We start from the raw sequence: 112,661 nt of genomic DNA on the forward strand, positions 1-112,661 counted from the left end.
GAAGCGACCGTGCCTTCGATCAGTTTGAGCAAGGCCTGCTGCACGCCTTCACCGGAAACATCCCGGGTGATCGACGGGTTGTCGGACTTGCGCGAAATCTTGTCGATTTCGTCGATGTAGACAATACCCATCTGGGCTTTCTCTACGTCGTAATCGCACTTCTGCAGCAGCTTCTGAATGATGTTCTCGACGTCTTCACCCACATAACCCGCCTCGGTGAGGGTGGTTGCGTCAGCGATGGTGAACGGAACGTTCAGCAAGCGGGCCAGGGTTTCGGCCAGCAGGGTTTTACCGGAGCCTGTCGGGCCGATCAGCAGGATGTTGCTCTTGCCGAGTTCGACGTCGTCAGCCTTTTTGTCACGCTGGTTCAGACGCTTGTAGTGGTTGTACACCGCTACTGCCAGAACCTTCTTGGCACGCTCCTGACCAATGACATATTGATCAAGGATGCCGCTGATTTCTTTAGGCGAAGGCAATTTATGCGCGCTGCTTTCGGCCTGTGCTTCCTGCACCTCCTCGCGGATGATGTCATTGCACAGGTCGACGCACTCGTCGCAGATAAAGACCGAGGGGCCGGCAATCAATTTGCGTACTTCATGCTGGCTTTTGCCACAGAAGGAGCAATAGAGCAGCTTGCCGTTGTCCTCGCCGTTGCGGGTGTCAGTCATTCGTTCGATCCAAATCCGATAGGCTTGCAACACAAGATGAAGGCTATTGCGGGCTTTTTCAAGCCCGCCGCTGATCAGACGCGCCGACCAAGCCTATTTTGAGCTGCTTATTTTTAAGCTGGGCGCTGGTTGATGACTTCGTCGATCAGACCGTATTCCTTCGCAGCTTCTGCACTCATGAAGTTGTCGCGGTTGGTGTCGCGATCGATTTCTTCAAGCGTACGGCCGCTGTGCTTGGCCATCAGCGTGTTCAGACGTTCGCGGATGAAGAGGATCTCCTTGGCATGGATTTCGATGTCCGATGCCTGGCCCTGGAAACCGCCCAGTGGCTGGTGAATCATCACGCGCGAGTTCGGCAGGCAGAAACGCTTGCCAGGGGCACCGGCCGTCAGCAGGAACGCGCCCATGCTGCACGCCTGACCGATACAGGTCGTCGATACGTTTGGCTTGATGAACTGCATGGTGTCATAGATCGACATGCCCGCCGTTACCGAACCGCCCGGGGAGTTGATATAAAGATGGATGTCCTTGTCCGGGTTTTCCGCTTCAAGGAACAGCAATTGCGCGCAAATCAGGTTGGCCATGTAGTCCTCTACCGGACCCACCAGAAAGATCACTCGTTCCTTGAGAAGACGCGAGTAGATGTCATAGGCGCGCTCGCCACGAGCAGATTGCTCGACAACCATCGGGACCAGGCCGCCGGCGGCCTGGATATCAGAGTTCTGCTGAATATAGGAATTACGGAACATGCTCTGCAGTCACTCCCAAATAGTCATGTCTTGAATACGCATAAGCCAGCTCGAAGGCTGGCTTATGGTGTGTGCTTCTAACGCAAAAACAATCAGTCGGCTTTTGGAGCTTCTACCGGCTTGACCGCTTCTTCGTAAGAGACCGATTTGTCGGTCACGCTAGCTTTCTGCAGAACAGTATCCACAACTTGTTCTTCCAGCACAACCGAACGAACTTCGTTCAGTTGCTGCTCGTTCTTGTAGTACCAGGACACCACCTGCTCAGGCTCTTGGTAAGCCGAAGCCATTTCCTGAATCATTTCGCGAACGCGGGCTTCGTCTGGCTTCAGGTCGAACTGCTTGACCACTTCAGCCACGATCAGACCCAGAACAACGCGGCGCTTGGCTTGTTCTTCGAACAGCTCGGCCGGCAGTTGGTCTGGCTTGATGTTGCCACCGAACTGCTGAACAGCCTGCACGCGCAGACGGTCAACTTCGTTGGACAGCAGAGCCTTAGGCACTTCGATCGGGTTGGTGGCCAGCAGACCGTCCATGACCTGATTCTTGACCTTGGATTTGATCGCCTGACGCAGTTCACGCTCCATGTTCTTGCGAACTTCGGTGCGGAAACCGTCGATGCCGCTTTCCTTGATGCCGAATTGAGCGAAGAACTCTTCGTTCAGCTCAGGCAGCTTTGGCTCGGAAACGGTGTTTACAGTCACGGTGAACTCGGCGGTTTTGCCAGCCAGGTCCAGGTTCTGATAGTCCTCTGGGAAGGTCAGGTTCAGAACGCGCTCTTCGCCGGCTTTAGCGCCGACCAGGCCTTCTTCGAAGCCAGGGATCATGCGGCCGGAACCCAGGACCAGCTGAGTACCCTTGGCGGAACCGCCAGCGAATACTTCGCCGTCAACCTTGCCAACGAAATCGATGTTCAGTTGGTCTTCGTTCTGGGCAGCGCGATCGGCCACCTCGAAACGGGTGTTCTGCTTGCGCAGGATGTCCAGCATCTTGTCCAGATCGGCGTCAGCCACGTCAGCGCTCAGACGCTCGACGGTGATGCCTTCGAAACCAGCAACGGTGAACTCAGGGAACACTTCGAATACGGCTACGTATTCCAGATCCTTGCCAGCTTCGAGCGACTTGGGCTCGATCGATGGCGAACCGGCCGGGTTCAGCTTCTGCTCAACCACAGCTTCGTAGAAGGAGGACTGGATCACGTCGCCGATCGCTTCCTGGCGCGCATCAGCACCGAAACGGCGCTTGATTTCACTCATTGGCACTTTGCCAACACGGAAGCCAGCAATCTTGGCCTTTTTGGCAGTCTGCTGCAGACGCTTGTTGACCTGAGTCTCGATGCGCTCAGCCGGCACGGTGATGCTCATGCGGCGCTCAAGAGCAGTAGTATTTTCAACAGAAACTTGCATGGATATTCCTCGTTGCACAGACATTAGCCGGCCGTTTCCGACCCAAGAATCAAGGGCAAGCATTCTAGTAGGTCAAACTCAAGAAGTCACCCTACTGAAAACGGGTAAAAAAACAGCAGGCCATTTGAAGGCGGGGACAAACGGTTGCGCCTCGCCCTGTTAGCAAATACAGCCAATTCAAGCCAGGGCTCTGCGCCAACCTCTTCTATATATAGAGGCGATTGAATCATCTCCCTGACAGCCGACCTCGCAAGCAAGGCCGACGGACAGCGCAGCATCATCGAGCAACATTAATACGACGAAGCACACCACCCTGCGACCCAAAACCTGCAATCGCCGAAATCCGAAACCGTAAAACAAAAAAGGCGCCAGACTGTTAAATCTGGCGCCTTTCGAAATATGGGGTGGACGATGGGGATCGAACCCACGACAACGGGAGTCACAATCCCGTGCTCTACCAACTGAGCTACGCCCACCATATCGCGCTACTTGTGCCAATGCTGCCTAATGGCGCACCCGGCAGGACTCGAACCTGCGACCATCCGCTTAGAAGGCGGATGCTCTATCCAGCTGAGCTACGGGCGCCTTGTTAGCTGTACCCTTGGAGGACTACAAACTAAGTGCTTTCCAGCCGTTAGAAACCGTAATTTCGTTCGACCTTCTTAACCAGTGCTAGGCTGTGCCCGACAAGTGCGACGAATAGTATAGAGCGACCCGAAGGTCGTCAAATCCTTTTTAAAAAAAATTCATTTAATTAAAGGGCTTAGGGGAATTTGCTGACCAAGCGCCTTTGCCCTCACCGTTTGACATGCGAGAATGCGTTCTCTTTTTTTCCCCTCTCGATGGTTAATCACGCGCAATGACTGCACAACTAATCGACGGCAAATCGATCGCCGCCAGCCTGCGCCAGCAGATCGCCCAACGGGTTGCCGAACGTCGCCAGCAAGGTCTGCGCACGCCAGGCCTCGCGGTGATCCTGGTCGGCAGCGATCCTGCCTCTCAGGTTTATGTCTCGCACAAGCGTAAAGACTGTGAAGAGGTCGGCTTCCTCTCTCAAGCGTACGACCTGCCTTCCGAAACCACTCAAGAAGCACTGACCGATCTGATCGATCGACTGAACGACGACCCGGCAATCGACGGCGTTCTGCTTCAACTTCCTCTGCCAGAGCATCTGGACGCCTCCAAACTGCTGGAGCGCATCCGCCCGGACAAGGACGTCGATGGTTTCCATCCTTATAACGTCGGCCGCCTGGCCCAGCGCATTCCGCTGCTGCGCCCATGCACGCCGAAGGGCATCATGACCCTGCTGGAAAGCACTGGTGCCGACCTGTACGGAATGGACGCAGTCGTTGTCGGCGCTTCCAACATCGTCGGTCGCCCGATGGCAATGGAACTGCTGCTGGCCGGCTGCACCGTAACCGTCACCCACCGCTTCACCAAGGATCTGGCCGGCCACGTCGGGCGCGCCGACCTGGTGGTTGTAGCCGCCGGCAAGCCGGGCCTGGTCAAGGGCGAGTGGATCAAGGAAGGCGCGATCGTGATCGACGTCGGCATCAACCGTCAGGAAGACGGCAAACTGGTCGGCGACGTGGTCTACGAGACCGCCCTGCCCCGCGCCGGCTGGATCACTCCGGTACCCGGCGGCGTCGGCCCGATGACCCGCGCATGCCTGCTGGAAAACACTCTCTACGCGGCAGAAACACTGCACGCCTAAGTCGCGTTTTTTCGCACACCTGAAACCCCGCCCCGTGCGGGGTTTTTCATGCCCTCGAAAAACCTTTACCGTTCGCCGGAAACCCCTATTTCTACAGGGCTTTTCACGACTTTTTCATGCCCTCCAAACAACCATCGACAGTTCTTCAGCCATACTCCTAAAATGCGTCGTTTTTACGACACAGGCCGTTACAAAACACGGCATTTCCAACCTTCATGAGTTCGCCCGCGTGAATATTCGTCTGTCCATCCTGAGCCTGGTTTTTGCATTTTCAGGCACGCTCCTCACGCCAACGGTCAACGCCGCCGAAACTACCGCTGCCCCTCGAGACGCTTCGCAATTGAAGATTGCCTCCGGCAGCGCCCTGCTGATGGATCTGCAGACCAACAAAGTCATTTATTCCAGCAATCCGGACGTGGTGGTGCCCATCGCTTCCGTGAGCAAGTTGATGACTGGTTTGGTAGTGGTCGAAGCTCACCAGAACATGGACGAATGGATTGACGTCGACATCAGCCACACACCGGAAATGAAGGGGGTGTTTTCCCGCGTCAAGCTGCGCAGCGAACTGCCCCGCCGAGAGATGCTGCTGATTGCCCTGATGTCCTCGGAAAACCGCGCCGCCGCCAGCCTGGCTCACCACTATCCGGGCGGTTACGCTGCATTCATCGCAGCGATGAACGCCAAAGCCAAGGCACTGGGCATGACCAGCACGCACTTTGTGGAGCCCACAGGCCTTTCGGAGCGCAACGTTTCCACCGCCCGCGACCTGAGCAAGTTGCTGGTGGCTGCGCACAAACAGCCGCTGCTCATCGAGCTGACCACCACCAAGGAAAAGACCGTCTCGTTCCGTAAACCCAATTACACCCTGGGTTTCCGTAACACCGACCACCTGGTCAACAAGGCCGACTGGGATATCCGCATCACCAAGACCGGTTTCACCAACCCCGCCGGTCACTGCCTGGTGCTGGTGACTCGCATGGCCAACCGTCCCGTCGCCCTGGTGATTCTCGACGCGTTCGGCAAGTACACCCACTTTGCCGACGCCAGCCGTATCCGCAGCTGGGTGGAAACCGGCAAGAGCGCCAACGTCCCGGCCGTGGCCCAGCAATACAAGGCCGACAAAAACCTCAAGAGTCGCCAGAGCGGCGTGATCGAAGCGTCCAAGTAAATCGCCCGCCCATGAAAAAGCCCCGAATCGTCGGGGCTTTTTCGTTTCAGCACTCAGTCGTTGGGCAAGGGCATCTTGTCGTCATCGGGAATGCCGTCGCCGGCACTCGAGTCACGCGAATGCTCTGGCGTGACCACCGCCGGGCGCGCCAGAGGATCTCGCAGAGGGCTTTCCGGATCCAGCACCGGATCGACCTCCGGCTCAGGGGTGGTGGGCACACTGTCAGGCTTATGGTCGTCGAAACTCGAATCGGTACTCATACGCACCTCGCTTCAAGGCTTGAGATCAGCCAAGGGATCGTAAGGCTTGGCCGGACGCTTGGGATCATCGTCCGACTGCACATCCTTAGGCGCCTTCGCCGGGCCGATGGGATCGACCTGCGGATCGTCCAGATCAGGCGAGTCCGGATCAAAGCCCAGGTCGTCGCCGCTGCCATGCTCGGAAGAATGCGGCCCACTGGGTGAAGTTGGAATTGCCATGTTCGCCTCCTGATACTGGCCCGAAAAATACGGGACGCTACAGTTCAGAAGCGCATCCTTCGCCAGGGTGCCCGACAGGCGACGAACGGAACCTCAATGCGCCGCCAGCGCCTTCCTCGCTTGCGCCGCTTCCCGCTCCTGCCCGGCCTGGGCCAGTGCATCGGCGGCCTTGAGCCAGCGCTGTTGATCGACCGCCGCCGGAATCTGCGTCGGTTTCTGGATCAATACCGCCCACCCGCCGGACTTTTCGAGGGCCGACTCGAACGCGCTGAAGCTCATCAATTCACGGCGATTCATCCCGGCGCGAAGCAACACTTTCTGCTTCAGACGATCGTAGCCGGAGAGGATCGCGTAGCGCGGCTCTGCCCAAAACGCCGAACCCTCGCTGAAACGCACCATCACCGGATACCCGGCCGCCACCTGGGTCAGCAGCGCCGGCAGATTGCTGTCCAGCGGATACACGACCATGCCGTATTCACGGGCAAGGTTCTGCAGGTTCTGTTGCAACTTGTCCTCGGCGCCCGGCAAGTGCAGCGGTTTTTCCAACAGACCCGGTGTGATCACAATGCCCTGCTGCGACAGCAGGCTGGCCAACACTTGCGGCCCGCTTTGATTGGCCTCACCGCGATAGAAGGTGCCACTGAGCTCGACCCGCTCCGGCAGGCGCTTGACCTCGGGTGCCACACTGCCCGCACACCCCACCAATGCTGTCACGCAACCGGCTGCCAGCAGCGCCGCGCGAATCCGGGAAAATAGCTGAACCATCGTCACTCTCTTGATCAGTTACCGGTCATCGTGTTCCGGCTTGGTCGAGAATCATAGGGCGGCGCCACGCTGCGGTATAGCCCGAAGCGGCAGATGCACCGGTTGCATAGAGCGAACTGATTGGTCACCACCGACCTTCGGTCAATAGCTTGAAACACACCAGCGACTAGACTGTCATTCAGACAAGAGCCAAAGAGCGTTAGCCCGGCGCAGGGCAAAGAGGAGGCACAGATGAGCCTGACCATGACCATCGTAATGCTGATTGCCGGCTGGCTGGCTGTTGCCGCCGCCATGCTGTGGGGCGTACTGCGGATTTCCCGTCGCCATCACCACCCGGTGCAACCTGCACCGACCAGAAAGATCGAGAAACACGACGCCCGTCACGCCACCGCGCACTGACTTTCGGTAACCGCTTCAAACAAAAAAGGCCGCCTGGACTCTCGCGAGTTCAGGCGGCCTTTGGTTTTCCAGCGTTTACGCTTCAGCAGTCAATTTCTTCTGCCTGGCACGGCGCGACATCATGTTCAGCACTTCAATCGCAGCCGAGAACGCCATGGCGGCATACACATAACCTTTCGGTACGTGAGCGCCGAAGCCTTCGGCGATCAGCGTCATGCCGATCATGATCAGGAAGCCCAGAGCCAGCATCACCACCGTCGGGTTGTCGTTGATGAACTTGGCCAGCGGATCAGCTGCAAACAGCATCACCAGCACCGAAACCACCACCGCGATCACCATGATCGGCAAGTGCTCGGTCATGCCGACCGCCGTAATGATGCTGTCGATCGAGAACACCATGTCCAGCATCAGGATCTGCCCGATGGCGGCGGCAAAACCCAGGGTTACCGTCGAGGTCGCAGACTTCGGATCTTCCGGCGCCGGGTCCATGCTGTGATGGATCTCGGTCGTCGCTTTCCACACCAGGAACAGGCCACCGGCGATCAGGATCATGTCCTTCCAGGAGAACGCCTGGCCGAGGATCTCGATGACCGGCGCAGTCAACTGAACGATGAACGCAATGGTGCTCAACAGGGCCAGACGCATGATCAGCGCCATGCCGATCCCCAGACGACGGGCCTTCTGCCGGTACTGCTCGGGCAGCTTGTTGGTCAGGATCGAGATAAAGATCAGGTTATCGATGCCGAGCACGATTTCCATCACCACCAGTGTGGCCAAGGCAATCCAGGCGGTCGGGCTGGAAGCGAGTTCTAACAGGTATTCCATGGGTCAGTCCTGACTCTGTGTAAGACGGTTTAGATTTCCTGGGAGGACGATTCGGATTGTTCTTCGTCGTCTTTCGGTTCTTTCTTGCTGATCAAATTGCCGGTGGCATCGCTGAGCGCCTGCTCGGCGGCTTTGTGCGTGTCGTCGATGGCTTGCTTGGCCGCCTCAGCTGCCTGCCCCATCAGTTGCTGGGCGCTCTTTTCGGCCTGGTCGCAACCGGCCAGTACCAGTAAAGACGCGATCAATAACGCCGTACGCTTTAATTTCATGATGCTTCCCTCGATAGAACAGACAGCGCCGTACAGACCGGCCGTCGATGGCTGGGCATTCTAGGGAGACAAACACTTCAGGAAAATTCGTATTTTTAGCGGCTATACTTCGATTTATACGAACTGTATTTGGCAGACGGAACCCCATGCTCAACTACCGACAACTGCATTACTTCTGGGTGGTGGCCAAGACCGGCAGCATCGTGCGCGCGTGCGAGCAGTTGAACCTGACACCACAAACCATCAGTGGGCAGATTTCCCTGTTCGAACAGACCTACGGCATTGAATTGTTCCAACGGGTGGGCCGGCAACTGGAACTGACCGAGGCCGGACGTCAGGCCCTGCCCTACGCCGAACAGATGTTCCAGCTCGGCGGCGAACTGGAGCTGATGCTCCGCGCCCAACCCAACGAACAGCAGATCCTGTTCCGGGTCGGCGTAGCGGACGTGGTCCCCAAATCCATTGTCTATCGCCTGATCGCGCCGACCATGGAATTGAGCGAGCCACTGCGCATCACCTGCCGCGAAGACAAACTCGAACGCTTGCTGGCGGACCTGGCGATCCAGCGCCTTGACCTGGTGATCTCCGACAGCCCCATGCCCTCGCACCTGGACATCAAGGGCTACAGCCAGAAACTCGGGGAATGCGGGATCAGTTTTTTTGCCACCGCCGAGCTGGCCGCGCAATACGGTCAGGATTTCCCGCGCAGTCTGCACGGTGCGCCGCTGTTGATCCCCGGCGCGGAAACCGTGGTGCGCAGCCGTTTGCAGCGCTGGTTCGCCGAGCAGCAGATTCAGCCGAGGATTGTCGGGGAGTTCGATGACAGCGCCCTGATGCAGGCGTTCGGCCAGTCCGGCAGCGGGATTTTCATCGGCCCGAGCGTGATTGCCGATGAGGTGAAGCGCCAGTACGGCGTCGAGTTGATCGGCCAGACCGATGCGGTGAGCGAGTCGTTCTACGCGATCTCGGTGGAGCGCAAGGTCAAGCACCCCGGCATCAAAGCGATTACCGAAGGTGCCCGACGCGAGCTGTTTACAACGTTTTAAGCCGGCGCGCAGACGTCCCGCGGCTTGAGCACCATCAGCACCATGGCGAGGAAAATCGACAGCAGAATGAACCCGGCGGCGGCAAAGCCCACAAAGCCCAGACCGGCGCTGTCGATCACTCGACCACCAATGATCGCGCCCAGGCCGATCCCGAGGTTGGCCCCGGCAATGTTCAGCGACGCGGCGAAGGCCGGCGCCTCGGGTGCGGCTTTCATCAAGCGCACATGGCTGACCAGAAACAGCGCCGCTTGCGTCACGCCCCAGATGCCCATCGCCGCCGCCAGACCCAGCGACGAATTGATGTTCGGCACCAGCGCCACCATCCCGGGAATCATGAACGCACAGAACATCACCGACGCCATCAGCGGGTGGCGATCCACCGCGCGACCGCCCAGCGAGTTGCCGATCAGACCGACCGCGCCAAAGCCCATCAGGCACCAGCCGACCACGGTGCCATTGAAGCCGGCCAGACGTTCGAGGATATCCGCCAGATAGGTGTAGGCGGTAAACATGCCACTGAACACCAGGATCGACAGCAGCACATGACCCAGCATCAGCGGGCTGCGCAGGATCTTGAACTGCGAAGCGAAACTGACCTGATGCTGGTGCAGGCTGGTTTTCGGCAGATAGACAAACAGCAGCAGCGCCTTGGCAAATGCGATCACCGCCAGAATGGCGAATGCACTGCGCCAGCCGAACGCATCGGAAATCAATGTGCCGACCGGGATGCCGAACACCGTGGCGCAGACAATGCCGAAGCCGATCTTGGCGATCGCACGACCGGCGAAGTCCGGGCCGACGATATCCACCGCCGTTTCACTGGCCAGCGCCCAGAACACCGGCAGCCCCAGCGCCGGGATCAATCGGGCAATGGCCATCACCCAGATATTCGGCGCCAGGGCCGCCACAGTATTGGCCAGGCCGAACATGATCAGAATAGTGATGAACAGTTTGCGGCGTTCGAAGCGGGCGAAATACGCGGTCAGGAATGGGCCGAACATGGCCACGGTGAAAGCGAACAGAGTCACCAGCAGCCCGGCTTGCGGGATGGTGACCGCCAGGTCGCGGGCAATGGCCGGCAACAGGCCGACAATGACGAACTCCGTGGTCAGCACCGTAAACCCGGCAGCGGACAACAGAAGGATGGGCAACAGCATGAGGAACTCCAGCAAAACGACGACACCAGCGTTGACCCGAGGGCCCGCTGGCAGAACTTGAAAATAAGGATGCGCAATCTTAACAGAGTGTTTCCCGAGTGACTTGCACAAACCTGTCTAAGTTGTAGATGGATCCGGTGGCAGATCGTCACAGGCCTGAAGGAATTGGACGACCCTGTGATAAAGTCCGCGCCCTGCAAAACGTACACCCTGTTCAGCCACTCGTTTACCGGAGTGGCTGGCGCGAAAGACCTTTCGGTTCGTGTCTGTGGCCTGCCCCGATCAATCGCCCGGATCACGCAACCTTGCACCCTATAAAAACAGAGATGCCGTTCATGACCGCTTCATCCACTTCTCTTTTGCAACGTCTTAAAAGTCTCAGCCTGGTCACGCAGATCCTGATCGGCCTGATTGCCGGCATCGCCCTCGCGCTGCTCGCGCCGGAAGCGGCCAAAGGCACGGCTTTCATCGGCAAGCTGTTCGTCTCGGCACTGAAAGCCGTGGCACCGATCCTGGTATTCGTGCTGGTCATGGCCTCCATCGCCAACCACAAACACGGCCAGGAAACCCACATCCGGCCGATTCTGTTCCTGTATCTGCTGGGCACCTTCGCCGCTGCCGTGGTCGCGGTGATTGCCAGCATGATGTTCCCGTCGCATCTGGTGTTGTCCACCGATAACGTTGCGGTGAGCGCGCCGGGCGGCATCAGTGAAGTGCTGCAAAGCCTGTTGCTGAGCGTGGTCGACAACCCGGTAAGGGCGCTGATGAACGCCAACTTCATCGGCATTCTGGCCTGGGCCATCGGCATGGGCGTGGCGATCCGGCACGCCGGCGACACCACCCGCGAAGTGCTGGGCGATCTGTCCAACGGCGTGACGGTAATTGTTCGGGTGGTGATCCGTTTTGCCCCGCTGGGCATTTTCGGTCTGGTGGCCTCGACCCTGGCCACCTCCGGGTTTGGCGCACTGATCGGTTATGCGCACCTGCTGGCGGTGTTGCTGGGCTGCATGCTGTTCGTGGCGCTGGTGATGAACCCGCTGATCGTGTTCTGGAAGCTGCGCCGCAACCCGTACCCACTGACGCTCCAGTGCCTGCGTGAAAGCGGCATCACTGCGTTTTTCACCCGCAGCTCGGCGGCGAACATTCCGGTCAACCTGGAACTGAGCAAGCGCCTGGGCCTGCATGAAGACACCTATTCGGTGTCGATCCCGCTCGGCGCCACCATCAACATGGCCGGCGCGGCGATCACCATCACCGTGCTGTCCCTCGCTGCCGTGCACACACTGGGGATTGTCGTGGACATCCCGACCGCCATTCTGCTCAGCGTTGTCGCCGCGACCTGCGCCTGCGGTGCGTCGGGTGTGGCCGGTGGTTCGCTGCTGCTGATCCCGCTGGCGTGCAGCCTGTTCGGCATCCCGAGCGAAATTGCCATGCAGGTGGTGGCGGTCGGTTTCATCATCGGAGTGTTGCAGGATTCGGCCGAGACGGCGCTTAACTCCTCCACCGACGTGCTGTTCACCGCCGCCGCGTGCCTGGGCGAGGAACAGAAAACCCAGCGTCCGGCTTAAAAAACCAGCGCAACAAAAAGCCCGCCAAGGCGCAAACCTTGGCGGGCTTTTTCATTGCAGAGCGGTTTAGAACGCGCCCATGTAATCGCGCTTGCCCACTTCCACACCGTTGTGACGCAGCAGTGCATAGGTGGTGGTGACGTGGAAGAAGAACTGCGGCAGGCCGTAGCTCAGCAGGTAAGCCTGGCCACTGAAGCGCTTCTCTTTCGGGGTGCCCGGACGGGTCACGATCTCGATGCCTTCCTTGCCATTGATTTGCTCGGGCTTGATCTCGCCGATGAAGGCCAGAACCTTGGCGATCAGCGCCTGCAGCTCGGCGAAGGTGGTTTCGGTGTCGTCATATTTCGGGATTTCGATTTCGGCCAGGCGCGACGACACGCCTTTGGCGAAGTCCACGGCGATCTGCACCTGACGCACCAGCGGGAACATGTCCGGGTACAGACGCGCTTGCAGGAAGGCGTTCGGGTCGATGTTTTTCTCGGTGGCGTGGGCTTCAGCCTTTTTCAGCACATCGCTCACAGCGTTGAGCATTTGTTGGAAAACCGGGACGGATGCGGCGTACAGGGAAAGGGTCATGGCAGTCTCACGTGGTGGCTGGGTGAATCGTGGGGGCGATTATAGCCATGCTCGCAGGCGCCGCGGCTTGTCTTTTATCCAGCAAGGATTAGGCTAGGCGCCTTCGACTGCAGAGGGAACGCGCGATGACCACAGAATTTGAAACCCGCTCCGATGAACCACGGCTCAACGCCACGGAAATCCGCATTCTGGGCTCGTTGATCGAGAAACAGGCCACCAGCCCGGAAACCTATCCGTTGACCCTCAACGCGCTGGTGCTGGCCTGCAACCAGAAAACCAGCCGGGAACCGGTGATGAACCTGACCCCGGGCCAGGTCGGCCAGAGCCTGCGCGCCCTCGAGAGCCGGGGCTTCGCCAGACTGGTGATGGGCAGTCGCGCCGACCGCTGGGAGCACAAGGTCGACAAGGCCCTGGAGCTGGTGCCGGCGCAATTGATCCTGACCGGGTTGATGTTCCTGCGCGGCCCGCAGACCGTCAACGAACTGCTGACCCGCAGCGGTCGCATGCATGAGTTTGAAGACGCCGAACAGGTGGTGCATCAGCTCGAACGCCTGATTGCCCGGGAGCTGGCGGTGTTGATTCCGCGTCAGGCCGGCCAGCGCGAAGATCGCTACACCCACGCACTGGGCGATCCGGCGGACATCGAGGCGATTATCGCGGCGCGGCAGAACCCGAGTGAGCGCGGGGCGGCCAGCGGCGTGTCAGTGGAACGTATCGAAGAGCTGGAAGCGCGGATTGCAGCGCTGGAAGAGCGTCTGGCCCGCCTCGAAGAGTAATTGCACCGGGGCGGCGTTATTCGCCGTCCCAGTAATCCACCCCGTCCGCCTGTCGCGCCACCGCCACGAATCCTGAGGCGTTGCCCGCGGCATCGATGTTGAAGTTGTCCATCACCACGTATTTGTTCGAATCCGGGTACTCGCAGATTTCCGGTTGCTGCTGGGTGCTGACCGCCAGATAGCGCAGCTCCGCCGCACTGGTGTTGATGATCTGGTGCGCGGTTTCCGGGCCGCCCGGCGGACAGGCAATCACATCACCGGCGCGGATCGGAAAACGTTCGGCGCCCAGGCGTACTTCCCCTTCCCCAGCCACCACGTAGAACATTTCCTCATTGACCCGATGACTGTGAAACGGGCTGCCACGCATGCCCGGCGGCAGCGCATACAGTCGATACCCCAGCTTCTGCGCGCCCAGTTGCTGCCCGACCCGGGCCAGGCGCTGCTGATAACGCCCGGCAGTTTCTCCCTCGGGAGACAGGGCTTCGGGGAGCGGTTCGAGTTCGACATCATTCAGGTTGAGAATCGGCGGATGCATGCAAACCTCGGCTTTGTGATGGGCAAGTCTGTGCTTGCTGACCCGGCCAGTATAGGCAACGGCAAATCCGGGCGGACTTGCCGTCGTTCAGGTGCCATCAACTGCGCGCGAACGCCACCGCTGCCTCGAACTGCTCGACCGTCGGCCGCACGCCGGTGTACAGCACGAATTGCTCCAGCGCCTGGATCGCGATCACTTCCAGCCCGGTGATCACTTTTTTGCCCTCGGCACGGCCGCGCACGATCAGCGGCGTTTCCGAGGGGATCGCCACCACATCAAACACCGTGTCGGCAGACTTGATCACATCCACTTCAAACGCCAACTGCCCCGCCTCCGGGCCACCGTCCATGCCGACCGGCGTCACGTTGACCAGCATCTGCGGGCGCTCGTCGCCCAGCTCCGCCTGCCAGCGATAGCCCAGTGAATCCGCCAGCGCACGGCCGGCGCGCTCGTTGCGGGCGACGATCAAACCGTTTTTGTAACCGCCATCGCGCAAGGCACTGGCCACGGCTTTTGCCATACCGCCACTGCCACGCAGGGCGAAGGTCGTGTCCTGCGGCACCGCGTGGGTCTGCAGTAACTGGGCAATTGCGATGTAATCGGTGTTGTAGGCCTTGAGATGACCGTTGGTGTTGACGATGGTGTTGATCGACTGGATCGCCGCCGCCGAGGCATCCAGTTCATCGACCAGTGCGATACAGGCTTCCTTGAACGGCATCGACACCCCGCAACCGCGAATCCCCAGCGCGCGGATGCCGCCGACCGCACCAGGCAGGTCCTGGCTGCTGAACGCCTTGTAGTAGAAATTCAGCCCCAGCTGTTCATACAAATGGTTATGAAAACGCAGACCGAAATTCCCGGGACGCCCAGACAGGGACATGCACAATTGGGTGTCTTTGTTGGGGTTCATCTGCATGGGAGGCTCCTTCGAATGCACTATCGGATGGACGGGATTAGCCAGGCCATCGGGTTCTGAACGATCATAAGGCGGTCTGTTCCGGGCATCAGAGTCGATGCCGCAAGCTCGGTAAACAAACCGGTACAGACCTTACACAAAATTTACCTGGCGGCCGTGCTGTTTTTCAAAATGTTGCTGTCTTAGCAGTATCCCCGTGCCATCCCGTGCCTGTTGCAGGCCCGGACGCCGGGTCGAAGAACCGAGGAATTATCATGATTCGTAAACTCCCCATCGTGGCCTTGTTGATTGGTGCATTCGCGATCACAGGTCAGGCAGAAGCCCACGGCGGTGGCTGGCAGGGTCCGGCGGTATTTGGCGCGATCGTCGGCTCGGCCATCATCGGCTCGGCACTCATCAATCAGGATCGGCCGGTGTACGTCCAGCAGCCTGTTTACGTTCAACCGGCACCGGTCTACGTGCAGCAACCGCCGCCACCGGTCTACTACCAGCCGGCCCCGGTTTATGTGCAGCAACCGGTTTACGTCCGGCCGGCCCCGGTGTACTACGGCCCGCCCCGTGGTTATTACGGTCGGCCGCACTACTACGGTGGCCCGCGCTGGTAAGCGGTACACAAAGCCCCGCCTGATAGCGCGGGGCTTTTTATTGCTTTCAAGAAAGCCAACCGTCCGTCGGCCAAGGTCTGAAAAAATCTCGCCAAGGTCGCTGTGGGGACAGTTTGAACCGCTAAAGTCGGCATGATGGACTCGGCCGTTGGGGGCCAGACACAAACGGTCATCTATTTGTCATGACGGAACCGCACTCTGAATCCGTCCGCATACAACAGGTTGATAACAACAAGGACGACTTGAATGCCTACACAGAATCCGCACCGCATCGTCGGTTTATGCACCTCGAGCAAGGTCTATAACGCCCTGACCGAACTCAAGCACCTGGAGGGCCACCGCACGGCGAAGTTTCTCTCGCTGCTGGCAGAAAACCTGGTGCGCAAGGGTTTTCTCAACGAAAACGAGGTCGTGCACATGCTCGATCAAGTGGTCGATTGATCCAGCCCTCAGCGGCATCAATGACCACTATCGAAAGCGTTGATTGTCCCTGAAACAGCCAATTCCCTAAGGTACCTCCATCGTTTGATGGAGGTACTTCTCATGGCTCAGGTTCAAATCATGTCCGTTATCGGCAGCGCCGTTCCCGCATCGCTCAGAGAGCTGGGACTGCTCGCCTGCTGGTATCTGGTGCGCGACGGCGAGCCGGTCAGCGGCCCGCTGACATCCTTGCCGGCGGCTCAGGCGCTGTCGCAACAGCTGATCAACGGCCCGTTCAAGGCTTAAGGCAGCTGCACTTTCGGTTTGCTTTCGATGAGCAGCGCCCAACTCGACATGAACAGGGCCGCGATCAGCGGCCCGATCACAAAGCCGTTGAGGCCGAACACCGCCAGCCCACCCAGGGTCGAGATCAGGATCATGTAATCCGGCATCCGGGTGTCCTTGCCCACCAGGATCGGGCGCAGCAGGTTATCCACCAGACCGATCACGAACACCCCGAACAACCCCAGCACCACGCCCTGCCAGATCATCCCGCTGAGCAGAAAGTAAATGGCGACAGGTACCCAGACAATCCCCGCGCCCACCGCCGGCAGCAACGACAGAAACGCCATCAGTACCGCCCAAAGCAACGCGCTGGGAATGTCGAGGAACCAGAAAATCGCTCCGCCCAGCGCACCCTGCGTAATCGCCACCAACAGATTGCCCTTCACCGTGGCGCGCACCACGCGATTGAATTTCAACTGCAAGCGACGCTTGTGATGCTCTTCCAGCGGTATCGCAATGCGCACCTTGCGCACCAGCTCGGCGCCGTCGCGCAGGAAGAAAAACAGCAAGTACAGCATGATGAAAAAACTCACCACGAATTCGAACGTGCCCTGGCCGAAACTGAATGCCTGGCTCGCCAACACCTGACTGCCCTGCATGGCGGCCTTGACGATCTTCTCGCGCAAGGCATTGAGCTCGCCCATGCCGAAGCGGTCGAGCAGGTGCTGAAAGTAAGGCGGCAGACTGTGCTTGAACTGCGCCAGATAAGCGCCGATATCGAGCTTGCCGCTTTCGATATTGTCGTAGAGCGTCGCCCCTTCCTGCACCAGCAGCACACTGAGAACGATCACCGGCAAGATCGCGATCACCAGGCAGATGCTCAACGTACACAGTGATGTGAGGTTGCGTTGCCAGCCGAATTTCAGTTGCAACTGGCGCTGCATCGGTGCGAACAGGATGCCAAGGATTACCGCCCAGAACACCGCACCATAGAACGGCAGCAGGATCCAGATGAAGGCGACCGTCACCAGAAACAGCAGCACGGTGAGGGATTTGAATTGCAGACTCTTTTGGTTCATGTCCGGTCCAGGTCAGTCAGGCGCCAGCCGCGCCCATCCCGTTTAGTCAGCCAGCGTCAGCGCGAGTGCCCTGTTTCTTCATGGAGCATAGATCCAGATCAATAAACCCTCGGCGCAACTGCTCTACCCTGCCGCGCTTTTGCGACCGACGCCGCCATGACGACCTCCTTCACCCCCGAACTGCTCGCCCCCGCCGGCACCCTGAAAAACATGCGATACGCCTTCGCCTACGGGGCCGATGCGGTGTATGCCGGCCAGCCACGCTACAGCCTGCGGGTGCGCAACAACGAGTTCGATCATGCCAACCTGGCGCTCGGCATTCGTGAAGCCCAGGCCCAGGGCAAGCGCTTCTACGTGGTGGTCAACATCGCGCCGCACAACGCCAAGCTGAAGACCTTCCTCAAGGATCTGGCGCCAGTGATCGAAATGGCACCGGACGCGCTGATCATGTCCGACCCTGGCCTGATCATGCTGGTGCGCCGGCACTTCCCGCAGATGCCGATCCACCTCTCGGTGCAGGCCAACACGGTGAACTGGGCGAGCGTCGAATTCTGGCAACAACTGGGCTTGAGCCGGATCATCCTGTCCCGTGAATTGTCGCTGGAAGAAATCGGCGAAATCCGCGAGCAAGTGCCCGGCATGGAGCTGGAAGTGTTCGTCCACGGCGCACTGTGCATGGCCTACTCCGGCCGCTGCCTGCTCTCGGGTTACATGAACAAACGCGACGCCAATCAGGGCACCTGCACCAACGCCTGCCGCTGGAAATATTCGGCGCAGGAGGCCACCGAAAATCAGCTCGGCGAAATCGTGCAGACCTTCGAACCGCAACCGACCCTCGGCCTCGGCGCCCCCACCGATCAGGTGTTCCTGTTGCAAGAAGCCAATCGCCCCGGCGAACTGATGCCGGCCTTCGAAGACGAGCACGGCACCTACATCATGAACGCCAAGGACCTGCGCGCAGTGCAGCACGTCGAGCGCCTGACCCGCATGGGCGTGCACTCACTGAAGATCGAAGGTCGGACCAAATCGCACTTCTATTGCGCGCGCACCACTCAGGTCTATCGCCGGGCCATCGACGATGCGGTGGCCGGTCGCGAATTCGACCGCAGCCTGATGACCGATCTGGAATCCCTCGCCCAGCGCGGCTACACCGAAGGCTTCCTGCGCCGGCACGTGCATGACGAATACCAGAACTATCAGAACGGCAGCTCGGTGTCGGAACGTCAGCAGTTCGTGGGTGAACTGACCGGTGAGCGCCGGGATCGGCTGGCTGAGGTCAAGGTGAAGAACCGCTTTGCCGTGGGCGATCATCTGGAACTGATGACGCCCAAGGGCAACTTCCATTTTGATCTGCATGAACTGCAGAACCTTAAAGGCGAAGCCATCGACGTGGCGCCCGGGGATGGGCACACGGTTTATCTGCCGATTCCGGATGCGGTGGATTTGCGGTTCGGCTTGTTGATGCGCGACGTGAGCGAGGATTGAGCCCCCCCGTATTTCTGCCGGATTATCCCTGAGCCGAAAACCGGTCACGACTGTTGCTCAGGTGCAGCCACATCGCCGCACGCGCCGCTTCCGAATCCTGGCGTTTGATCGCGTTGAAAATCGCCTCATGTTCCAGATTCGCCAATTGCCCGAGCTTGCTCAAATCCACGGCCCCGCGCTCGGCTGCGTTGACCCGGGTGCGCGGGATCATCGCACTGCCCAGGTGTTGCATGATCTCGGTGAAGCAGACATTGCCGGTGGCCTCGGCAATCAGGAGATGGAAGCGCCGGTCGGCGTCGACGCAACTGTCGTTGTTGGCCAGTAGACGCTGATAGTCGTCCAGTGCCTGACGCATCTGCACCAGTTGCTGTTCGCTGCGGCGCTGCGCGGCCAGTGCCGCGGCTTGCGTCTCCAGGCCCATGCGCAATTCGAGAATGCTGCGCACCCCCAGCGCGGTGTCGACATTCAGTCGCAAGCCCTGCTCCGGTGCGCGTTCGATCACGAAGGTGCCGATGCCGTGCCGCGTCTCCACCAGCCCCGACGCCTGCAACTTGGAAATCGCCTCGCGTACCACGGTGCGACTGACGCCGTGTTCCTGAACGATCGAGTTTTCCGACGGCAGCTTGTCACCGGGCAGCATCTGACCAAGCAGGATGCTCTGGGTCAGTTTTTCCACCAGGTCATGGGCCAGGTTGTGCGCGCGTTTACGGGCGGGAGCGTCGAGGTCTTCTTGCATGGTCGATTCCGGTGATCGGGGGTGAATCGATCGTAGCACTGGCGGCGATGACTTGTATGAGTTCCTATGAATTCAAGGGCTCAACTTGTATGACAACACTCGATTTTAGCGAGAAAACCTCTCACCGCGCCGAGCAATTGACCCGCGACCCCTGGCATAGAATGCTCTGCCATATCTGAAGCAACCCTTACTAAAGCCAACAAAAACGGCACCTAAAATCTGAAAAAGCATAAAAACCGCTCCCCGTAGAAAAATTTGATTGAGCACTCCCACTTGTAGGACAAAAAAATCTAGTTGTATGATGTCTATCAACAACGCAACACCCATCACACCCCGCATAAAAATAACGAGTGGGAGAAAAACCAAGTGAAATCATCCATTGCCGGGATGAACGAGGGCGCCGACTCCGTGCTGTCCTCTGCCATTGCCAAAGTCAAACGCCACGTCCTGCCGCTGTTCGTCATCATGTTCATCGTCAATTACATTGACCGGGTGAACATCGGCTTCGTCCGCACCCACATGGAACACGACCTCGGCATCGGTGCCGCGGCCTACGGTTTTGGTGCCGGGCTGTTCTTCATCGGTTACGCGCTGTTCGAAGTCCCCTCCAACATGCTGTTGCAAAAGGTCGGCGCGCGAATCTGGCTGACCCGCATCATGCTCACCTGGGGCCTGGTGGCCGCCGGCATGGCGTTCATCCAGAACGAAACCCACTTCTACATCCTGCGTTTTCTGCTCGGCGTGGCCGAGGCCGGATTCTTTCCCGGGGTGATCTACTACTTCACCCGCTGGTTGCCGGGGGCCGAGCGCGGCAAGGCGATTGCGATCTTCCTCAGCGGCTCGGCCGTGGCCTCGTTGATTTCCGGCCCGTTGTCCGGCCTGTTGCTGCAGATCGAAGGCCTGGGCCTGCACGGCTGGCAGTGGATGTACTACATTGAAGGCATGTTCTCGGTTTGCCTGTGCGTATTCGTCTGGTTCTGGCTCGACGCCAAACCCCACGACGCCAAGTGGCTGACCCGCGCCGAGCAGGACGCACTGGTCAAGGCCATCGACGATGAACAGAAGGCCCGCGAAGCGGCGACCCCGATCCGGCCGTCGCTGGGCACACTGCTCAAGGATCGTCAGATCATCCTGTTCTGCCTGATTTACTTCTTCATTCAATTGACCATCTACGCCGCAACGTTCTGGCTGCCGAGCATCATCAAGAAGATGGGCGAGATGAGCGACTTCCAGGTCGGCCTGTTCAATTCGATTCCGTGGTTGCTGTCGATCATCGGCATGTATGCGTTCGCCTCGTTCTCGGCGAAGTGGAAACACCAGCAGGCTTGGGTGGCTACCGCATTGCTGATCGCCGCTGCGGGGATGTTTATGTCCACCACCGGCGGGCCGATTTTTGCCTTCGTCGCGATCTGCTTTGCCGCACTGGGTTTCAAATCCGCCTCGTCGCTGTTCTGGCCGATCCCGCAGGCCTATCTCGACGCACGGATCGCCGCTGCCGTGATCGCGCTGATCAACTCGGTGGGCAACCTCGGCGGCTTCGTCGCCCCCACCACCTTCGGCCTGCTGGAGCAACACACCGGTTCGATCCAGGGCGGCCTCTATGGCCTGGCCGCGACCTCGATCATCGCCGCGATCATCGTGTTCGCCGCCCGCATGACACCCAAATCCGCCCCTGACGTCGCCGTGGCCGATGCCGCGCCGAAACACGCTTGAAAGGACAACCATAAATGACCGCACACGACATCGCCAAAGCCCCGATCATCACCGAAATGCAAGTCATCCCGGTGGCCGGCCACGACGGCATGCTGCTCAACCTGAGCGGGGCCCACGGGCCGTTTTTCACCCGCAACATCGTCATTCTCAAGGACAACGCCGGCCATACCGGTGTCGGTGAAGTACCCGGTGGCGAACGCATCCGCCAGACCCTCGAAGACGCTCGCAGCCTGGTGGTCGGCAGTCCGATCGGCACCTACCAGAAGATCCTCAATCAGGTTCGCCAGACCTTCGCCGACCGCGATGCCGGCGGCCGTGGCCTGCAGACCTTCGACCTGCGCATCACCATTCACGCGGTCACCGGGCTGGAAGCCGCCCTGCTCGACCTGCTCGGCCAGCACCTCGACGTGCCGGTGGCGGCATTGCTCGGCGAAGGCCAGCAGCGCGACGAAGTGAAGATGCTCGGTTACCTGTTCTACGTGGGTGATCGCCGGGAGACCGACCTCGCCTACCGCAGCGAACCGGAGGCCGACAACGACTGGTTCCGCGTGCGTCACGAAAAGGCCATGACCGCCGAGGCCGTGGTGCGTCTGGCCGAAGCCGCCCATGCGCGCTATGGCTTCAAGGACTTCAAGCTCAAGGGCGGCGTACTCAGCGGCGATGCCGAAATCGAAGCGGTGACCGCACTGGCCGAACGCTTCCCCGACGCCCGCATCACGCTTGATCCGAACGGCGCATGGTCATTGAAAGAAGCAATCCGTCTGTGCCGCGACCAGCACCATGTGCTGGCCTACGCCGAGGACCCGTGCGGTGCGGAAAACGGCTATTCGGGCCGTGAAGTGATGGCTGAGTTCCGCCGTGCCACCGGCCTGAAAACCGCCACCAACATGATTGCCACCGATTGGCGTGAGATGGGCCATGCGATCCAGTTGCAGTCGGTGGACATTCCGCTGGCCGACCCGCATTTCTGGACCATGCAGGGTTCGGTGCGCGTAGCGCAGATGTGCCACGAATGGGGTCTGACCTGGGGCTCGCACTCCAACAACCACTTCGACATTTCCCTGGCGATGTTCACCCACGTCGCCGCCGCCGCGCCGGGCGACATCACCGCCATCGACACCCACTGGATCTGGCAGGACGGCCAGCGCCTGACCAGGGCGCCGCTGCAAATCGTCGACGGCTGCGTGCAGGTGCCGAAGAAACCGGGGCTGGGCGTGGAACTGGACATGGATCAGGTGGCCAAGGCCCACGAACTCTACAAAGGCATGGGACTCGGTGCGCGGGATGACAGCGTGGCGATGCAGTTTCTGATTCCGGGATGGACGTTCGATAACAAGAAGCCGTGCCTGGTGCGCTAAGCCTGCGCAGCCTCCAGCAACCAATGCTTGAATGCAGTCATCGCCGACGTCTCGGGCCGTGACTGCAAGCGCGTCAGCCAATAGCTGCCGGTGGTGATTTCGATGGCAAAGGGTTGACGAATCAGGTCCGCCGCCAGTTGCCTGGCAAACATCAACGGCGGCGCCAGTGCCACACCGCCGCCCTGCAACGCCGCTTCCATCATCGCCAGCGACGAGTCGAACACGATGCTCTGGGGCGGCGCGGCATGAGTCGCCAGACCGGCCGCATGAAACCACTCCGGCCACTCATCGGTGCGATAGGAACGCAGCAAACGCTGCTGCAGAAGATCTCCGGGCGTGTGCAGTTGCCGGGCGATTTCCGGCACGCAGAGCACCGATAGCGGCGCCTCCAGCAAACGGGTCGCTTCAATGCCGTGCCACGCCCCGGCGCCAAACCGGATCGCGTAATCCAGCCCTTCGGCAGCGACGTCCACCCGATTGTTGTTGGTCGACAGCCGCAAATCTATGAGCGGATGTTTCGCCTGAAAGTCCGCCAGCCTCGGCAACAACCAGCCCACGGCGAAGGTGCCCACCGCGCCGACCGTGAGCATTTCCCGATACTGCCCGCCCGCCAGACGCTCGAGCATCTGCGCGATATGATCGAACGACGTGGTCAGCACCGGCAGGAGGGTTTCGCCCTCGCCGGTCAGCATCAGCCCACGGGGCAAGCGCTTGAACAGAATCACACCGAGTTGCGCCTCCAGGCTTTTGACCTGATGGCTGACGGCCGCCTGGGTCACGCACAACTCCACGGCCGCACGGGTGAAGCTCAGGTGGCGCGCAGAAGCTTCAAAGGCGCGCAATGCATTCAAAGGCAATTGAGGTCGAATCATGCCATGTCCCAAAATTTTCTAATGGCTCGTCCGAGTTTTCATCGTTTGTCGAAAGCCTACGGAGTGCCTAGATTTGGCGGCGCCGATCAGCCAGCCCGACGGAAAACGCTCGCAGTGTAGCGGGATATCACCATCAACACTCATGGAGAGTGGTTCAAGCATGCCTTCGATCAACCTGAACAAACTCAAGTCCTACAGCGCTTTCGGACTTTTCTTCAGCGCCGCCACCTGCCTCGCTGCCCCGCCAACCGGCGATCAGTTGCAGGCCCTGGTCAAGTCCACCGTGACCCCGGTCATGCAGCAACAGGACATCGCGGGCCTGGCCGTGGCCGTGACCGTCGATGGCAAGGCACATTACTTTAACTACGGTGTCGCTGACAAAAGCACCGGCCAAACGGTGGATGAGAACACCTTGTTCGAGGTCGGCTCGGTGAGTAAAACCTTCACCGCCACCCTCGCCGCCTACGCCCAGGCCAGCGGCAAACTGGAATTCTCCGACAAGGCCAGTCAGCACTGGCCCGAACTGAAAGGCAGCGCTTTCGACCACATCAGCCTGCTGCAACTGGGCACCTACAGCGCGGGCGGCCTGCCGCTGCAATTCCCGGATGCCGCAGATTCTGCCGACAAAATGCTCGGCTATTACCAACAGTGGAAACCGACCTTTGCGGCCGGCAGCCAGCGCCTGTACTCCAACCCGAGCATCGGCTTGTTCGGTTATCTGGCAGCAAAAAGCCTCGGCCAGCCGTTCAATCAGGTCATGACTGAAACCCTGCTGCCGAAACTCGGACTCAAGCACACCTTCCTGTCAGTGCCGGCGTCTGAACAAAAGCTCTACGCCCAAGGCTATGACAAGAACAACAAACCGGTTCGAGTCAGCCCCGGCGCGCTGGATTCCGAAGCCTACGGCGTGAAGACCAGCGCCGCCGACCTGCTGCAATACGTCCAGGCCAACCTCGACAGCGCGAAACTCGAAACACCGCTGCAAAAAGCCATCGCCCTCACCCACACCGGTTACTACACCGTCGGCGACATGACCCAGGGCCTTGGCTGGGAACGCTACACCTACCCGATCAGCCTCGATCGCCTGCTGGACGGCAACTCGACGCCAATGGCCATGGAACCGCACAAGGTCAAATGGCTGAATCCGCCACAACCTGAACCGGCGAACGTGCTGTTGAACAAGACCGGCTCCACCGCTGGCTACGGCGCCTACGTCGCGTTCGTGCCATCGAAGAAAGTCGGGATCGTGATTCTGGCGAACCGCAATTATCCGAATGGAGAGCGGGTGAAAATCGCGCACAAGATTCTGGATGAATTGACCCGGTAACCACGCCATAAAAAAACGGGCGACCTGAGAAGGTCGCCCGTTTTTTTCTTTTCTGATCAGCCCTGAATCAAAACATCAATCATCCGGCATTTCCGGCGGCTTGGCCGGTTTGGTCGGCTTAGTCCCTTTCGCACCCTTGGCCGGCGCAGGTTCTGCAGCGGCCGGGGCAGTAACGACGGTGGAGGTGGCTTCTTTCTCGGCGGCAGGCATTGCATCGATGGTGTCGAAGATCTTCTTCAAGTCGACCGTCGCCGCTTCATCCCCCGAAGCCGTCAGTTTGGTCTCTCCATCCTTGCCCACCAGAAAGACCTTCGGATACGCCCCGGCGCCCAGCTTCAGCGAGCGCAGCAGCGCCATGGTTTGCTGCTGCTCGAGGCTTTTGCCATCGACCTGACCGCTCATGCTGAGGATGGTGTAGACCTTGATCTTGCGGTCGGCGATGCCTTGCTTGTTGGCCGGGTCGTCCAGCGCTTTTTTCAGGCTGACCCAATAAGAATCGACCGTACTGGAAGCGATCACGATCAATGGGCGGTTAATGCCCTTGTCGACGTCCAGAGGGGAATCGCCGTCGGCGGCGAACAGGGGGCCGGCGATCGCCAGCAAGAGTGTCAGGGTCAGTGACCTGATGAGCATGCGCATCTCCTTTTGATATCCACGCTCTAATGATTGCGCATCGCGGCGATTGTTCCGGAGGCTGCCCGGCAAAAGTGTTTCGCCTTGCCCAAAGCTTAGGTCAGCACCGGTTTTGCGCAACCGGCTGGGCGCGATCGTGTCGCGCATTTGATGACCTTTCATGACCGCATCAGCCTGACGCTTGAGCCTTCGGGCTCATGGATGCTCGCCGATCAGAACGCCAGCTTGTAACCGATCAACACCAGCATCGTTGCCAGGCACGGGCGCAGCAGTTCATCGGAGACGCGGCCGGTCAGGTGGCTGCCGAGCCAGATGCCGGGTAGCGAGCCGACCAGCAGAAAGCCCAGCACGCCCCAGTCCATGTTGCCCATGCTCGCGTGGCCGAGGCCGGCGACCAGGGTCAGCGGTACGGCGTGGGCGATTTCGGTGCCGACCAGACGACGGGTCGGCAGCAGTGGATAGAGGATGAACAACGCGACGGTGCCGAGGGCGCCGGCGCCGATGGACGTCAGGGCGACCATGGTGCCGAGGACCAGACCGGTGATCACGGTCATGACATTCAGGCGCATACCGCTGGGGTTGTAGTTGCCACCGGCGCGTTTGTGGGCGAACTCCAGCAGGCGTTTCTTGAACAGAATCGCCAGTGCCGTGGCGAACAGCACGAAGCCCAGCGCTTGCTTGATGATTGCGTTCATCGCGTCCGGCGCGGTGTGCAGGGTGCTGAGGAACCACAAGGTCATCGCCACCGCCGGGACACTGCCCAGGGTCAACCAGCCGGTGATGGCCCAGTCGATGTTCTTGTTTTTCCTGTGCACCAGCACGCCGCTGGATTTGGTGATGGCCGCGTACAGCAGATCCGTGCCCACTGCCGTGGCCGGATTGATGCCGAACCACAGCAGGATCGGTGTCATCAGCGAACCGCCGCCGACACCGGTCATGCCGACGATGAACCCCACCACCAACCCGGCAATCACCAGGCCGAAATTTGCCAATTCCATGAAGACATCCAGAAGACGACAGGAAGAATCTGGCCCGCAGCATAGCGATTTTTCTTATAACCACCTATATCGATCCGATCTATCGTTATGCCATTTCACTGCACCGGCAAAAAATTCAAGAACAGCAGGCTCTGCGCGTAATTCAGCCCGATGCGCCGGTAGCGCTCATCGAGCATCTGGGTCAGCAGATCCAGGCGCGCCACGACTTTGCCGAACTCCGTGGCGAAGCTCAGGTTGCTGCCCTCTTCGGAAATCTCGTTGGAAAACAGCAGCGGCTGGCCTTCCTTGTTCTGCCGCTGGGCGAGGATCCACGTGGCTTTCTCGATGTTGCGCGCAGCGTTGTTGACGAAGGTCGGGTTGATCGCATCGGTCATGTAGAACTCGGTGCGGTTGCCGTGGGCGGTGACCAGCATGCTGCCGATCGCGTAGATGAACGCACCAACCCGGTCACCGAGAAATTCAGGGCTCATGGCATAGCTCAGCGCTGCCAGATCCTTTTTGCCGCCGAGGGTCGGCAAAGGTTGCTGCTGCTCGATGGCCAGCCGCACCTGTTTGACCGCCGTGCGAATGTCGAGAAAGCCGGATTTGCGCAACTCGTCCGGGTTGCGCAGGTACAACTTGCCCATCAAGCGATAGAGGCTGTCGAGGTTGTCGCGCATCGCCAGCGTGGCCATACGGTCGACGCTGGTCTGGAGAAACTCCTGAGGCCTGCCCTCGCGCATCTGGGTGATGAAGTTGTTGCCCTCCTGATGGCTGCAACCGCCGAGCAACAGCGTCGACAGACAGGCCAGCAGCAGGCACGGGCGGTGAATGTATGCAGCGATGGGGTGCAAAACTCTCGGCATGAATGCTTTGACGGACACGTTCCTGTGCAGCGGAAGTCACCGCACCCTGACCATGGATAGAGCCGGGGATTTCGAAAAAGTGCAGTGCCGGCGTGGATTCCCGACCTTCGGCGCTGTTGGCTCATTCGATTTAGTCCGACTTTATTTTTGCATTAATCGCTACTTCCGCTATAAATTCCCATTCATCCACTAATTAGCATGACTATTTAACGATTTTCAAAACAACAACAAAAAGGAAGGTCAACCCATGCTTCAATCCCGACACTCACTCTGCGGCCTCGGACTGTCCCTGATGATCGCCACCCTCTCCGCCCAGGCCGCCGGCCTGTCCAGCGAACACAAAGCCTTCGGCAAAACCAATGACGGCACGCCCGTCGAGCAATACATCCTGCGCAACAGCCACGGCATGCAGGCCACGGTCATCACCTATGGCGCGACCTTGCAGGCGCTGCAAGTGCCGGACAAACACGGCCAGCTCGACGACATCGTCCTCGGCTTCGACGATGTGCAGGGCTACCAGAAAGGCACCGCGTACTTCGGCGCAACCATCGGTCGCTTCGGCAATCGCCTGGCCGATGGCGCCTTCGAACTCGACGGCAAACGCTATCAAGTGCCGCAGAACGACAAGACCAACGCCCTGCACGGCGGAACGCAGGGCTTCGACAAAAAGGTCTGGAAAGCGAAGGAAACCAAGGACAAGGATTCGGTCGGCGTGACCCTGACCTATCTGTCGGCAGATGGCGAAATGGGTTTCCCCGGCAATCTCACCACCGAAGTGACCTACCGCCTCACCGACAGCAACGAGCTGCGCATCGACTACAAGGCCAGCACCGACAAACCCACTGTGCTCAACCTGACCAACCACAGCTACTTCAACCTCGCCGGCGCCGGCAATGGCGACATCCTCAAGCAAGTCGCCACCCTGCACGCCAGCCATTACACCCCGGTCACCGCCAAGCTGATCCCGACCGGCGAACTGGCCCCTGTGGCCGGCACACCGATGGACTTCACCAAACCCACCGCCATCGGCCAGCACATCAAGGCCGATCACCCGCAATTGAAATTCGCCGAACCGAAACACGGTGGCTTCGATTTCAACTGGGCGCTGGACACCCAGGGTGACGTCAGCAAACTCGCCGCCGAAGTCAGCGACCCGCAATCCGGTCGCCACTTGCAGCTGTTCACCAACGAACCGGGCGTGCAGTTCTACACCAGCAACTTCCTCGACGGCACGGTCAAGGGCAAGGGTGGCAAGGTCTATCCGCACTGGGGCGCGTTCACCCTGGAGACCCAGCACTACCCGGATTCGCCGAACCAGCCCAACTTCCCGAGCACCCGGCTGGATCCGGGCCAGACCTACACCCAGAGCGTGGTGTTGAAGTTCTCCGCCAAGTAGCTGCCCTCACCCTCCTTTCTGGAAGCGGACGGAACCCGTGGGCTATCCTGCTGCCCACTTAAAGGTATCGACCGTTTCAGAAAGGAGGTTTGCATGCGTACCCTCGAACTGGCTGGCGTGCAGGTGCCGGTGATTGGCCAGGGCACCTGGCGCATGGGCGAAGACCGTTCGGCGCACAAGCGTGAAGTCGCGGCCCTGCGCAGCGGCATCGAATTGGGCATGACCCTGATTGACACCGCGGAAATGTACGGTGAAGGCGGTGCCGAAACCGTGGTCGGCGAAGCCATTGCCGGTCTGCGCGATCAAGTGTTCCTGGTGAGCAAGGTCTACCCGCACAACGCCAGTCGCAAAGGCATTCCCCAGGCTTGCGAGCGCAGCCTGCGCCGGCTCGATACGGACTACATCGATCTCTATCTGCTGCATTGGCGCGGCCAGTATCCGCTGGAAGAAACCGTCGAGGCCTTCGAGCGCCTGCGCGAGGACGGCAAGATCGGCCGCTGGGGCGTGTCAAACTTTGATGTCGACGATCTCGAAGAACTGCCGGCCCCGGCCTGCGCGACCAATCAGGTGCTGTACAACCTGGAAGAACGCGGCATCGAATTCGATCTTTTGCCGTGGTGCCAGCAACAGCGCATGCCGCTGATGGCGTACTGCCCGATCGGCCAGGGCGGCGCGATGCTGGCCGAGCCGGTGTTGAAACAGATTGCCGCTCGTCACGACGTGACCCCGGCACAGGTTTCGCTGGCGTGGATTCTGCGTCAGGATGGGCTGATTGCGATTCCCAAGGCCGTGCGTCCGGAACATGTGCAGCTCAATGCACAAGCGGCGCAGCTGCAACTCGAGGCCGGGGATCTGGCGGCGCTGGACCAGGTGTTTCACGCGCCACAACGCAAGCAGCGGCTGGCCATGGTCTGAGCCACCGCCGACTGACAGGGGGCTTCGCCATGAGAAGCACTGATCAGGACGATCCATTCAACCTGCAACGCTTCGTGCTTGCCCAGGACCCGGTGTTTGATCGGGTCCAGCACGAACTCGGCGAAGGCCGCAAGCGCAGCCACTGGATGTGGTTCGTGTTCCCGCAGTTCGCCGGGCTCGGCGGCAGCGAGATGTCGCGGCGGTTCGCGATCAATTCGGCACCGGAAACCCGCGCCTACCTCGACCACCCGCTGCTCGGCGCCCGCCTGCGGACCTGCACACAACTGGTGCTGAATGTGCGGCAGCGTTCGATTGCCGAGATTTTCGGCCATCCGGACGACCTGAAATTTCACTCGTCGATGACCCTGTTCGCCCAGTTCGCTGACGACGACAGCCTCTGGCATCAAGCGCTGGAGCGTTACTTTCACGGCATTCAGGACGAATGGACCCTGCAGCTGCTGGACTCAAAACAGGCCCAGTTGCCCCCCGATCAGGGTTGAAAAATCGTCGTCGACAAACGGCAGGATCGCATCCGCCACCGGTTGCAGCTGGCGGGTGATGTAGTGGTCGTAGTCGATGGCCGCGCGGCGCACTTCCAGTGGCTCGGGCCCGGCCAGGGTAATGACGTAGCTGATCCAGCCGCCGTTCTGGTATTGCCGCGGGCGACCGTGCTGCGCGTTGTAATCGTCCGCCAGCCGTGCGGCGCGCACGTGGGGCGGCACGTTGCGTTCGTAATCGTCGAGGGTGCGGCGCAGACGCTTGCGGTAGACCAGTCGCTCGTCGAACTCGCCGGCCAGGGTCTTGCGCACGTACTCGCGCACGTAATCCTGATACGGCTTGCGCTGAAAGATCCGCTCGTACAGTTCCTGCTGGAATTGCCGGGCCAGCAGCGACCAGTCGGTGCGCACGGTTTCCAGGCCTTTGTAGACCATTTCTTCGCTGCCGTCGGCGCGGCTCACCAGACCGGCGTAGCGCTTTTTGCTGCCCTCTTCGGCGCCACGGATGGTCGGCATCAGGAAGCGTTTGTAGTGGGTTTCGAACTGCAGTTCGAGGGCGCTTTCCAGCCCGTACTGGTCACGCACATGCTCGCGCCACCAATCGTTGACGTGCTGCACCAGCGCTCGGCCGATGGTCGCCGCTTCTTCCTGACCGTGGGGGCGACGCAGCCAGACGAAGGTCGAATCGGTATCGCCATAGATCACCGCGTGACCCTGAGCCTCGATCAACTGCCGGGTGCGCAACATGATTTCGTGGCCGCGCAGGGTGATCGATGACGCCAGCCGCGTATCGAAAAACCGGCAACCGCTTGAACCGAGCACGCCGTAGAAGGCGTTCATGATGATCTTCAGTGCTTGGGACAACGGCGCGTTGTGTTCGCGCTTGGCGGTCTCGCGCCCCTCGGCGACCCGGGCGACGATGGACGGCAGGCAATGCCGGGTGCGGGAGAAACGAGCGCCGCGAAAGCCCGGCACCGAGTCGCTGTCATCCGGATGCTGCAAGCCTTCGATCAACCCCACCGGGTCAATCAGAAAGGTACGAATGATCGACGGGTAAAGGCTCTTGTAGTCGAGCACCAGCACCGATTCGTAGAGCCCCGGTTGCGAGTCCATGACAAACCCGCCGGGGCTGGCCTGCGGAGGACGGGTGCCAAGGTTCGGCGCCACAAAGCCCTGGCGGTGCATCAACGGCATGTACAAATGGGTGAACGCCGCCACCGAGCCGCCGCTGCGATCCGCCGGCAGGCCGGTGACGCTGGCGCGCTCGAGCAAGAATTTCAGCAACTCGGTCCTGGCGAAGATCCGTGTGACCAGCTCGCAGTCCTTGAGGTTGTACTTGGCCAGCGCCGGTTTGTCCTCGGCGAACATGCGGTTGATCTCGTCCATGCGCTGGTACGGGTTGTCGATCGATTTGCCTTCGCCGAGCAGGGTCTGGGCGACGTTTTCCAGACTGAACGACGGGAAGCTCCAGGTCGCCGAACGCAGGGATTCGATGCCGTCGATGATCAGCCTTCCTGCCGCTGCCGCGAAGTAGTGATTGCGGCTGCCGTGTTCGCGCCACTGCATTTGCTCGCCGCCGCGCCCGAGCTTGAGCGGCACGCCGAGGCGCCGGGCGTGTTCGTGAAGGATGCGCAAATCGAACTGCACAAGGTTCCAGCCGATGATCGCGTCGGGGTCGTGTTGGGCGAACCAGTCGTTGAGCTTCTTCAGGATCAGGGTGCGCGACTCGCAGTACTCGAGGTCGAAATCGACAATGCTGGCATCGCCATTCGGTGCGCCGAGCATGTACACCTGGCGTTCGCCGCAACCTTCCAGCGCGATGGAATACAACTCGCCCTGCTCAGTGGTTTCGATGTCCAGCGAGACCAGCCGCAGTTGCGGACGATAGTCGGGCGCCGGCTTGAGGTGGGCGTCGAGCAGCACGCCATCGGCAGCGTGCGTGCCGCTGAACCAGACGGGCGCGGTGATGAACCGCTCCATCAGGTAACGCTCGGGCGGTCGCACATCGGCTTCGAAGACGTCGACACTGTGACGGTTGAGCGCGGTTTCCAGACGCATCAACTGACCATGCTGCTGGCAATACAGCCCGAGCACCGGGCGATGCTCGAAATCCAGCAAGGCCAGGGGGCGCAGTTCGACGTTCTTTTCGTCCGCCAGCACCCGCTCGGCCTGCTCGCGCTGCGCCGCCGGGATGAACGCCACCGACGGCTGATGCGGCAATCGCACACGGCGCGGCCCGGCGTCGGTCGCCAGCCAGAACTCGACTTCGGTGCCGGCCGGGGTGTCGCGCCAATGCCGGGTCAGGACGAAGCCCTGCTGTAAATCCACCACTGCAACCTCGGGAATTGATTCAGACGGGCATTCTACGCGGCATTGCCGCAACCGGTGACACCGGCCACGCCATGAAAAATCCGGTCAAATGACGTTTTTTGCGTGTTATCTGCCGTTTTGCGGCCTTGCCCTGCGCGCCTGCGTCTACGATGCTTGGAGAACAACGACAACACCTGAGTAACCGCCATGAAAACCGTCGCCCAACTGCTCAAGCTCAAAGATCCAAAAAATCAGGAAGTGCACCAGATCAAGCCCGATCACATGGTGCTCGAAGCGCTGATGAAAATGGCCGAAAAAAACGTCGGCGCCTTGCTCGTGGTGGAAGACGACAACGTGGTGGGCATCATCAGCGAGCGCGATTACGCGCGCAAACTGGTGCTGCACGGGCGCTCATCGGTGGGTACGCCGGTGCGCGACATCATGGTGGCGAACGTGATCACGGTGGACACTCACCAGACCGTCGACACTTGCCTTGGCATCATGTCCGACAAACGCCTGCGTCACTTGCCGGTGGTGGAGAACGGCAAGCTGATCGGCCTGCTGTCGATCGGCGACCTGGTCAAGGAAGCGATTGCCGAACAGGCCGAGCTGATCAAACAGCTGGAGCAGTACATCCGCGGGGAATGATGCCCCACCCTGATCGTTGATCGTTCCCACGCTCTGCGTGGGAACGATCAGACGAGCAGCCATTCAGCCGAAGTCTCAGGCAGGCCAATGCCGCGCAAAGACCGGCGCCAGCACCGGGTGTCGGTCGATGCGCTGCAGCCATGCATGGAAACCGGGTCGGGCCTGGCGCAGGTGTTCGCGGGCACCGGCCCAGCGCGTGACCACCGCTGCCAGCACATCCAGCGCCCCCGGTGTTTCATCGTCCAGGTACAGCTCGGCCGAGAACTGGTCGGCAAACACCTCCCAGCTCCAGTGCAGGCGTTCCCGTGCACCCGCCATCAGATTCTGTCGCGAAGCCTCGTCCGGCATCACCAGCCAGCGTTCCGGGTAATCAATGATCCCGATGGCCGCATAACAATTGCTGACGATGTACACCAGGCCCCGAATCGCCTGATCGCGGTCAGCGCCGTTGGCCGGCAGCAGGCCGGATTGCGCAAAGGTTTGTCCCAGATGAATCAGAATCGCCGCACTTTCGGTGATGACACTGCCGTCCGGCAGTTGCAGGGTCGGGATCTGTTTGAGCGGATTGAGCCGCGCCAGCTCCTGCGCCGCTTCCGCACTGGCCTCGATATCGATGAAGCGGTAAGCCACCTGGCACAGCTCGAGCGCCGCCTCGATGGCGGCCGCCCCTGAATTGCGGTGTCCGTAGAGCTGATACATATCCCCTCCTCCACTGCGAAAGGCATCCCGCCTGGCCCTATTTATAGCTGTTGTATCGAATTTGGCACGGATTGCGCATTCATCGGCAGCTTGCGAATCCCTGATCTCGCAAAACAGCGCTGGCGGTGCCCATCCCGCACCAAGAGCAATCAGCGAACGCTATCCGCGTTCTTGTAAGGTGCGATACCGAACCAAAAGTTCGCGTATCCGAGCTGGCAACAAGGAGTTCACCGCGTGAATCTTCATCGGCTGCGCCACACTCTTCTCTCTGTGTCCCTGTACCTGCGCCCTGTTCGTCCTGCGAACAGTCCGTGCATTCCTTTTATTACCTGAACGCCTGCACTATTTATTTTTTAAATAGCACGCAAGCAGTCATTGCGTGCGCGCTGCATTAATGAATGCAACAACACATTGTTCGACAATAACTTTCAGACAGCACACCGATACAACTTTCGCTGTACGACGTTAATGCCCGAAGCGCACCAAAACTGCACTTGAAGTCAATAAACCGATCCAGCGCAATGACCGACTTTATTTAGACAAGAACAAGGAACATCGCCTGTGGCCCGCTAAAACACTGACTCGCACCAAATCAGTCCGCCACGCACCATCACGCGTCCTGGCCGACACGAGAACAGCCGCTCTATCTCGCTGAACAGCGCGATACCGCGCGAAGCCTGTCTCGCCCTGAAAAAAGCCCTGTAAACAGGGCCGTCGGGCGGTTATGCGCCCATGAAAACCGGCGTGCCTGATGAAACTTATATAAATGCGACATACGTATCATCCGTGAAATAACCAATACACATTTGGTCACTCTTTGGCACAGCGGTTGCTATTGCATCCACCATGAGGGCACGAATGATGTTCGCCACTCAATTGCACACTCACTAATAAAAGAACAGCCACGGACCGGATCAATGAACCATCGAAGTCGGCATTACTGAAGCAACACGCTGCACAAGCCCTGTTCAATAGATAGTTCAACTATCGGCTTCTGCACACCCGTATGAAAGTTGCGACCACTCACTCGAACAACGCTGTGTTGTTCGAACGGCACTTTATTGCCCTTCATCCACCCGAGGGAGCTTTAATGAACGATGCGGTAAAGCACAGAACGCCGCCGGGGCCAGTACCGAACGCAGCGCTTGCGTCGGTGGCGGGTCGGCCCGTCTATCAGGCTAACACGTCTCAGCCCGGCGGCCTGAACAAGCAGCAGATGCTGTTGCTGGTGGCGGTGTCGGCGCTGATACACGGCGGCGCCTGGTGGTTTTTCCAGCAGGCCAGGGCCGAGCCGCTGCCCACGCCGCCGGAAATTCCGGAAATGACCGTCGAGCTCACCAGCCCGACACCTCCGGCGCCGCCAACACCGGAGCCGCCGCCCCCACCGCCGCCCCCTCCCGAACCGGAACAACCGGTGGAAGACGAGGACGCGGTCAAGCCACCGCCCAAACCGGTGGAAAAACCCAAGCCGATCGAAAAACCGAAACCGGTCGAGAAACCCAAACCGGTGAAAAAGGTCGAGCCGCCGAAAGCGCCGCCCGCCCCTGTGCCACCGGCTGCACCTGCTGCCCCGGCCACCCCGAGCGCGCCACCGGCACCTGCTGCGGCACCGGGCCCGGTGAAAGAGTCGGCGGCGATTTCCGGCCTCGCCAGCCTGGGCAACCCGCCACCGGAATACCCGTCGCTGGCCCTGCGGCGTAACTGGGAAGGCAGCGTGGTGCTGCGGATTCAGGTGCTGGCCAACGGTCGCGCCGGTTCGGTGACGGTGACCAAGTCCAGCGGCAAGCCGCAACTGGATGACGCGGCGGTCGCAGCGGTGAAGGCCTGGAAGTTCATTCCGGCCAAACGCGGCGACACACCGATCGACGGCTTCGCCACCCAGACCATCGATTTCAAATTGCCGCAATGACGGCACGACAACCGAACTCACAACCGATTAACGCAAGCGAGGTGTAGCCATGAACGATTCTCTGTCTTCGATGATTGTCCCCGGCGTGCTCTGGGGGCTGGTGCTGTTTTCCGTGGTCAGCTGGGCGATCCTGCTGGTCAAGTCGGCGCAATACCTGCGCCAGAAAACCCAGAACAAGCAGTTCAGCAAAGCCTTCTGGGGCGCGCCGGACCTGCTCACCGCCGCCGAACACGCCAGCCAGTATCCGGGCTCGCTGGCGCGGATCGCCAGCAGCGGTTTCGAAGCGTTGCTGGTGGAAGAAACCCCTCGCACCACCCAGCAACTGGCGCACACCATCAACCGTTCCGACCGACTGGAACGCAACCTGCGCCAGCAGATCCAGAAGGAACGCCGCTCGCTGGAAAACGGCCAGGCGATCCTCGCCAGTATCGGCAGCACCGCGCCGTTCATTGGCCTGTTCGGCACCGTGTGGGGAATCATGGAGGCGCTGCAAAGCATCGGTGCCAGCGGTTCGGCCAGCCTGGAAACCGTGGCCGGGCCCATCGGCCACGCGCTGATCGCGACCGGCGTGGGGATTGCCGTCGCGGTGCCGGCGGTGCTGATTTACAACTTCTTCCTGCGCCGCCTGAAGCTGGCCTCGGCGGACATGGATGACTTCGCCCACGACTTCGACGCACTCGCCTCGCGCAGCGCGTTTTCCATCAGCCGCCAGGCCATCGCCAAGTCCACGGCCGCCGTGCGGGAGGCCAGCTGATGTCCTTTTCCACTCAAGACAGCGATGAAGTGCTCAGCGAAATGAACGTCACGCCGCTGGTGGACGTGATGCTCGTGCTGCTGGTGGTGTTCATCGTCACCGCGCCACTGATGACCAACGCGATCAAGGTCAACCTGCCGAAAACCGATGCCGTCGCCCCCGCCGAAAAGAAAGATCCGGTGGTGGTCAGCGTCGATCAGGACGGCAAGTTTTTCCTGGCCAAGACCGAGCTGGCGCCGGAATCACTGGAGGCCAGCCTCAAGGAGGTCAAGGCCAGGGACGCCGACGTCCGCGTGCAGCTGCAGGCCGACTCCGCCGTGAATTACGGCCAGGTGGCCAAAGCCATGGCGTCCATCGAGCGCTCGGGCATCACCAAGATATCGGTGATGACCACCCGCTGACGGCGGTGCCGGGCGCGCTGTGAGGGACGCGCCCGGCACCGTTCGTTGAATCCCGTCGCAATCGGCCGACCGAAAAAACGCAGCGCGTCTTCGGAGGGGATCGGCTTGCTTGAAGAAAGTGGTTTTCGCGGCGCGGCACCACCGTGCTCCGTGCAAAGAGGGCTCACAAGGCCATTTCGATAAACGTCTAACAAAGTCGGAAACAACCATGCTGATGAACACTCCACGCTTCACGCTCAAACCCTTGGTGGCGACGATTTCCCGCCACCGTTTCGTTCCGTTGTACCTGGTGGCCATGGGGATGGGCACCGGGGTTCAGGCCGCCGAGGACGACAACAGCGTCCCGGCCGCTGCAGCGGTGGTCGCGCCAACCACGCAACTGCAACGGGTCGAAGTGACCGGCTCGGCGATCCGTCGGGTCGACGCGGAAACCGCGGTGCCGATCACCGTGCTCAAGGCCGATGAACTGCGCAAACAGGGCGTGACCACCACCGCCGAACTGGTGCAGCGCATCACCGGCAGCCAGTCGATCAACAACAGCGCAGGCTCGGTCGGCGCGGCCACCGGCGGCGCCTCCTTCGCCGACATGCGCGGCATCGGCGCGAACAAGACGCTGGTGCTGCTCAACGGTCGCCGGCTGGCCAACAACGCCCTGTCGGGTACCAACTCGGCCGGCGGCGCGGCGGATCTGAACATGATCCCGTTTGCCGCGATCGAGCGCGTGGAAGTGCTGCGCGACGGCGCCTCGGCCCTGTACGGCACCGACGCCATCGGCGGTGTGATCAACTTCATCACCAAAAAATCCATGACCGACGGCCAGCTCACCCTCGGCGGCGAAACCCCGACCCACAGCGGCGGCGGTGCGACCAAGGACATGAGCGCCAGCTGGGGCTACGGCGATCTGGAGCAGGACCGCTTCAACGTGCTCGGCGTGTTCAACTACAACAAGCAGCAGAACCTCGACGCCAACGACCGCTCCTTTGCCCGCGACTACGTGCCCGGCCGGGGCCTGGACCAGACCTCCGGCACCGCGTTCCCCGGCAACTACAGCCAGAACGGCAACGCCACCAACCCGCTGGCCAACAGCAATTGCAACGGCCTCAACCTGGTGGCCCGCGACGGCCTCTGCCGCTTCAGTACCCGGGAATTCATCGACCTGGTGCCGCAGACCGAGAAGACTTCGTTCTTCGGCAAGACCACCGGCAAACTGGCCGACGACCACAACGTCAATCTCGAATACTTCTGGTCGCGCAACAACAACGCCACCGCCGTCGGCCCGGCGCCATTGACCGGCCTGAGCCTGGACTCGTCCTCGCCCTACTACCCCGGCAACGGCATCACCCCGGCGCCCACCGATTTCGCCCTCGACCCGACGCAACCGGTGGACGTGAACTGGCGCGAGACCGCCGCCGGCCCGCGTGAATCGAAAGACCAGAACACCAGCCAGCGCTTTCTGCTGAGCTTCGACGGTCTGGTCGGTGGCTGGGACTACAACGTCGGCGCCTCGTACAACCAGAACAAGATCGTCTCCAGCGTCACCAGCGGCTACGTCAGCGATCAGGCGATGATCGACGGCCTGGCCAGCGGCCTGCTCAACCCGTTCGGCCCACAGACCAGCGCCGGTCAGCAGTACATCGATCAGGCCATGTACCACGGCGCCTATTCCACGGCGGTCGGTCGGGTCGCCGGTTTCGACGGGCGAATCAGCCGCGAAATCGGTGACTGGTTCGGTGCCGGCCCGTCGGGCCTGGCCCTGGGCGGCGAGTACCGCAAAGAGAAATTCCACCAGGACTTCGAAGCCTTTGCCGGCGACATCCAGAGCCTGGGGATCGACCCGGCCGGCAGCGTCGAGGGCGATCGCAGCGTGAAAGCCGCCTATGCGGAAATCAACGTGCCGGTGCTCGACAGCCTGGAATTGTCCGCCGCCGTGCGTCACGACAAATACAGCGACTTCGGCAGCACCACCAACCCGAAATACTCGTTCCGCTATCAGCCGCTCAAGGAGCTGGTGGTCCGCGGCGCCTACAGCGAAGGCTTCCGCGCGCCGTCGTTGTATGAGTTGTATTCGCCGCGCAGCATCACCTACACCCAGGGCTACTACAACGACCCGGTGCTGTGTACCGGCGGCGTGGTGCAACCGGGCGGCAACGGCGGGCGCGATTGCGGTCAGCAGTTCCTCAACCAGATCGGCGGCAACGAAGACCTGGCCCCGGAGAAAGCGCGCAACGTGACGCTGGGCTTTGTCTATCAGCCGGTCAGCAACCTGTCCGTGGGCCTGGATTTCTGGTGGATTCACATCTCCAACCAGATCCAGCCGTTTCCGGAATCCACCGTGTTCGATCAGGCCGGCAGCTACCCCGACCGTTTCGTGCGCAACGCCGACGGCACGCTCAACTACATCGTCACCGGCAACGCCAACCTGGGCATCGTCGAAACCAACGGCGTCGATGTGTCGCTGGACTATCGCTTTCCGAATACGCCGTACGGTCAGTTCGGTCTGGGCCTGCAAGGCACCTATGTCGACGAGTACGACTTCCAGAGCACCATCAAGGGCCCGTTCACCGACAAGGTCGGTGACTTCAAGGGTGACGGGGTGATTGCCCGCTGGAAACACAACCTGACCGGTTCCTGGACCTTCGGTGCCGCCCGCGCGGCGCTGACCAACCGCTTCACCACCGGCTATAACGACTACGACCGCGAGACCAACGCGCGGGTCGCGTCGTATTCGGTGTGGGACCTGTCGGCCGGGTACACCTTCGACAAGGTGCTGGACGTGGATGCCGGGGTGAAGAACCTGTTCGACCGCGATCCGCCGTTCTCCAACCAGGCCTACAACTTCCAGAGCGGTTATGACCCGCGCTACACCGACCCGCTGGGCCGCACGCTGTTTGCGCGCATGACGTACCACTTCTGAGTCCGGGTCGGGGCCGCGCAAGACTCCGGCCGGCCCCTTCCCCTTGCGAATTCGCATCCCGCAGCGGCCTGCCGCCGCTCCGGGCTTTTCCGGCTCAGAGGAACGACTTCATGACATTCATGCGCAACATGGCCGGCCTGCTGCTCGGCGGTGCGCTGCTGTGCAACGCGGCATCGGCGCTGGCCGGCGGCAGCTACGCGATGACGGTGTACGGCGAGGCACCGAAATACCCCGCCGGTTTCCGGCACTTCGACTTCGTCAATCCCGACGCACCGAAGGGCGGCTCGCTCAGCCGCGCTTCGATGGAGATCGGGCAGTACAACTACATCACCCCGTATGCCGATCAGGGCATTTCCGTGGTGCAGGTCAACGACTGGGTGTATTCGCCGCTGGCGTTCCGCTCGCTGGACGAGCCCTACACCGTCTACGGTCTGGTGGCGCAATCCATGGAGCGCGATCCCGGCGGCCTGTGGGTGCGTTTCAACCTGAACCCCGAGGCGCGTTTCGCCGACGGCACACCGATCACCGCCGAAGACGTGCGCTACACCTTCGAGCTGTTGATGACCAAGGGCAGCCTGAGTTATCGCCAGCAATACGCCGACGTGCAGGACGTGCTGATCGAAGGCCCGCGGCAGATTCGCTTCACCTTCAAGAACAACCTCAACCGCACCCTGGCGCTGGATCTGGCGTCGCTGCGACCGGTGCCCGAGCACTGGTGGAAAACCCGCGACTTCGCCAACGGCGGCGGTTTCGAACCCCCGTTGGGCAGCGGCCCGTACCGGGTGAGCAAGGTCGATGCGGGACGCAGCATCAGTTTTCAGAGAGATCCGCACTGGTGGGGCAAAGACCTGCCGGTCAGTCGCGGGATGTACAACTTCGACAGCCTGACCGTGAATTTCTACGGCGACACCGACGTCGCCCGGCAACTGCTGCAGGCCGGCGCGTTCGACTACAACCGCGAGTTTTCCTCGTCCGGCTACGTGGTCGGCTACGACAGCCCGGCCCTGCGCGACGGCCGTCTGCAACAAGCGATTCTCGCCCCGGACAAACCGACCAGCGCTCAGGGTTTTGTGTTCAATCTGCAGAACCCGCTGTTCAAGGACCGCCGCGTGCGCCAGGCGCTGAGCCTGCTGTGGGATTTCGAGTGGACCAACAAACAGATGATGCGCGGCTTCTACGTGCGCCAGAACAGCTACTGGCCGAAAAGTGAAATGGCCGCCACTGCCCTGCCCGACGCCGCGGAGCGGGCAATCCTTGAACCGCTGCGCGGACAGATCCCGGACGAGGTCTTCACCCAGGTTTATCAGGCACCGAAAACCGATGGCAGCGGCTACATCCGCGACAAACAGCTGCAGGCCCTGAAACTGCTGGCCGAGGCCGGATGGACGCCGAAGCACAACCGCTTGGTAAACGCTGCCGGCGAGCCGCTCGAATTCACCTTCCTCGACGGCCAGGGCGGCTTCGACCGCATGCTGCTGCCGTACAAGCGCACCCTGGCGCAGATCGGCATCACCCTGAATCTGCGGCGCATCGATTCGGCGCAGTACATCAACCGGCTCAACGCCCGGGACTACGACATGATCGTCACCAGTTTCCCCCGCAGCGGCGATCCGATCGTCTCGCCGGGCCGCGAGTTGTACAGCCTGTATGCCTCGCAAAGCGCGACCCAGGTCGGCAGTTCCAACTCGATGGTGCTGGCCGATCCTGCGGTGGACCGGCTGATCGACGGCCTGGTCCAGGCCAATACCCGCGACGCCATGGTGCGTTACGCCCGCGCCCTCGACCGGGTGCTGCAATGGGGTGACTACATGATTCCCAACTACTACTCCAAAGGCACGCCGACGGTGTTTCAGAACCGCTTCGGCAGGCCGGCGGTGCAGCCGATCTACAGCGAAGGCCTCGACACCTGGTGGGAGGTCTCGGCCAAGCCGCTGACCAACCAGCAGATGAGCGCCCTGCGCCAGCTCGCGGGGGGCCAGTGACATGTGGCGTTATCTGAGTCGACGGCTGTTGCTGATCATCCCGACACTGCTGTGCATTCTGGTGGTCAACTTCGTCATCGTGCAGGCCGCGCCCGGCGGCCCGGTGGAACAGGCCATCGCCCGCCTGCAAGGCTTCGGCGGGCACAGCATGGGCGGCGCCAGCGAGGTGACCGCCATCGGCGGTGCCGGGCGCAGCAGCCGTGGCCTGGACCCGGCGCTGATCGAAGAGATCAAGCACCACTACGGCTTCGACAAACCGATGCACGAACGCCTGTGGCTGATGCTCAAGAACTACGCGCAACTGGACCTGGGCAGCAGCTTCTTTCGCGGTGCAAAAGTCACTGACCTGATCGTGCAGAAACTGCCGGTGTCGCTGTCCCTCGGCCTGTGGGCGACCTTGATCACCTACCTGATTTCGATCCCGCTGGGCATTCGCAAGGCAATCAAAAACGGCAGCGCGTTCGATGTCTGGAGCAGCACGGCGATCATCGTCGGTTACGCGATGCCGGCCTTTCTGTTCGCGATCCTGTTGATCGTGGTGTTCGCCGGGGGCAGCTACGTCAACTGGTTTCCGGTGCAGGGTCTGATCTCGGACAATTTCGACAGCCTGAGCCTGTGGGGCAAGGTCGGCGACTACCTCTGGCACCTGGTGTTGCCGGTGACGGCGCTGGTGATCGGCGGTTTTGCGACGCTGACGATCCTGACCAAGAACAGCTTCCTCAACGAGATCAGCCGCCAGTACGTGATCACCGCGCGCGCCAAGGGGTTGACCGAAAGGCGCGTGCTTTACGGCCATGTGTTTCGCAACGCGATGCTGTTGGTGGTAGCCGGTGTGCCGTCGGCCTTGATCGAGGTGTTTTTCGCCGGCTCCCTGCTGATCGAAACCCTCTTCAACCTCGACGGCCTCGGGCGCATGAGCTACGAAGCGGCGGTGTCACGGGACTACCCGGTGGTGTTCGGCACGCTGTTTCTGTTCACCCTGTTCGGCCTGTTGATCAAGCTGATCGGCGACCTCTGCTACACCCTGCTCGACCCGCGCATCGACTTCTCGGCGAGGACTGCCTGATGTTCACACTCTCCCCTCTGGGCCGGCGGCGCATCGCGCAATTCAAGGCCAACCGTCGCGGGCGCTGGTCGCTGTGGCTGTTCATCGGGCTATGCCTGATCTGCCTCGGCGGCGAACTGATCGCCAACGACAAGCCGCTGGTGATCCGCTACCACAACGCCTTCTACTTCCCGATCCTCAGCGATTATCTGGAAACCGATTTCGGCGGCGAGCTGCCGTTCCAGCCGGATTACGCCAGCAATTACGTGCACAAACTGATCGAGGATCAGGGCGGCTGGATGCTGTTCCCGCCGATCCCGTTCAGCTACGACACGGTCAATTACGACCTCACGGAACCGGCACCGAGCCCGCCGTCCTCGCGCAACTGGCTGGGCACCGACGATCAGGCCCGGGATGTGTTGGCGCGGGTGATTTTCGGCACGCGGATTTCGATCCTGTTCGCGCTGATCCTCACCGCCGTCAGTGCGCTGGTCGGCATCGTCGCCGGAGCGTTGCAGGGTTATTACGGCGGCTGGGTCGACTTGCTCGGGCAGCGGGTGCTGGAAATCTGGTCGGGATTGCCGGTGCTGTACCTGCTGATCATTTTGTCGGGGTTCGTCTCGCCGAGTTTCTGGTGGCTGCTGGGGATCATGGCGCTGTTTTCCTGGCTGGCACTGGTGGACGTGGTGCGCGCCGAGTTCCTGCGCGGGCGCAGCCTGGAGTACGTCAAAGCCGCGCGGGCCCTGGGCCTGACGGACAGCGAGCTGATGCGCCGGCACATTCTGCCCAACGCGATGACCTCCACCCTCACCTACCTGCCGTTCATTCTGACCGGCGCCATTGCCACCCTCACCGCGCTGGATTTTCTCGGCTTCGGCATGCCGGCCGGCACCGCATCCTTGGGTGAACTGATCGGCCAGGCCAAGCGCAATCTGCAAGCGCCGTGGCTGGGGCTGACGGCGTTTTTTGCCCTGGCGCTGATTCTGTCCCTGCTGGTGTTTATCGGCGAAGCCTGCCGTGACGCGTTCGACCCGCGATCCTGATCCCCGGAGCTGAAATGAGCGATAACCTGATTGAAATCCGCGACCTGCGCGTCGCCTTCGCCGGGCACGAAGTGGTGCACGGCGTGAACCTCGACATCCGCCGCGGCGAGTGCCTGGCACTGGTCGGCGAATCCGGCTCGGGCAAGTCGGTGACAGCCCATTCGATTCTGCGTTTGCTGCCAGGCAAGACCGTCAGCAGCAGCGGCAGCATCCGCTATAACGGCGTGGATCTGTTGCACGCCAGCGAACAGCAACTGCGCGGCTTGCGCGGCAACCGCATCGCGATGATTTTCCAGGAGCCGATGACCTCGCTGAACCCGTTGCACACGGTGGAAAAGCAGATCAGCGAAGTGCTGGAGATCCACAAGGGACTCAAGGGCCGCGCCGCGCGCCAGCGCACGCTGGAGCTGCTGGAACTGGTCGGCATTCGCCAGCCGTTGCAGCGTTTGAAGGCCTATCCGCACCAGCTCTCCGGCGGTCAGCGGCAACGGGTGATGATCGCCATGGCGCTGGCCAACGAACCGCAATTGCTGATCGCCGATGAACCGACCACGGCGCTGGATGTGACCGTGCAGCAGAAGATTCTCGAGCTGCTGATCGAGTTGCAGCAACGCCTCGGCATGTCGCTGCTGCTGATCAGTCATGACCTCAATCTGGTGCGGCGCATCGCCCAACGGGTGTGCGTGATGCGCCACGGGGAAATCGTCGAACAGGCCGATTGCGCAACGCTGTTCCGCGCACCGCAGCATCCTTACAGCCGCTTGCTGATCGAGGCCGAACCGTCGGGTGCGCCGGTGCCGAGTCGCTACGATCACAACCTGCTGGAGGTGGACGATCTGAAAGTCTGGTTCCCGCTGCCCAAGGCGTTGTTCAGCCGCACCCAGCAATACATCAAGGCCGTGGACGGCGTGAGTTTCCGTCTGCAACGGGGCAAGACCCTGGGGATTGTCGGCGAGTCCGGCTCGGGCAAATCGACGCTGGGCCAGGCGATTCTGCGACTGGTGGAATCGGAGGGCGATATCCGCTTCGGCAAAAAGCATTTGAGCCTGCTCAACCAGCGCTTGATGCGCCCGTTGCGCCGGCAGATTCAGGTGGTGTTCCAGGACCCGTTCGGCAGCCTCAGCCCACGGATGTCGGTGCAACAGATCATCGCCGAAGGCCTGCTGACCCACGGCATCGGCACGGCCGAGGAACGAGAGGCGGCGGTGATCCGCGTGCTGGAGGAAGTCGGCCTCGACCCGCAGAGCCGCCATCGCTATCCCCACGAATTTTCCGGCGGCCAGCGCCAGCGCATTTCCATCGCCCGCGCATTGGTGCTGGAACCGGCGCTGATTCTGCTGGACGAACCGACCTCGGCGCTGGATCGCACGGTGCAGAAACAGGTGGTGGAATTGTTGCGGCAGCTGCAGATTCGCCATGGCTTGACGTACCTGTTCATCAGTCATGACCTGGCGGTGGTGCATGCGCTGGCGCACGACATGATGGTGATCAAGGACGGCAAAGTGGTGGAACAGGGAGCATCGCGGGACATTTTTGCGGCGCCGCAGCATGCCTATACCCAGGAACTCCTGAAAGCCTCCGGCCTGGCAATGGCAAAAACCGGGCGCGAGCGGGTTACAGCAATCTGACCTTCAGTGTTTTCAGATTTATTGTCCGGCCACTGCATCCAAACGCCTCCGTCGCGGGTAGTCCCTGTAACAGCCCACTTTCGGCTGTCAGCGGTTTACCCTTTTTCGGAGAAACACTGATGAACATCACCCAACTGATTGGCCTCACCGGTTTGCTCGCGGTTGCTTCGACGAGCTTTGCCCAAAGCAGTTATCCCGACGCGATCAAGGTGCCGGACGGCCACAGGATCGCGATGGAAACCACCGGGGTCGGCGAGATCACCTACGAATGCCGGGACAAGGCCAATGCCGCCGGGCAGACCGAGTGGACGTTCGTCGGCCCGAAAGCGGTGCTCAACGATCGCAGCGGCAAGCAGGTCGGCACCTACTTCGGCCCACCCGCCACCTGGCAGGCGCAGGACGGTTCGAAAGTCACCGGCACGCAATTGGCCGTTGCGCCATCGAGCCCGGGCAACCTGCCCTATCAACTGGTCAAGGCCAACCCCGCCGAGGGCAAAGGCGCCATGAGCGGCGTGAGTTACATCCAGCGCGTCGCGCTCAAGGGCGGCGTGGCGCCGGGCAGCGAATGTACGGCGGCAAACAAGGGTAAACAGGCCGTGGTGAAGTACCAGGCCGACTACATTTTCTGGGCAGCGAACTGAGCCTGACTGGACGTTTGGCCGATGCTTGCTAGATTGCAGGACATGCCATTACCCGAAACCGCGTTTGATTACGAAACCCGCCTCGCCGCCTGTGCCCGCGGCGAGCGCGGGGCCCTGCGCGAATTGTATGTGCAGGAAAGCCCGCGGCTGCTGGGTGTGGCCCGGCGTCTGGTGCGTGACACGGCGCTGGCCGAAGACATCGTGCACGACGCATTCATCAAGATCTGGGCCGGCGCGGCGGGTTTCAATCCGGCGCGCGGTTCAGCCCGGGGCTGGATGTTCAGCGTGACCCGTCATCTGGCGCTGAACGCGTTGCGCGATCATGGCCGGGAAGTGCCGTTGCTCGAAGACGAGGCACTTCAGGTCGATGACGCATTCGACGCACAGGCCCATTCGGCGCGCATCCACCGCTGCCTGCATCAACTGGAACCGCAACGCCGCCGCTGCATCCTTCACGCCTACGTCGACGGTTACAGCCACGCGCAGATCGCCCAACGCCTCGACACGCCGCTGGGCACCGTCAAAGCCTGGATCAAACGCAGCCTCAATGCGTTGCGGGAGTGCATGGGATGACCACCGAATCGGCGCAGGAACGCGATGAACTGGCCAGCGAATACGTGCTCGGCACCCTCTCGGCCGAAGAACGTGCCGAAGTGCAGCGACGCTTGCCCAACGATCCCGAGCTGCAAGCGGCCGTGGATGCCTGGGAGCGGCGTCTGCTGGAACTGACCGACCTCGCCCCGGCGCATCAGCCCTCGTCGCAGCTGTGGCAACGGATCGAACGCAGTGTCACGCAGCTCACCCATAAGAGGACGCCAGAGATTTCATGGTGGAACCGCCTGTCACTGTGGCGCGGTTTGAGCGCCGCCGGGCTGGCCGCGACCTTGTTGCTGGGCTCGATCCTGTTGACCCAGACCACACCGAAACCGAGCTATCTGGTGGTGCTGGTCGCCCCGCAGGACAAGGCCCCGGGCTGGGTGATCCAGGCCAGCAGTCCACGGGAGATTCAGTTGATTCCGCTGGGCGTGGTCGAGGTGCCGGCCGACAAGGCGCTGGAGTTCTGGACCAAGGCCGATGGCTGGCAGGGGCCGGTGTCGCTGGGGCTGGTCAAACCGGGACAGGCGCTGTCGATCCCGCTGGACAAGCTGCCGCCGCTGCAACCGAACCAGTTGTTCGAGCTGACGCTGGAAGGCGCCAACGGCTCGCCGATCGGCAAACCCACCGGGCCGATCCAGGCGATTGGCCGCGCCGTGAAGGTGCTGTGACAAACCATCATCGGCGTCGATGTTCACCATCACGTCAATGAAGTTCTCTTAAAAAATCCCGGGCGTAAGATCGGCTCCATACCAAACAAACAACACCCCCGGAGCAAAAATCATGAAACGCCAAGTCATCCTCAGCATTGCCCTTTCGGTTCTGGCCTTCAACGCATTTGCCGCCAAACCCGCCCACACCCTGATCGCCGAAGGTGGCTCGGATCGTCTGATCGAACGTCGCGTCGCCGAAGGTGGCTCGGATCGTCTGATCGAACGTCGCGTCGCTGAAGGTGGTTCGGATCGTCTGATCGAACGTCGCGTCGCCGAAGGTGGCTCGGATCGTCTGATCGAACGTCGCGTTGCCGAAGGTGGCTCGGATCGTCTGATCGAACGTCGCGTCGCTGAAGGTGGTTCGGATCGCCTGATCGAACGTCGCGTTGCCGAAGGTGGTTCGGATCGTCTGATCGAACGTCGCGTTGCCGAAGGTGGCTCGGATCGTCTGATCGAACGTCGCGTTGCCTGAATGAATGGCTTGACCGCAACAACCCAGAAAAAACCCGGCTCCCGTCAGCCGGGTTTTTTTATACCTTTTTGATCGTCCTCAGCCCTTGGCCATGCAGCGCCGATAACGCTCGTCGACCCGTTTGGCAAACCATGCCGTGGTCAATTTGCGGGTGATCTTCGGGCTCTGCAGCACGATCCCAGGCAACACCGCACGGGGCAGTGACTTGCCTTCGGCGCGCTCCGCCAGTTCGAAGACCCGTTGATACAGTTTGGTTTCCTCGAAGGCCAGGCTATCGCCCTTTTCCAGTTGATCGCGGATCACCGGATTGCGCATGCCCAGCGATTTGCCGAGGGTGCGCACCGCCAGTTCAGTACTGCCGGGCATGATCGCGCCAGGGCGGATCAGGTCGCCATCCAGCGCCAGTGGAATCCCCGACGCCCGGCTGACCGCATTCTGAAACGCCGCGTTGCGACTGGCATACCACCCGGCGTTGAAGTCGGCGAAGCGGTACAACGGTTCGCGATAACTCACCGGATAACCCAGCAAATGGGCAATGCCGAAGTCCATGCCGCCCCGACGGCTGAACACCTCGCGGCGAATCGTGCCGTCCACCGGGTACGGATAGTTCTTGGCGTGCTGCTCGGCGAATTCGATGCTGACCTGCATCGGCCCGCCGGTGTGCACCGGGTTGAAACCGCTGAACAGCGTACGGCCCATCGGCACCGAGCCGATGAAGTCATCGAAAATCGCGCTCAATTCCTTTTCGCTGCGGGCGGCGCCCAGGCGTTCGCTGTAGGTCTTGCCGTTCGGCGAACGCACCTGCAACGCGCCGCTGACCAACAGGCTCGGGATATGCACCTTGGCGGCGCGCCGGTCGATCTCGTTGCGGGCGATCTTGCCCAGGCCGGGCACCGGCGGATCGACCTGAAAGGTGGATTCCTGCTCGGTGACGGCCAGCACTGAACACAGATTCTGCGTGGTCGGGCTGATGCCCTGGGCGGCGAACGCGGCGTAGATGTCAGTGGCCCAGCCCGGGCGGTCGACGGTTTTTGCCGGCAGCAGGCGCACGATCTGCGCCTTGACCTCGGCGGGCGGGCGCGGCGCCGGTTCTTCGCTGCGTTGACCGGCGCAACCGGCCAGTACCAGCAGTGCGGCGAGGCTGACGAGTAATCGAGGGGTGTGCATAACGCTTCATCCAGTCCGTTGAGCCGGGTTAACCCTACGCGCAATCGCAGGGTGCAGGATAGGACTGCGGGCCGGCGACGCTGTTCCATCGGCCCGTCTGGCAGGCCGACTGGCCGCCCTCGCCGTCTGATCCATACTTGCTGCTGCACACTCAGTGGCACGTCTCAGATCAGGACACGCGAGGAGGACAGACCATGAACCGCAGTGATGTTCTGATCATCGGCGCCGGCCCCACCGGACTGGTGCTGGCCCTGTGGCTGAGCAAACTGGGCGTGCGCGTGCGCATCATCGACAAGGCCAGCGCCCCCGGCACCACGTCGCGGGCACTGGCAGTGCAGGCGCGCACCCTTGAGTTGTACCGGCAACTGGACCTGGCCGACGCCGTGGTACGCAACGGTCACCGGGTAGCCGCGGCGAATTTCTGGGTCAAGGGCAAACCCGTGGCGCAACTGCCGCTGAACCGGATCGGCGAAGGCCTGACGCCCTATGCCTTTCTGGAAATATACCCGCAGGACGAACACGAGCGACTGTTGATCGACCGTCTCGAAGATTACGACGTGACCGTCGAGCGCAACACCACGCTGGAGAGTTTCACGGAAAACGGCGATGGCCTCACCGCCCATTTGCGCCTGCCGGATGGCGAGCAGGAAATCTGTCAGGCCTGCTATCTGGCCGGATGCGACGGCGCCCGTTCAATCGTGCGCAAAACCCTCGACACCGGTTTTCCCGGCGGCACTTATCAGCAGATTTTCTATGTCGCCGATGTGCGGGCCAGTGGTCCGGCACTCAACGGCGAGTTGCATCTGGATCTGGATGAAGCGGACTTTCTCGCCGTGTTCCCTCTGGCCGGTGAAGGCCGCGCGCGGCTGATCGGCACCGTGCGTGACGAGCGTGCAGACCGCGCCGAGATCCTGGAGTTTTCCGATGTCAGCAGCCGCGCCATCGAGCATTTGAACGTGCACATCGAGGACGTCAACTGGTTCTCCACCTACCGCGTGCATCACCGGGTGGCGGATCACTTTCGCCAGGGCCGGGCGTTTCTGCTCGGCGATGCGGCGCACGTGCACAGCCCGGCCGGTGGCCAGGGCATGAACACCGGCATCGGCGATGCGATCAACCTGGCGTGGAAGCTCGCGGCAGTGCTCGGCGGCGCTGCCACACCCGGGCTGCTCGACAGCTACGAAACCGAACGCATCGCCTTCGCTCGCCGACTGGTGTCGACCACCGACAAGGTCTTCAGCTTCGTCACCGCCGAAGGCCGCATGGCCGACCTGTTGCGCACACGGCTGGCACCGTTCCTGATCCCGAAAATGGCCTCATTCGAGACCAGCCGCGAATTCCTCTTTCGCACGGTGTCGCAAATCACCGTCAACTATCGGGGCATGACGTTGAGCGAAGGGGTGGCCGGGCACGTGCACGGCGGCGACCGCCTGCCGTGGGCACATGATGGCGAGGGAGACAATTACGAGCCGTTGCGCCATCCGTGCTGGCAGGTGCATGTGTACGGCGACACCAGCGACGAGATGATTGCCTGGTGCACTGAACATCACTTGCCGCTGCACGTGTTCGACTGGCGCCCGGCGTTTGAAACGGCGGGCCTGGGGCGCAACGGCTTTTACCTGTTGCGCCCCGATACCTATGTGGCGATTGCCGACAACAGCGCGGATCCGAAGGTGATCGAACGGTACTTCCGTGATCACGGGATCCGGCCGTTTTTCAATGGCCCCTGAAAGGTCAGATCCCGGCCAGGGCCAGGTCCATCGCAAAGTAGGTGAAGATCAGATCCGCACCCGCGCGCTTGATCGCGCCGAGGCTTTCGCGCACCACGCGATCTTCGTCGATGGCCCCGGCCTGGGCGCCGAACTTGATCATCGCGTACTCGCCGCTGACCTGATACGCCGCCAGCGGCAGGTTCGAGGCTTCGCGGATATCGCGGATGATGTCCAGGTACGCGCCGGCCGGTTTGACCATCAGCGCGTCGGCGCCTTCCTGCTCGTCGAGCAATGATTCGCGCAGGGCTTCGCGGCGGTTCATCGGGTTCATCTGATAGCTTTTGCGATCGCCCTTCAGCGCGCTGCCGCCAGCCTCGCGGAACGGGCCGTAGAGTGCCGAGGCGAATTTGGTCGAGTAGGCCATGATCGGAATCTGCGTGAAGCCGGCATCGTCCAGGGCGCGACGAATCGCCCGCACCTGGCCGTCCATCGCCGCCGACGGCGCGATCACGTCGGCACCGGCACGCGCTGCCGCCACCGCTTGTTTGCCGAGGTTGATCAGGGTCTGGTCGTTGTCGACTTCATGGTTGTGCATCACGCCGCAATGGCCGTGGTCGGTGTACTCGCAGAAGCAGGTGTCGGACATCACGATCATCTCCGGCACGGCGTCCTTGGCGATCCGCGACATGCGCGACACCAGCCCGTTTTCGCGCCAGGTATCGCTGCCGCTGGCGTCCAGATGATGGGACACGCCGAAAGTCATCACCGACTTGATCCCGGCCCGGGCGTAGCGCTCGATTTCGCCGGCCAGTTTGCGCTCGGGAATACGCATCACGCCGGGCATGCTCTTGATCGGCACGAAGTCATCGATCTCTTCTTCGACGAAGATCGGCAGCACCAGATCGTTGAGGGAAAACTCGGTTTCCTGGAACAGGCTGCGCAGGCTCGCATTGCGGCGCAGACGGCGTGGACGTGCTTCGGGGAACTGACTGGACATGGGGCCTTTCCTGAAAACAGCGGATGAGACGAAAGTCGTAGGGGGCGAAGCTTATGCCTTGCGGGGATCGGGGTACAAACCTGGATCAATCAACAGTGCATTACCGGGCGCGCAATAATCTGCGCACCCGGCAGCCACAGGATCAGGAGGGAATGGTCAGCCCGCGCACAACCGCCGGGCGCGCCAGGAAGCGCTCCAGCACCCGGGTGACGTTCGGGAAGTTGTCGATGCCAACCAGATCGCCCGCCTCGTAGAAGCCGATCAGGTTGCGCACCCACGGGAACGTGGCGATGTCGGCGATGGTGTAGCGCTCGCCCATGATCCAGTCGCGCCCTTGCAGACGGGTGTTCAGGACGCTGAGCAGGCGGCGGCTTTCTTCGACGTAGCGGTCACGGGGACGCTTGTCTTCGTAGTCCTTGCCGGCGAATTTGTTGAAGAAACCGAGCTGGCCGAACATCGGGCCGATGCCGCCCATCTGGAACATCAGCCACTGGATGGTTTCATAGCGCAGCGCGCCTTCCTGGGCCAGCAACTGGCCGCTTTTGTCGGCGAGGTAGATCAGGATCGCGCCAGACTCGAACAACGGCAGCGGTTTGTCCTCGGGGCCGTGGGGGTCGAGGATCGCCGGGATCTTGTTGTTCGGGTTCAGCGCCAGGAATTCCGGGGACATCTGGTCATTAGTATCGAAGCCCACGCGGTGCGGCTCGTAAGGCAGGCCGATCTCTTCAAGCATGATCGAGACCTTGACGCCGTTGGGGGTCGGCAGGGAATAGAGCTGAATCCAGTCAGGGTACTGCGCCGGCCATTTCCGGGTGATCGGGAACGCGGACAGATCAGTCATGTGTAGCATCCAGTCACAAATTTAAAGGCCTGAGCATAATCCACGAACAGCGCTCTGGCTCGGGTTCTTTACACCCTCGCCCGTCGGCTTACTTAAATCCGCAACATCCTGTGGTTAACCTTCCCTCCAACCGCACAGCCTCAACGGTAAAGTGCGGCGCACTCAAGCGGATCGAACCAAACGGGCCTCAGGGGGCTCCAAGCAAGCCAGTGATGACAGGGAAAACAGCCGGCGCGCATGCACCGGTGCAAAGGTTTGTCAGCCTTAACCGAACAGACTGAAGACGCCTTATCCCATGACGAACTTGATGAAAGTCGCCAGACGCTTCAAACATCGCGCGTACGTGGCCCTGCCCACCCTGCTGGCGGTCAGTGCGCTGTTCCTGTCGCTGGAATCCAGCGAAAGCCGTGCGCAACCGGTGGACGGCACCCAGACCCTGGTGTTCCTGCGCCACGCAGAGAAACCGGCCGGCGGTCTCGGCCAGCTCAACTGCCAGGGCCTGAACCGGGCCATCGACCTGTCGACCCTGCTGCCGGAAAAATTCGGCAAGGCCGACTACGTGTTCGCCGCCAACCCGACGCGCAATGTCGAGGAAGGCGAACTGGACAACTCCTACAGCTACATCCGCCCTCTCATGACCATCAGCCCCGCCGCCATCAAGCTCGGCCTGCCGGTGAACATCGAATTTTCGGCCAACGACACCAGCGACCTGGCCCGGGAACTGACCGACGACAAGTACCACAACTCGACCATCTACACCGCCTGGTCCCACGGCTACCTGCCGGAGCTGATCAACAAGGTGGCGGGCAAGGCGGTCGGCGGGAAGCAGAAGATCACCGAGGACTGGGAATCCAGCGATTACGACTCGCTGTATGTGCTGACCCTGACCTGGCACAACGGCAAGGCCAGCCTGCAGAGCCACAGCTACAAACAGGGGCTGGATAACGGCCAGGAAAGCTGTCCGACCTGAGTGTGTCCGGGGCCCCTTCGGGCCCCGTCAGGCCTGAGGTTTGATTCGCTCACGCAAATACTCGACAACGGCCTGCCGCGCCCCCGCAAACTCGATCCGCCCGCCCTTCTTTTCGCGTTGGAACACATACATCGGGTCGTAATACTCGCGCAGCAAGCCCTCGATCCACGCGCGGTGCAAATCCACCGCCCCACTGCGGCCCTGCTCTGCCAGCGCCTCTTCCATCAACATCCGCAGCCGCCGATGGCGCTCGCCGCCCAGGCGTTTGTGCACATTGTCGAGGCTATCCAGCAACCGCTCGCAAAACCGCGAAAAACCTTCATCCCCATGCACAGCCTGAAACTCGGCAGACAAATCCACCACGTAATCGCGCAGGATCCGCTCGACGCGCTGCTCGAAAGGATCTTCCAGCCAGACCATCGGGTACTGCTGCATGCCCTGATACAACGGCAAGGGCAGCGCGCAGCTGCCCACCACCCGGCTTTCGTCCTCCAGCACAAACTGTTCGATGCCGGCGGCGCGTTTTTTCAGAAAGTCGATGGCCAGCCGGTTCTCGAAATCGATGTTCGACGGCTGACCGGTGGCGCGCTTGCCGAAACTCGAGCCTCGGTGATTGGCATGGCCTTCCAGATCCACGCTGTTGCGCAGTTGCGCCAGCACTTCGGTCTTGCCAGTGCCGGTCATACCGCCCAGCAGCACGAAATCACAGTCGGCCAAGGCTGATTCGAGGGTGTCGATCAGATAGCCACGCAGCGCCTTGTAGCCTCCGCCGATCCGTGGATAGTCGATACCGGCCTCCGACTTGAGCCACTGCTGCACGATCTGCGAACGCAGGCCGCCACGAAAGCAATACAGATAACCCTCGGGATGCGTCCGGGCAAACTCTGCCCAGGCCTGAATACGCTCGGCCTTCACCGCGCCGGACACCAATTGATGGCCCAGCTCGATGGCGGCCTGCTGCCCGTGATGCTTGTAGCAAGTGCCGACTCGCTGGCGCTCGATGTCGTTCATCAGCGGTAGATTGACCGCCTCGGGAAACGCCCCCTTGTGAAACTCGACCGGCGCACGGGCGTCCATCAGCGGCCGGTCGTTGAGGAAGATGTCGCGGTAGCCAGTGAAGTCGATGGACATCAATTCACCTCGACCGCGTGGCTCTGTCGCCCGATCAATTCACCGATCGGCTCAAGCACCAGGCCGAGTTCGGCAGCGACGGCGAGAAACTCGGCATTGCCCTCGGGGGTCACGGCCACCAGCAACCCGCCGCTGGTCTGCGGGTCGCACAGCACGCGCTTGTGCAATTCCTGGACCCGCCCGACGCGGCTCGAATAACTGTCGAAATTGCGCAGGGTGCCGCCGGGCACGCAGCCCTGTTCGAGGTAGTACTCGATGCTCGAAAGCCGCGGCACCCGGTCATAAAAAACCCGCGCCGTCAGGTGACTGCCGTCGGCCATTTCCACCAGATGCCCGAGCAGCCCGAACCCGGTAACGTCGGTCATGGCGGTGACCCCGGCCAGTTTGCCGAACCGACTGCCGGGCTTGTTCAGCGTACACATCCAGTCCCGGGCCACGCCGATGTCGTCGGGGCGCAGCTTGCCCTTTTTTTCCGCCGTGGTGAGTATGCCGATGCCCAGCGGTTTGGTCAGGTACAGCAGGCAACCGGCGGTAGCGGTGTCGTTGCGCTTCATGAAGCGCTTTTCCACCAGTCCGGTGACGGCCAGACCGAAAATCGGCTCCGGCGCATCGATCGAATGCCCGCCGGCCAACGGAATTCCCGCTTCATCGCACACTGCACGCCCGCCACGAATCACCTCCCGCGCCACTTCCGGCGCCAGCACGTTGACCGGCCAGCCGAGGATCGCAATCGCCATCAACGGATCGCCGCCCATGGCGTAGATGTCGCTGATGGCATTGGTGGCGGCGATCCGGCCGAAGTCGAACGGGTCGTCGACGATCGGCATGAAGAAATCCGTGGTCGAGACCACCCCGCGCTCGGCATCGATTGCATACACCGCCGCATCATCGCGCGACGCGTTGCCGACCCACAGTTTCGGATCAAGATTCTGCGCCCCGCTGCCGGCCAGAATCACCTCCAGCACCTTGGGCGAAATCTTGCAGCCACAGCCGGCGCCGTGGCTGTATTGGGTCAGACGGATGGGCTCGGTCATGGGGCAGTCTCCGGGAGGCAGTGGGAGGGATTTTAGCAGAGGGGTCGGCGGGCAAAAAAACCGCCCTTGCGGGCGGCTGAAGTGCTTCGCTCCTGAATCAGAATCCGAGGTTGAAGCTGATGGTCATCGAAACAGCGGCAGGCTCGGCACACCGGTACAGGTGACCGTCGAACCGGCCGTTCTGAGCGAGGGCTTGAGGACGATTTAAGGCGCTTTTGAGGGGAGTTGATCAAGTCGCCAGGTAAACCCGTGAATCAATCGATTTTTCAGTGGTTTGGAAAACTGGTACGGCTTGTGCAAACGTTTGCGAGTCGCTAATGACCGCGTTTTCGTTACAAAACCGTACTGGCCCCATCCTCTCGGGCCTCGATTCGCAAAAAGGACTTTGAATGCACGTTTCTTCCTGCCACCGCCGTCGCGGTGTGCGTACCTTTACTGTTTCCCTGCTACTGGCCGGCGTTACCGGAGTTCTCAGTCACAACGCGCTGGCGCAACCTGCCCTGCCGGATGAATCCGCCCAGGGTGAAGCCCTCAGTGCCGAAGCCAGCCCGCCGAAAAAAGGCGCGTACCTGTCGGACTGGTATAACCAGGACCTGACCCTGATCGGCAGCAAAGACATCAGCTTCGGCCCGCAACCGGCCGACGACATCTACCTGGAATACGAGTATTTCGGACGCAAAGGCCCGTTCGAGCTGTATGGCTACATCGACATCCCGAAGATCTTCAACATCGGCAACAGCCACGATAAAGGCGTGTGGGATCACGGCTCGCCGGTGTTCATGGAGCACGAACCGCGCATCTCCATCGATTACCTGGCCGGGCGCAGCCTGGCCATCGGGCCGTTCAAGGAATGGTACGTGGCGTTCGACTGGATCTACGACCACGGCAGCCGCAAAGAGAACCGCGCCAACACGCTGTACAGCGGTTTCGGCACCGACATCGACACCCATTCGCGGGTCAATCTGTCGGCCAACCTGTACGGGCGCTACCAGTGGGAAAACTACGGCGCCAGCAACGAATACTCGTGGGACGGCTACCGCGCGCAGCTCAAGTACATCGTGCCGATCGATAAATTCAGCAACGGTGCCTCGCTGACCTATATAGGCTTTACCAATTTCGATTTCGGCTCGGACCTGCACAAGGACAATCCGGCGCGCACCGCCAATGCCACGGTCGCAACCAACGTCTTGCTGTACTCGTTCACCCATCTGCGCTTCACCCTGGTCGGGCGTTATTTCCACAACGGCGGCAATTGGGACGACGGCAGCGAGCTGAACTTCGGCGACGGCAACTTCCGTGCACGTTCCAATGGCTGGGGGTATTACGCGGGGATCGGGTATCAGTTCTGATCCCGCGCCTTTCAAGTCTGAACGTACTGGCGAGACTGCTCGCGTTGACGCCTACAGAACAACACAGCGCATCAGGCCTACAAACCCGCCGCCCCGTTTGATCGGGACGGCGGGTTTTGTCGTTTCGGGAACCCGCCAACGCGCTTGTTGAAGTGTGTTTAAGGTTATGTCCGCAAAGCCACGCCACCTTGCGCCATTGCCTACGCATCCGCCAGAATCCGCCGGCTTGTGCGCCTTGGGGGCGGGTTCTATTGTTTGGCGGTCGCTGAAAAGCAGCGATCGGGTTTAGCAGCCCGGATCTACTCTAGACGCACAATGCCGTTCGTTCGTGATCAGGCTCACGCCTGTCCGTTCACGTTATGGCGGCTTTGCGTGGGGCACTTCGGTGCGCCGGGTTCTAGAGTCCTGGTCTGCTAACCCGCGTACGGCCGCCACCTCTTTCGTTTAGCAGCGAAGCGTGGCGCCTCCACTACTCTAGAGGCTTTATCCATGATCAAACCCACGCCAAACCCTCCGGAAGTCGATTCGACTTCCCCCTACGAAACCCTCGATTCCAAAAAATTCCACGAAGCCGCCGAGCGCGCGCTCGACCATTACCTCAATCCGCTGCTCCCCCGAAAACCGCTGCTCAAACCCGACACCCGCTACCTCATCGCCCCCGGTATCGACAGTGAAGAACTGCTGGCCGACGCCTGCGAAACCCTGACTTCGGCCAAGACCATGGCCAATGACTTCGCCGGGCTGGTGGATGGCTCGCAACGGCATGTGTTGTTGGGGATTGCACAGCTGATCATGCTGGGGGTGCTGGCGGTGAGTCGGGTGCTGGATAATCTGGAGTTGAAGGCTGAGGCGTCCGCTGCAGCCTGATCGACTGCTCGTTCCCACGCTCTGCGTGGGAACGATCTAATGCATCGCTCCAAACAATGTGCGTCAGACCATCCAGCACATCGGTTAAATGACACACCGATATCGCGAACAGGCCCGCTCCAACAGTTTTTGGTGTCGCTCAGGGAATCAGGATGACCTTGTCACCGCTGCCCTCATTCACATCGGCATACCGTGCCAGACCTTCCGCCAGCGACGCTTCGACCAGCCCTTGCGGCAGTGGCAGCAGGTCTTCGTCGAAGAACCGGCCGAACTGTTCCAGCATCGCCGCGCAGGCTTCAACGCCATACAGCAGCGAGTTGATGCCGACCACCGACCCGCCCTTGCGATACAGCGCCAGCGCCGGCAGTTGCACATGCCCGTCCACCGGCGCGGCGATGATCGCGATCCGGCCGAAGGTCGCCAATGCCGCCACCGAGGCCGGCAGCCAGAACCCGGTGGTGTCGAAAATCACATCGGCGCCGCCGCGATACACCGCATTGACCTGCGCGCCCAGATCCTCGGGCTTGTCCAGCTGAATCGTCTGATAACCCTGCGCCTGCAAATCCTTGACCTGCTCCGGCCGCCGCGCCGCCGCCAGCAACTGCGCGCCGCGCACCTTGGCCAGCGCCAGCGCCGCCGTCGCCACCGCTCCGCCGCCGATCACCAGCAAACGGGTTTCAGCGCTGACCAGACTGCGCTCCAGCGCATCCCACGCCGTGGTGTAAGGCACGCCAAGACTGGCGGCCTGGGTGAAACTCAAATGCGAAGGCTTGTGCGCCACGCCATTGGCCGGCAGTTTGACGAACTGCGCATGGGAGCCATCGGCGAAGAAGCCCAGCTCACGCCCGGTGCCCCAGACCTCCTGGCCGATCAACGCCTGCGGCCCTTCGACCACCACACCGGCAAAGTCTCGACCGGGAATGCGCGGCAGCGTGGTGTACGGGAAACGCCCGAGCACGTTCTTCACGTCGCTGGGGTTGAGGCCAGCGGCCTTGATCTGCACCAGCACCTCGTCTGCGCCCGGCACCGGTGTTGGCACCTCGACGAAGCGCAGGGACGACAGGTCGCCGGTTTTATCGAATTGCAGTGCTTTCATGGAAATCTCCACCGAAGGAAAAAGACAGACTTCAGGACAGCCAGCCACTGACCAGTTGCCGGCCCATCGGCCACAACTGCTCGCCCGCCAGCATGCCGAGCAGGCCCACCAGCGCGATGGTCGGCGGCGCCGGCGAACGGACATCCAGCGCGCCATACAGCAGGCCGACACCCAGACCGACGCCCAGTGAAATCAGGTAATGCATGGGATCACTCCGCCACATAAAGGGAATGGGCAAAGTCTAGGGAAAGGCTGAGGCCGGCATCGGCCAAGGACTTCTGAATTTCGGCCAAATCAGCCGGCAAGCGGCCCGGCAACGAACTGCGAAGGCGCGACACCCAGCTCACGGCGAAACATGTCGCTGAAACTGCTCGGCGAATAACCCAGCTCACGGGCAATCGCGCTGACCGGCACGCCTTGAATCAATTCCGCCACCGCCGTCGCCAATTGCACCTGACGCCGCCACTCGGCGAAGCCCATGCCCAGCCCTTCCTTGAACAGACGTGCGAGCGTACGCACGCTGGCTCCGGCGTTTTCGGCGTGTTGCTCGAAAGGAATGTCCAGCGACGGCGCCGCCATGACGGCCTGGCACAGACTCATCAGCCGCCGGTCGGCGTCGTCCGGCAACGGGATCTTCAACTGTGAACGCCTTGCGCGTTTCAGCTCCAGCAGCGCCAGCCCGACCAGCGCCTCGTAATACCCGGCATCGCCGCTGTCGCCCTGCGCCACCAGCCCGACAATCAACTCACGCAGCAGCCCGCCGACCTCGATCACCTGCACCGTCTCATCCAGCGTCGCCGCCAGCGCCGGGCGCAGGTAGATATTGCGCATCTGCAAATCCGACACCACCCGAATTCCGTGCGGCACGCCCGGCGGCAACCACACCGCCCGCTGCGGCGGCACCACCAGCGCCTCGTGCGGCGTCTCGACCCACATCACCCCGCTCATTGCATACAGCAACTGCCCCCAGACATGCTCATGGGGCTCGATGAACAACCCGCGCGGATACGTACGCGCCAACGGTTGCACCGGCACATCGGTATCACTCAGATCAGGGGGCGCAGCGAGGGCCATGGCGAACATTCATCGGGGTTGGCGGAAGCGCCATGGTAACCAGTCCGACCGAGACCTCGCCATTGATAGATACCGTCGGACAATCCGAGTGAATTTTCCCGGTGCCCAGCGATCCTTCTATTACCACAGGGAGGAAGATGGGCTTTATGAACAACGCAAAACTGTACGTCATCGATTACACCCTACACGGCGCGCCAAAGTCGTTCATTATCCGCTCGGACAAAATGGACAACACCGAGGCGTGGCACTGGGCAAGCTGCGACGCTGGGGTCGGCCGCATCCCGCGTTTCGGCCGGGAGAAAGTGCAGAAGACCAGCAAGCCGATGGCGGAAAAATTCGGCGTGGAAAACGTCACCTGGCGACCGGCAAGCTAAGCTTGCGCGCAGGCGGAGACTCTATCGGGGGAACACACATGACAACCATCAACAGCCCGGCACACCTGGACTACGGCCTGGACACCCTCTTCGGCCGCATCACCAAAAGCGTCGACTGCCCGGTTGGCCTGGAACCCGTCGAAAACGACCCCTACTGCTTCGCCCTGCGCGTCCCGGCCCCCTTGCCGGAAGACCTTGAAAAGGCCAAGACCATCGTCGTCAACGTCGAAGGTCGCCGCCTGCAAGGCAACGTCCGCCACACCGAACGCCTGGACGACGACAGCCTGAAACTGGAAGTGGAGCCTGACTAGGCTCCACTTTTTTTGTCGGTATCAGTCAGGAATGAGCGCACTTACAGCTCTTCGTCGAACACTCTTTACCGCCCTCATGATGATGCGCACAGGCCTCGCAACAGAAATGTTTGCCGTGCCGCACGATGGGGTGCTCACCGAGTTTGCAGTTGCACTTGGGACAGTCACAGGTTTTATCAGGCATGGAACAGACTCCTTGGCCAATGGTGATCGGGAACAAGATAGATACTCTACAAACTCAGTGTAGAAGCATTCGAAATGTCTGAATTTCATATCCACCAAGCACTCCAAACCAAACGCTATACCCCCAATCGCAATTAAAAATAAAACCTGTCATTTATTACAGTAGACATTCATACGAGGAAAAACATAGCTTTAACTACCACCCCTTCCAAGAGTAACTAGCGCATGGATTATTTATATTTTGGATCATTCATATACATCTCAAGTGGACTGATCCTCCTCGCCAGGTACTCTTCCACCAATCCTTCTCGCATACTTTGGGTAAGTGGGTATGTGATAAGCGCACTTTTTTCGGCATACTGCACATGGCTTATTACCAAAAACATTGCAGTCATTATCTTACCCTCCGTTGCCGCAATCTTGTTTGGCATACTGACGTCACTCACTATGCAAAAGTACACCTTATTTGGAATATTGAATCTTGCGTTTTCGTTCTGCCTTTCATCATGCGTGATGATCTTGATACTCACACTCACACTCGATCTTGACAACACCAGCACTGCACGGATCGCGACTCTCATAGCCCTGACAGCCTTAGTACTGCTATCAATATTCGACACTCTATGGGGTGGAATTATAGTTCTACCTGAATTCTCGATAAAGTATTCAAAGCGAGACTCCACGCTTAAGACAGCATTACTACAACAAAATGATAAATGTCCATTTGTTTCAATCCACGTACCATGCTACCAAGAGCCGCCAGAACTGGTAACGGCCACTCTCGACGCACTTGAAAAATTAAATTACGAAAACTACGAAGTTATTGTAGTTGACAACAACACTAAAGATTCTCGACTTTGGAGACCCGTACAATCTCACTGTCAAGCGCTGGGCGACCGATTTCGGTTCTACCACGTAGATCCGCTTCTTGGAGCTAAGGCCGGTGCAATGAACTTTGCCTTGAGGCATACGAATCCTGCAGCAGAGCTCATTGCTGCCGTAGATGCGGACTATATCGCGGAAGAGGAGTTTTTAGCCTCTCTCTGCCCAATATTCAATGATGCAAAAGTAGCATTTGTGCAATCGAGCCACGACTATCGGGAATGGGAGCAAAATCCATTTCTCTCAAGTGTTTACTACTACTATCTACCCATACAAAAGATAGTGCATCCAACGACGAACGAATTCAATGCGGCGAACCTTGTTGGAACAATGTGCCTGATCCGCAAAAGTATGCTAGAGGAGGTGGGCGGCTGGGCTGAATGGAGTTTAACTGAAGATGACGAGCTATCAGTTCGGCTACAGGCACGAGGATATATTGGCCATGTTTTCGCTGATACCTGGGGCCGCGGTTTAATACCCAGTACTTTTGAGGGTGTAAAAAAACAGTTATTTCGTTGGCTGGCAGGCCCAATTCAAGAGTTCCGGAAAAACTGGCACCTTCACCTAGGGCTGGAAAAAAACTGCCAATTCAGTCGTGCCCAAAGAATTATCAGAATCAAACGCGTCCTTGGACATGCAACTTCCGGCCTGCTGCCGCTGCAAAATTTCGCAGCCTTTATGCTCGGCATATATTTAATTAAAAACAACATAATCATCTCCATCCCCAAAAGCCTTCTGCTATTTCTACTCTGTGGCATATTGATGAATCACATCAAAATATGGATCACCATAAAGCGCCTCGGAGGGAACAGCCTGCGGAATCATTGCATGACCTTCATGCTAGGTAACGCATTAAAATGGAATGCCGCAACCGCCTTTATTGTTCCGCTTTTCAAATTGGACCTGCCTTGGATCAGAACAAACAAATTCAAGTGTAAGCATAATTTCACGCGAGCACTGCTTTCAACACTGATAGAAACGACTTTAGCGGCCATTCACTTTCTTGGTTCAGCCATTCTTTTTGTCTACGCAGACTTCAGCTCGATTGACGCCGTTGCATTGTTGTCCATCTGGATGTTTGCGCAAGCATTTGGATTTTCCTGCGCATTAATAATGGCAATTATTAGTGAGAATGGCTTGATGAATGAAACGCAAGAAGCCCAACAACTATCCAGCCTTGATGAACCCAAAACGATAATTCACAGTGAAATTTGATCAGCGTAATTAGTGCCAGTCTCGCGAAACCGAACTCGCTGATCCATCGAAAGTCCCAAGAGCAAAGCCGGCCCGAAAGCCGGCAAATTCACCTAGTTTGACGCACGCTGCTGCGATACATAAACACCAGCGCCAGCCCCAGACAAACCATCGCCAGAATCCGCGCCCCGGACAATTCGATTGCGGGGTTGCCCAACCAGCCAAAATTGTCGATCAACATCCCCATCCCAAGCTGCCCGACAATCACCGCCACCGTCGCCACGGCCGTACCGACGCGCGGCACTGCGCCAACCATGACCATCATGTAAACCACACCGAACAGCGCCCCACTCAACTGCCACTTCGGCACCTCCAGCAGGCTGACCGCTTGGGCAGGTTCGAAAAACAGGATCAGCAACCCCGTGCTCACCGCGCCGACCACGAATGTCAGGAGGCTGCTGCGCAACACCCCAACGGTTTCCCCAAGGCGCCCATTGATCGCCGCTTGCACACTCAACACCGCACCGGCCAACACCACCACCGCCAACAAAATAACCAGACTCATCGCATCAACCCCGCGCAATCAAAATCAGTGCCGCCACAATCAACCCCAACGCCAGCCAACGTTCGGCATTGACCTTCTTGCGCGTAGCACCAAACCAGCCGAAATGGTCGATCAGCACACTCTTGCCGACCTGCCCCGACAAAATCGCGATCATCGTCATGGCAATCCCGATATGCGGTGTCGCCAGGGTCAGCACCACTACATACATCGGCCCCAGAAACCCGCCAATCAACTGCCAGCGCGGCAGGTCGGTCAGCGCCGGGCCCTTCTGTGGCCCCGCAAACAGCAACAGCAAAAACAGAATCGCCGAGCCGACCCCGAAGATGCTCAACGTTGCCCATAGATGCCCGACCTGCTCGCCCAGCGGTCCGAGCAACCCGGCCTCCACCGACAAGCCCATGCCGGCCAGGATCACCAGCGGCAACAGCAACAAACGTAAACCAGGCCGGGCAACCGGAGCCGGCGCGGCGCTCACTTCATCAAGTGACTGCATCAAAAAAACCTCGAAGAAAACGATGGCGCGGATTATCGGCTGGCGCAGCTGTGCGATAAATGGGAGCATCCGGACAACACTTTTGCGCAACTCGCACAGCAGGACACACCATGCACGGGCTCAACGAACTGGGATTCAAGGCGCTAAGGCTGTTTGTGGCCGTACTCGACCACGGCAGTTTTTCCGAGGTCGCCCGCCGCGAAGGCGTGGCACCCTCCTCGATTTCCCGGCAGATCCAGCTGATGGAGCAAGCGCTGAACCAGCAGTTGCTCTACCGCCACACCCGCGCGGTGACGCCAACCGAAGCCGGGCGCATGCTCGGCCATCACGCGCGGCTGGTGCTGGTGCAACTGGAGGAAGCCGAACAGGCGTTGCAGGAACAGCAAAGCGAACCGACCGGTCTGGTGCGAATCAACGCCCCGGTGGTGTTCGGCCAGCGCCACCTGACGCCATGGCTGGGTCGTCTGTGCGAGCGCTATCCGAAGCTGCAACTGGACATCCAGCAGACCGACCACTACGTCGATCCGCTGCAGGAAGGCGCCGACCTGCTGTTTCGCATCGGCCCGCTGCACGACTCGAGCATGCAGGCGCGGATCCTGGCACCGCATCGCTTTCAGGTCGCGGCCAGCCCGGCGTATCTCGAGCGCTTCGGCACCCCGCAGCAGCCCGCAGACCTCGCCCGCCACCAGTGCCTGGCCTACAAGGGCGCGACCGGCCTGCAGCGCTGGTTCTTCCGACAGGATCAGGGCGAGTGGACGCCGTACTCGGTCAAGGGCCCGATTACCGGCAACCACGCAGACACGTTGACCCAGGCTGCGGTGCAAGGGCTGGGACTGGTGATGTTTCCGTCATGGCTGATCGGCGAGGCGGTGCGTGAAGGTACGCTGGTGCCGGTGCTGGGGGATTATCAGGTTTCAAACAGCCTTGAACCGCAGCAGATTGCGGTGCTGTGGCCGGGGAGCCGGAGGCTGTCAGTGAAGGTGCGGACGGTGATTGATTTCTTCATTGAGTGTTTTGGCGAGGTGCCGTATTGGGACAGACCCTGACGGTCTGTCCCGACTACGCCATCAGATACGGAACTGGCCGACCAGTTTGCCCAGCCGCTGCCCAAGATCCGCCAGACTGCGCGAAGTCTGCGCCCCCAACTGTGTCTCATCCGCCACGTTATCCACCGCCACTGCAATCTGATGCACGCTGCGGTTGATCTCTTCCGCGACCGCCGTTTGCTCCTCGGCGGCACTGGCAATCTGCGCGTTCATCGAGTTGATCGTCGCAATCAGGTCCGCCATCGCATCCAGCGATGCCCCCGCCTGATTGGCCTGGGCCGACGTGCCGTCACCCGCCTCGCTGGAACGGCGCATCGCCTCCACCGCCGACTGCGTCCCCGCCTGCAAACGGTCGATCATCCCCTGAATTTCCTGCGTGCTGATCTGCGTGCGTGACGCCAGCGCCCGCACCTCGTCCGCCACCACCGCAAACCCGCGCCCGGCCTCGCCGGCCCGTGCCGCTTCGATCGCGGCGTTGAGCGCCAGCAGGTTGGTCTGTTCAGCGATCGAGCGGATCACCCCGAGCACGCCGACAATCGACGACACGTCCTGTTGCAGGCTGTCGAGGGACACGCCGCTGCTGCGGATGTCGTCCACCAGCGCGTGAATCTGCTGGATGCTGCCGGCCACCACACGTTTGGCGGTCTGGCCTTCCTCATCGGTCTGTTGCGCGGCGACGGCGGCGTTCTGTGCGCTCTTGGCGACTTCCTGGGCGGCGGCGGACATCTCGTTGATCGCCGTGGCGACCTGATCCGTTTCGTGGCGCTGACGCTCCATGGCCTGATCGGAGCGCTGGGCCTGATCCGACACCTGAGTCACCAGCCCGGTCAGCTGCGAAGTCATCTCGGTGATCTGCCGCACCAGGCTGTGGATCTTGTCGACGAAACGGTTGAACGAGCCGGCCAGTTCGCCGAGTTCGTCCTGGCTGGTAATGGTCAGGCGCCGGGTCAGGTCGCCCTCGCCCGCCGCGATGTCATCGAGGTTGGCTTTCATCAGGGTCAGCGGTCGCAGAATGGTGTTGGCCAGCAGCATCCCTGCCGCCGCGATCACCAGCAGCACCACCACCGCCACGCCAACGATGCTCAGCACCACGCCTTGCATGCGCTCCTGCACCTTGGCCTCGACCACCGCCACTTGCGCTTCGATGCCATCGAGATTGACCGACGTACCGACTGCCATGTCCCACTTCGCCAGGTATTCGGTGTAACCGAGTTTCGGCACCAGCACTTGCGCGTTGCCCGGCAGCGGCGAGCTGTATTGCAGGTAGTGGGTGCCGTCCTTCGCCACTTTTACCAGGTCGCGGTTGACGTAGACGCCATTCGGGTCGCGGTTGTCCTTGAAGCTTTTGCCCACGCCTTCGGGGTCGTTGGCCTTGAACAGGCGAACGGTCTCGGAGTCGTAGCCGAAAAAGTAGCCATCCTTGCCGTATTTGATGCTCGACAGCAGCTTGATCACCTGCGCCCGCGCCTCGGTGTCACCGGGGGCGGCGGCATCGTACAAAGGCTTGATGGTGGTCATGGCCACGGCGACATAGCTGGCCAGGGTGGCCTTGGCATCGCCGAGCAGGCGTTCGCGGGTCTGTTCGACTTCCTTGCGCGCCTGCTCCTGAAGGATGAACAGCGTGGTCAGGCTGATCACCAGCGCAAAGAGCAAGACCGGAAGGACGGCAAGGGACAGGACTTTAGCCTTGAGACTCAGGCGCATGGGGGCTCACTCTTTTGGTTTTGTTGGCGTGGTTAAAGGCTTTAACGGCACGCCAAGCCAAAAGTTGAGTTTTACCTCAGATCGTTCCCACGCTCTGCGTGGCAATGCAGCCCGGGACGCTCCGCGTCCCAAAGCGTCACAGGAGGCGTTCCCACGCGGACGGTTCGACGCCTCGACGTGGGAACGATCAGGTCAGAGGACCATCGCGGCCACCCAGCCAAATACCAGCAGCGGCAGGTTGTAATGCAGGAAGGTCGGGACCACGGTGTCCCAGATGTGGTGATGCTGGCCGTCGATGTTCAGGCCGGAGGTCGGGCCGAGGGTCGAGTCCGACGCGGGCGAACCGGCATCGCCCAAGGCACCGGCCGTGCCGACGATGCAGACAATCGCCATCGGGCTGAAGCCCAGTTGCACGCACAGCGGCACGAAAATCGCCGCCAGGATCGGCACCGTGGAAAACGACGAGCCGATGCCCATGGTCACCAGAAGACCGACCAGCAGCATCAGCAAGGCACCGATGCCCTTGCTGTGATTGATCCACGACGCCGACGACTCAACCAGGGTCTGCACCTCGCCGGTGGCCTTCATCACTTCGGCGAAGCCGGAGGCGGCGATCATGATGAAGCCAATCATCGCCATCATCTTCATGCCTTCGGTGAACAGGTCATCCGTCTCGCGCCATTTGACGATGCCCGACGCCGAAAAGATCAGGAAACCGGCCAGCGCCCCGATAATCATCGAATCTAGCAGCAACTGAATAATGAAAGCTGCGGCAATGGCGACACCGGCGATCAACAGGCTTCGCAGGTTGTATTGCACCGCCACCTGCTCGACCTGCCCGATTTTTCTCAGGTCGTAGACGCGCTTCTTGCGGTAACTGATAAAGGCGATGCCCAGCCCCACCAGCATGCCCAGCGCCGGAATACCCATGGCATGGGTGACGTTGATCCCGCTGATGTCGACGCCACTGCGGGCAACGTTGGCCAGCAGGATCTCATTGAGAAAAATATTGCCGAAGCCCACCGGCAGGAACATGTACGGCGTGATCAGGCCGAAGGTCATGACACAGGCGATCAGACGCCGGTCCAGTTGCAGCTTGGTCAGTACATAGAGAAGTGGCGGTACCAGCAGCGGAATGAACGCAATGTGGATCGGCAGGATGTTCTGCGAGGCGATCGCCACTACCCACAGCAGGCCGATCAGCACCCATTTGACGCTGCCGCCACCGGTCGCATGCTGGCGGTCGACCATCGTCAGCGCCTTGTCGGCCAGCGCATGGGCCAGGCCGGACTTGGCAATCGCCACGGCGAAAGCGCCGAGCAACGCGTAGGACAACGCCACCGTCGCCCCGCCACCCAGGCCACTGTTGAAAGCCTTGAGCGTGGCGTCGATGCCCAGACCACCGGTCAGGCCGCCGACCAGCGCACCGACGATCAACGCGATCACCACATGCACCCGGGACAGGCTGAGGATCAGCATGACGCCGACCGCAGCAATCACTGCATTCATTTCACTACCTCGAAAACGCGACGGTAAAGCCATCCACCGCCAGACAGGATGAGTCCGACCGACAAGCCGCGAGGGTCGTCAGCGGATTTGCATAGAGGGTCTTATTAGAAGGGCGCGCACTGTGCCGCAGCGCGGGCGCAGTGTCAAAGCGACTGGTCGCAACACAGTGTAACTTTCCATGATCCAGCCGCCGAACAGGGCATATCCGCCACAACATGCGTCAATTCGCCCTATTGCATTGACGCCATAAAGAAAGCCGAAACGCGGCCGTTACAGTGCAAAGTCTCAGATATTTATCGAATAAGGACGTTTCCATGTCACTCAGACAACTTTCCATCCAATGGAAAATCACCCTGCTCGCCGGGCTCTGCCTGGCCGGTATCGTGACCCTGTTGGTGGGTCTTTCGCTGTATCGCATGGAGCACAGTTCCGAACTGGTGAAAGCGTCGAGCATGGAAATGCTCACCGAATCGGCCCAGGCCCGCATCGAATCCCAGGGCGAAGTCCAGGCCGCCGGCATTCGCCAGCAGTTCATGGACGCCTATCAATATGGCCACGGTTTCTCGCGTCAGGTGCTGTTCCTGCGCGAACAGGCCGAGAAGCGTTTCCTCGATGCCTTTGACCTGCGCGAAGACATGACCCGTCAGGTGAAATCGGCGCTGCAGGCCAACCCGGATCTGCTCGGCCTGTCGCTGGTGTTCGAAGCCAACGCGCTGGACGGCAAGGACGAACTGTTTGCGGATCAAAGTGAATTAGGCAGCAACGACAAGGGCCGCTTCGCCCTGTACTGGTCGCAGCCGACGCCGGGCAAGGTAACCTCGATGGCCCTGCCGGAAAGCGACATGGCCGACACCAGCACCGGCCCCAGCGGTCAGGCCGCCAACGCCTGGTTCACCTGCCCGCGCACCACGCTCAAGCCGTGCGTGATCGAACCCTACTTCTACGTAATCGACGGGCAAAAGGTGCTGATGACCAGCATCGTGTTCCCGCTGATGGTCAATGGCAAAGTCATCGCCTCGCTGTCGGTGGACATCAACCTCAACAGCCTCCAAGCAATCAGCCAGAGCGCCAGCAAAAAGCTCTACGACGGCCAGACCGCCGTGAGCATCATCAGCCCCGCCGGCCTGCTCGCCGGTTACAGCCCGGACGCCAATAAACTCAGCCAGCGCCTGGATGCGGTGGACACCACCAGCGGCGCCGAACTGTTGCGTCTGCTCGCCTCGAGCAACACCGTCAGCAGCCTGCACAGCAACGCGCAACTGAAAGTGCTGTCGCCGTTCCAGCCGATTCCCGGCGGCCCGTCCTGGGGCGTGCTGCTCGACGTTCCGGAAAAGGTTCTGGTCAGTCGCGCCGAAGCGCTCAAGCAGCAACTCGATGCCAGCAACACCTCGGGCACCCTGATCGAACTGAGCCTGGGCGCGCTCGCGGCGCTGATCGGCCTGTTGCTGGTGTGGCTGATGGCTCGCAGCGTGACCAGACCGATCCTCGGCGTCGCGCGCATGCTCGAAGACATCGCCAGCGGCGAAGGCGACCTGACCCGGCGTCTGGCCTACGACAAGAAGGACGAGCTCGGCCAGTTGGCCGGCTGGTTCAACCGCTTCCTCGACAAGCTGCAACCGATCATCGCCGAGGTGAAACGCTCGGTGCAGGACGCACGCAACACCGCCGACCAGTCTTCGGCCATCGCGACCCAGACCAGTGCCGGCATGGAGCAGCAATACCGTCAGGTCGATCAGGTGGCCACCGCGTCCCACGAAATGAGCGCCACCGCCCAGGACGTGGCCCGCAGCGCGGCACAAGCCGCCGAAGCGGCCAAGGATGCCGACCGCGCTACCCGTCAGGGCCTGACCGTGATCGACCGCACCACCGCCAGCATCGACACCCTCGCCGCCGACATGAGCGCGGCGATGGCGCAGGTCGAAGGCCTGGCCGCCAACAGCGAGAAGATCGGCACCGTGCTGGAAACCATCCGCGCCATCGCCGAACAGACCAACCTGCTGGCGCTGAACGCCGCCATCGAAGCCGCCCGTGCCGGTGAAGCCGGACGCGGTTTTGCGGTGGTCGCCGACGAAGTGCGCAACCTCGCCCGCCGCACTCAGGAATCGGTGGAAGAAACCCGCCAAGTGATCGAACAACTGCAGACCGGTACCCAGGATGTGGTCGGTTCGATGGGCAACAGCCATCGTCAGGCCCAGGGCAGCGTCGAACAGGTCGGCCAGGCCGTGACCGCGCTGCGCCAGATCGGCGACGCGGTAACGGTAATCAGCGACATGAACCTGCAGATCGCCAGCGCTGCCGAAGAGCAGAGCGCGGTGGCCGAAGAGATCAACAACAACGTGGCGACGATTCGTGATGTGACGGAGTCGCTGTCGGGGCAGGCCAATGAATCGGCGCGGGTGAGTCAATCGCTCAATAGCCTGGCGAATCAGCAGCAGAGTCTGATGGATCAGTTTCGGGTCTGAGGTCCACCTCAAAATCCCTGTGAGAGCCAGCCAGCTCCCACAGGGTTGTGGCGTGACACGAATCAGCGTTTAGCCAACTCGATCACCACCTTCAAACCGCCCCACTCACTCTCGCCCATCACCAGCAACCCACCCCAAGTCTCGACAATATCCCGCACAATCCCCAGCCCCAAGCCATGCCCGTCGGTCTGCTCGTCCAGTCGCGTACCACGACTGAAGACCTGAGCACGCTGCAATTCGGGAATCCCCGGTCCGTCATCTTCGACGATCAGGGCGAAGCCGTCCGTACGCTCAACCACACTCAGCCGCACCTCGGCATCGGCCCATTTGCAGGCGTTGTCCAGCAGGTTGCCGAGCAGCTCCAGCAAGTCTTCACGATCCCAGGGCAGTTGCAGGCCCGGCGGGGCCACATAACTCAGTTCCAGATGTTCACCATGGATCATGTTCAATGTCGACAGCAGCCCCGGCAGCTCTGCGTCGCAATCGAACAGCGCCCCCGGCAGCGCATCGCCGGACAGGCGTGCACGGTTGAGCTCGCGGTTCAGCCGTTGCTGAACCTGCTCCAGTTGTTCCTTGAGGATCTTGCGCAGCTCCGGGTGCGCGTCGAGCCGTTCACTCGACGCCAGACTCAGCAGCACCGCCAACGGGGTTTTCAGCGCATGCCCGAGGTTGCCCAGGGCATTGCGCGAACGCTTGAGGCTGTCTTCGGTGTGCGCCAGCAAATGGTTGATCTGCGCCACCAGCGGTTCCAGTTCCGCCGGCACTTGTTCATCGAGTTGTGAACGCTGGCCCTGCTGTAACTGGGCGATCTGTTCGCGAGCCTTTTCCAGCGGCCGCAACGCACGACGTACGGTCAGGCGTTGCAACAACAGAATCAGCAGCAACCCGGCCAGCCCGAGGCCGAGACCGATCTGGCGCATGCGCTGGAAGCTCTCGCGCACCGGCGTGTAATCCTGGGCGACGCTGATGGAAATCGACTGGCCGAGCCGTCGATAGTCCGAACGCAGCACCAGCAGTTGCTGACCGTCCGGCCCCAGTTGCAGGTTGCTGTGCAGGCCGGAGCGTTCGAGCAACGGCAAATCCTGATCCCACAACGAACGGGAGCGCCAGTGGCTGTCGGCGAAATCGATGCGAAAGTAATGCCCGGAAAACGGTCGCTGATAGGCCGGCGACAAGTGCCGCTCATCCAGCTGCAAGCCTTGCGGCCCGCGAACCAGCGCCACCAGCAGGCTCTCGCTGTCGTTGCGCAACCCGGCTTCGAGATAGCGCTGCAACCCCACTTCGAACAGCCACAGACTGGTTTGCGCCAGCAGCACGCCGACCACCACCAGCACGCTGATCAACCCCAGGCTCAAGCGGCGCTGGATCGATCTCACGAAGCCTGTCCGCCAAACAGATAACCCTGACCGCGACGGGTTTCGATCACGCTTTTGCCGAGCTTGCGCCGCAGGTGATTGACGTGGACTTCCAGCACGTTGGAATCGCGCTCGGTTTCACCGTCGTAGAGGTGTTCGGCGAGGTGGCTTTTGGAAAGAATCTGCTCCGGGTGCAGCATGAAATAGCGCAACAGACGGAATTCGGCAGCGGTCAGCTGAACGTCGGCGCCGTCGCGCACAACACACTGACGGCCCTCGTCCAGGTGCAGCCCGGCAGCCTTGAGCGTCGGCTGGTTGGCCTGGCCCTTGGAGCGGCGCAGCAGCGACTGGATGCGCAGATACAGTTCTTCCGGGTGGAAGGGTTTGGTCAGGTAATCGTCGGCACCGGCCTTCAGGCCCTCGATGCGCTCGGCCCAGGAATCGCGGGCGGTGAGGATCAGCACTGGAATCGTCAGCCCGCCGGCCCGCCACTGCGCCAGCACCTCCAGCCCCGGCACGCCGGGCAGGCCGAGGTCGAGGACGATCAGGTCGTAGGGCTCGCTGCTGCCCTGATAGACCGCATCGCGCCCGTCCGCCAGCCAGTCCACCGCGTAGCCCTGACGTTGCAGGCCGGCGAGCAGTTCGTCGGCCAGCGGTACGTGGTCTTCCACCAGAAGCAAGCGCATCGGTCAATCTTCCTTGTCTTTCACGAGTTCGCCGGTGTCGGCCTTCAGATGCAGCTCACGGGCCACACCTTCGACGGTCAGCAACTCGACTTCATAAATGTAGACGTCGTGTTTTTCTTCCAGCTCGACTTCCAACAGTTTCGCGCCGGGATAACGGTCCATCGCCTGGTGCAATACCTGCTCCAGCGGCAGGATCACACCCTGCTTGCGCAGATTGAGGGCTTCGTCGGGGCCCAGGTCGCGGGCCATGGCCGTCGAGCAAAACATCACCAGCGCCAGTGCCGTACGGTGGGTGGCGCGAACATTCACCTTCATTACGTATCCTGATGATCCGTGAGCACTTGCCCGCTCACCGCGTCCAGTTCCAGATCCCATTCCAGCCCCTGCGGATCACGCAGTTCGATCTGGTAGATGTACTTGCCGTACTGTTCTTCCAGCTCGGTGTCGGTGATCGTCGAACCCGGGTGTCTGGCCAGCGCGGTGGCGTTGAGTTTCTCGAAGGAGACGATAGTACCAGCGTCGCGCAGGCGCAGGGCTTCATCCGGGCCGAGATCGCGGGCGTGAACGGTGCTGGCGGTGAGGCCGATGATCGAGGCAAGGGTCAGGGCAGTCAGGGTTTTCATGGCGTCTCCGTATTTTTATGTGTTGCTACGGGCGGCACCTTAACGGTGCGAACTTAACTGAAACTGAATGGCCATCATTTGGCCTGCCCCTGCAGAGCCCGGCAACATGTGCTTATAATCTTTCGCTTGCTAACGATCGAGACCGGTATGACCGCCATTCACATCAAGTTCCCCGCCCTCACCCTCAAGGCCGGCCCCCGGGCGATGGCGCGCATTCGTGCCCAAGGCCTGGACGCCGCCGACGTCGGTACCCTGCCCGGCGCGGCCGGCGGGCCAAAGGCGCTGGGGATTCAGGGGCTGGATTTGGCGCTGTTCGGCGAGTGGCTGCCGGCGGCGCCGCGCGAGCGTTCGCTGATCGGTGCGTCAGTGGGTTCCTGGCGGTTCGCCAGCGCCTGCCTGCCGGATGCTGCCGAAGGCATCCGCCGCCTCGGTCATCTGTACACCGAGCAGAACTTCAACAAAGGCGTGACCATCGGCGAGGTCAGCCGCAGTTCGCAGCGCATGCTCGATGACCTGCTCGACGGCCGCGATGCCAGCCTTCTGGCCAACGTCCACTACCGCTTGAACATCATGGTGGTCAAAAGCCACGGCGGGCTGGCGGACGACCATCGCGGCCGGCTCGGGCTGGCGCTGGGTTCGGTGATCGCCGACAACCTGCGCGGCCGCGCGCGGCTGTCGCGGCACTTCGAACGGCTGATCATCCACGACCCGCGCCTGGCGCCGCCAGTGCATGCGCTGAACGATTTCCCGTCGCGTTTCGTCGCCCTCGATGCCGGCAACCTGCGCCAGGCGCTGCTGGCCTCGGGCTCGATCCCGATGGTCATGGAAGGCGTACGCGACCTGCCGGGCGCCGGTGCCGGCACGTTCCGCGACGGCGGTCTGCTGGACTATCACCTCGACCTGCCCTACAACGGCGACGGCATCGTGCTCTACCCGCACTTCACCGACCGGGTGATCCCCGGCTGGTTCGACAAGACCCTGCCCTGGCGCAAAGCCTCGGTGGAGCGCTTGCAAGACGTGCTGTTGCTGGCGCCGTCCAAGGAGTACCTGGCGCGCCTGCCCTACGGCAAACTCCCCGACCGTAACGACTTCAAGCGCTTCATGGGCGATGCGCCGAGCCGGCAGAAATACTGGCGCGCAGCGATGGACGAGAGCCGCCGGCTGGGCGACGAATTCCTAGAATTGAGTGCCAATGGTCGCCTCGCCGAACGCTTGCTGACCCTTTAGTCAGCACAGCCGGGAACAAGCTGATAAACTCGCCGCCTGCCCGAATTCGCTGCGGCGAACGCCATCTGAACAGAGCTGAAATCACTGTGGAAATCTTCAAGGAATTTACGTTCGAATCCGCCCACCGCCTGCCCCACGTACCGGACGGCCACAAGTGCGGACGCCTGCACGGTCACTCGTTCAAAGTGGCGATTCATCTGAGCGGCGACCTCGATCCGCACACCGGCTGGATCCGTGATTTCTCCGAGATCAAGGCGATTTTCAAGCCGCTGTACGAGCGTCTGGACCACAACTACCTCAACGACATTCCGGGCCTCGAGAACCCGACCAGCGAAGTGCTGGCCAAATTCATCTGGAATGAATTGAAGCCCCTGCTGCCGGAACTCAGCGCGATCCGCATCCACGAGACCTGCACCAGCGGTTGCATCTATCGCGGCGAGTAAATCCTGCGACACAAAAAACCACCGAGACCGGTGGTTTTTTTACGCCTATGCTTTTTGGCTCGAACCCGCCAAGAGGACAGGCCCATGACGGACTGGCTGCCGGATCAGGTCTTTGATTTCAACGGGCGACAGATTCGCCACGGGGTGCGCGGTGACGGTCCGCCACTGGTGTTCGTGCACGGCACGCCCTTCTCGTCCTACGTGTGGCACCGCATCGCGCCGCATTTTTGCGCCACCCATCGGGTGCATTACTTCGATTTGCTGGGCTACGGGCAGTCCGAGCAACCGGACGCCGACGTCTCCCTCGGCGTGCAGAACGAATTGCTCGCGCAGTTGCTCGATCATTGGGGACTGGAAAGGCCGGACGTGGTCGCCCACGACTTCGGCGGCGCCACCGCACTGCGCGCGCATCTGCTCAACGGCAAGGATTACCGCAGCCTGACCCTGATCGATCCGGTAGCGCTGACACCCTGGGGCTCGCCGTTCGTGCAGCACGTGCGCCAGCATGAAGCGGCGTTCAGCGGTCTGCCGGATTACATCCAGCGCGCCATCGTGCCGACCTACATTCGCGGGGCGATTCACCGGGATATTCCGGATGCGGAACTGGCGCCCTACGTAAAGCCGTGGCTGGGTGATCCGGGGCAAGCGGCGTTCTACCGGCAGATCGCGCAGATGGACCAGCGCTACACGCTGGAAGTCCAGCCGCTGTACCCGACGATCCGCTGCCCGGTGCAGATTCTCTGGGGCGAGGACGATCAGTGGATTCCCCTCGAACGCGGACGCGAGTTGCACAGCATGATTCCCGGATCGCAATTTCATCCGATCCCGAATGCCGGGCATCTGGTGCAGGAGGATGCGCCTGAAGCCATTGTTGCCGCCCTGCTGCGATTTCTCTGATCAATCCCGCGCCCCTGTGGGAACAGCCCTGCTCCCACATGGTTCGGTACGGCGCCCCATGCACTGCTTTCGCGCCGATCATCCGTGCCTCGTCTATAAATACTCGCAACATCGCGTTTGGCACGACCGCTGCAACCTCTTCGCGTCCTCCCCCTTTCCAGCAAGGAACGCCCCATGACGCAAAATAATCCCGGCAATGATTACCCCCTCAGCGAAGTGCCGATGCACGCGCGCAAAGGCCTGGCCTCCACGGCGATGGTGCTGCTGGGCTTCACCTTTTTCACCGCGACCATGTTCGCCGGCGGCAAGCTTGGCGTGGCGTTCAATTTCGGCGAAATGCTCGCCGTCATCGTCATCGGTAACCTGCTGCTCGGCGTGTACGCCGCAGGCCTGGGTTACATCGCCTTCAAAAGCGGGCTGAATTCGGTGCTGATGGGGCGCTTCTGTTTTGGCGAAGTCGGCAGCAAGCTCAGCGACCTGATCCTCGGGTTCACCCAGATCGGCTGGTACGCCTGGGGCACCGCGACGGCGGCGGTGGTGCTGGGCAAGTATTTCGACCTGAATGAAGCCACGGTGCTGGGGCTGATGGTGCTGTTCGGCCTGGTGTTCTGCGCCACGGCGTATGTCGGTTATCGCGGGCTGGAGATTCTGTCGTACATCGCGGTGCCGGCGATGATGTTGCTGCTGATCCTGTCGATGTGGGTGGCGACCGTGAAAATCGGCGGCCTCGACGGTTTGCTCGGCGTCGTACCAACGGGTTCGCTGGACTGGTCGACCGCCATCACGCTGGTGTTCGGCACCTTCGTCAGTGGTGCGACCCAAGCCACCAACTGGACGCGTTTTTCCCGTTCGGCGCGGGTCGCGGTGCTGGCCAGCCTGATCGGTTTTTTCATCGGCAACGGCCTGATGGTGCTGATCGGCGCTTATGGTGCGATCGTCTATCAACAGCCCGACGTGGTCGAAGTGCTGCTGTTGCAAGGCTTCGCCATGGCGGCGATGGCGATGCTGTTGCTGAACATCTGGAGCACCCAGGACAACACCATCTACAACTTCGCCGTCGCCGGCTGCAACCTGCTGCGCACCGGGCGCCGCAGGACCGTGACCCTGGCCGGTGCGGTGATTGGCACGGTGCTCGCGCTGCTGGGCATGTACGACATGCTGGTGCCTTATCTGATCCTGCTCGGCACGGTGATTCCACCGATTGGCGGGGTGATCATGGCGGACTTCTTCTTCCGCTGGCGCGGGCGTTATCCGCGTCTGGCCGACACACGGTTACCGACGTTCAACTGGCCGGGGCTGGCGGCTTACGCAGCCGGAACCGTCGCGGCGTTCGGCTCGCCGTGGGTCGCGCCGCTGGTCGGCATCGCCGTTGCCGCGTTAACGTATATCGCAGTGACCGGCCTGCTGGGCACCCGCAACGCGGCCGCCCCTCTACAAGATCTATAAAAGGATTCGCCCGATGCACATCATCAACGCCCGACTGCGCAACCAGGAAGGTCTGCACGAATTGCACCTCGAAGACGGCCTGATCCGCAGCATCGCGCGCCAGACCGAAGCGCCGCCCCTGGGCCCCGACGACCTCGATGCCGGCGGCAATCTGGTGGTGCCGCCCTTCGTCGAGCCGCACATCCACCTCGACGCCACCCTGACCGCCGGCGAGCCGCGCTGGAACATGAGCGGTACGCTGTTCGAAGGCATCGAATGCTGGGGCGAGCGCAAGGTCACCATCACCCAGGAAGACACCAAAACCAGGGCGAAGAAAACCATTCAGACGTTGGCCGCCCATGGCATCCAGCACGTGCGCACGCACGTTGATGTCACCGACCCGCAACTCACCGCACTCAAAGCGATGCTTGAAGTGCGCGAGCAAAGCCGTCACCTGATCGACCTGCAGATCGTCGCGTTCCCCCAGGAAGGCATCGAGTCGTTTCGTAACGGTCGCGAGCTGATGGAAGAAGCAATCCGCATGGGCGCGGACGTGGTCGGCGGGATTCCGCATTTCGAATACACCCGCGACCAGGGCGTCAGCTCGGTGAAGTTCCTGATGGACCTGGCCGAACGCACCGGTTGCCTGGTGGACGTGCACTGCGACGAAACCGACGACCCGCATTCGCGCTTTCTCGAAGTGCTGGCCGAAGAGGCCCGCAGTCGCGACATGGGCGCCCTTGTGACCGCCAGCCACACCACGGCGATGGGCTCCTACGACAACGCCTACTGCGCCAAACTGTTCCGCCTGCTCGGGCATTCGGGGATCAGTTTTGTCTCCTGCCCGACCGAAAGCATTCACCTGCAAGGTCGCTTCGACAATTTCCCGAAACGCCGCGGCGTAACCCGCGTCAACGAACTGCTCGAAGCCGGCATGAATGTCTGTTTCGGTCAGGACTCGATCGTCGATCCGTGGTATCCGCTGGGCAATGGCAACATCCTGAGGGTCCTCGAAGCCGGCCTGCACATCTGCCACATGCTCGGTTACCGCAACCTGCAAAGCGCGCTGGATCTGGTCACCGACAACAGCGCCAAAGCCATGCACCTGGGTGAGCGCTACGGCCTGGAACAGGGCCGCCCGGCCAACCTGTTGATCCTGTCGGCCGACAGCGATTACGAAGTGATCCGCAGCCAGGGCCTGCCGCTGTATTCGATCCGTGGCGGCAAAGTGCTGATGAAGCGGCAGATGCCCGTGGTGGAATTCGTCTAAGGTGGAGAAGTCGGCGCCGCAACGGCGCCGACTTCTTCCGATGGACGCCTGTCATGCCGTAGTTCGCGCGCTGTTGCTCCGCTGCCATCCTCATTGATCCGTGAGGACGCAACATGAATCAAAAAACAACTTCCGATCCCATCGATACCCTTTACCAGGAAGGCCGCCATACGTTTGTCGAACTCGTACCCAATGGCGGGGCCAGGCTCGACGCCTTGTTCCATACCGTTCCCGCATTGGGCCAACTGGCCGTCGGCGTGGTGTACGGACATTTACACTCGCGGCCTGGTCTTGATCCGCGATTGCGCGAAGCGGTGTCCTTTGCCGCCATTGTCGCCTCGGGCATGGTCGGGCCTGCGCTGAGCGTGCACCTCAAAACCGGCCTGGCATCGGGCCTCGCACCGGGTGAATTGACTGAAGTACTGCTGCAGGCTTCGGCCTTCGCCGGTTTCCCCCGAGCGGTCAGCGCGGCGGAGCAGCTCAATCATCTGTTTGCAGACGCGGGCCTTGAATCACCACCACTCCCCACGCCCAGAGAAGTCACTTCAAGATTTTGCGCAGACGTTCGCGCGGGCCATTCACCGATCCCGCTGAGCGCCGCCGTGAAACGCCAACTGCGGCACGCGGACCATTTGGCGCTGCAAGCCTGCACAGCGCAGGCTGTGATCGTCGAGTGTTTTCAAAGCCCCGAGACGCAGCCCAAAGCCCTGCTGTATGTGACGGTGGTCGATGACATGGTTGCCACCGTGAAACTGTTCAAGGGCCAATGAACGGTTTCAGGGTTATGGATCGAGTCGGCTTTATCGCAAAACGATAGAGCCGACCTGTCAGATCTGACAGGCGACAAGCGCCGCGAGCCGGCTCACAGTAAGCCCCAAGGGATCCATCGTTCCCGGGGGGACGACCATGAAAGGGACTTCATCATTTCGCCTGGTTTTCGCTGTCTCACTGGCCATCGCCACGGCGACAGCGGCGATGGCCGGCGTTCGCAACGGCAGCGGTGAAGAAATTCTGCTCCAAGGCTTCCACTGGAATTCAAGCCGCCATCCAATCCCCTGGTATTCGGTACTGGCGCAACAGGCAACGGCCATCGGCAACGACGGATTCACCCGGATCTGGATGCCGCCACCATGGACTGACGCTTCGCAGTGGAATACACCCACGGCTGCCGGCGGCGGTGAAGGATATTTCTGGAACAGCTTCGACAAGAACAGTCGTTACGGCACTGATCAGCAACTCAAACAAGCGGTACTGGCGCTCGACAACGCGGGTGTAAAAGTCGTCTACGACGTGGTGCCCAATCACATGAGCGATAAAGCGGTCTATTCGATGTTCCCGAGAGGGAGCAACGAATGGCGGCATGACTGCATGCAATGTGATGAAGGTGATGCGTTCATGGATGGCTCGGCGGATCTGAACACGGCCAATCCGACAGTCTTCGACGCCTTCAAAAAAGAATTCATCAATCTGCGCGACAACTACGGTGCTCAAGGCCTGCGCTTCGACTTCGTCCGTGGTTATGCGCCGGAAACGGTGGATCGCTGGATGAACGCCTTCGGCAACCAGCAATTCTGCGTCGGCGAAAACTGGAAAGGCCCCGACGAATATCCGCAGGGCGACTGGCGACACAATGCAAGCTGGCAGGATGTGCTCAAGGACTGGTCGGATCGCTCGCACTGCACGGTGTTTGATTTTGCCCTCAAGGAGCGAATGCAAAACGGTCAGCTCGCCGACTGGCGCCACGGTTTGAATGGCAATCCGAATCGTGCCTGGCGCGAAATCGCCGTGACCTTCGTCGACAATCACGACACCGGTTATTCACCTGGTGCCTACGGCGGCCAACATCACTGGGCGTTGCCCGATCCACTGGTCAATCTGGCTTACGCCTACATCCTCAGCAGTCCCGGCACGCCGGCCGTTTACTGGCCGCACATGTATGACTGGCAGCGTGATCAACTGATCCGGCAATTGATCAAACTGCGCAAGAGCGCAGGTATCCGTGCTGATTCGCCGATTCGCTTCAACACTGCCTATTCGGGACTGGTCGCCACCACACAAGGTGTACGCGGCACATTGGTGATCGCCCTCAAATCCGATCTGCAACAGTTGCCGCAAGGCATGGGCGCACCGACCTTGAACTGGGATAAAGGCGATATCCGGATCTGGAGCGGCCCTGTAGAACCGGCGACTGTGGCAGTCAACGTGCATTGCGACAACGCCAATCCGCAGCCCGGTGAACGCGTCTATGCGGCGGGTTCATCGCTGGAGTTCGGGGCCTGGGATCCACAGCATGCAATAGCGCTGACACTGAACAACAACCGCTGGAGCACAACCGTGGAGGTGCCGGGCCAGCAAAAGCTCGAATGGAAGTGCATCGTGCGGGGACAGACGCCGGCGGCGGTGCATTGGCAGGCGGGCGCGAACAACACCTTTACCAGCGGAGCCGTGAGCGCCACTGTCGGGCGCTTCTGATCTTGAGGTTTCAGCGAGTTTCATCGCGCACTGCAGTACCGAACAGACGCACGCCGGCCAGTTCTCCGTCGCGCTCCTCCAGCAGGATCGGCGCCGTCCCGCCCGGCATCACCACTCGCACCTCTCCCGCCGCCACCCAGCCCACCCGCCATGCCGCACTCGCCACCGCACTGGCGCTGGTGCCGGATGAGGCGGTCGGACCTTCGCCCCGTTCGAACACCCGCGCCACAATCCGTTGATCCCCGACGCGCGTCGCCCATTGCAGATTGACCCCGGCCGGGCACGGCTGGCCGGCGCCGGTGGGCAGGGCGTAGGCGATGGCGGTCAGACTGTCCGAAAGCGGCGATTCAAGCATCTGTGCGTTGCTCGGCAATGCGGCTTCATCCTGCACCAGCGTCACGCAATGCGGATTGCCGATTCGCACGAACTGGCTGTGCGTCCAAGCGGTATCGAGTTGTGCCAGTGGCTCGATGCGATTGACCTCAACACCATTTAAAGACACGGGTTCAACGCCAAGCGCACCGACCGCTGCCGGGCCGAAACCGGGCTGGCCGAGATCCAGCCAGAAGCCTTGCACGCCTGCCACTACAGCCGGTTTGACCGTGGTCGGCACAGGCGACGGCGCATCCTGTTTGTCGTGATGCACCCGCAGCATCGCGCCCTCTTGCGGCATCAAACCTTGTTCAAGCAGCGCCTGGGAGAAAATCGTCAAACCGTTGCCACTCCGCTCGGCCAGCGTGCCGTCGGTGTTGACGATCAGCAGATCGAAAGGTGGCGACGATTGAAACGGGCCGATCAGCAAGCCATCGCTGCGATGGTGTTTGGCGCCGGCGGGACGAATCCCGTCCGGCCATTGGCAAAATGTCTCTATGACCCGCTCGCTCCACGCTGCTCTGGAGGAAGCGGCGTCTTCAGCGCTGGCCGGCAGGGTGATGCCCGCCTCGCATACTTGTCGGGGTGAAACCACGCCGTAGATATTGCCCCGTGCATCGTAGAACTTCGCCATCTGTTTTCCTGCGCTCAGGTTCCTGTCAGCGCTCCACTCTACTGCCTGACGGGATCGACAATCACGTGGAAACATCAGCAAAAGTGATATCACTTTGCCAAGAAACATCTCGTAGCAACTTCAAACAGCCCTTATAAACCGTGGCCTTCAGGGTATGTGCGCAACTTTTTGCGCAACTTTAAGCCTTTATGATCCGACTCGGTTCTGGATCAGGCTTTCGCCGACGGTAGAACTTTCAGGAGATTTCGTTTCACCTCAAGGAGCGTCACATGTTCAGTCCAGCCAACGAAACGCACTTCAGCCTGACCGTTGAAGATTACGTGGGCGACCTGCAAGTCCTGTCGTTCACCGGCACCGAAGGCATCAGCCAGCCGTTCCGTTTCGACCTGGAACTGGTCAGCGAAAACCCGGATCTGGACCTGGAAAAACTCCTGCACAAACAGGCGTTCCTCGCCCTCGATCCGCAAGGCTCCGGCATCCACGGTCAGATCTACCGTGTCGCCCAAGGCGATGCCGGCAAGCGCCTGACCCGCTACAAGGTTTCGCTGGTGCCGCAGCTGCAATACCTGCATCACCGCACCAACCAGCGCATCTACCAGCAGATGTCGGCGCCGAAAATCATCGCGCTGATCCTCGACGAGCACGGCATCAAAGGCAACGCCTACAGTTTCCAGCTCAGCCAGCCGTGCCCGGATCGCGACTACTGCGTGCAGTACGACGAAACCGACCTGCATTTCGTCCAGCGTCTGTGCGAAGAGGAAGGCATTCACTACCACTTCCAGCACAGCAAGAAGGGCCATCTGCTGGTGTTCGGCGATGACCAGACCGTGTTCCCCAATCTCGGCCAGCCGACCGCGTACGTGCAGGGCAGCGGCATGGTCGCCGAAGAACCGGTGATCAAAGGCTTCAAGCTGCGTCTGGAAACCCGCACCAGCCGCACCACCCGCCGCGACTACGACTTCGAAAAACCGCGCCTGCAAATGGAAGCGGCTTTTAAACCAGAGAGTAAGCCGGATGGCGAGAGCACCGAACCGGATCTGGAAGACTACGACTACCCCGGCCGCTTCATCGACCGCGCCCGCGGCAAGTTCCTCAGCCAGCGCGCCCTCGAGCGCCATCGCGCTGATTATCGTCAGGCCGAAGGTCGCGGCGACCAGACCCGACTGGTCAGCGGCCACTTCATGGAAATGTCCGACCACCCGCGCAGCGAGTGGAACGACCTGTGGCTGCTCACCGAAATCTTCCACGAAGGCAAACAGCCGCAAGTCCTCGAAGAATCGGTGACCAGCGACACCACCGACCACAAGGACGACTTCCACCAGGGCTACCGCAACCGCTTCCTCGCCACCCCGTGGGACGTGTTCTACCGCCCGGCCCTCGAACACCCGAAACCCCGCGTGCTCGGCAGCCAGACCGCCATGGTCACCGGCCCCAAAGGCGAAGAAATCCATTGCGACCAGTACGGCCGCATCAAAGTGCAGTTCCACTGGGACCGCGAAGGCCTGGCCGACGACAAGACCAGCTGCTGGCTGCGCGTCTCCAGCTCCTGGGCCGGCGACCGCTACGGCGCCATCTCCATCCCGCGCATCGGCATGGAAGTCCTCGTCACCTTCCTCGAAGGCGACCCCGATCAACCGTTGGTCACCGGCTGCCTGTACCACAAGGAAAACCCGGTGCCGTACGCCTTGCCGGTAAACAAAACCCGCAGCGTCTTCAAAACCCTCAGCTCCCCGGGCGGCGGTGGCTACAACGAACTGCGCATCGAAGACAAAAAAGGCGCCGAACAAATCTTCATCCACGCCCAGCGCGACTGGGATGAAAACGTCGAACACGACCAGAAGATTCGGGTCGGCAATGAACGTCACGACACGGTGGTGAAGAACAGCTACACCGAGCTGAAGGCTGAAGAACACCGCACCACGATTTCCGATCGCAAAGTGGAGGTGAAAACCAGCGACCACCTCACGGTAAAGCAGAACCAGCACATCAAGCTCGGCACCGCGCAACTGACCAGCGCGGGCAAGGAAATCCATCTCAAGGCCGGTGACAAAATGGTCATCGAGGCCGGCAGCGAACTGACCCTCCAGGCGGGCGGCAGCTTCATCAAACTCGATGGCGGCGGCATTACCGTGGTCGGGCCGGTGGTGAAGATCAACGCCGGTGGCTCGGCGGGAACAGGTTCCGGGATTGCGATCCTGATGCCGCTGTTGCCGGTTCCCGCAGCGTCGGCCAAGGCCGGCAACCTCATGGCGCCCGCGCAACCCGGCGTATTGCCGACCAGGCCCGAGCCACGGGAATATTTCTTCGACATTACCCTGACCGATGTGCCCGGCGATGAAGGCTTCCCGCTGGCCCACACCCTCTGGCAGATCGTCCAGGACGGCGTGGATGAGCCATTGCTCGAAGGTCAGACCGACGAGAACGGACGCGTCAACATTGACGAACCGCAACGCCTGAAACTTTCCAAAGCCTATGCCGAAGCCGGCCCGTTGTGGCTGTGCTATCCGGGGCAACGGGTGCCCGTGGCCCTGCACGACGAACCGGCGGACGCGGACAAGGAGCGCTTCGCCCTCGCCGCTCTCGACTTTCATGACAGCACCCGCCACCGCACCATCAATGCCGCCAGCAACGAACGCAGCAAGCAGGACTTGCTCACCGACGGCGACTTGTACAGCCGACTGCACAGCACGGACGAATGACCATGACGGATTCCGCTACCCCCTACAACGGCGTTCGCCACAAGGAAGTCAGCCAGATCAACACCGCCGCCGGCAAAGCCCTGCCCGCCGTGAATGCGCCGGACTTTTTCATTCAGGACAAGTCCGCCTTCGCGCCCAAGCGCAGTGGTAACCAGGTGCGCTTTTTCACCACTGGCGAGGATTACTACAAGGATCTGGCCAAGGAAATCGCCAAGGCCGAAACCTCGATTTTCATCACTGGCTGGCAGGTCAACTACGACGTAACCCTGGACGGCAAGCAAACCCTGTGGGAATGCCTGAGCAATGCCCTGAAAAAGCCCGGTCTGAAAATCTACGTCATGCCGTGGCTGAGCCCGGCGGCCAGCGTCGGCACTCATGACTTCGAAACCATGCTGGCGGTTTTCCAGCTCAACGCCGGGCTGAAAGTGCCGCGTGCCTTCTGCACACCGGCCATCCAGCAAAGCGACATGAAGGGCCTGGGCTCGACTTTTTCCCATCACCAGAAGTGCGTGGTGATCGACAACAAAATCGGTTATGTCGGCGGTATCGACCTGGCGTACGGGCGTCGTGACGACAACAACTTCAGCCTGGATGCCAGCGACCGCAAGGGTAACGACGCGTATAACCCGGGGATTCCGCATCTGGGCTGGATGGACATGGACAAGCACGTCAGTCGAGCCGGCCTGCTGTTGGGCACGCTGTTCGATCTGTCCAAACCGCTGGCAGAAACGACCATCGGCACAGAAAAAACCAATGTCAAACTGGCGTTGCCCCGTCGCGCTACCGTGATCAACGCCGTCGCGGCGATTCAGAACTTCTTCGCCAGCCCGCCCCTGCCCGTTCTGGATCGGGCAATGAAGGCGGGCAAAAGTCTGAAGGAATACGCGTCCTCCATCGACCCCTTGGCCAGGCCCAGGGAGTATCTGAACGACGCGGCCATCCGCAATATCACAGCGCTGATCAAACACAACTGGACACGTCTGCCGCTTGCCGAACCGCTCAAGGGCCAGGCCCAAGTCTGGATTCGCGAGGTCGAAACCAGCGCCGGCAATTTGCAGGCTTCGCTGCGTCTGAAGAGTTACGAGCTGATCAACAACTGGACGAACTCGACCGATCTCGGCCGCCTTGTCGCCATGTTCTGCGACAAGGGTTACGACGCGATGCCCGCAGAGAAAATGGGCTGGCTGAACAACATCGGCCAATTGACCACCTCATTGCTCGGGCACTTTTACGCGCTGCTGCAAGACCGCGTGGCCAATCACCGGGAGCCCTTTGAGTATCTCAAGCACAAACCGCAGCCACTGGCTTCGTCAGATTACAGCCGGCTGGACAAGGACCAGCCGCGCATGCCGTGGCAGGACGTTCACAGCCGTATCGAAGGGCCGTCGGTGTACGACCTGTCGCGCAACTTCATCGATCGCTGGAACGGACAACAGGCTTACATCGCCGAGCTCAAGAGCCTGGAAAAAACCACCGTCATCGTCGCCCTGATGGAGTGGGTCAACACTCTGGTCAGGGACGCCGGCCTGCCCCACCACCTGGATCTCAACAATCAGATCAACCTGAAGCTGCCCATGCCCGAACCGGTCTGGATCGATCAGGCCCCGACCCTGCCGGCACCACCGCAGACCGCGCAAGGCGGCGTCAGTGTTCAAGTGTTACGCAGCGCTTCAGCCGCCATGACCACTCAAGAGGCCAAGGGTCGACACCTGGCCAAGGTCAATCTGCCGCTGCCCGAGGGTTTCAACGTCGGCGGGGTCCAGGACAACTGCCTGCGCGCCATGCTGCAGACCATTTCCAGTGCCCAGCACTTCATCTACATCGAGAACCAGTTCTTCCAGACCGACTTCGGTGACGAGGGCGAACTGGCGGAAGGGCGGCCGCTGTCCGGCCCGATGGCCAGCCTGCGCGACCCGTCCACCTTGAACGAGAATTTCGTCGCCCGCATCAAATTGCGTGAAGCGATGGAAGACCAGGACTTCACCCAGATCGACTGGAAAGAGGTCAACGCCATCAGCAAGGAGCCCGGCGAAGAGGCCCGCACCTTTCTCAAAAGTTTCCTGGCGATCTGGCAGACCAACGCACAGGGCTGGTTGACGCAGAAACTGGGGAAAGAACAGAAGCTCACCAACACCATTGGCAAGGCGCTGGCCGACCGGATCGGCCGGGCGATTGCCGAAAACCGTCCTTTTCACGTGTACCTGATTTTGCCGGTGCACCCGGAAGGCGCGCTGAATGTGCTGAACCTCATGCACCAGGTTCACCTGACGATGCAAAGTCTGGTGTTTGGCGAACAGAGTCTGGTCAAACGCATTCAACGGCACATGGCGATGAAGGACATGATGGATCGCGGGGCGAGCAAGGAAGAGGCTGGGAAGATTATTCAGCGGTTGGATAGCAAAAATAGGCCAGTTTATGCGCAACAGAACTGGTCAAAATATTTGACCCTGCTGAACCTTCGGACTTGGGCCACCCTCGGTGATAGAGTCGTCACTGAACAGATATACGTGCACAGCAAGTTGTTGATTGCGGATGATCGGGTGGCGATTCTCGGCAGCGCCAATATCAATGACCGCAGTCAATGCGGGACACGTGACTCAGAACTGGCAGTCATTGTGCGCGATAGCGAATCGACTGAAGCGAAGCTGGACGGCAAGCACAATCAGAAAGTAGGGAAAACTATCAATAAGTTGCGCAAGGATTTGTGGAAGAAGCATTTCGGGATGAGTCAGGCGAAGAAAGATGGCCCCGTGGCTCACTTCACTGTTTCGGACGAAGTTCTCGATCAGCCTGCTGCAGAAAAAACCTGGCGAGATATTCAGAAGCGCGCCAAGGATAATTCGGAGGCTTACGAGCAGTCCTTCAACTTCATTCCTCAGAGTATCAGTCAGGTGCAAATACTTGTTGATCCAACGACAGCGTCTGAGCCCTCCGGGGATATGCCAGCATCAATCTGGCCAACGTGGACATATCGCTCCCCAGATGATCATAAACGTGGTGGAAAACTGGCGGACTGTTTGCCACATGAAGAGGGATTTTGGGAGAGCAAGACATGGGCTGGGGTGAAAACCTATTCCGCTCCCATGGGCATCAAGGGCTTCATTACTGCCCTACCAATCGGCTGGACCAAAGGTGAGAACAATGACTCAGGATTGAACCTGACGATCATCGCTCACAACGAAGACAGAAAGAGCGACGTACACATCGCAAGTGTGAGCGAAACGCCCAATCGAAATGAGCACAGTTCATGACACGAATCATCGCCACCTTTGCCAGCCTGCTGCTGGGCACCCAATCAGCCCTAGCTGAGCCTGCCCTGCACGAGTGTCTGGGCCGTACCAGATTCGAGTCACCGGAAGCATTCGAGTGGGCAACGTTTGCTATCGAGCGTAGCAACATGAAAGGTGCAGGAGGACACGTGTTTTCCAAAAACGTGCATGCGGTGGGCGACTACGTTAGTTATGACTTTGACGAACTGACCATCAGAGTCAGCGATGCCACGACACGGGAAAACTTTGAAAAACAACGCAACGCCATTGTCCACGAGACCGAACTCTACAAAAAACGCCTAGAGGACAAGCTTGAAACCAACAAGGACCTTTTGGTATCGATCAAGGAGATGAACTATTCCCATGACATGGTGAAAAGGCAGGAGGAACAAATAAAAAAACTGGAAGAGCAAATACCCAAAGTAAAAAAATACGAACACGATCTAGGTATCCCCGACTCCTATGTCATGGGCAGCGAAAATATCCCCTACGAATTCCTCCTTTGGCGCAACAACCGGGTGTTCTACTTCAACATGAACAAACCCACCGAAAACTCCGCACAACGGATCAAGGACCTTGCCGCCCGCTTCGAAGCCCGCGACCTCTATCAAGTGCCCGAAGGCCCCGGCGTCTGTATGCCCTACGGCTTTATCCATGACGACGGCAAAACCGGTTTCAACGTCAAGAACAGCCTGCGCTTCACCAGCACGCCCAACGTGATCATGAGTCTTATCAATGCCTCACTCGGCAACCACGCCAAACCCACCGACGGCACCTACGACACCGACTACCGCCCCGGCTACGACGCCGAGATCTGGAAAAAGTCGAAGATCATGGAGAAGTTCTACATCGGCGACCGCATGACCACCCTCGAAGGCTGGCGTCTGGACCCTCGCCCGGAAACCACCGAACAGGATCGCGCCTGGTTCGCCATCGCCCATGTCGGCGGTCTGGCGAGCCCGCTGATCGCAGCGCAGATGTTCACTTTCCAGAAAGGCACCGACGGCCTGAAAGATCTGGTGCCGCCGCCCGAGTCGGTCGTACCGCGCTTTTTGAAGTTGACGCAAAGCATTCGCGAGCAGTGAGCCGTTCTCGCCGATCAGCCTGATCGGGAACTCAAGGTCGCGGCCCATGGACTGATGTGCAACGATGTTGCCCTGCATCACGCCATTGACCGCAAGACCAAGGACGTTTCATGACTGCCATCAACACCCCGCCTCCCCTCGCCCCCGGACGTCTGCAACAGATGTCCACACGTATCGCCTTCTTCATCGCCGGGCTCGGCATTGCCGCGTGGGCGCCGCTGGTGCCTTACGCCAAGGCACGGGCCGGGCTCGATGAAGGGACGCTGGGGTTGTTGCTACTGTGCCTGGGCGTCGGTTCGATTCTGGCGATGCCGCTGGCAGGGATTCTGGCCACCCGGTTTGGCTGCCGCAAGGTGGCCACCGGCGGCACGCTGCTGATCTGCGCGGCGTTGCCGTTGCTGGCGACGGTGTCGTCGATCCCGGCGTTGATCGCCACGCTGTTCATGTTCGGTGCCGGGCTCGGCACGGTGGATTCGACGGTGAACCTGCAAGCGGTGATCGTCGAGCGGGCCAGCGGCAAGAACATGATGTCGGGGTTTCATGGCCTGTTCAGCCTCGGCGGGATCGTCGGCGCGGCGGGCGTCAGTGCCCTGCTCGGTCTCGGGCTGTCGCCGCTGGCGGCGATGCTGGTGGTGGTCGTGGTGCTGATCGCGGCGTTGTTCATGGCGGTGCCGCACATGCTGCCTTACGGCAGTGAAAGCTCGGGGCCGGCGTTTGCGGTGCCCCACGGGATCGTGCTGTTCATCGGCGGCATGTGCTTCATCGTGTTCCTCACCGAAGGCGCAGCGCTGGACTGGAGCGCGGTGTTCCTGGCGCAGGAGCGCGGAATCGACACGGCCTATGCGGGATTGGGTTACGCAGCGTTCGCATTGACCATGACGGCCGGCCGTTTGACCGGTGACCGGATCGTCCGCGCATTGGGTGCGACCCGGATCATTCTGTTTGGCGGTCTGCTGGCGGCGGCGGGATTGTTTCTGGCGACCTTCGCCCCGAGCTGGCAAGCCGCGCTGCTGGGTTATGCGCTGGTCGGCGCCGGCTGTTCGAACATCGTACCGGTGCTGTACACGGCGGTGGGCAAGCAGACGGTGATGCCGGAAAGCATCGCCGTGCCGGCAATCACTACGCTGGGGTATGCGGGGATTCTGGCGGGGCCGGCGGTGATCGGATTTGTCGCGCACGCCAGCAGCCTGAGTTTTGCGTTCGGGTTGATGGCGACGTTGCTGGTGGCGGTGGCGATCGGTGGGAAAGCGCTGAAGGTCTGAGACTGATCTGATCTGTTCAGATCGTTCCCACGCAGACGATTCGACGTGGGAACAATCAGTGCAGATCAGAAACCGACGCTGGCCTGCACGAAGAACGTCCGCGGCGTGCCCACGTAAATCCCCGAGTTGTTGTCGCTGGAGCGAGTGAAGTACTGCTTGTCGAAGATGTTTTTCACCCCGGCGCCGAGTTTCAGGTTGGAGAGCTGCGAACCGAAGTCATAGCCGCCGCGCACGTTCCAGGTCACGTAGCCCGGAATGTCGCCGTACTGACCGTCCGCCGTGCCTTCGGTGATGTAATTGCCATTGAAGCTGCCATCAGCATTCACGCCGGTGCCCGGCGAGCGCTGTTTGGACTGGGCAAAACCGTCGATGTTGTAGGTCCAGCGGTTGATGTCGTAACGCAAGCCGACGGTCGCCACCTGGCGGGAGTAGAACGGCAGGTCGCGACCCTTGAATCCCGGGATCTCGCCTTCATAAGTCGCGCGGGTGTAAGTGAAACCGGCGTTGGCGGTCAGGCCGTCGAGACGCGGGTCAAGCGCTGCCATGTCGTAGTGCACCGACGCTTCGATACCCTGGTGCTTGGTCGCGCCAAGGTTGGTCCAGCCCACGTCGTTGCTGATGTATTGCAGTTCGTCATCGAAGTCGATGTAGAACAGCGTCACTTCCCCGCCCCACACATCATCGTTGTAGCGCGTGCCGATTTCGTAGGTCTTGGCTTTCTCAGGTTCCAGGCCATTGGCGGTCTGGTCACCCGAGCCGCCCTGGCCGAGCTGGAAGTATTGCAGGCTGCCGAACGAGGTCTCGTAGTTGGCGAACAATTTCCACGCATCGGACAGGTGATACATCACGCTCAGGGCCGGCAGCGGCTCGTTGCTTTCGATGCTGCGGTTTTTCTCCGGGACGCGTTTGCCGGCGGTGTCGAGCACGGCGCGGTCGTGCCAGTCGGTGCTGATGTGCTCGAAGCGAATGCCCGGGGTCACGGTCCAGTTGCCGACGTCGATCTTGTTGTCGATGTACACCGCGTTGGCCTCGGTGCCACCAGTGCGATCCTGGAACACGTGACCGTCGGAGGTCTTGGTAACCACCGGCACATTGTTGACCAGCGCCAGACGGCTCGATTGCTCGTGCATCGCTTCTTTCAAATAACGGTAACCGACGCTGACTTCCTGGGTGGTCGGGCCGACGTCAAACACGCGCGAGACACGCGGCTCAATGCCCAGCGTGTAGTAGGAACGCGGGAACGTGCTGAGGGTTTTCTGATCGCGGGCGGCGATGGTGCTGCCGCGAAAGCTGTCGGAATAGTAGGTCAGCACTTCGGCCTGAGTACGCTCGTCGATCTGCCGGATCCACTTGAACGACACGTCCTTGCGGCGGCCGCTGAAGCCGTCGTAGTCACGGTCGGACTGGAACGGTTTGTCGTCGTACTGCTTCTGCGTCAGGCCACCGGGCATGTCAGCGCTGGCGTCGTAGTAGTGGAAGTTGAGGCTGAAATCGTCCTGATCGGTCGGCGCCCAATGGGTCTTGAGGATCACGTCGTCGATGTCGTTGCCGTTGTTGCGCTCGCGGTAACCGTTGCCGTTGACGCCCGAGTACAACAGCGCCATGCCGATGCCGTTGTCGGCGGTGCCGCCGAGAAATGCGGTATCGATGTGTTTCCAGCCACCGTGCTGCGAGGTTTCCAGAGTGGTTCCGATTTCACCGGTGGTTTTTTCCGGGATCGCGCGGGTCACGAAGTTGATCACGCCGCCGACGTTCTGCGGCCCGTAACGCACGGAGCCGGCACCCCGGACCACGTCAATGCTGTCGAGGTTGCCGGAAGAGATCGGCGCCATCGACAGCTGCGGCTGGCCGTACGGGGCAAAAGCGGCCGGCACGCCGTCGATCAACACCGTCGAGCGCGGCGATAGGCGCGAAGTCAGACCCCGCACGCCGACGTTCAGCGAAATATCGCTGCCGCCGGTGCCGTTGGCTTCCTGCACCTGCACGCCCGGCACACGGCGCAACACGTCGCCGACGTTCATGGCGCCCTGCTCGACCATCGCTTCGCGGCGGATCACCGTGCGCGCGCCGGGGTGGTTCTGCACCACGGCGGCGTCGGCGTCACCCAGCCAGTCGCCGACCACTTTGATGTCGGTCACGCCCAGCTCCAGCGGGCCGGTGGCGGCGGCAGTCGGGGCCGGCGACAGCGTCACTGAACCTTCATTGATCTGATAATCCAGACCGCTGCCTTGCAGCAACTGGCGCAGGGCCTGCTCCGGAGAAAGGTTACCGTCCACGGCTGGCGCCTGTTTGCCGGCGACCAGGTCCGGGCTGAAAAACACCTGCAAGGACGTTTGCTGACCCAGTTCGCTCAAGGCCTGACCCAGCGGCTGTGCGCGGATGTGAATGGCTTCGGCGGCGAAAGCCATCGGCATGGCGGCGTTGACCGCCAACGCGAGCGCTAGCGGCAACCAAGGTGATTTTTTGTTTTTGGCGGTGGAGTTTTTCACGTCGAACGGAGTCCTGTGGATCGCAAGAGTGTGCGGCTGTTAATGCAAACCAGTTGCAGTTGAACAGGAAGACGACGAACTCGAAAAAAACCTGAATTTTATTTTGAAATTATTTCCTGGCTGCCGTCGGCAAGGGTGCGCACGGCCACCGGAAGGATGCTCGGCAAGGCCTTGAGCAAGGCATCGGTGTTATCGGATTTGAACACGCTGGTCAGACGCAAATTGGCCACGGCGGGGTTGGCGACTGTCAGCGGCTTGTCGCGATAACGCGACACTTGCTCGGCGACTTCGCTGAGGCTGGCGTTGTTGAACACCAGTTTGCCGCTGCGCCAGGCCGTCAGTTCCGCCGGGTTGACCGCATAGGCTGGCGCCACTTTGCCCTGGGCATCGATCCGCGTGCCGAGGCCGGCGGTCAGGCTGATGAAATCGGCATCGGCCGCATCACGGCCCTGCACCTTGACCGTGCCCTGCTCCACGGCGACCCGGGTCTGGGTCACGTCGCGGCGCACATCGAAGCGGGTGCCCGTGACCGTGACCTTGCCGCTGCCGGCCTCGACCACGAACGGGCGGGACGTGTCGTGTTCGACGCTGAACATCGCTTCGCCCTCGGTCAGTTCGATGAGCCGTCGATCCTTTTCAAACCGCACCTGCAGACGGCTGCGGCTGTTGAGGTCGATCATCGAACCGTCCGGCAGCGCCACATGCTTGCGCTCGCCGAGCGCGGTGACGAACTCGGCGCTGTAACCCTGCGGATGATTCAGACCGCTGAACAGACCAAGCCCGAGCGCCACCGCCACCACACTGGCCGCCACGGCATAACGCAATAATGGACGGCGTTGGCGCCGCGCCGGCGGGGTTTCGCACAGGGCCTTGAGCCGTGGCGCCGGCAGCAGATCTGCCGCCGTCCACAAGCCTTGCAGCAACTGAAATTCGTCACGGTGCTGGGGATGTTCGTTCAGCCAGGCCTCGAAGTTCCGGTATTGTTCGGCATCGACCGCTGGCTCCTGCAAACGCACAAACCAGCGTGCCGCGTCATCGCGCACCGTTGTTTGCCCGCACGCGCAATCACGAGTATCCATCATGGAATGTCCTGTTTGGCTGGGGATGAAAAGACGCCACGGCTCATGATTGCGCCCCGTCCAGGCGATCACGCAGATGCCGCAGGGTGCGGATCATATACTTTTCCACCATGTTCCTGGACAGGCCCAGCCGTTCGGCGATTTCCGCCTGGGTCAGGCCCTCGATCTTCTGCCAGACGAAAATCCGTCGGCAGTTGACCGGAAGCTCCGTGAGCGCCCGTTCGATGGAATCGGCCAGCTGGATCGCATGCATGTAATGCTCCGGGTCGCCGGTCGGCGACTCACTGAGATCGATCGCCTCCGACTCCATGGCCCCCCGCCGGTCCTGACGCCGATAGCCATCCACCGCGATGTTGCGCGCCGTCTGATGCAGATACGCCCGGGGTTGCTGCACCGCCGACGAATCGGATTCGAGCACCCGCACAAAAGTGTCGTGCGCCAGATCCTCGGCCTGCGAGCGATTGCGCAGGCGACGGGTCCAGGTGCCGATCAACTCTTCGTAATGCTCGAGAAAGCCGGGTCTGCGGGGCAGCATGGGGATCATTGCGGCGTGCTGAGGAAAGGGGCGTGAATGGTAATACTTCCTATTAAGCCCGGCAAATCATTCCTGGGTCCCTCGACAAGAGGATGCAAACAGCCTATTTGCCTTTGACCTTGCCAACGCTTTTGCCCTGATCCGGGTCGACAATCCCGAAGCAGCCCACCGGTGGGTGCAGGTACTGATACAGGGGATTGACCAGCAGGTGGGCATCGCCGCAAGTAATCAGGTGCAGGTGGTCACGATAAGTGTCGATGAGGTGCTGGATCGAAGGCGCGATGTAGGGATGAATGCCCGTGCGCAACCCCATGCCGGCCTTCACGTAGTTCGAATAGAGTTCCTTGAACTGGCCGCCGTCCTTGGCCGACAGCAGCGTGTTCGGGGATGGAGCGGAACCGAACAGAGCCTGGAATTTCTCGAACCCGGTCCTCTCCCCCACATAGGGCCTGGCAAAGTCGACGAGGGCCTTGTACTCAGTCTTGAGAAACCCCATGTCCGCGACTTTTTTGCAGTCGTCCAGCATGCCTCGGACGAATGCAACGTTGACATTGGCTGGAAAGTCATGGGCTTTGTTGAAGTAGTTCTTCATCAGGTTTTCGAGAATCGGGAACACCTTGTGCTCCCAGCCGAAAACCTTGCCCCGGTCGAAAACCGGCGCGAACAGCGGCGGCACCGACTGACGCGAGACGGCCTGTGGATACTGTTCGACATGGCAGACGATCTTGTTGTCTTCGATCAACGGGCCGAAAAAGTCTGCCCAGACGCCCTGCGCTGCCCACTGAAATGGAGGTTCCCGGTGGGCATCGCCAGTGAGAAAGATCATCGGGTCGTATTCGTCCGGAAAATGATCGGCGGCCGCCGCAAGATCCTGCGCCCGCTCATCCGACATCAACACCCCTTCATCGATCCACCAACTGCTGCCGAACTTCTTGCCCATGAAATCGCACTCCGTCAGTCCCTTGCAGTGAGCATCCGTTTCATGACGCTAGTCGTCATCCGGCATTTTTTCCAACAGACCGCGACACGCCAGGCTCATGGCGGTTTCTGCCGCACAAAAAAATGTGGGAGCAAGCCTGCTCGAGCTCGCGGCTCGTCAGCAACACCATGGTTGACTGACACATCGCGATCGCGTGCAGGCCGCTCCCACAGGGATTGACAGTGGAGGCAACACTCGCCACCTCCAACCAGTAAGCACTCAGCCTTTCTTGTCGATCCCGGCCTGAAGAACCTGACTGTCCAGGTGACCGCTCAGAGTCACCGGACCGACTTTCAGGTTGCCGTTATCAAGGGACACCTTCGGTGCGCTTTCCTCGGTTTTCTGCGGCAGGTCCAGGCCGGCCTTCACACCGAAACCACGGTTGTTCAGGTCGCGGCTGCTGACCTTCGAACCGCCCAGATCGACCTTGCCTTCGGTGGCGGAAATCCGCGCACCGGTCAGCTGCGTAGCGCCGCCGACAGTGAGGTTCACACCCTGACTAGCGCTGATGCCGGAGGCCTGTTTGACGCTGTCCTTGTGCGCGTATTCCCCGTCCACTTTCAGCGTTGGTTTGTAGTCGGTGCCAGCCAGCTTTCCCTTGTCATCGGCCGGTGTCTTCTTGGCGGTCAGGCCCAGATCCACATCAACCTTGGCGTGAGTGCTGGAGTCCTGACGGCTTTCGACCGAGAGATCACCCGCCACGTTGCCGCTGACATTGCGCGCATCAATCCTCGCACCATCCAGGCTTGCATCGCCGCCGCTGTTCAACACCACAGTGTCAGCCTTGATCTGGCTGTTCTGCTGGGTGGTGCCTTGCAGGTAATCCACGCCGACTTTGGCCCCGGCACTGAAGCCGTGATCGCTGCTGACTTTTTCATCGGCGGCGGTCGGGGTGCTTTTGCTCAGATTGCCACCGGCGTTCAACGCCACATTCCAGTTGTTGCGGCTGTCGGTTGACTGTGCAGACTCCTGAACGAAACCGCCCTTCTGCGCGTCGATGTTGACGTTTGGCGCGCTGACCTGAGTGCCTTGCAGGTGCACCGAATCGCCGCTCAACGCGATGCCGTTCTGGCTGTTGAGCTGGCCACCGCTGAGGGTCTGGGTGTTCTCGTTGACCCGGCCGACGTTGAAGTTGCCGCTGAGGTTGCCGCCCTGATCGCGGCTCTTCTCGCTGCTGGTCTTGCTGCCACCCGCCTTCAGGCCGCCGCCGAGATGGCTGCCGTTGGCGACGTGCGAGTCGGTGGCCGCTTGCAGGTCGAGCTTGCCGTCCGCCTTCAGGTCGATGGCACCGGCGCTGTCGATCTTCGTGCCTTGTTGCACCTGATTGCCGCCGCTGCTCAATTGCACCGGGCCGTTGCCGCTGAGGCTGGCGACATGGGCCTGGCTGTCGCTGGTTTTGTTGTCCTCGTGATCGAGCTGGAACCCGGCGCCGAGATCGACATTGGTGCCGTCGGTGCCCGGCAAGGTGCCGACGGTCAGCGAGCCATTGCCGCGCAGGCTGGAGCTGTCACTGCTCTGGCGATCGTTGGCCTGATTCAGGGCCAGGTCACCGCCGGTCTTGACGCTGACACCGCCCTGCCCGCCGTCGAAACGGCTGCCTTCGAACTGTGCGTCGCCGCCAACATTGATGTTCACACCCTGATTGCCAGCATAACCGCCGACCACCGCCGTGGCGCTGTTCTTGCTCGACTGGCTGCTGCCACCCGCGCCGCTGCCGGCCACGTTCACGTCTTCACCGGTTTTGGTGTAGACGCGCACATCGACCTTGGCATCGACCGAATGGTCGGTGCTGCTGCGGGTGTTGTTCGCGGCATCGGCCACCAGTTTATCGGCGCTGATGTTCACTTTGCCGGCGCTGGCCTTGTACTGGGTGCCCTGGTCGTGCAGGGTGCCGCCGACCTTCACGTCCACGGTCTGGCCGTCGAACCGGCTGACCACGGCGTTACTGCCCTGCTCGGTTTTATCGGCGCCGGCATGACCGATTGCCACGTCGATACCGACGTTCGGCTGACCAAGATTGGCCAGTGCGTCCTTGTCCGGCACTTTGCCGTCGAGCACGTCTTTCACCGCGCCGGCAATCGGCCGGGCGATGTCTTTGTACTCGACGTTGGCGCCGATGTCCGCCGACCAGTTGCTCTCGCTGTGGGTGCTGCTTTCGGTGTGGCTGGCAGCACGGTTGTCCACTTGGTTGGCGACGACGTTCAGACCGTTGCCGGCCTTCAGTTGCGCGCCTTCGGTGGCGAGCTTGTCAGCGTTGATGTTCAGGCTGCCGCTGCTCTGCACGCCGGTGGTTTGTGCAGTGGTTTTAGCGGTGGTGTCCTGCGAAGTACTGTGCGAGAAATCCACACCGCTGCCCGCGCGGTCGAGGCCGCCGGTGTAATAGAAACCGCCGCCGGTGCTGCGGGTTTCAGTTGAGGTGGTGTGGCTGTCCTGCTCGGCCAGCAGCGAGACGTTCTTGCCGCTCAGCGTGGTGTCGCCAGCGGTGGATTTCACCTCGGCGCCCTTGAGTGTCACGTCGCCGCCCGCCTTCACCTGTACGCTGCCGCCGCTGAGGCTGGAACCCTGCTGCGTGACATCGTTGGCGGTGAAGGTTTGCGCCTTGTCTGCGTAATGCACGCCGGCGCGATATTGCTCCGCCGTGTGCTCCTTGGCGTAGGCGTCGAAACCACGGGTTTGCGTGCTGTTGCTGCTGTCGTGGGTGTTCTGCGTGGAATGCACGTTCACGTCACCCGCAGCCTCGGCCACCAGCGCGCCGTCAGCCTTGACCGTGGAGCCGGCGACTTCGATGTCCTTGGCGCTTTTGAGCTTGAGGTTGCTGTCGGACGCCAGCTCGCTGCGCACCGTGGTGCTGTCCTTGCTGCTCTGGCGCGACTCGTCCTTGGTGATGCCGAAGAACTTGCTGTCCTTGTCGTGGTTGTTGCTGTGTGAGGTGTCCTGCACGCCGTCGATGGTCAGCGAGCCGTTGTCGCTGATCACGCTGGCGTCCTTGCCACCCCGCACCTGACTGCCGCTGATGCGCACGTCGTCAGCCTTGACCAGCAGTTTGCCGGCCGCGTTGACCTTGCTGCCCTGATGCTGGGTCTGGCCCTTGTCGGCATCGCCGGTCTTGCCGAAAAAGCCACCGCCGACCAGATCACCGGAATAGCGGTTGTCGCTGCTGCGATGGGTGCGAGTCGCGGTGGTGATGTCCACTTGTTTGCCGGCCAGTTGCAGATCGCCGGCGCTGTTCAGCTCGGCGCCTTCGGCGCGCAACAGTGCGGCGGTTTGCAGGGCGATGTTGCCGGCCTTCAACTGGCTGGTGATGCTGCGCTGCTCTTCGCTGCTGCTGTCCCAATCGGCTTTCCACAGATGTTTGCGGTGCTTGCCCTGATCGGTCTGGGTGTGGCTTTCAGTGGCGGCGGTCAGGCGCAGATCGCCGCCGCTTTGCACGCTGAGGTTGTTCTTCGCCTCGACCTTGGCGGCTTTCAGTTCGGTGTCTTTACCGGACGCCAACTGCGCGTCGCGGCTGGCGATGATCTGGCTGCCGTGCTGGCGCGAATCGCTGTCGGTCTGGGTGCGCTCGTAGGTTTCCCAGGTGATGCCGAGGGTGCTGTTGTTCCAGTTCTCGCGCTGTTCCTGGAGCTTGCGGCTTTCGACGGTGCTCAGGGTCAGGTTGCGTTTGGCCTCGACCTTCACGTCGCGACCGCTGACATCGGTGGCCGCCAGCGTCAGGTCCTTGCCGCTGTGCAGGCCGACGTCGCCCTGGCTGCTGCGGATGCCGGCGCGGGTCACGTCGAGGCTGTCCGGGATCGCCTGGCCGCTGACGCTCAAATCGCCCGCCGACCGAATCTGCACGCCGTCGCGCCCGGCGACTTGCACAGCCCCGACCTTCACGCCCGCGCCTTCAGCGGTGCTGACGATGTTGATACGCCCGGCCTGCATCGCGCCGAACAGGCTGGCGTCGATCCGTTGATCGGTGGTGTTGCCCGCCGGGTCCACGGCCTTCACCTGGCCGCTGGCGTAGTCGATCTGATTGCGCCCGACGGTGAGGTTCAGTTGGTCACGCGCAGTGATTGCGCCCTGGCTGTCGATGCGCGGCGCGATCAGGTTGATCGAACCTTCGCCATTGCGCAGGCCGCCGCCCTGGATCTGCAACTGACCGGTGGCATCGCGGGTGCTCAGAGCTTGCAGCTTGCCGTCGTTCAGCTCGGGACGGCCGACCACCAGGTTGGCGTTCGGCGTGTTGATGAAGCTGCCGCCGTTCACCGAAATGCCGTTCGGGTTGGCAAGCACGTAGTCGGCGGCGCGGCCGAAGATTTCCTGCGCACCGTTGATGGCCGACGGGTTGCGGCTGATCACTTCGTTGAGGATCACGCTCGCGGCCTGGCCCTGCAATTGCGGGTTGGCCGCCAGTTGCCCGGCGAGCTGCGATTGCCCGGCCTGCAAGGCGTTGTTCAGCACCAGGCCCTGACGGTCGACGTTGTAGTCGAGGAACTGGTTATGGGACAGGCCCGAGCCGTTGGGCGCGACGATATTGACGATCGGGACGCCACCCTGAGTTTGCAGTTGCGCGGTGCCGCCGGGGCCGGGCGCGACCACCACACCGCCGGCCATGGCGCCCGGCAGGTGGGCGACCAGAAACAGGCTGGCGATGGCCCAGCGCAGTTTGCCCCGTGGGGAAAGATGAAACGCAAAGGTGTTCATTGGCATAAAAAACTCTCCATGTAGTGCGGCATCACGTTGCGCGTTGAGTTGAAGGCCACGGCTGTCGCGCTCAGGCCCGATGGCTGTTGTTCACTGACGTTCATATCTGTAATCCGACCCGCATCAGCCAGGTTTCAGGCTCGCGGTGCAGGCCGGTCGGGGTGTTCAGGCTGCGTTGGTAATCGACATCCACTTGCAGGTTTTTCCAGCCCAGGTTGAGGCCGACGCTGGCGCCGCTCAGGCGTTTGCCCGAGGCGCCGTGATCGGCCTTGATCCAGCCGTGGTCGAGGCCGACGCGCGGGGTGAGCTGCACCGGCAAATCGCTGCGCAGCGGCAGGCGCAAGGTGTTGCGCCAGATCGCGCCGCTGGCGCCGGACGCGCTGCTGACCCGGTAACCGCGCACGGCGGAATCGTCGGTGCCGAGCAACTGTTCGATCGCCGGCAACGGATCCGGGCTGTACTGCACATTGAGTTGGCTCTGCCATTGCCAGGCTTGCGCGCCGAGCTGACCGTTGCGCCACTGGCTGAGGCCGGCCCGGTACTTGCGAAACTGGGCCTTGGGCAGATTCTTGACCTGATGATCGGCATCATCGTCGGCACCGAACCCGCGCAAGCCCTGGGCGTAGTTGATGTCGAGATTCCACACCGCACGATCGAGCCAGAACAGATTGAGCCCGGCTTCGGCCACGGTCAGGGTCGGGCTCTGGATGCCGAGGCGGACGTTTTCCAGATAGCTGTCGACGTCCTTGTGCGCCAGTTGCAGGTTGGCGCTGAGCTGGTGGCTCTGGTCGCGCCACAACACCCGGTCGGCGCGCAGGCTGAGCTGATCGGTGATGCCGGTGCTGTACAGGGTCGCCGTGCTGAGCTTGAACGGCGCGCGGTATTCGGCGTGGCTGGCGAAGGTGCTGAACGTCCAGTAACCGTAGGGAATCGCGTAGTAGAGGCTGGCGTTGCGGCTGTAGCGGTCGCCCTGGTTGAGGGTGTCGCTGGCGCTAAGGCTCAACAGGTCGTTGAGTTCGAGCGGACTGTCGAGGGTCAGGCTCAGCGTGTCGCGATCGCGGCCGGTGCTGGCGCTGCCGAGGTTGTCGAAACCGGCACCGAGGGCCCAGCGTGACTGCCCGGAGGTACGCGAACGCAGGATGATTTTTGACGCGCCGGGCTGGCTTCCGGGGGCGATGTCGGCGGTCAGGTCGAGCGAGCGCAGACGATTCAACTGATCCAGCCCCTGTTCCAGATCCCGCAGGTTCAGCGGCTTGCCGAGCATGCCCGGGAACGCCCCGCCGAGGGACACCGGCAGGCTCTGGTCGGCCAGTTCGATGGACTCGATGTAGCCTTCGTCGATCAGAATATCCAGCGACTGCCCCGCCGCTGGCGCGCGGCTCAGGTACGGCCGACTGGCGATGTAGCCCTTCTCCACGTACAGCGCGGTGAGGGTTGCCAGCAAATGGTTGATCTGACCGACGCCCATGCACGGCGCCAGAAGCGGTTTAATGCGAGCGTTGAGTTGGTCGCGGTCGATCAGCGTGACGCCGCCGATGCGCGTGCCGCTCAGGGGCCAGCAGTGCTCGTCGGGTTTGATCGATTCAGGAATGGCCGCAGTGGCAGGCGTCGGGCCGAACGCGCCGCGCTCCAGTTGGCGCTTGCGCTGTTCGAGTTGCAGCTGTTGCAGATCGCGCTGTTGCAGTTGCTGCTGGCGCAACACTTCCTGGCCAGAGGCTGGCGCTTCGGCGGCGAGAACGCTGGGCGCAGATACACTCAGCAACAAGGCCGACAACAGCGGGTGCGGCAGAGAACGACTACGAGAAACTGCGTAAAGCGAATACGACACTCAACATCCTTGCAATCAACTGGCTTAATGCCACCCCATCAATTGCGGTGATAGTCAGAGCCTTCCTACACAAATGCAAGACGCTTCCTACAGCGCTTACATTTCTTAAACAAATGATCAGCTTTTTTTAAACGCCCTCCATCTGACGGCCGGCGATAAAAATCAATTGCCACAAAATATTACTCGCGTCATATTACGACCGTAATAGCCATTCCGCTTCTTCAGGTATTACGCCATGACCAGCATGCCCACCGTAGAACCCGATCTCACCGCCCCGGTCAGTGCTCCCAAGCCTCCCCTGCTCAAACGCCTGCTGTTGCCCGCTGCGGGTCTGGCCGCGCTGGTATTCGCCGGCCTGTATGCCGTGCATTGGTGGGGCACGGGGCGATTTCTCGAGGAAACCGACGATGCCTACATCGGCGGCGACGTCACGGTGATCGGGCCGAAAGTCGCCGGTTACATCGAGGAAGTGCTGGTCAGCGACAACCAAAAGGTGAAGGCCGGCGACGTGCTGATCCGCCTCGACGCCCGCGACTACCGCGCCCACCTGGCCAAGGCCGAAGGTGCGGTCGCCGCCGAAGAAGCGCTGCTGGCCAACCTCGACGCCACTGAACAGCTGCAGCAAGCAGTGATCGGCCAGGCCCGCGCCGGCATTGATGCCGCCAGCGCCGAAACCGCTCGTTCGCGGGATGACAACGCACGCTACAAGCGTCTGGTGACCACCAACGCAGTCTCGGTGGAAAGCGCGCAACGGGCCGACGCCACCTTCAAGACTGCGCAAGCCTTGAGCGCCAAGGCCCAGGCCGAGCTGCTGGCCGCGCAGCGCCAACTCGCGGTGATCGAAACCCAGAAACAACAGGCCCGCGCCGCCCTGCAGCAAGCCCGGGCCGAGCGTGATCTGGCGCAACTGAACCTCGGCTACACCGAACTGCGCGCTCCGGTTGATGGCGTGATCGGCAACCGCCGCGCGCGGGTCGGTGCCTACGCCCAAGCCGGCTCGCAGCAGTTATCAGTGGTCCCGGCCAGCGGTCTGTGGGTCGATGCCAATTTCAAGGAAGACCAACTGGCGCGGATGAAACCCGGCCAGCGCGTGAGCATTCGCGCCGACGTGTTGTCCGGCCAGGAATTCCATGGTCGCCTCGACAGCCTCGCCCCGGCTACCGGTTCGCAATTCAGCGTGCTGCCGCCGGAAAACGCCACCGGCAACTTCACCAAGATCGTCCAGCGAGTGCCGGTGCGGATCCTGCTCGACCCCGCCGACGGCGTGCTCGGCCATCTGCGTCCGGGCCTGTCGGTGACGGCTGAAGTCGACACCCGCGCCCAGCCTGAAACCACCGCCGTGGCCAGCGCGCCATGAGCACCGCCCTCACCGCCGCCGCGCAGCCATTCAATGCCGCCAAGATGGCGACGGCGACCAAGGTGTTCGCCTTCGCCACGATGTGCATCGGCATGTTCATCGCGCTGCTGGACATCCAGATCGTCTCGGCCTCGCTGCGCGACATCGGCGGCGGGTTGTCCGCCGGCACCGATGAAACCGCGTGGGTGCAGACCAGCTACCTGATCGCCGAAATCATCGTGATTCCGCTGTCCGGATGGCTGTCCCGCGTGTTCTCCACCCGCTGGCTGTTCTGCGCTTCAGCGGTCGGTTTCACCCTCGCCAGCCTGCTTTGCGGCATCGCCTGGAACATCCAGAGCATGATCGCCTTCCGCGCGTTGCAAGGGTTTCTCGGCGGCTCGATGATTCCGCTGGTGTTCACCACGGCGTTCTTTTTCTTCACCGGCAAACAACGGGTGATCGCCGCCGCGACCATCGGCGCCGTGGCGTCGCTGGCACCGACCCTGGGCCCGGTGATCGGCGGCTGGATCACCGACATTTCGTCGTGGCACTGGCTGTTCTACATCAACCTGGTGCCGGGGATTTTCGTCGCCGTGGCGGTGCCGATGCTGGTCAGAATCGATCAGCCGGAACTGTCGCTGCTCAAAGGCGCGGACTATTTGAGCATGGTGTTTCTGGCGCTGTTTCTCGGCTGCCTGGAATACACCCTGGAAGAAGGCCCGCGCTGGAACTGGTTCAGTGACCAGACGATCCTGACCACCGCGTGGATCAGCGGCCTGGCCGGGCTGGCGTTCATCGGCCGCACGCTGCACGTGGCCAACCCGATCGTCGATCTGCGCGCGCTCAAGGATCGCAATTTCGCCCTCGGCTGCTTCTTTTCGTTCGTCACCGGGATCGGCCTGTTCGCGACGATTTACCTGACGCCGCTGTTTCTCGGCCGGGTGCGCGGCTACGGGGCGCTGGACATTGGTCTGGCGGTTTTCTCCACCGGAGTGTTCCAGATCATGGCGATTCCGCTGTACGCCTTTTTGGCCAATCGCATCGATCTGCGCTGGATCATGATGGCAGGGCTGGCGTTGTTCGCCCTGTCGATGTGGGAATTCAGTCCGATCACCCACGACTGGGGCGCCGGAGAATTGCTGCTGCCGCAAGCCCTGCGCGGGATCGCCCAGCAACTGGCGGTGCCGCCGGCGGTAACGTTGACGTTGGGTGGCCTGGCACCGGCGCGGCTCAAGCATGCCTCGGGCCTGTTCAACCTGATGCGCAATCTGGGCGGTGCAATCGGGATTGCGGCGTGCGCGACCATTCTCAACGACCGCACCAACCTGCACTTCACCCGGTTGGCGGAACATCTGAACAGCAGCAACGAAGCAGTGAATCAGTGGCTGGCCCAGGTCGGCGGCAACTTTGCCGCACTGGGTCAGAGCGGCGATGTCGGCCTCACCGCCAGTCTGCGTCAGCTATGGCTGCTGACCTACCGTGAAGCGCAGACGCAAACCTACGGCGACACGTTCCTGATGATCATGGTGTGCTTCGGCCTCGCCACGGCGATGGTGCCCTTGATGCGCAAGGTGCAGCCACCGGCCGCGCCGAGTGCCGATGCACATTGATCGATCAGGCTTGCGGGGTTTTACGGAAGCCCACGGCCAGGCGGTTCCAGCTGTTGATGGTGCTGATCGCGACCGTCAGGTCGACCATTTCCTTGGGCGAGAACTGGGCGGCGACGGCTTCATAATCTTCGTCCGGGGCGTGGGTCAGGCTCAGTTGGGTCAGGGATTCGGTCCACAGCAGCGCGGCGCGTTCACGTTCGGTGAAGAACGGCGCCTCACGCCACGCGGTCACGGCGAACAACCGGCGCGGGGTTTCGCCGCCCTTGATCGCGTCGGCGGTGTGCATGTCGATGCAGAACGCGCAGCCATTGATCTGCGAAGCGCGCAGCTTGACCAGTTCGATCAGGGTCTTTTCCAGCGGCAGTTTCGAGACGGCGGTTTCCAGGGCCATCATCGCTTTCAGGGCATCAGGGGACGCGGTGTAGAAATCGATACGAGGTTTCATCGAGGATCTCCGGGGCAAGTGAATGTGGGGCTACGTTAGTCCCGGCACCCGGACCGGCAAATAGCCAATCTCCCGGAAGATGGGTAGGCCACTGCGTTGGCGTCAGAAAAGAAAGTGTGAATGGGCAATTGCCAGCACTCGTTGCGCGCCACTAGAATGCGATCAATTCTTAATTGCACAGTTTTCGCACTCACGCCCGCACCCTTGGCAACGGACGCCCGAAACGAGTATCTGCCCTTCATGTCGTCCCTCGATCAGCCGTTGAATCAGCAAGTCCAGACGCTCTACAGCGAACACCACGGGTGGCTGCAGGGCTGGCTGCAACGCAAGTTGGGCAACCGCTGCGAGGCGGCCGATCTGGCGCACGATACCTTTTTGCGCCTGCTCACCCGTCAGGTGATCAAACCGCTGGGCAGCGAACCCCGGGCATTGCTGACGCACATCGCCAAAGGCCTGATGATCGATCGCTGGCGGCGGCAGGACCTGGAGCGCGCGTATCTGGAAACCATCGCGCACCTGCCCGCCGCCGAAGTGCCGTCGCCGGAAACCCGCTACCTGATTCTCGAAACCCTGTGGCGCATCGAAGCACTGCTGCGCGAACTGCCGCAGCAGACCCGCGAGACCTTCCTGCTGTCGCAGATCGAAGGCCTGACCTACGCGCAGATCGCTACGCGCCTGAGTGTTTCGCTGATCACCGTCAAACGGCACATGCGCGCCGCGTTCATTGCCTGCCTGAGTGTCGCCTGATGCATTCGTCGATGATCAACCCGCAGATTCTTGGCGAAGCCGCCGACTGGCTGGTGCAACTGCATTCCGGCACCGCGACACCGTCCGACCATCAGGCCATCGCCCAATGGCGCACCCGCAGCGCCGAGCACGCCATCGCCTGGCAGCGGGCCGAAGCGTTGCTGGGGGACTTGCGCAGCGTGCCGGCCAACGTCGCGCTCCAGACCTTGAAACGCGCATCCCGCAAAGAGGGCTTGAGCCGTCGCCAGACCCTCACCCGCCTCGGTTTGCTGTTGATGGCCGGGCCGTTGGGCATCGCTTCGCAGCATGTGCCGTGGCAGCAATGGACCGCCGACCAACGCACCGCCGTCGGCGAGCAAAAGCACCTGCAACTGCCGGACGGCACCCAGTTGATGCTCAACACCGACAGCGCCGTGGACATCGCCTTCAGCCCGGTGGAGCGTCGGGTCTTGCTGCTCAACGGCGAAGTGCTGATCAACACCGCCGCAGACGCCAGCGCCCGCCCGTTCATTGTCGAAACCCCACAAGGCGTGGCCCGCGCACTGGGCACGCGATTCTGCGTACGCACCGAGGGTTCGCGCAGCCAGGTGTCGGTGCTCGAAGGCCAGGTTCAGATCACCCCGCAATTGCTCCAGCAAAGCGCGATTCTCAAGGCCGGCGAGCGCCAGCGCTTCAAGCTCAACGGCTTCGACAGTGCCGAACCTTTCGACACTGCGTCCCTGGCCTGGGACAAAGGCATGCTGCTGGCCAGCAACATGCGCCTGGACGAATTACTCGGCGAGTTGAGCCGCTATCGCCCAGGCGTGCTGCGCTGTGATCCGGACGTGGCGGCGATGCGCGTGTCCGGAGCGTTTTCCCTGCGCGACACCGACGCCAGCCTGCGTCTGCTCAGCGATACATTGCCGCTGAAGATCACCAGCCTGACCCGTTATTGGCTGTCGGTGGAGCCCCGTGTCTGAGCCCTCGGAAAATATTTTCCGTATTCACTGATACCTTTTCGCGACTCGTCCGGTGAGTGGATAGACCTTCCCATTCCACGCCCCCGACAGGAACACCGAATGACCGCAATGCCATCGCCCCGCCCTGCCAATTTTGCGCTCAAGGCCCTGAACCTGAGCCTGGCCCTGGCCTTCAGCGCCCTGCTGCCGAGCGCCGCCCACGCCGCCGACAGCGTCAGTGAAAGCGCCCGCCGCAGCGTCAACATCGGCCCCGGCCTGCTCAGCCATGTGCTGGCGCAATTTGCGGTCAGCGTCGGCGTGCCGCTGTCGTTCGATCCGGCGCAACTGGGCAATCGCCAGAGCCCCGGCCTGCAAGGCAGTTACACCGCGCAGAGCGGTTTCGCCCGGTTGCTGGAAGGCAGCGGTTTCGAGCTGATCAGCACCGGCCACAACGGTTACACCGTGGCGCCGAAAGTCGCGGCGGACGGCGTACTGGAACTCGGCGCCACCAACGTCAGCGCGCTGCGCGACGACAGCGGCGCCACCTACGGCGGCGAACAGGTCGCCCGCCGTGCGCAGATCGGCATGCTCGGCAACCAGGAGGTCAACGACCTGCCCTTCAGCGTCACCAGCTACACCGCCAAGACCATGGCCGATCAACAGGCCCAGACCGTCGGCGATGTGTTGCTCAACGACGCCTCTGTGCGCCAGTCCAACGGCTTCGGCAACTTCTCGCAGATGTTCATGATCCGTGGGCTGCCACTGGCCTCCGATGACATTTCCTATAACGGCCTGTACGGCGTGCTGCCCCGGCAGATCATCGCCGTCGAAGCGCTGGACCGAGTGGAACTGTTCAAAGGCCCGAACGCGTTCGTCAACGGCGTGACCCCGAGCGGCAGCGGCATCGGTGGCGGGATCAACCTGCAACCCAAACGCGCGATGGACACGCCGACCCACAGCGTCACCCTCGATTACAGCGCCGACGGCCGGGTCGGCGGGCATCTGGATCTGGGCCAGCGCTTTGGCGAGGACAACCGCTTCGGCGCGCGGGTCAACCTGATGCAGCGCGAAGGCGATACTGCCGTCGATGACGAAGACCAGCGCTCGTCGCTGTTCAGCGTCGGCCTGGACTATCGTGGCGATTGCCTGCGGGTCTCGACCGATTTCGGCTATCAGAAGCAGGTCATCAACCAGGGGCGCTCGGTGATCTACGTCGATTCGAGCCTGACCATAGCCCCCAAGGTGCCGCACGCCAATGCCAGCTACGCCCAGAGCTGGAGCTATTCGCAACTCGAAGACACCTTCGGCATGGCCCGCGCCGAGTACGACCTGAACGACAACTGGACGGCCTACGTCTCCGGCGGCGCCAAGCACACCCGCGAGAATGGCGTGTATTCATCGCTGACCGTCACCGACCTCAACGGCAGCGCCCGTGGCGGCATGCTCTATTCGCCCCACGACGAGGACAACCAGAGCGCCATGGCCGGACTCAACGGCCGTTTCGACACCGGCCCCGTCACGCACCAGTTGAACCTCGGCTGGGCGGGCATCTGGGGCGAGCAGCGCTCGGCGTTCGAAACCATCAGCACCGCCGGGCGCTACAGCACCAACCTGTACAACGTCACCGACAAACCGCGCCCGGCGCCCACCTCGTTCGCCAGCGACATCAACGACCCGCGCATCACCGGCAAGAACACCCTGCGCAGCGAGGCGATTTCCGACACCCTCGGCTTCGTCGATGACCGCATCCTGCTGACCCTCGGCGTGCGTCGCCAGGAATTGAAAGTCGACGGCTGGAGCACCGCCACCGGCGCCCGCACCTCAAGTTATGAAGAGTCGATCACCACTCCGGTCTACGGCCTGGTGATCAAGCCGTGGGAACACGTGTCGTTCTATGCCAACCGCATCGAAGGCCTGGCCAAGGGCCCGACGCCGCCGACCACGGCGATCAACCGCGACGAAACCTTCGCCCCGGTGCGCAGCAAGCAGATCGAGGCCGGCGTGCGCCTGGACATGGGCAGCTACGGCGCCAACCTCGGCGTCTATCGCATCGAGCAACCGTCGAGCTACACCCAGGACGGAATCTTCCGGGTCGACGGCCAGCAGACCAACAAAGGCATGGAACTCAACGTCTACGGCGAACCGCTCGACGGCCTGCGCCTGCTCAGCGGCGCGACACTGATGAAGACTGAACTGGAAGGCAGCAGCAACGGCGTGAATGACGGCAACCGCGCCGTCGGGGTGCCGCGCTTCCAGTTCAACCTCGGCGCCGACTGGGACATTCCAGGCCTCGAAGGCGCCGCCCTCAGCGCGCGGATGTTGCGCACCGGCGGCCAGTACCTGAACGCGGCGAACACCCAGAGCATTCCAGCGTGGAACCGCTTCGACCTCGGTTCGCGCTACGCCTTCAAACTGGATGAAAAGCAGATCACCCTGCGGGCCAATCTGGAGAACGTCGCCAACGAAGCCTATTGGGCCTCGGCCAACGGCGGTTACCTGACCCAGGGCACGCCGCGCACGCTGAAGGTTTCCGCCACCGTGGACTTCTGACCGCTCGTCATCCCGCCGGCGGTGACACTGGCGGCTGAACGAACAAGAGCAGGTCAGGGTGAAGGCCAGGGCCTGTGTCCGAACCCGATTGGTTTTTTGTCAGCGATCCGAACGCATCAATTCGCCAACACCAACGTCCATCGACAACACGGCCGCGCGGTTGCGGCCGGCGTTCTTGGCCTGATACAGCGCCGCGTCCGCACGCTGGATGAACAGCTCCGGACTGTCGTTGCCCATCGGAATAAACGAATAGCAACCCAGGCTCACCGTGAGATAACCGGTGGGCGAGCCACTGTGGGCGATGTGTTTATCCATGACGCTGCGACGGATCTGCCCGGCAATCGCCAGCGCGCCGTTGATGTCGGTGTCCGGCAGCAACACGGCGAATTCTTCGCCGCCGTAACGCACCGCCAGATCAGACTTGCGCTGGCAGCAGTTTTTCACCACCTGCGCGACCTGCGTCAGGCAATGGTCACCGGCCACGTGGCCGTAGGCATCGTTGTAGCGTTTAAAGAAATCGATATCGAGCATGATCAGGCTGACCGGGCTCGACTGCCGAGCGCCCCGGGCAAACTCCACCTCCAGCGAGCGCTCGAACAGACGCCGGTTGGCCAGCCCGGTGAGGCTGTCGTGGGTGGCGATCTGCTCCAGCGCCCGCTGGGCCTTGCGCAGGTTTTTTTCGATCCGCTCGCCATCGCGCACCTGATGAATGAACACCCAGCCGAACAGCCCCACGCCGAGCATCACCAGCGCCACGATCACGCTGGACTGGAAAGCCCGGTCGTGCCAGCCCTGGAGAATCGTGTCCCGAGATGACGAAGCGGACACCACCAGCGGATAACTTTCCAACTGCCGGTAACCATAAAGGCGCGTGACACCATCAACCAACGAATCGATCATCGCGGTGCCGGCGGTGGCATTGGGCAGCAGCTTCTGATAGATCTCGCCCTTGGCCATCGAGGTGCCGATCAAGGCCTCATCGAACGGCCGGCGAGCCAGCACGGTGCCGTCGGTCAGGCCAAGAAACATGGTGCCGTTGTCATCCAGGCTGAAGCTTTTAAAGAACTTGTCGAAGTACGACATCTTGATCCCGGCCAGCAATACCCCCTGAAAATTGCCGGCGTGGTCGCTGACCCGCTTGGAGATCGGGATGATCCACTCGCCGTTCTCGCGGCTGCGGATCGCCGGACCGATGTGTGCCACACCCGACACGTTCTGCTGGTGAAACCTGAAGTACTCGCGATCCGCCACGCCATTGCCGCGCGGCAGATCCGGGAACGAGGTAATCACCCACTGCCCTTCGCGGTCGAACAGGAACATGCCGTGCAACTGCTCCAGTTGCTGCACCCGCCGTGCCAGGGTCTTCTGAAGGCGTGGCCTCTGCGCCGCGCCATAACCATCGTCCTGAACCCAGTCGACCAGGCCTGTCAGTACCAGATCCGCCGCCAGAAAGGTGTCTTCGGCCTGCTGCGCCATAGCCCGGGTCAGGTTGGCCGAGGCCACTTGCGCGTTCGCCAGATCCTGGCGCCGCGATTGCTCGATCTGCAAATACAGCAGGCCGGACAGGCTCAGACACACGGCAACGATGAACAACACCGCTGCCTTGCGCAGGGGCAAGCGCTTGAGAGTGCCGCCGGGGGCCTGGTGCGGATCGTGAATGGGGATAGGCAAAAGCGTGTCCTGGGCAGGTACGACAGGGGCGAAAGCCCGAAACCCTTGTATTTTGTGAGCGTAGCCCACCGGGTTGTGTGGGGCAACCAAGTGCCCCCGCGACGATCCCGACCCTGTTGCTATCGGCGCGCAGGGCAATTGGATGACCTGCGGCGCGAATTATTTTTGCCTGCCCGTTTTCCTCGCTTTCACCCCCGGCTCGACAACCGCCGCATTGCACTGTGCAGATGCGCCCGCGCACTCTCGGGATCGCCCTCGCGCATCTGCTCGTACGCCCGTTGCGCTACCGCGTGCGGCACCGGTTTCAACACCCGATGCGTGGCCATCGCCAGCAATTGCACTTGCGCGGCACGCTCCAGGTAATACAGATCGTCCCAGGCCTCGGCGATGGTCGGGGCGGCGACGATCACCCCGTGATTCTTGAGGAACAGAATGTCGGCATCGCCCATCATCTCGGCAATCCGGTCGCCTTCACGCGCGTCCAGCGCCAGCCCGTTGTAATGCTCGTCCACCGCCGTGCGCCCGTAGAATTTCAGCGCGGTCTGGCTCAGCCACAACAGCGGCGGCCCCTCCAGCAGGCACAATGCCGTCGCGTTCGGCATGTGCGTGTGGAACGCAACTTTCACCCGTGGCAGTCGCTGATGCAGGCGCGCGTGAATGTAAAAAGCAGTGGCCTCCGGCTGGCCCTCGCCGTCCACCACGTTGCCGGCGAAATCGCAGACCAGCAGGTTATGCGCCGTCACCTCGGAAAACGCATAGCCGTAGGGATTGACCAGAAACAGATCAGCGTGCCCCGGCAACATCGCCGAAAAGTGATTGCAGATCCCCTCTTCCAACCCGTGCAGCGCCGCCAGTTGAAAGCACGCCGCCAGCTCTTGGCGAGCGGTGATGATGGCTTCGCTGTCGAGGTTCACCGAGGCGTAACGCGCGGGTCGGGCGCTGCCGGTCAGGGTATGGGCCATGGCGAACCTCCTTTATGACCAGCCAAGGGATGCGAACAGCGGCAGCACTTCGTCCAGCGTGTTGAGGATCGCGTCGGGTCGATAGTCCGGCAGCAACTGACGACCGGTCCCTCGATCAATCCATACGCAGCGAAAATGCATGTCGCGGGCCGCCGTGTGGTCGAGCATCGGGCTGGCGCAGATGTGCACCACCTGATCG

At 61.3% G+C, this 112,661-nt stretch carries 104 protein-coding genes, 2 tRNA genes and 2 pseudogenes (2 of these 108 only partly in view); 55 read left to right on the top strand and 53 right to left on the bottom strand.

The genetic code is table 11. The annotated features are described in order from the left end of the window. The 5 genes from clpX to ACKJSM_RS11225 all read right to left on the bottom strand — a co-directional run. A protein-coding gene (gene clpX, locus ACKJSM_RS11205) for an ATP-dependent Clp protease ATP-binding subunit ClpX (RefSeq protein WP_007951558.1) crosses the window boundary here: on the bottom strand, positions 1-668 show its 5' portion. Its footprint begins 616 nt before the window's first position; only the first 668 of its 1,284 coding nucleotides appear in the window; it begins with the start codon at positions 666-668; the stop codon falls past the left edge of the window. A gap of 113 nt (positions 669-781) precedes the next feature. Then, entirely contained in the window at positions 782-1,417 is a 636-nt protein-coding gene (gene clpP / locus ACKJSM_RS11210) for an ATP-dependent Clp endopeptidase proteolytic subunit ClpP (protein WP_410237456.1), read from the bottom strand. Between the two features lie 92 nt (positions 1,418-1,509). Continuing rightward, on the bottom strand, positions 1,510-2,820 hold the full coding sequence (gene tig, locus ACKJSM_RS11215; RefSeq protein WP_039767617.1) for a trigger factor: 1,311 nt from the start codon (positions 2,818-2,820) through the stop codon (positions 1,510-1,512). A 400-nt stretch (positions 2,821-3,220) separates the two neighbouring features. Continuing rightward, positions 3,221-3,296 (bottom strand) — tRNA-His (locus tag ACKJSM_RS11220). A 32-nt stretch (positions 3,297-3,328) separates the two neighbouring features. Next, positions 3,329-3,405 (bottom strand) — tRNA-Arg (locus tag ACKJSM_RS11225). A gap of 274 nt (positions 3,406-3,679) precedes the next feature. On the opposite strand from ACKJSM_RS11225, the gene folD reads away from it, so the two are divergent. After that, on the top strand, positions 3,680-4,534 hold the full coding sequence (gene folD, locus ACKJSM_RS11230; RefSeq protein WP_011335038.1) for a bifunctional methylenetetrahydrofolate dehydrogenase/methenyltetrahydrofolate cyclohydrolase FolD: 855 nt from the start codon (positions 3,680-3,682) through the stop codon (positions 4,532-4,534). 229 nt (positions 4,535-4,763) lie between these two features. Next, complete coding sequence (gene pbpG, locus ACKJSM_RS11235; protein WP_011335039.1) at positions 4,764-5,702, top strand: D-alanyl-D-alanine endopeptidase; 939 nt, start codon at positions 4,764-4,766, stop codon at positions 5,700-5,702. 53 nt (positions 5,703-5,755) lie between these two features. On the opposite strand, the gene ACKJSM_RS11240 is transcribed toward pbpG, so the two are convergent. The 3 genes from ACKJSM_RS11240 to ACKJSM_RS11250 form a co-directional block, all read right to left on the bottom strand. After that, positions 5,756-5,962 carry a hypothetical protein gene (locus ACKJSM_RS11240; RefSeq protein WP_236177447.1) on the bottom strand — a complete coding sequence of 69 codons (207 nt, stop codon included), beginning with the start codon at positions 5,960-5,962 and terminating at the stop codon, positions 5,756-5,758. Between the two features lie 12 nt (positions 5,963-5,974). Beyond that, positions 5,975-6,181, bottom strand: coding sequence for a DUF6021 family protein (locus tag ACKJSM_RS11245; RefSeq protein WP_236177442.1), 207 nt, complete (start codon positions 6,179-6,181; stop codon positions 5,975-5,977). A 93-nt stretch (positions 6,182-6,274) separates the two neighbouring features. Further along, on the bottom strand, positions 6,275-6,946 hold the full coding sequence (locus tag ACKJSM_RS11250) for a peptidase C39 family protein (protein WP_410237457.1): 672 nt from the start codon (positions 6,944-6,946) through the stop codon (positions 6,275-6,277). A 231-nt stretch (positions 6,947-7,177) separates the two neighbouring features. On the opposite strand from ACKJSM_RS11250, the gene ACKJSM_RS11255 reads away from it, so the two are divergent. Next, the gene (locus tag ACKJSM_RS11255; RefSeq protein ID WP_007951566.1) at positions 7,178-7,345 is read left to right on the top strand and encodes a hypothetical protein; all 168 of its coding nucleotides are present in this window, start codon (positions 7,178-7,180) and stop codon (positions 7,343-7,345) included. 75 nt (positions 7,346-7,420) lie between these two features. Here ACKJSM_RS11255 and ACKJSM_RS11260 read toward each other — a convergent pair whose 3' ends face one another. Further along, positions 7,421-8,170: a TerC family protein gene (locus ACKJSM_RS11260; RefSeq protein WP_410237458.1), complete on the bottom strand. Its 750-nt coding sequence runs from the start codon at positions 8,168-8,170 to the stop codon at positions 7,421-7,423. Positions 8,171-8,199: 29 nt separating this feature from the next. Beyond that, on the bottom strand, positions 8,200-8,439 hold the full coding sequence (locus ACKJSM_RS11265) for a hypothetical protein (protein ID WP_236177436.1): 240 nt from the start codon (positions 8,437-8,439) through the stop codon (positions 8,200-8,202). 146 nt (positions 8,440-8,585) lie between these two features. Between ACKJSM_RS11265 and nhaR the strand changes: the two genes are divergently transcribed. Beyond that, positions 8,586-9,485, top strand: coding sequence for a transcriptional activator NhaR (gene nhaR, locus ACKJSM_RS11270; RefSeq protein WP_236177434.1), 900 nt, complete (start codon positions 8,586-8,588; stop codon positions 9,483-9,485). Here nhaR and ACKJSM_RS11275 read toward each other — a convergent pair. Further along, the gene (locus tag ACKJSM_RS11275; RefSeq protein WP_007951570.1) at positions 9,482-10,642 is read right to left on the bottom strand and encodes an MFS transporter; all 1,161 of its coding nucleotides are present in this window, start codon (positions 10,640-10,642) and stop codon (positions 9,482-9,484) included. The genes nhaR and ACKJSM_RS11275 overlap by 4 nt on opposite strands. Positions 10,643-10,977: 335 nt before the next feature. Here ACKJSM_RS11275 and sstT point away from each other — a divergent pair, with 335 nt between their 5' ends. Beyond that, positions 10,978-12,210 carry a serine/threonine transporter SstT gene (gene sstT / locus ACKJSM_RS11280; RefSeq protein ID WP_410237459.1) on the top strand — a complete coding sequence of 411 codons (1,233 nt, stop codon included), beginning with the start codon at positions 10,978-10,980 and terminating at the stop codon, positions 12,208-12,210. Between the two features lie 66 nt (positions 12,211-12,276). Here sstT and ACKJSM_RS11285 read toward each other — a convergent pair whose 3' ends face one another. Beyond that, a complete protein-coding gene (locus tag ACKJSM_RS11285; protein ID WP_236177430.1) occupies positions 12,277-12,786 on the bottom strand; it encodes a DUF1993 family protein in 510 nt (169 codons plus the stop codon). 125 nt (positions 12,787-12,911) lie between these two features. On the opposite strand from ACKJSM_RS11285, the gene ACKJSM_RS11290 reads away from it, so the two are divergent. Then, on the top strand, positions 12,912-13,562 hold the full coding sequence (locus tag ACKJSM_RS11290) for a YceH family protein (protein ID WP_410237460.1): 651 nt from the start codon (positions 12,912-12,914) through the stop codon (positions 13,560-13,562). A gap of 16 nt (positions 13,563-13,578) precedes the next feature. Here the strand turns inward: ACKJSM_RS11290 and ACKJSM_RS11295 are convergent, their stop codons facing one another. Further along, positions 13,579-14,097 carry a cupin domain-containing protein gene (locus ACKJSM_RS11295; protein ID WP_410237461.1) on the bottom strand — a complete coding sequence of 173 codons (519 nt, stop codon included), beginning with the start codon at positions 14,095-14,097 and terminating at the stop codon, positions 13,579-13,581. Positions 14,098-14,194: 97 nt separating this feature from the next. Continuing rightward, positions 14,195-15,013 carry a shikimate 5-dehydrogenase gene (locus ACKJSM_RS11300; RefSeq protein WP_410237462.1) on the bottom strand — a complete coding sequence of 273 codons (819 nt, stop codon included), beginning with the start codon at positions 15,011-15,013 and terminating at the stop codon, positions 14,195-14,197. Between the two features lie 254 nt (positions 15,014-15,267). Here ACKJSM_RS11300 and ACKJSM_RS11305 point away from each other — a divergent pair, with 254 nt between their 5' ends. The 3 genes from ACKJSM_RS11305 (at position 15,268) to ACKJSM_RS11315 (ending at position 16,344) form a co-directional block, all read left to right on the top strand. Continuing rightward, positions 15,268-15,618, top strand: coding sequence for a hypothetical protein (locus ACKJSM_RS11305; protein WP_236177423.1), 351 nt, complete (start codon positions 15,268-15,270; stop codon positions 15,616-15,618). Between the two features lie 246 nt (positions 15,619-15,864). Next, positions 15,865-16,059: a hypothetical protein gene (locus ACKJSM_RS11310; protein WP_236177421.1), complete on the top strand. Its 195-nt coding sequence runs from the start codon at positions 15,865-15,867 to the stop codon at positions 16,057-16,059. 102 nt (positions 16,060-16,161) lie between these two features. Next, positions 16,162-16,344 (top strand): hypothetical protein, encoded by a 183-nt coding sequence (locus ACKJSM_RS11315; RefSeq protein ID WP_236177419.1) that lies wholly within the window; start codon positions 16,162-16,164, stop codon positions 16,342-16,344. Here ACKJSM_RS11315 and ACKJSM_RS11320 read toward each other — a convergent pair. Then, the gene (locus tag ACKJSM_RS11320; protein WP_410237463.1) at positions 16,341-17,402 is read right to left on the bottom strand and encodes an AI-2E family transporter; all 1,062 of its coding nucleotides are present in this window, start codon (positions 17,400-17,402) and stop codon (positions 16,341-16,343) included. The genes ACKJSM_RS11315 and ACKJSM_RS11320 overlap by 4 nt on opposite strands. A 156-nt stretch (positions 17,403-17,558) precedes the next feature. On the opposite strand from ACKJSM_RS11320, the gene yegQ reads away from it, so the two are divergent. Beyond that, positions 17,559-18,887, top strand: a complete 1,329-nt coding sequence (gene yegQ, locus ACKJSM_RS11325; RefSeq protein WP_236177416.1) for a tRNA 5-hydroxyuridine modification protein YegQ — start codon at positions 17,559-17,561, stop codon at positions 18,885-18,887. A gap of 22 nt (positions 18,888-18,909) precedes the next feature. Here yegQ and ACKJSM_RS11330 read toward each other — a convergent pair whose 3' ends face one another. After that, on the bottom strand, positions 18,910-19,623 hold the full coding sequence (locus tag ACKJSM_RS11330) for a FadR/GntR family transcriptional regulator (protein ID WP_236177414.1): 714 nt from the start codon (positions 19,621-19,623) through the stop codon (positions 18,910-18,912). A gap of 366 nt (positions 19,624-19,989) precedes the next feature. Here ACKJSM_RS11330 and ACKJSM_RS11335 point away from each other — a divergent pair, with 366 nt between their 5' ends. Both ACKJSM_RS11335 and gudD read left to right on the top strand, forming a co-directional pair. Further along, positions 19,990-21,336: an MFS transporter gene (locus tag ACKJSM_RS11335; protein WP_410237464.1), complete on the top strand. Its 1,347-nt coding sequence runs from the start codon at positions 19,990-19,992 to the stop codon at positions 21,334-21,336. Positions 21,337-21,350: 14 nt separating this feature from the next. After that, entirely contained in the window at positions 21,351-22,694 is a 1,344-nt protein-coding gene (gene gudD / locus ACKJSM_RS11340) for a glucarate dehydratase (RefSeq protein ID WP_410237465.1), read from the top strand. Here the strand turns inward: gudD and ACKJSM_RS11345 are convergent. After that, the gene (locus ACKJSM_RS11345) at positions 22,691-23,566 is read right to left on the bottom strand and encodes a LysR family transcriptional regulator (RefSeq protein WP_236177407.1); all 876 of its coding nucleotides are present in this window, start codon (positions 23,564-23,566) and stop codon (positions 22,691-22,693) included. The two genes, gudD and ACKJSM_RS11345, sit on opposite strands and share 4 nt — an antisense overlap. Positions 23,567-23,726: 160 nt before the next feature. Here ACKJSM_RS11345 and ampC point away from each other — a divergent pair, with 160 nt between their 5' ends. Then, complete coding sequence (ampC, locus tag ACKJSM_RS11350; RefSeq protein WP_410237466.1) at positions 23,727-24,893, top strand: class C beta-lactamase; 1,167 nt, start codon at positions 23,727-23,729, stop codon at positions 24,891-24,893. Positions 24,894-24,968: 75 nt separating this feature from the next. On the opposite strand, the gene ACKJSM_RS11355 is transcribed toward ampC, so the two are convergent. The 3 genes from ACKJSM_RS11355 to ACKJSM_RS11365 form a co-directional block, all read right to left on the bottom strand. Then, positions 24,969-25,526 carry a DUF4174 domain-containing protein gene (locus ACKJSM_RS11355; RefSeq protein ID WP_236177780.1) on the bottom strand — a complete coding sequence of 186 codons (558 nt, stop codon included), beginning with the start codon at positions 25,524-25,526 and terminating at the stop codon, positions 24,969-24,971. Between the two features lie 212 nt (positions 25,527-25,738). Further along, on the bottom strand, positions 25,739-26,524 hold the full coding sequence (locus tag ACKJSM_RS11360; RefSeq protein WP_236177396.1) for a sulfite exporter TauE/SafE family protein: 786 nt from the start codon (positions 26,522-26,524) through the stop codon (positions 25,739-25,741). A gap of 95 nt (positions 26,525-26,619) precedes the next feature. After that, positions 26,620-27,369: a hypothetical protein gene (locus tag ACKJSM_RS11365; RefSeq protein WP_236177394.1), complete on the bottom strand. Its 750-nt coding sequence runs from the start codon at positions 27,367-27,369 to the stop codon at positions 26,620-26,622. 247 nt (positions 27,370-27,616) lie between these two features. On the opposite strand from ACKJSM_RS11365, the gene ACKJSM_RS11370 reads away from it, so the two are divergent. The 3 genes from ACKJSM_RS11370 to ACKJSM_RS11380 all read left to right on the top strand — a co-directional run bounded on the left by ACKJSM_RS11370 (position 27,617) and on the right by ACKJSM_RS11380 (position 30,180). Further along, positions 27,617-28,765, top strand: coding sequence for an aldose epimerase family protein (locus ACKJSM_RS11370; protein WP_236177391.1), 1,149 nt, complete (start codon positions 27,617-27,619; stop codon positions 28,763-28,765). Positions 28,766-28,858: 93 nt separating this feature from the next. Further along, positions 28,859-29,680 carry an aldo/keto reductase gene (locus ACKJSM_RS11375; protein ID WP_410237467.1) on the top strand — a complete coding sequence of 274 codons (822 nt, stop codon included), beginning with the start codon at positions 28,859-28,861 and terminating at the stop codon, positions 29,678-29,680. 29 nt (positions 29,681-29,709) lie between these two features. Continuing rightward, positions 29,710-30,180, top strand: a complete 471-nt coding sequence (locus ACKJSM_RS11380; protein ID WP_410237468.1) for a DUF1810 domain-containing protein — start codon at positions 29,710-29,712, stop codon at positions 30,178-30,180. Here the strand turns inward: ACKJSM_RS11380 and ACKJSM_RS11385 are convergent. Beyond that, complete coding sequence (locus ACKJSM_RS11385; protein WP_410237469.1) at positions 30,145-32,505, bottom strand: DNA polymerase II; 2,361 nt, start codon at positions 32,503-32,505, stop codon at positions 30,145-30,147. The genes ACKJSM_RS11380 and ACKJSM_RS11385 overlap by 36 nt on opposite strands. Positions 32,506-32,694: 189 nt before the next feature. On the opposite strand from ACKJSM_RS11385, the gene ACKJSM_RS11390 reads away from it, so the two are divergent. Further along, positions 32,695-33,135: a CBS domain-containing protein gene (locus ACKJSM_RS11390; RefSeq protein WP_011335068.1), complete on the top strand. Its 441-nt coding sequence runs from the start codon at positions 32,695-32,697 to the stop codon at positions 33,133-33,135. A gap of 75 nt (positions 33,136-33,210) precedes the next feature. Here ACKJSM_RS11390 and ACKJSM_RS11395 read toward each other — a convergent pair whose 3' ends face one another. Continuing rightward, entirely contained in the window at positions 33,211-33,834 is a 624-nt protein-coding gene (locus tag ACKJSM_RS11395; RefSeq protein ID WP_410237470.1) for a glutathione S-transferase N-terminal domain-containing protein, read from the bottom strand. Positions 33,835-34,924: 1,090 nt separating this feature from the next. On the opposite strand from ACKJSM_RS11395, the gene ACKJSM_RS11400 reads away from it, so the two are divergent. The 12 genes from ACKJSM_RS11400 to ACKJSM_RS11455 all read left to right on the top strand — a co-directional run bounded on the left by ACKJSM_RS11400 (position 34,925) and on the right by ACKJSM_RS11455 (position 47,930). Continuing rightward, positions 34,925-35,743 (top strand): TonB family protein, encoded by an 819-nt coding sequence (locus ACKJSM_RS11400; RefSeq protein ID WP_410237471.1) that lies wholly within the window; start codon positions 34,925-34,927, stop codon positions 35,741-35,743. Positions 35,744-35,792: 49 nt separating this feature from the next. Further along, positions 35,793-36,497, top strand: coding sequence for a MotA/TolQ/ExbB proton channel family protein (locus tag ACKJSM_RS11405; RefSeq protein WP_410237472.1), 705 nt, complete (start codon positions 35,793-35,795; stop codon positions 36,495-36,497). Next, positions 36,497-36,898 (top strand): ExbD/TolR family protein, encoded by a 402-nt coding sequence (locus tag ACKJSM_RS11410; RefSeq protein WP_236177378.1) that lies wholly within the window; start codon positions 36,497-36,499, stop codon positions 36,896-36,898. Before ACKJSM_RS11405 ends, ACKJSM_RS11410 begins: the two co-directional genes overlap by 1 nt. Before the next feature lie 208 nt (positions 36,899-37,106). Continuing rightward, positions 37,107-39,812 carry a TonB-dependent receptor gene (locus ACKJSM_RS11415; RefSeq protein WP_410237473.1) on the top strand — a complete coding sequence of 902 codons (2,706 nt, stop codon included), beginning with the start codon at positions 37,107-37,109 and terminating at the stop codon, positions 39,810-39,812. Between the two features lie 110 nt (positions 39,813-39,922). Then, a complete protein-coding gene (locus ACKJSM_RS11420) occupies positions 39,923-41,794 on the top strand; it encodes an extracellular solute-binding protein (protein ID WP_236177374.1) in 1,872 nt (623 codons plus the stop codon). A 1-nt stretch (position 41,795) separates the two neighbouring features. Beyond that, entirely contained in the window at positions 41,796-42,860 is a 1,065-nt protein-coding gene (locus ACKJSM_RS11425) for a microcin C ABC transporter permease YejB (protein ID WP_410237474.1), read from the top strand. Beyond that, positions 42,860-43,882, top strand: coding sequence for an ABC transporter permease (locus tag ACKJSM_RS11430; RefSeq protein ID WP_236177371.1), 1,023 nt, complete (start codon positions 42,860-42,862; stop codon positions 43,880-43,882). The genes ACKJSM_RS11425 and ACKJSM_RS11430 overlap by 1 nt, the downstream gene beginning before the upstream one ends. A 14-nt stretch (positions 43,883-43,896) precedes the next feature. Then, on the top strand, positions 43,897-45,510 hold the full coding sequence (locus ACKJSM_RS11435) for an ABC transporter ATP-binding protein (RefSeq protein ID WP_410237475.1): 1,614 nt from the start codon (positions 43,897-43,899) through the stop codon (positions 45,508-45,510). 119 nt (positions 45,511-45,629) lie between these two features. Next, positions 45,630-46,151, top strand: coding sequence for a DUF3455 domain-containing protein (locus tag ACKJSM_RS11440; RefSeq protein WP_410237476.1), 522 nt, complete (start codon positions 45,630-45,632; stop codon positions 46,149-46,151). A 42-nt stretch (positions 46,152-46,193) separates the two neighbouring features. After that, positions 46,194-46,724: a sigma-70 family RNA polymerase sigma factor gene (locus ACKJSM_RS11445; protein ID WP_410237477.1), complete on the top strand. Its 531-nt coding sequence runs from the start codon at positions 46,194-46,196 to the stop codon at positions 46,722-46,724. After that, positions 46,721-47,416: an anti-sigma factor domain-containing protein gene (locus tag ACKJSM_RS11450; protein WP_410237478.1), complete on the top strand. Its 696-nt coding sequence runs from the start codon at positions 46,721-46,723 to the stop codon at positions 47,414-47,416. The genes ACKJSM_RS11445 and ACKJSM_RS11450 overlap by 4 nt, the downstream gene beginning before the upstream one ends. A 112-nt stretch (positions 47,417-47,528) precedes the next feature. Next, on the top strand, positions 47,529-47,930 hold the full coding sequence (locus ACKJSM_RS11455) for a phage infection protein (RefSeq protein WP_410237479.1): 402 nt from the start codon (positions 47,529-47,531) through the stop codon (positions 47,928-47,930). Positions 47,931-48,008: 78 nt separating this feature from the next. Here ACKJSM_RS11455 and ACKJSM_RS11460 read toward each other — a convergent pair whose 3' ends face one another. Then, positions 48,009-49,097, bottom strand: a complete 1,089-nt coding sequence (locus ACKJSM_RS11460) for a DUF1615 domain-containing protein (RefSeq protein ID WP_410237480.1) — start codon at positions 49,095-49,097, stop codon at positions 48,009-48,011. A gap of 194 nt (positions 49,098-49,291) precedes the next feature. Between ACKJSM_RS11460 and ACKJSM_RS11465 the strand changes: the two genes are divergently transcribed. Continuing rightward, positions 49,292-50,827, top strand: coding sequence for an FAD-dependent oxidoreductase (locus ACKJSM_RS11465; RefSeq protein WP_410237481.1), 1,536 nt, complete (start codon positions 49,292-49,294; stop codon positions 50,825-50,827). Positions 50,828-50,831: 4 nt separating this feature from the next. Here ACKJSM_RS11465 and hemB read toward each other — a convergent pair whose 3' ends face one another. Continuing rightward, the gene (gene hemB, locus ACKJSM_RS11470) at positions 50,832-51,806 is read right to left on the bottom strand and encodes a porphobilinogen synthase (protein ID WP_085608287.1); all 975 of its coding nucleotides are present in this window, start codon (positions 51,804-51,806) and stop codon (positions 50,832-50,834) included. 142 nt (positions 51,807-51,948) lie between these two features. After that, positions 51,949-52,647 carry a glutathione S-transferase family protein gene (locus ACKJSM_RS11475; protein ID WP_236177355.1) on the bottom strand — a complete coding sequence of 233 codons (699 nt, stop codon included), beginning with the start codon at positions 52,645-52,647 and terminating at the stop codon, positions 51,949-51,951. 295 nt (positions 52,648-52,942) lie between these two features. Between ACKJSM_RS11475 and ACKJSM_RS11480 the strand changes: the two genes are divergently transcribed. Further along, entirely contained in the window at positions 52,943-53,617 is a 675-nt protein-coding gene (locus ACKJSM_RS11480) for a histidine phosphatase family protein (protein ID WP_410237482.1), read from the top strand. A gap of 27 nt (positions 53,618-53,644) precedes the next feature. On the opposite strand, the gene mnmH is transcribed toward ACKJSM_RS11480, so the two are convergent. Beyond that, positions 53,645-54,748 carry a tRNA 2-selenouridine(34) synthase MnmH gene (mnmH, locus tag ACKJSM_RS11485; protein ID WP_410237483.1) on the bottom strand — a complete coding sequence of 368 codons (1,104 nt, stop codon included), beginning with the start codon at positions 54,746-54,748 and terminating at the stop codon, positions 53,645-53,647. Beyond that, complete coding sequence (gene selD / locus ACKJSM_RS11490; RefSeq protein WP_410237484.1) at positions 54,748-55,782, bottom strand: selenide, water dikinase SelD; 1,035 nt, start codon at positions 55,780-55,782, stop codon at positions 54,748-54,750. The genes mnmH and selD overlap by 1 nt, the downstream gene beginning before the upstream one ends. Before the next feature lie 389 nt (positions 55,783-56,171). On the opposite strand from selD, the gene ACKJSM_RS11495 reads away from it, so the two are divergent. Beyond that, positions 56,172-57,131 (top strand): nucleoside-specific channel-forming protein Tsx, encoded by a 960-nt coding sequence (locus tag ACKJSM_RS11495; RefSeq protein ID WP_410237485.1) that lies wholly within the window; start codon positions 56,172-56,174, stop codon positions 57,129-57,131. A 489-nt stretch (positions 57,132-57,620) separates the two neighbouring features. Further along, on the top strand, positions 57,621-57,998 hold the full coding sequence (locus tag ACKJSM_RS11500; RefSeq protein WP_410237486.1) for a DUF6124 family protein: 378 nt from the start codon (positions 57,621-57,623) through the stop codon (positions 57,996-57,998). A gap of 139 nt (positions 57,999-58,137) precedes the next feature. Here the strand turns inward: ACKJSM_RS11500 and ACKJSM_RS11505 are convergent, their stop codons facing one another. The 3 genes from ACKJSM_RS11505 to ACKJSM_RS11515 all read right to left on the bottom strand — a co-directional run bounded on the left by ACKJSM_RS11505 (position 58,138) and on the right by ACKJSM_RS11515 (position 60,177). Continuing rightward, on the bottom strand, positions 58,138-59,094 hold the full coding sequence (locus tag ACKJSM_RS11505) for a zinc-binding alcohol dehydrogenase family protein (RefSeq protein ID WP_410237487.1): 957 nt from the start codon (positions 59,092-59,094) through the stop codon (positions 58,138-58,140). Between the two features lie 31 nt (positions 59,095-59,125). Then, positions 59,126-59,299 carry a DUF1427 family protein gene (locus ACKJSM_RS11510; RefSeq protein ID WP_236177342.1) on the bottom strand — a complete coding sequence of 58 codons (174 nt, stop codon included), beginning with the start codon at positions 59,297-59,299 and terminating at the stop codon, positions 59,126-59,128. Between the two features lie 89 nt (positions 59,300-59,388). Further along, entirely contained in the window at positions 59,389-60,177 is a 789-nt protein-coding gene (locus ACKJSM_RS11515; protein WP_410237488.1) for an AraC family transcriptional regulator, read from the bottom strand. 137 nt (positions 60,178-60,314) lie between these two features. Between ACKJSM_RS11515 and ACKJSM_RS11520 the strand changes: the two genes are divergently transcribed. Further along, the gene (locus ACKJSM_RS11520) at positions 60,315-60,542 is read left to right on the top strand and encodes a DUF6555 family protein (RefSeq protein WP_011335095.1); all 228 of its coding nucleotides are present in this window, start codon (positions 60,315-60,317) and stop codon (positions 60,540-60,542) included. Positions 60,543-60,580: 38 nt separating this feature from the next. After that, entirely contained in the window at positions 60,581-60,853 is a 273-nt protein-coding gene (locus ACKJSM_RS11525; protein WP_410237489.1) for a hypothetical protein, read from the top strand. Between the two features lie 25 nt (positions 60,854-60,878). On the opposite strand, the gene ACKJSM_RS11530 is transcribed toward ACKJSM_RS11525, so the two are convergent. Then, a complete protein-coding gene (locus tag ACKJSM_RS11530; protein ID WP_410237490.1) occupies positions 60,879-61,037 on the bottom strand; it encodes a metallothionein in 159 nt (52 codons plus the stop codon). A gap of 229 nt (positions 61,038-61,266) precedes the next feature. Beyond that, on the bottom strand, positions 61,267-61,566 hold the full coding sequence (locus ACKJSM_RS11535) for a hypothetical protein (protein WP_410237546.1): 300 nt from the start codon (positions 61,564-61,566) through the stop codon (positions 61,267-61,269). Here ACKJSM_RS11535 and ACKJSM_RS11540 point away from each other — a divergent pair. Then, a complete protein-coding gene (locus ACKJSM_RS11540) occupies positions 61,550-63,133 on the top strand; it encodes a glycosyltransferase (protein ID WP_410237542.1) in 1,584 nt (527 codons plus the stop codon). The genes ACKJSM_RS11535 and ACKJSM_RS11540 overlap by 17 nt on opposite strands. A gap of 88 nt (positions 63,134-63,221) precedes the next feature. Here ACKJSM_RS11540 and ACKJSM_RS11545 read toward each other — a convergent pair whose 3' ends face one another. Both ACKJSM_RS11545 and ACKJSM_RS11550 read right to left on the bottom strand, forming a co-directional pair. Further along, positions 63,222-63,677: a DMT family transporter gene (locus ACKJSM_RS11545; protein WP_410237491.1), complete on the bottom strand. Its 456-nt coding sequence runs from the start codon at positions 63,675-63,677 to the stop codon at positions 63,222-63,224. A gap of 4 nt (positions 63,678-63,681) precedes the next feature. Then, entirely contained in the window at positions 63,682-64,170 is a 489-nt protein-coding gene (locus ACKJSM_RS11550; protein WP_236177338.1) for a DMT family transporter, read from the bottom strand. Positions 64,171-64,280: 110 nt separating this feature from the next. Between ACKJSM_RS11550 and ACKJSM_RS11555 the strand changes: the two genes are divergently transcribed. Then, positions 64,281-65,216, top strand: a complete 936-nt coding sequence (locus ACKJSM_RS11555) for a LysR family transcriptional regulator (protein WP_236177336.1) — start codon at positions 64,281-64,283, stop codon at positions 65,214-65,216. A 21-nt stretch (positions 65,217-65,237) separates the two neighbouring features. Here the strand turns inward: ACKJSM_RS11555 and ACKJSM_RS11560 are convergent, their stop codons facing one another. The 3 genes and pseudogenes from ACKJSM_RS11560 to ACKJSM_RS11570 all read right to left on the bottom strand — a co-directional run bounded on the left by ACKJSM_RS11560 (position 65,238) and on the right by ACKJSM_RS11570 (position 68,429). Beyond that, positions 65,238-66,059 (bottom strand): methyl-accepting chemotaxis protein, encoded by an 822-nt coding sequence (locus tag ACKJSM_RS11560; RefSeq protein WP_410237544.1) that lies wholly within the window; start codon positions 66,057-66,059, stop codon positions 65,238-65,240. A gap of 84 nt (positions 66,060-66,143) precedes the next feature. After that, positions 66,144-66,920, bottom strand: a pseudogene (locus tag ACKJSM_RS11565) (cache domain-containing protein); the annotation flags it as partial. A 192-nt stretch (positions 66,921-67,112) separates the two neighbouring features. Then, positions 67,113-68,429 carry a Na+/H+ antiporter family protein gene (locus ACKJSM_RS11570; RefSeq protein WP_410237492.1) on the bottom strand — a complete coding sequence of 439 codons (1,317 nt, stop codon included), beginning with the start codon at positions 68,427-68,429 and terminating at the stop codon, positions 67,113-67,115. Positions 68,430-69,886: 1,457 nt separating this feature from the next. On the opposite strand from ACKJSM_RS11570, the pseudogene ACKJSM_RS11575 reads away from it, so the two are divergent. Then, a pseudogene (locus ACKJSM_RS11575) lies at positions 69,887-70,033 on the top strand (HAMP domain-containing protein); the annotation flags it as partial. Between the two features lie 102 nt (positions 70,034-70,135). Further along, positions 70,136-70,891 carry a methyl-accepting chemotaxis protein gene (locus ACKJSM_RS11580; protein ID WP_373874275.1) on the top strand — a complete coding sequence of 252 codons (756 nt, stop codon included), beginning with the start codon at positions 70,136-70,138 and terminating at the stop codon, positions 70,889-70,891. A gap of 62 nt (positions 70,892-70,953) precedes the next feature. On the opposite strand, the gene ACKJSM_RS11585 is transcribed toward ACKJSM_RS11580, so the two are convergent. Genes ACKJSM_RS11585 through ACKJSM_RS11600 form a run of 4 tightly spaced genes read right to left on the bottom strand, consistent with a single transcriptional unit; the run spans position 70,954 to position 73,555 of the window. After that, the gene (locus tag ACKJSM_RS11585; RefSeq protein WP_410237493.1) at positions 70,954-72,267 is read right to left on the bottom strand and encodes a sensor histidine kinase; all 1,314 of its coding nucleotides are present in this window, start codon (positions 72,265-72,267) and stop codon (positions 70,954-70,956) included. Beyond that, complete coding sequence (locus tag ACKJSM_RS11590) at positions 72,264-72,932, bottom strand: response regulator transcription factor (protein WP_410237494.1); 669 nt, start codon at positions 72,930-72,932, stop codon at positions 72,264-72,266. Before ACKJSM_RS11590 ends, ACKJSM_RS11585 begins: the two co-directional genes overlap by 4 nt. 3 nt (positions 72,933-72,935) lie before the next feature. Beyond that, complete coding sequence (locus tag ACKJSM_RS11595) at positions 72,936-73,247, bottom strand: PepSY domain-containing protein (protein ID WP_236177325.1); 312 nt, start codon at positions 73,245-73,247, stop codon at positions 72,936-72,938. Next, positions 73,247-73,555 carry a PepSY domain-containing protein gene (locus ACKJSM_RS11600; RefSeq protein ID WP_410237495.1) on the bottom strand — a complete coding sequence of 103 codons (309 nt, stop codon included), beginning with the start codon at positions 73,553-73,555 and terminating at the stop codon, positions 73,247-73,249. Before ACKJSM_RS11600 ends, ACKJSM_RS11595 begins: the two co-directional genes overlap by 1 nt. Before the next feature lie 147 nt (positions 73,556-73,702). Here ACKJSM_RS11600 and ACKJSM_RS11605 point away from each other — a divergent pair, with 147 nt between their 5' ends. From ACKJSM_RS11605 to ACKJSM_RS11635, 7 genes are all read left to right on the top strand, one after another. Continuing rightward, positions 73,703-74,782 (top strand): patatin-like phospholipase family protein, encoded by a 1,080-nt coding sequence (locus tag ACKJSM_RS11605; protein ID WP_410237496.1) that lies wholly within the window; start codon positions 73,703-73,705, stop codon positions 74,780-74,782. An 86-nt stretch (positions 74,783-74,868) separates the two neighbouring features. Further along, positions 74,869-75,225, top strand: a complete 357-nt coding sequence (gene queD, locus ACKJSM_RS11610; RefSeq protein WP_007955941.1) for a 6-carboxytetrahydropterin synthase QueD — start codon at positions 74,869-74,871, stop codon at positions 75,223-75,225. Between the two features lie 84 nt (positions 75,226-75,309). Further along, positions 75,310-76,122 (top strand): alpha/beta fold hydrolase, encoded by an 813-nt coding sequence (locus tag ACKJSM_RS11615; RefSeq protein ID WP_410237497.1) that lies wholly within the window; start codon positions 75,310-75,312, stop codon positions 76,120-76,122. A 174-nt stretch (positions 76,123-76,296) separates the two neighbouring features. Next, a complete protein-coding gene (gene codB, locus ACKJSM_RS11620; RefSeq protein ID WP_410237498.1) occupies positions 76,297-77,568 on the top strand; it encodes a cytosine permease in 1,272 nt (423 codons plus the stop codon). Positions 77,569-77,581: 13 nt separating this feature from the next. Continuing rightward, on the top strand, positions 77,582-78,817 hold the full coding sequence (gene codA, locus ACKJSM_RS11625) for a cytosine deaminase (protein ID WP_410237499.1): 1,236 nt from the start codon (positions 77,582-77,584) through the stop codon (positions 78,815-78,817). 113 nt (positions 78,818-78,930) lie between these two features. Continuing rightward, entirely contained in the window at positions 78,931-79,587 is a 657-nt protein-coding gene (locus tag ACKJSM_RS11630) for a carboxymuconolactone decarboxylase family protein (RefSeq protein ID WP_410237500.1), read from the top strand. A gap of 136 nt (positions 79,588-79,723) precedes the next feature. Beyond that, positions 79,724-81,289 carry a glucan 1,4-alpha-maltotetraohydrolase domain-containing protein gene (locus tag ACKJSM_RS11635; RefSeq protein ID WP_410237501.1) on the top strand — a complete coding sequence of 522 codons (1,566 nt, stop codon included), beginning with the start codon at positions 79,724-79,726 and terminating at the stop codon, positions 81,287-81,289. A 10-nt stretch (positions 81,290-81,299) separates the two neighbouring features. Here the strand turns inward: ACKJSM_RS11635 and ACKJSM_RS11640 are convergent, their stop codons facing one another. After that, entirely contained in the window at positions 81,300-82,295 is a 996-nt protein-coding gene (locus ACKJSM_RS11640; protein ID WP_410237502.1) for a diaminopimelate epimerase, read from the bottom strand. 269 nt (positions 82,296-82,564) lie between these two features. On the opposite strand from ACKJSM_RS11640, the gene tssI reads away from it, so the two are divergent. Continuing rightward, positions 82,565-84,994, top strand: coding sequence for a type VI secretion system tip protein TssI/VgrG (tssI, locus tag ACKJSM_RS11645; RefSeq protein ID WP_410237503.1), 2,430 nt, complete (start codon positions 82,565-82,567; stop codon positions 84,992-84,994). Here the strand turns inward: tssI and ACKJSM_RS11650 are convergent. Further along, positions 84,883-85,371, bottom strand: coding sequence for a hypothetical protein (locus ACKJSM_RS11650; protein ID WP_410237504.1), 489 nt, complete (start codon positions 85,369-85,371; stop codon positions 84,883-84,885). The genes tssI and ACKJSM_RS11650 overlap by 112 nt on opposite strands. On the opposite strand from ACKJSM_RS11650, the gene ACKJSM_RS11655 reads away from it, so the two are divergent. The 3 genes from ACKJSM_RS11655 to ACKJSM_RS11665 all read left to right on the top strand — a co-directional run bounded on the left by ACKJSM_RS11655 (position 85,333) and on the right by ACKJSM_RS11665 (position 90,610). Further along, positions 85,333-88,245 (top strand): phospholipase D-like domain-containing protein, encoded by a 2,913-nt coding sequence (locus ACKJSM_RS11655; protein ID WP_410237505.1) that lies wholly within the window; start codon positions 85,333-85,335, stop codon positions 88,243-88,245. The genes ACKJSM_RS11650 and ACKJSM_RS11655 overlap by 39 nt on opposite strands. Further along, entirely contained in the window at positions 88,242-89,348 is a 1,107-nt protein-coding gene (locus ACKJSM_RS11660) for a hypothetical protein (protein WP_410237506.1), read from the top strand. The genes ACKJSM_RS11655 and ACKJSM_RS11660 overlap by 4 nt, the downstream gene beginning before the upstream one ends. A 110-nt stretch (positions 89,349-89,458) precedes the next feature. Next, positions 89,459-90,610 (top strand): MFS transporter, encoded by a 1,152-nt coding sequence (locus ACKJSM_RS11665; protein ID WP_236177302.1) that lies wholly within the window; start codon positions 89,459-89,461, stop codon positions 90,608-90,610. A gap of 65 nt (positions 90,611-90,675) precedes the next feature. Here ACKJSM_RS11665 and ACKJSM_RS11670 read toward each other — a convergent pair whose 3' ends face one another. The 6 genes from ACKJSM_RS11670 to ACKJSM_RS11695 form a co-directional block, all read right to left on the bottom strand. Then, the gene (locus ACKJSM_RS11670) at positions 90,676-93,099 is read right to left on the bottom strand and encodes a TonB-dependent siderophore receptor (protein WP_410237507.1); all 2,424 of its coding nucleotides are present in this window, start codon (positions 93,097-93,099) and stop codon (positions 90,676-90,678) included. A gap of 98 nt (positions 93,100-93,197) precedes the next feature. After that, entirely contained in the window at positions 93,198-94,181 is a 984-nt protein-coding gene (locus ACKJSM_RS11675) for a FecR family protein (protein ID WP_410237508.1), read from the bottom strand. Positions 94,182-94,221: 40 nt separating this feature from the next. Beyond that, entirely contained in the window at positions 94,222-94,722 is a 501-nt protein-coding gene (locus tag ACKJSM_RS11680; RefSeq protein ID WP_236177296.1) for a sigma-70 family RNA polymerase sigma factor, read from the bottom strand. A 94-nt stretch (positions 94,723-94,816) separates the two neighbouring features. Continuing rightward, on the bottom strand, positions 94,817-95,653 hold the full coding sequence (locus tag ACKJSM_RS11685; RefSeq protein WP_410237509.1) for a hypothetical protein: 837 nt from the start codon (positions 95,651-95,653) through the stop codon (positions 94,817-94,819). Positions 95,654-95,911: 258 nt separating this feature from the next. Next, positions 95,912-100,381, bottom strand: a complete 4,470-nt coding sequence (locus ACKJSM_RS11690; protein WP_410237510.1) for a hemagglutinin repeat-containing protein — start codon at positions 100,379-100,381, stop codon at positions 95,912-95,914. Positions 100,382-100,475: 94 nt separating this feature from the next. Then, the gene (locus ACKJSM_RS11695; RefSeq protein ID WP_410237511.1) at positions 100,476-102,203 is read right to left on the bottom strand and encodes a ShlB/FhaC/HecB family hemolysin secretion/activation protein; all 1,728 of its coding nucleotides are present in this window, start codon (positions 102,201-102,203) and stop codon (positions 100,476-100,478) included. 235 nt (positions 102,204-102,438) lie between these two features. Here ACKJSM_RS11695 and ACKJSM_RS11700 point away from each other — a divergent pair, with 235 nt between their 5' ends. Next, a complete protein-coding gene (locus ACKJSM_RS11700) occupies positions 102,439-103,560 on the top strand; it encodes an HlyD family secretion protein (RefSeq protein ID WP_236177267.1) in 1,122 nt (373 codons plus the stop codon). Next, positions 103,557-105,149: a DHA2 family efflux MFS transporter permease subunit gene (locus tag ACKJSM_RS11705; RefSeq protein ID WP_236177265.1), complete on the top strand. Its 1,593-nt coding sequence runs from the start codon at positions 103,557-103,559 to the stop codon at positions 105,147-105,149. Before ACKJSM_RS11700 ends, ACKJSM_RS11705 begins: the two co-directional genes overlap by 4 nt. 4 nt (positions 105,150-105,153) lie before the next feature. Here ACKJSM_RS11705 and ACKJSM_RS11710 read toward each other — a convergent pair whose 3' ends face one another. Further along, positions 105,154-105,594: a carboxymuconolactone decarboxylase family protein gene (locus tag ACKJSM_RS11710; RefSeq protein ID WP_236177262.1), complete on the bottom strand. Its 441-nt coding sequence runs from the start codon at positions 105,592-105,594 to the stop codon at positions 105,154-105,156. 240 nt (positions 105,595-105,834) lie between these two features. Between ACKJSM_RS11710 and ACKJSM_RS11715 the strand changes: the two genes are divergently transcribed. From ACKJSM_RS11715 to ACKJSM_RS11725, 3 genes are all read left to right on the top strand, one after another. Further along, positions 105,835-106,341 carry a sigma-70 family RNA polymerase sigma factor gene (locus ACKJSM_RS11715; protein WP_410237512.1) on the top strand — a complete coding sequence of 169 codons (507 nt, stop codon included), beginning with the start codon at positions 105,835-105,837 and terminating at the stop codon, positions 106,339-106,341. Continuing rightward, on the top strand, positions 106,341-107,300 hold the full coding sequence (locus tag ACKJSM_RS11720; RefSeq protein ID WP_410237513.1) for a FecR domain-containing protein: 960 nt from the start codon (positions 106,341-106,343) through the stop codon (positions 107,298-107,300). Before ACKJSM_RS11715 ends, ACKJSM_RS11720 begins: the two co-directional genes overlap by 1 nt. A gap of 99 nt (positions 107,301-107,399) precedes the next feature. Then, a complete protein-coding gene (locus ACKJSM_RS11725) occupies positions 107,400-109,829 on the top strand; it encodes a TonB-dependent siderophore receptor (protein WP_410237514.1) in 2,430 nt (809 codons plus the stop codon). A 99-nt stretch (positions 109,830-109,928) separates the two neighbouring features. Here the strand turns inward: ACKJSM_RS11725 and ACKJSM_RS11730 are convergent, their stop codons facing one another. The 3 genes from ACKJSM_RS11730 to ACKJSM_RS11740 form a co-directional block, all read right to left on the bottom strand. Beyond that, positions 109,929-111,500 carry a diguanylate cyclase gene (locus ACKJSM_RS11730; protein ID WP_410237515.1) on the bottom strand — a complete coding sequence of 524 codons (1,572 nt, stop codon included), beginning with the start codon at positions 111,498-111,500 and terminating at the stop codon, positions 109,929-109,931. 188 nt (positions 111,501-111,688) lie between these two features. After that, positions 111,689-112,462 (bottom strand): aldolase, encoded by a 774-nt coding sequence (locus ACKJSM_RS11735; protein ID WP_410237516.1) that lies wholly within the window; start codon positions 112,460-112,462, stop codon positions 111,689-111,691. A gap of 12 nt (positions 112,463-112,474) precedes the next feature. Beyond that, a protein-coding gene (locus tag ACKJSM_RS11740; protein WP_011335133.1) for a haloacid dehalogenase type II crosses the window boundary here: on the bottom strand, positions 112,475-112,661 show its 3' portion. It continues 521 nt past the right edge of the window; 187 of the gene's 708 nt are visible here — the last part of the coding sequence; its start codon lies beyond the right edge, outside the window; it ends in the stop codon at positions 112,475-112,477.

This window comes from Pseudomonas sp. PHC1, from assembly GCF_046487845.1.
Taxonomy (GTDB): domain Bacteria; phylum Pseudomonadota; class Gammaproteobacteria; order Pseudomonadales; family Pseudomonadaceae; genus Aquipseudomonas; species Aquipseudomonas sputi.

Bases quoted from the DNA above. Each gene is read 5' to 3' on its own strand.
- ACKJSM_RS11510 (WP_236177342.1), bottom strand. From the start codon at position 59,299: ATGCATTACCTGATTTCACTGGGCGTCGGTCTGGGTGTCGGCCTGCTG.
- ACKJSM_RS11635 (WP_410237501.1), top strand. From the start codon at position 79,724: ATGAAAGGGACTTCATCATTTCGCCTGGTTTTCGCTGTCTCACTGGCC.
- ACKJSM_RS11520 (WP_011335095.1), top strand. From the start codon at position 60,315: ATGAACAACGCAAAACTGTACGTCATCGATTACACCCTACACGGCGCG.
- ACKJSM_RS11370 (WP_236177391.1), top strand. From the start codon at position 27,617: ATGCTTCAATCCCGACACTCACTCTGCGGCCTCGGACTGTCCCTGATG.
- ACKJSM_RS11360 (WP_236177396.1), bottom strand. From the start codon at position 26,524: ATGGAATTGGCAAATTTCGGCCTGGTGATTGCCGGGTTGGTGGTGGGG.
- ACKJSM_RS11615 (WP_410237497.1), top strand. From the start codon at position 75,310: ATGACGGACTGGCTGCCGGATCAGGTCTTTGATTTCAACGGGCGACAG.
- ACKJSM_RS11320 (WP_410237463.1), bottom strand. From the start codon at position 17,402: ATGAACCAAAAGAGTCTGCAATTCAAATCCCTCACCGTGCTGCTGTTT.
- ACKJSM_RS11415 (WP_410237473.1), top strand. From the start codon at position 37,107: ATGCTGATGAACACTCCACGCTTCACGCTCAAACCCTTGGTGGCGACG.
- ACKJSM_RS11685 (WP_410237509.1), bottom strand. From the start codon at position 95,653: ATGGGCAAGAAGTTCGGCAGCAGTTGGTGGATCGATGAAGGGGTGTTG.
- ACKJSM_RS11545 (WP_410237491.1), bottom strand. From the start codon at position 63,677: ATGAGTCTGGTTATTTTGTTGGCGGTGGTGGTGTTGGCCGGTGCGGTG.
- ACKJSM_RS11660 (WP_410237506.1), top strand. From the start codon at position 88,242: ATGACACGAATCATCGCCACCTTTGCCAGCCTGCTGCTGGGCACCCAA.
- ACKJSM_RS11500 (WP_410237486.1), top strand. From the start codon at position 57,621: ATGATCAAACCCACGCCAAACCCTCCGGAAGTCGATTCGACTTCCCCC.
- ACKJSM_RS11255 (WP_007951566.1), top strand. From the start codon at position 7,178: ATGAGCCTGACCATGACCATCGTAATGCTGATTGCCGGCTGGCTGGCT.
- sstT (WP_410237459.1), top strand. From the start codon at position 10,978: ATGACCGCTTCATCCACTTCTCTTTTGCAACGTCTTAAAAGTCTCAGC.
- ampC (WP_410237466.1), top strand. From the start codon at position 23,727: ATGCCTTCGATCAACCTGAACAAACTCAAGTCCTACAGCGCTTTCGGA.
- ACKJSM_RS11315 (WP_236177419.1), top strand. From the start codon at position 16,162: ATGGCTCAGGTTCAAATCATGTCCGTTATCGGCAGCGCCGTTCCCGCA.
- ACKJSM_RS11295 (WP_410237461.1), bottom strand. From the start codon at position 14,097: ATGCATCCGCCGATTCTCAACCTGAATGATGTCGAACTCGAACCGCTC.
- ACKJSM_RS11495 (WP_410237485.1), top strand. From the start codon at position 56,172: ATGCACGTTTCTTCCTGCCACCGCCGTCGCGGTGTGCGTACCTTTACT.
- ACKJSM_RS11355 (WP_236177780.1), bottom strand. From the start codon at position 25,526: ATGCTCATCAGGTCACTGACCCTGACACTCTTGCTGGCGATCGCCGGC.
- ACKJSM_RS11630 (WP_410237500.1), top strand. From the start codon at position 78,931: ATGAATCAAAAAACAACTTCCGATCCCATCGATACCCTTTACCAGGAA.
- ACKJSM_RS11365 (WP_236177394.1), bottom strand. From the start codon at position 27,369: ATGCCGAGAGTTTTGCACCCCATCGCTGCATACATTCACCGCCCGTGC.
- ACKJSM_RS11460 (WP_410237480.1), bottom strand. From the start codon at position 49,097: ATGCACACCCCTCGATTACTCGTCAGCCTCGCCGCACTGCTGGTACTG.
- ACKJSM_RS11720 (WP_410237513.1), top strand. From the start codon at position 106,341: ATGCATTCGTCGATGATCAACCCGCAGATTCTTGGCGAAGCCGCCGAC.
- ACKJSM_RS11375 (WP_410237467.1), top strand. From the start codon at position 28,859: ATGCGTACCCTCGAACTGGCTGGCGTGCAGGTGCCGGTGATTGGCCAG.
- ACKJSM_RS11345 (WP_236177407.1), bottom strand. From the start codon at position 23,566: ATGATTCGACCTCAATTGCCTTTGAATGCATTGCGCGCCTTTGAAGCT.
- ACKJSM_RS11405 (WP_410237472.1), top strand. From the start codon at position 35,793: ATGAACGATTCTCTGTCTTCGATGATTGTCCCCGGCGTGCTCTGGGGG.
- ACKJSM_RS11380 (WP_410237468.1), top strand. From the start codon at position 29,710: ATGAGAAGCACTGATCAGGACGATCCATTCAACCTGCAACGCTTCGTG.
- codB (WP_410237498.1), top strand. From the start codon at position 76,297: ATGACGCAAAATAATCCCGGCAATGATTACCCCCTCAGCGAAGTGCCG.
- ACKJSM_RS11430 (WP_236177371.1), top strand. From the start codon at position 42,860: ATGTTCACACTCTCCCCTCTGGGCCGGCGGCGCATCGCGCAATTCAAG.
- ACKJSM_RS11440 (WP_410237476.1), top strand. From the start codon at position 45,630: ATGAACATCACCCAACTGATTGGCCTCACCGGTTTGCTCGCGGTTGCT.
- ACKJSM_RS11700 (WP_236177267.1), top strand. From the start codon at position 102,439: ATGACCAGCATGCCCACCGTAGAACCCGATCTCACCGCCCCGGTCAGT.
- ACKJSM_RS11450 (WP_410237478.1), top strand. From the start codon at position 46,721: ATGACCACCGAATCGGCGCAGGAACGCGATGAACTGGCCAGCGAATAC.
- ACKJSM_RS11480 (WP_410237482.1), top strand. From the start codon at position 52,943: ATGACGAACTTGATGAAAGTCGCCAGACGCTTCAAACATCGCGCGTAC.
- ACKJSM_RS11605 (WP_410237496.1), top strand. From the start codon at position 73,703: ATGACCGCCATTCACATCAAGTTCCCCGCCCTCACCCTCAAGGCCGGC.
- ACKJSM_RS11515 (WP_410237488.1), bottom strand. From the start codon at position 60,177: ATGTTCGCCATGGCCCTCGCTGCGCCCCCTGATCTGAGTGATACCGAT.
- ACKJSM_RS11310 (WP_236177421.1), top strand. From the start codon at position 15,865: ATGCCTACACAGAATCCGCACCGCATCGTCGGTTTATGCACCTCGAGC.
- tig (WP_039767617.1), bottom strand. From the start codon at position 2,820: ATGCAAGTTTCTGTTGAAAATACTACTGCTCTTGAGCGCCGCATGAGC.
- ACKJSM_RS11425 (WP_410237474.1), top strand. From the start codon at position 41,796: ATGTGGCGTTATCTGAGTCGACGGCTGTTGCTGATCATCCCGACACTG.
- clpP (WP_410237456.1), bottom strand. From the start codon at position 1,417: ATGTTCCGTAATTCCTATATTCAGCAGAACTCTGATATCCAGGCCGCC.
- ACKJSM_RS11505 (WP_410237487.1), bottom strand. From the start codon at position 59,094: ATGAAAGCACTGCAATTCGATAAAACCGGCGACCTGTCGTCCCTGCGC.
- gudD (WP_410237465.1), top strand. From the start codon at position 21,351: ATGACCGCACACGACATCGCCAAAGCCCCGATCATCACCGAAATGCAA.
- ACKJSM_RS11595 (WP_236177325.1), bottom strand. From the start codon at position 73,247: ATGAAGGTGAATGTTCGCGCCACCCACCGTACGGCACTGGCGCTGGTG.
- nhaR (WP_236177434.1), top strand. From the start codon at position 8,586: ATGCTCAACTACCGACAACTGCATTACTTCTGGGTGGTGGCCAAGACC.
- ACKJSM_RS11465 (WP_410237481.1), top strand. From the start codon at position 49,292: ATGAACCGCAGTGATGTTCTGATCATCGGCGCCGGCCCCACCGGACTG.
- ACKJSM_RS11560 (WP_410237544.1), bottom strand. From the start codon at position 66,059: ATGACTTCGCAGCTGACCGGGCTGGTGACTCAGGTGTCGGATCAGGCC.
- ACKJSM_RS11675 (WP_410237508.1), bottom strand. From the start codon at position 94,181: ATGATGGATACTCGTGATTGCGCGTGCGGGCAAACAACGGTGCGCGAT.
- selD (WP_410237484.1), bottom strand. From the start codon at position 55,782: ATGACCGAGCCCATCCGTCTGACCCAATACAGCCACGGCGCCGGCTGT.
- ACKJSM_RS11285 (WP_236177430.1), bottom strand. From the start codon at position 12,786: ATGACCCTTTCCCTGTACGCCGCATCCGTCCCGGTTTTCCAACAAATG.
- ACKJSM_RS11725 (WP_410237514.1), top strand. From the start codon at position 107,400: ATGACCGCAATGCCATCGCCCCGCCCTGCCAATTTTGCGCTCAAGGCC.
- ACKJSM_RS11240 (WP_236177447.1), bottom strand. From the start codon at position 5,962: ATGAGTACCGATTCGAGTTTCGACGACCATAAGCCTGACAGTGTGCCC.
- ACKJSM_RS11250 (WP_410237457.1), bottom strand. From the start codon at position 6,946: ATGGTTCAGCTATTTTCCCGGATTCGCGCGGCGCTGCTGGCAGCCGGT.
- ACKJSM_RS11710 (WP_236177262.1), bottom strand. From the start codon at position 105,594: ATGAAACCTCGTATCGATTTCTACACCGCGTCCCCTGATGCCCTGAAA.
- ACKJSM_RS11665 (WP_236177302.1), top strand. From the start codon at position 89,459: ATGACTGCCATCAACACCCCGCCTCCCCTCGCCCCCGGACGTCTGCAA.
- ACKJSM_RS11655 (WP_410237505.1), top strand. From the start codon at position 85,333: ATGCCGTGGCTGAGCCCGGCGGCCAGCGTCGGCACTCATGACTTCGAA.
- ACKJSM_RS11735 (WP_410237516.1), bottom strand. From the start codon at position 112,462: ATGGCCCATACCCTGACCGGCAGCGCCCGACCCGCGCGTTACGCCTCG.
- ACKJSM_RS11260 (WP_410237458.1), bottom strand. From the start codon at position 8,170: ATGGAATACCTGTTAGAACTCGCTTCCAGCCCGACCGCCTGGATTGCC.
- ACKJSM_RS11445 (WP_410237477.1), top strand. From the start codon at position 46,194: ATGCCATTACCCGAAACCGCGTTTGATTACGAAACCCGCCTCGCCGCC.
- codA (WP_410237499.1), top strand. From the start codon at position 77,582: ATGCACATCATCAACGCCCGACTGCGCAACCAGGAAGGTCTGCACGAA.
- ACKJSM_RS11305 (WP_236177423.1), top strand. From the start codon at position 15,268: ATGATTCGTAAACTCCCCATCGTGGCCTTGTTGATTGGTGCATTCGCG.
- ACKJSM_RS11290 (WP_410237460.1), top strand. From the start codon at position 12,912: ATGACCACAGAATTTGAAACCCGCTCCGATGAACCACGGCTCAACGCC.
- ACKJSM_RS11410 (WP_236177378.1), top strand. From the start codon at position 36,497: ATGTCCTTTTCCACTCAAGACAGCGATGAAGTGCTCAGCGAAATGAAC.
- ACKJSM_RS11245 (WP_236177442.1), bottom strand. From the start codon at position 6,181: ATGGCAATTCCAACTTCACCCAGTGGGCCGCATTCTTCCGAGCATGGC.
- ACKJSM_RS11570 (WP_410237492.1), bottom strand. From the start codon at position 68,429: ATGAATGCAGTGATTGCTGCGGTCGGCGTCATGCTGATCCTCAGCCTG.
- ACKJSM_RS11265 (WP_236177436.1), bottom strand. From the start codon at position 8,439: ATGAAATTAAAGCGTACGGCGTTATTGATCGCGTCTTTACTGGTACTG.
- ACKJSM_RS11580 (WP_373874275.1), top strand. From the start codon at position 70,136: ATGGAGCAGCAATACCGTCAGGTCGATCAGGTGGCCACCGCGTCCCAC.
- ACKJSM_RS11395 (WP_410237470.1), bottom strand. From the start codon at position 33,834: ATGTATCAGCTCTACGGACACCGCAATTCAGGGGCGGCCGCCATCGAG.
- ACKJSM_RS11705 (WP_236177265.1), top strand. From the start codon at position 103,557: ATGAGCACCGCCCTCACCGCCGCCGCGCAGCCATTCAATGCCGCCAAG.
- ACKJSM_RS11715 (WP_410237512.1), top strand. From the start codon at position 105,835: ATGTCGTCCCTCGATCAGCCGTTGAATCAGCAAGTCCAGACGCTCTAC.
- ACKJSM_RS11530 (WP_410237490.1), bottom strand. From the start codon at position 61,037: ATGCCTGATAAAACCTGTGACTGTCCCAAGTGCAACTGCAAACTCGGT.
- folD (WP_011335038.1), top strand. From the start codon at position 3,680: ATGACTGCACAACTAATCGACGGCAAATCGATCGCCGCCAGCCTGCGC.
- mnmH (WP_410237483.1), bottom strand. From the start codon at position 54,748: ATGTCCATCGACTTCACTGGCTACCGCGACATCTTCCTCAACGACCGG.
- ACKJSM_RS11600 (WP_410237495.1), bottom strand. From the start codon at position 73,555: ATGAAAACCCTGACTGCCCTGACCCTTGCCTCGATCATCGGCCTCACC.
- ACKJSM_RS11420 (WP_236177374.1), top strand. From the start codon at position 39,923: ATGACATTCATGCGCAACATGGCCGGCCTGCTGCTCGGCGGTGCGCTG.
- ACKJSM_RS11640 (WP_410237502.1), bottom strand. From the start codon at position 82,295: ATGGCGAAGTTCTACGATGCACGGGGCAATATCTACGGCGTGGTTTCA.
- tssI (WP_410237503.1), top strand. From the start codon at position 82,565: ATGTTCAGTCCAGCCAACGAAACGCACTTCAGCCTGACCGTTGAAGAT.
- hemB (WP_085608287.1), bottom strand. From the start codon at position 51,806: ATGTCCAGTCAGTTCCCCGAAGCACGTCCACGCCGTCTGCGCCGCAAT.
- ACKJSM_RS11300 (WP_410237462.1), bottom strand. From the start codon at position 15,013: ATGCAGATGAACCCCAACAAAGACACCCAATTGTGCATGTCCCTGTCT.
- ACKJSM_RS11540 (WP_410237542.1), top strand. From the start codon at position 61,550: ATGATCTTGATACTCACACTCACACTCGATCTTGACAACACCAGCACT.
- ACKJSM_RS11435 (WP_410237475.1), top strand. From the start codon at position 43,897: ATGAGCGATAACCTGATTGAAATCCGCGACCTGCGCGTCGCCTTCGCC.
- ACKJSM_RS11475 (WP_236177355.1), bottom strand. From the start codon at position 52,647: ATGACTGATCTGTCCGCGTTCCCGATCACCCGGAAATGGCCGGCGCAG.
- ACKJSM_RS11550 (WP_236177338.1), bottom strand. From the start codon at position 64,170: ATGCAGTCACTTGATGAAGTGAGCGCCGCGCCGGCTCCGGTTGCCCGG.
- ACKJSM_RS11525 (WP_410237489.1), top strand. From the start codon at position 60,581: ATGACAACCATCAACAGCCCGGCACACCTGGACTACGGCCTGGACACC.
- ACKJSM_RS11590 (WP_410237494.1), bottom strand. From the start codon at position 72,932: ATGCGCTTGCTTCTGGTGGAAGACCACGTACCGCTGGCCGACGAACTG.
- ACKJSM_RS11455 (WP_410237479.1), top strand. From the start codon at position 47,529: ATGAAACGCCAAGTCATCCTCAGCATTGCCCTTTCGGTTCTGGCCTTC.
- ACKJSM_RS11275 (WP_007951570.1), bottom strand. From the start codon at position 10,642: ATGCTGTTGCCCATCCTTCTGTTGTCCGCTGCCGGGTTTACGGTGCTG.
- ACKJSM_RS11555 (WP_236177336.1), top strand. From the start codon at position 64,281: ATGCACGGGCTCAACGAACTGGGATTCAAGGCGCTAAGGCTGTTTGTG.
- ACKJSM_RS11390 (WP_011335068.1), top strand. From the start codon at position 32,695: ATGAAAACCGTCGCCCAACTGCTCAAGCTCAAAGATCCAAAAAATCAG.
- ACKJSM_RS11330 (WP_236177414.1), bottom strand. From the start codon at position 19,623: ATGCAAGAAGACCTCGACGCTCCCGCCCGTAAACGCGCGCACAACCTG.
- yegQ (WP_236177416.1), top strand. From the start codon at position 17,559: ATGACGACCTCCTTCACCCCCGAACTGCTCGCCCCCGCCGGCACCCTG.
- ACKJSM_RS11650 (WP_410237504.1), bottom strand. From the start codon at position 85,371: ATGAGTGCCGACGCTGGCCGCCGGGCTCAGCCACGGCATGACGTAGAT.
- ACKJSM_RS11680 (WP_236177296.1), bottom strand. From the start codon at position 94,722: ATGATCCCCATGCTGCCCCGCAGACCCGGCTTTCTCGAGCATTACGAA.
- ACKJSM_RS11690 (WP_410237510.1), bottom strand. From the start codon at position 100,381: ATGCCAATGAACACCTTTGCGTTTCATCTTTCCCCACGGGGCAAACTG.
- ACKJSM_RS11400 (WP_410237471.1), top strand. From the start codon at position 34,925: ATGAACGATGCGGTAAAGCACAGAACGCCGCCGGGGCCAGTACCGAAC.